The sequence below is a fragment of the Salegentibacter holothuriorum genome, from assembly GCF_900168045.1.
Taxonomy (GTDB): domain Bacteria; phylum Bacteroidota; class Bacteroidia; order Flavobacteriales; family Flavobacteriaceae; genus Salegentibacter; species Salegentibacter holothuriorum.
This window is the reverse complement of record NZ_FUYY01000001.1, coordinates 1-115343: the sequence shown is the minus strand read 5'-3', so window position 1 is coordinate 115343 and position 115343 is coordinate 1. Positions and strand designations below refer to the sequence as shown.

The following is a 115343-nucleotide window of genomic DNA, read 5'->3' as shown; positions in this document are numbered from 1 at the left end:
GAATAAAAAATTCTATGACCACCAAAATCTTATGTACGCTCAGTGCAGCGTTTTCTCTCTTTTTTAGTTCCGTCAACTATTCTCAATCATCTGGTAATTCTTATGAGATCTCTGGAAAAGTAATAGATAATGAACTTAATGTACCCTTAGAATATGCTACAATTTCCATTATAGATGTAAATGACCCGGAAAACATTAATGGAGGTGTTACCAACAATGAGGGTGTTTTTAATATTGAGGTAGATTCTGGAACTTATAATATTATCGTTGAATTTATTTCTTATGAAACTAAGCGGTTTAACAATAGAAAGATCAATTCAGATTTAAACCTTCAAACCATAGAACTTGGGATAAGTTCAAATAACTTAGACGAAGTTGTAGTAAGAGCTGAAACCACCCAGGTTGATATTAGGCTTGATAAAAAGATATATAATATTGGAAAAGACCTTACCACTGCGGGCGGTACAGTAAGCGATGCACTTAACAACGTACCATCTATTGCAGTAGATATTGAAGGAGGTATAAGTTTAAGGGGGAATGACAATGTTAGAATACTAATTAACGGTAAACCTTCAGCAATGGCTGGTTTCGGCAGTACTGATGTTTTAAGTCAATTACCGGCTGAAGCCATAGAGCGTGTGGAAGTTATTACTTCCCCTTCTGCCAGGTATGATGCCGAAGGTACTGCTGGTATTATTAATATTATTCTTAGAAAAAAGGAAACACTTGGATTTAATGGTTCTGTTACTGTAAATGGAGGTATCCCTGAAAACGGAAGTATTTCTACCAATTTAAACTACCGTACCGATAAATATAACCTCTTCACCACTACCGGCTACAGATATTCTGAATCGCCAGGTTATGGATTCTTTGACACTCAATATTTTGACCCAAGAGCAGATATAATATTAGACAGCCTGGTTTATGACAGAAATATTGAAGACAGGGATTTTGATAGAATAAACCGTGGTTTTAATACTAATGTGGGAATGGAATACTACCTCTCTGATATGTCATCTATTACAGGTGCCATATTTTACAGAATTGGTGATGACCGTGATGTGACCAATAATTTCAATGACTATCTAATGGGTGGTACCGAACTTTTGGGAACAAACAGAAGGGAAATTGAGAATGAAGAAGACGAGAGTATTCAATTTTCGCTTAATTATATAAAAAAATTCGACAATAAAGGGCATAAGCTTACTGCAGATTTTCAATTTGAGAATGATGCAGAGACTCAGGACGCTTCTATAAATGAATTTATAACTTATAACAATACCCAAAAAGGTGCTATTGATATCCCTTCAGAATCTACGCTTACAGAGGAAGATAAAAAGGAATATTTGATACAGGCAGATTATGTACTACCCATTGGGGAGGAATCCCAATTTGAAGCCGGGTATCGCGGTAATTTTGAAAATGAAATAACAGACTATAAGCTTTACCAGGAAAACAACCTTGGCGAGTTTATGTTAAATAAAAGCCAGACCAATGTTTTTGATTATTCCGAAAATGTTCAGGCCCTTTATACACAGTACGGTACTAAATTTGGCAGTTTTAGCTTTCTTCTAGGTTTAAGGTTGGAGAATACTAATTTAAAAGGTAAGATAGATTCAGAGCTAACTGAAGAGGAATTGCAGGAAGAATTTTCTTTTGATATAGATACAGACTTCAACAATGACTATCTTGGTTTGTTCCCAACGGTAAATCTAATTTATGAACTTGGAGAAGATGAAAATGTCACCCTTGGGTATAACCGAAGAATAAACCGGCCAAGAGGTTGGTATATAAATCCTTTCCCTTCAAGAAGTAGCCGTAATAATATTTTCCAGGGGAATCCAAACCTTAACCCGGCATTTTCAAATGCTTTTGATTTAGGTTACTTAAAAAAGTGGGATAAATTCACCCTAACCTCCTCGGTGTACTACCAGAGAGAAACTGATGCTTTTCAAAGAGTAAGAGAAGAAGTTTTTATTAGCGGACCTTCTGGCCAACAGATAGAAGTAATTAGAAGTATACCGTTTAACCTGGCTACTAATGACAGAATGGGTGGCGAATTAGGTTTTCTTTATAATCCTGCAGATTGGTTAAGACTTAACGGTAGTTTAAATGTCTTCCGTTTTAAGCTAGACGGTGAATTTAATGGCACAGATTATAGTCAGGACAATTCAAGCTGGTTTGGTAGATTTAGTTCAAAAGTTACCTTACCACTACAAATAGACTGGCAAACCAACTTATTTTACCGAGGACCTTCAGACGAAATTCAGGGTACTCAAGAAGGAATTTTAAATGTTGATCTTGCTTTTAGTAAAGAGATCTTAAACGAGAAAGCTACACTTTCATTAAACGTTAGGGATATTTTCAACGGAAGAAAAAGAAATAGTTCTACCACTACAGAGTTTTTTAATCAGGAAAGTGAATTCCAGTGGAGACAGGGTCAATCGGCTAATATTTCTTTTATCTACAGGTTTAATCAGAAAAAACAGCAACAAAGAAGAGGTAATGGAGGTGAGGATTTTGATGAGGGCGAATTCTAAAACCCACAGATAATTTTAATCTTATTTATAGATAAAAATAGAGACAAAAAAAAGGGACAGTAACTGTCCCTTTTTTTTATGCTTTCTCTTCTTTAGCTTTTTTTCTAGCTTCCTTCTTTTCTTTAAGCAATTCTCCAACCGAACCACCTATCCAGTAGGGTAAAATAGCCATTAGGAAAATCATAAGCCAGAATCCCATAGTTAAAATAACCAGGAAAGCCAGAAAACCGAGGTATTGATCGAATTCGAACATAATTTCCAAAATTTTTTGATCTGGTCAAATATACTAAGCTTTGGTGGCTTATCACAATTTAATTTTCAGAAATTATAAAAGTGCTGTCTAAAATCAGCAATTTACCTGGCAGCAATCCCACGAGTTATTAAATAGATCTTTTTTAGATATCTAGAAAACATCGCAATATTAAATCTCGATTATCGCGTAAAATTAAGGGTTAAATTCTCTTTATTTATTCCTTTAAAACCCCACTATCTCGTAAATTTGTGAAACAACTAAACTAATATAGAAATTATGAATTATAGAATAGAAAAAGATACTATTGGGGAAGTAAAAGTTCCGGCAGATAAACTCTGGGGAGCTCAAACCGAACGTTCCAGAAATAATTTTAAAATTGGCCCAGCCGCTAGTATGCCTTTGGAAATAGTTTACGGCTTTGCTTATCTTAAAAAAGCAGCAGCTTACACAAACTGTGAACTAGGGGTTTTACCTGTAGAAAAAAGGGATTATATCGCCCAGGTATGTGACGAAATACTGGAAGGCAAACACGATGATCAGTTTCCATTGGTAATTTGGCAAACCGGTAGCGGCACCCAAAGTAATATGAACTTAAACGAAGTTATTGCAAATCGCGCACATCAATTAGCAGGAAATACCCTGGGCGAAGGTGAAAAAACACTTCAGCCAAATGATGATGTCAATAAATCGCAATCTTCTAACGATACCTTTCCTACAGGAATGCACATTGCAGCTTACAAAAAAATTATAACCGTGACACTTCCCGGGGTTAAGCAATTACGCGATACGTTAAAGAAAAAATCAGAAGAATTTAAAGAGGTAGTAAAAATTGGCCGTACGCATTTTATGGATGCTACTCCCCTAACCCTTGGCCAGGAATTTAGCGGTTATTTTGCCCAATTAGATCATGGTATTAAAGCTCTTGAAAATACACTTCCACATTTAGCTGAATTGGCGCTTGGTGGTACTGCAGTAGGAACGGGACTTAATACGCCTAAAGGCTATTCTAAAAGAGTAGCTGAGTTTATTGCTAAATTCACAGAACTACCTTTTGTTTCTGCTGGAAATAAATTTGAAGCCCTTGCTGCGCACGATGCTTTTGTGGAAACTCATGGCGCTTTAAAACAATTAGCAGTTTCTTTAAATAAAATAGGAAATGATATTAGAATGCTTTCTTCTGGTCCACGAAGCGGAATTGGTGAAATTAATATTCCTGCAAACGAGCCAGGCTCCTCTATAATGCCAGGAAAAGTTAATCCTACCCAATGTGAAGCTTTAACTATGGTTTGTGCCCAGGTAATGGGTAACGATGTAGCTATTGGTGTTGGCGGTATGCAGGGCCAGTTTGAACTAAATGTTTTTAAACCGGTTATGGCAGCTAATCTTTTACAAAGTGCAGAACTTATTGGTGATACCTGCACTTCTTTTGATGTAAACTGTGCAAGCGGAATTGAAGCTAATATGCCGAGAATCCAGGAACATTTAAATAATTCACTAATGTTGGTTACTGCTTTAAATACGAAAATAGGGTATTATAAAGCCGCTGAAATTGCCAATAAGGCTCACGAAGACGGGACTACCCTTAAAGAGGCTGCGGTTGAATTAGGTCACCTCACCGAAGAGCAGTTCGATGAGTGGGTACAACCAAAAGATATGGTTGGAAATATTAAATAATCCCTTCTAAATTGATAAGACCAACAAAGCCTGTCTAAAATTTTAGACAGGCTTTGTTGTTATTCGTCATCCTGAACTTGTTTCAGGATCTAAGTTGTTATGAATCTAAACATATTAGAAGCCTAACCAAGTTCCTTTAGACACTAGACTTTTCAGTCCGAAGTTTACCAATTACTTTTCAATTTTCTTCTTAGGCTTTTTGGCATAAAACTTTTGGAATCTCCAATAAGAGACAGCTCCCAGCAAAGCTACTATTGCAATGGCATAGTAAATAAATGTTGGTGTAATTACCTTATCACCACTTGCGTACGAGTGTAAACCTGCCAGGTAGAAGTTCACTCCAAAATAAGTCATTAAAATACTGGCAAAAGCTACAATAGACATAAAGTTAAAAAACCATCTACTTCTAAGACCAGGAACCAGGCGCATATGAATAACAAATGCATACACCATTATACTAATTAAAGCCCAGGTTTCTTTAGGGTCCCATCCCCAATAACGTCCCCAGCTTTCGTTGGCCCATTGCCCTCCAAGGAAGTTTCCAATGGTTAACATTACCAGGCCAACTGTTAAAGCCATTTCAGTAATAATGGTAATCTCTTTAATATTAAGATCCATTTTTTTCTTATTACTTTCGGTGGTAAAAATCATTAACAACAATGCCACAGCCCCTAGTATTAATCCCAGGGTAAAAGGCCCATAGCTTCCTACAATTACAGAAACGTGAATCATCAACCAATAAGAGTCCAAAACAGGCTGTAAATTGGCTATAGAGGGATCCATCCAATTCCAATGAGCAATCATTAATATCATTGAAGTTACAAATGCTGTAGAGGCAATTGTTAAACTACTTTTTCTTCCAAAAGCCAAGCCAAAAAACATAGTAGCCCAACCTACGTAAATCATAGATTCATAAGCGTCACTCCAGGGAGCATGCCCTGAAATATACCATCTGGCAATTAATCCTAGAGTGTGAAGTATAAAGAGAATTACAATAACGCCACCACTTATTTTAACCAACCATTTTGTAACGCTATTCTCTTTAAAAATTCTGATAATAACTACTACTAGCATAAACAGTCCCGCTGTCATGTACATCCAGAAAAGATTTCTGAAAATATCGTATTCATTATAAGTGATCTCCGCATTAATTCTATCTTTTGAAGGCATTACTTCTCCCCCAAATTTCTTTTGAAATCCTTTAATGCTTTCTAAATATTGATTCGCTTTGCTATAATCTCCGGTTTCACTTGCATCAGAAAGTGCTGTCATATATAATGGAAGAATCTGCTTGGTATACACCGAATCCATTCCTTTAAATACAACGCCTTCATCCTCCAATTCTGGATAAGACACCCATTTGTTATTATCGTCTCCGGGAATTGGGAAAATTCGAAGTATTTTTCCCTGTAAGGCCCTATACAACAAATTCACTTTTTTATCGGTATTAATAAAATCCTTTTGGAATTTATTGGGTACTGAAGCCTTATAAGCGTCCTCTAATAATGGAGAAAGTTTATAATTCCCCATTTCATCAAAGAAACTACTAAGGGTTAAATACTTTTCACCTTTATCTACACCTAAAACATTATGTAAACTATCATTATGTTTTTCTACATAAATAATTGGCACATTGTACCAAATCATTGGATTTTGGGTTAAGGATACCAAAACCTGATCTGAACTTAATCCTTCATATTCATCAGACTTGCTTAATTTACGAAGCAATTCAGAGGAATAGGTGTTGGCGGGTTTCATTCTACCACCTGCATCCTGGATAACCAAACGTCCAAATTCTGCGGCGTGTTCTTCGCTAATAGCATTAGTCTTAAGAATAGAATCTACTTCTTTTTTTGCCGATTCAGCGTGTTGGTGATCTTCATTGGGCATTTGGGCAAACATAGAACCTGCAGCCATAAAGAAAACAAGTACCGTACTTAACATCTTCTTTTTGTCTTTTACTTTTTCCAGCATTTCTTTCAGCTTTCCAAAACGTGAACCTTTATCAAAAAGAATAAGCATCAAGCCTAAATAGAGTAGAAAATAACCAATATAAGTCACCCAGGTTCCCCAAAAATCGTGATTTACAGAAAGTACTGTCCCGCTTTCATCTGGCATAAAACTGGCCTGGAAAAACCTAAAGCCTTTATGATCTAAAACATGGTTCATATATATCTCATAAGGCACATTTTCCTTTCCTTCTTCAACAATCTCCACCTTACTTTTAAAAGAGGAATAACTGTTCTCTGTTCCCGGGTATTTATCGGCTATAAAATCGTTGAGTTTAAGGGCAAAAGGTAATTCTATTTCCTTACTACCGTAATTTAAATAAAATTCAAGCCCAGCCAGTTCTACTTTATGAGGCTCACTGGGAATTCCCTGTCCCCCCATTATAGTTACCGTCTCAGACTCACCTTCTGAAGAAACCCTTACCGTTAAGGCATCGGTTTGTCCATCAGTCTTTTCAGGGGTTTTAACAACGTCATACTCTCCCCTAATTACAGGCTCGGGTATTACAAATTGCATGGCTCCAATATTATAAAGCGAACGCAACATTAAAGTTTGGGTAGAGTCCTGTACCAAACCACCTTTCTTTTGGTCGGCCATTCTCATATAGTCTCCCTCAAAAGGTGAGTTTATAGTGTATTTGCCACTTTCTTCATTATATTCTATGTTGATTGCGCCCTCGGTAGGATCATTTAGGGCGAATAATACATTATGAATATTTTGTACCTCTCCTTCCTTTAAAAAGTGATCATGACGCCCACCGCCTCCGGCTTCAACGAGCTTAAGATAAACATCTCCATCTTCAGTAGGAACTAATTCTTCCTTAGCTCCATAAATAAAGTTTGTTGCTTCTATCGTAACCGGTTGCCCGTTATAATCGGTATTAAGTACATAATCATTTTCCGTTTCCGGAGCAAAAAGAACCGGTTCTTCTAAAACCCTTCGGCGAGGTTCACCTTCAATTTCACCATCTATAAATGTGGTAAAATACGTCTTTTGTGAAAGCATGATATTCGTGGTTTCACCCTCTTTTATAGGCATCACACCTTCATAACTGATATAACGAGTAATAAAGGCGCCAATAAGGATTAATACAAAAGATAAATGAATTAAAAGCGAAGACCATTTTTCACGTTTATGAAGATTATAGCGTTTAATATTTCCTGCGAAATTAATCACAAAAAACACCATAATACCTTCAAACCACCAGGTGTTGTAAATTAACACCCTGGCTGTTTCAATACTATACCAACTTTCAATAAATGTTCCAAACGCCATGGTCACTGCAAAGACCACAAACAAGACTGCCATTATACGTGTAGAAAATATGACAGAGGCTATTTTATTCTGCATGAAGTAACTCTTTTAAGGCCGCAAATTTAGGCATTTTTAATGGTTTCCAGGAGGAAAATTTAAGACATTCTCTTACACGAATGTTAATTTTATTGCCTGATTATTTTTAATAATTTAGCCGAATGGTAGAAGTGGTAATTTTAGGAACAGGAAATGTAGCTTTTCATATATTTCAAACCTTCTCTGAAGCGAAAAATATAAGGGTGATTCAGGTATATAATCACAAGAAAGTGAGCTTAAAAAGTTTTTCTAAGCTCATAGATACAACCACTAATATCCATAATTTAAAACCTGCAGATTTCTATCTGCTTGCATTAAAAGATGATGTTATTTCTGAAATAGCCCAACAGCTTAATAATCACAAAGGTATTATCTTACATACTTCGGGTGCAATTGGTTTAAATGCCCTGCAGAGTGCAACAAACTTTGGGGTCTTTTATCCCTTGCAGAGTTTTTCTAAAAATAATACCGTAGATTTTACTGAAATTCCAATTTGCATTGAAGCAAATTCCACAGAAAACCTTGAGAAAATTAAGTCACTGGCTTTAGAAATATCAACGGATGTTCGTGAGATTGATTCTGAACAGCGAAAAGCCTTACATGTGGCTGCAGTTTTTGTAAACAATTTTAGTAATCATTTGTATTCAATTGGAGCTGAAATTTGTGATGATCATGGAATAGATTTCAGTATTTTAAAACCACTTATTACAGAAACTGCTTTAAAGATTAAAAATTTAAAGCCCCGCGAAGCCCAAACCGGCCCGGCTTTAAGAAATGATCAAAAAACAATTGAAACACATTTAGCACTATTGCCTAATAAACATAAACATATCTACAACCTTATAACTCAATCTATTCAAGATTTACATGGAAAAAAATTATAAAGAATACCTAAACCAAATTAACACCTTTGTATTTGATGTAGACGGTGTGCTTACCGATGGAAGCATTCAAGTTAGTACTGCCGGCGAATTGCTGCGCACTATGAACATTAAAGATGGTTACGCACTTAAAGCCGCAAAAAATGCCGGTTATACGGTTTGCATTATCTCCGGTGGTAAAAATGAAGGAGTTAGAAAAAGACTAAGGGACCTTGGGATAAACGACATCTACCTGGGAATTCACGATAAGGTAGAGCAAATGGATGAATTCTTTGACATTTACAATATCAATGCAGAAGATGTGCTATATATGGGAGACGACATCCCGGATTACTATCCTATGAAACTTGTGGGCTTACCCTGCTGCCCACAGGACGCCGCGGCAGAGGTTAAAGAAATCTCTAAATATATTTCTCACAAAAAAGGAGGAAAAGGTTGCGTTCGCGATGTTATAGAACAAGTGATGAAAGTACAGGGCAAATGGATTGATAAAGCATAATGAATTGGATTTTACTAATTCTAGCGGGACTTTTTGAAGTTGGATTTGCATTTTGCCTGGGAAAAACCAAAATTACCACTGGTAGCAGCTCTAATCTTTGGTTTATGGGGTTTTTAATTTCCCTGGCCATAAGCATGATTTTACTTTACAAAGCTACCCAAACACTACCAATTGGCACCGCTTATGCGGTTTGGACAGGTATTGGAGCTGTAGGTACTGTTTTACTTGGAATTTTTATTTTTAAGGAACCTGCTAATTTTTGGCGCATATTCTTTCTAAGTACCCTAATAATTTCAATAGTAGGTTTAAAATTTGTTTCTGAATAATATAGTATATGATCACATATTTAAAGCTACTACGATGGCCTAACCTTATTTTTATAGCCCTCACTCTAATTCTTATAAAATTTTCATTTTTTGAAGAATTTGGTGCTTCAATTACACTTAATGCATTTGGTTATGCCTTATTAATTTTGGCTACGATATGTATAGCCGCTTCAGGATACGTGATAAATGATATTTATGATATTGAAACCGACAAAATTAACAAACCTAAAAAGCTATTTGTAGGAAATAAGGTTTCAGAAAAAAGAGCGAATAATTTATTTATTGTATTAAATATTATTGGTGTAGGCCTGGGTTTTTACCTGGCAAATTTGCTAGGTAAACCAGGCTTTGTAGCAATTTTCATCTTTTCTTCGGCTTTACTCTATTTATATGCGAGTTACCTTAAGCAAATTCCAATCTTAGGCAATGTTTTAATAAGTCTGCTTGTAGCCTTTGTAGTACTATTGCCTGCCATTTTTGATCTTTTTCCTGCTATTTCTTCTCAAAACAAGAAAATTCAGTCTTTACTTTTTTCTATTTTACTTGATTACGCGGTGTTTGCTTTTTTAGTGAATTTATTACGAGAAATGGTAAAAGATCAGGAAGATGTTAAGGGAGATCATAATGCCGGTATACAAACACTGCCCATTATACTTGGTGTTAAGCGCACTAATAAGATTATTTTTGCCCTTGGAATTCTACCTGTAGTTGCTATTGTATATTACATCTATAATTATCTATTTGAAAATACTTTTTTAGTAATCTACACCCTGCTTTTTATACTGGCCCCACTACTCTATTTTCTGGTGCGCATTTGGGAGGCTAAAAAGAAGAGCGATTACTCACACTTAAGTTTAATGTTGAAAATCATCTTATTTTTCGGACTTATCTCTATCGGATTTTATCAATTTTTACTCTAATTTATTATGCTGAAAGAACTTTTAAAAAATAAAGAAATCATTCTTGCTTCTGGCTCACCAAGGCGCCACCAATTCTTTAAAGATCTGGACATTCCTTTTAAAGCAGATGTAAGACCGGTAAAAGAAGTCTATCCAGATTACCTTCAAAAAGAAGAAATAACAGATTTTCTGGCACAATTAAAAGCCGAAGCTTTTCAGAAAGAATTGAAAAAAGACCAGATCTTAATTACAAGCGATACTATTGTTTATAATGAAGGAAACGCAATGGGAAAACCGGCAACAGTTTCTGAAGCTAAAGAAATGCTTAAGTCGCTTTCAGGGAAAACCCATAGTGTTTTTACTTCGGTTTGTTTTACCACCCACAATCATCAATCTACGGTAAATTGTGAAACTAAAGTAAGCTTTAAAGAACTTACTACAGGGGAAATTAATTACTATGTAGAAAACTTTAAACCTTTTGATAAAGCCGGCGGCTATGCCATACAGGAATGGATTGGCCTTATTGGAATCACCAATCTTGAAGGAAGTTATTTTAATGTGGTAGGGCTTCCCACCCACTTGGTTTATAATGAGCTAATAAACTTAGCTTAGAATAAATTCAATTTCAAACCTAGATTTCAAATATCTTTTACCTTAATAATTTTAACCGGGCAGGCAGCTGCCGCTGCTTCAGCCGGCTCCAGAATGCTATGATCTGGAGATTTCAGGGTATGGAAACCTTTATTATCTTTTGCCTTTAACAAAACCGATTTACCATCCTTTTTAGACATCTGAAACTGTTCAGGTGCCAGTTCTACACAATAATTACATCCAATACATTTTTGGCGCTGTAAGGTGATTACTACCATCAGGCTTCTACCATTTTATAAAGTTTATCTGAAAGTCTAACCCTAAACGGAAGTTTTATAGTACAGGAATCTCCTTTTTTAGCTTGCTCCACACTCGTCTCATTAACATAAAGTTCCATTAAATCAACTTCTTTAGCTCCGGTACTGGGGCCGGTAATTAGGAGTTTATCTCCTTTCTTAATATCGTAAGCCTCTATCTTGAATTCTGCAATTCCCGCTTTAGGGAAATAATGAACCCCTTTACCAACATATATTTTTTTCTGAGTAGCCTGAGATCCTGAGGTTTTACTCCATTCCCCAAGTTTCTGACCCAAATAATATCCGCTCCAGAAGCCTCTATTATATACCGTGGCCAACTGTTCCATCCAATAATCCACTTTTTCAGAAGTAAATGTATCTTCAGAAAGTGCATCTATAGCCTCCCGATACACCCGGGTAACCGTAGCTACATACTCGGGGGCACGTCCACGACCTTCAATTTTAAGTATCTGAATACCGGCATCCTTTACCTGGTCCAGAAAATCAAGAGTACAAAGGTCTTTTGGCGACATCATATACTCATTATCGGTTTCAATCTCAAAACCGGTTTCCTGGTCAATAAGCGTATATTTCTTTCGGCAATTCTGTTTACAAGCGCCACGATTTGCCGAAGAGTTATCTGAATGCAGACTTAAGTAACATTTCCCCGAAACGGCCATACATAAAGCACCATGACCAAAGATTTCAACCTTAACCAATTCGCCCGAAGGCCCTTTTATTAGGTCTTTTTGAATCTGGTCGGTAATGTTCTTTACCTGGCGCAGACTTAATTCACGGGAAAGCACCATAGTTTCGGCAAATAGACTGTAGAATCTTACCGTTTCAATATTAGTGATGTTTAGCTGGGTGGAAATATGCACAGCTATTCCTCGCTCTCTTGCTGAAGCGATTACCGCCTGATCTGATGCAATCACAGCTGTGATACCGGCTTCTTTTGCTTTATTCAGCAGGGTTTTAATGAGCGAAAGATCATGATCGTAGATAATCGTATTTAGCGTAAGATAGGTTCGCACATTCTTCGCTTCACATCTGCGGGTAATTTCCGGTAGATCATCCATAGTAAAATTTACGGAAGCCCTTGCCCTCATATTAAGCTGGTCTACTCCAAAATAAACTGAATCTGCGCCATTGTCAAGAGCTGCCTGCAGGGATTCAAAATTTCCCGCAGGAGCCATAAGTTCCATCTTTGTCTTCATTCAAAAATTTATTTACTGATAACTTTACTCGATAATCGAGATTTGAATGCTTGGTCTCAAAGCATCGGGATGCCTCGAACTCCATTTTTTTAATTTAATGCCCCTTGGGATTGCCACGAGGTAACTTACTTGAATGCAGGAAGTACCCCACCTGTTAATTCAAGCCAATTAAAAAACACCGCAAAAAAAGTAAAAAATCAATTTTCTCATTGTGACCAGAGTCATATTTCAACACATTTTTGGAGCTTTACTTTGCCTTAAAATAAAGAAAATGAATACAAGCATAGAAATTAGCGCACTTCCGGAAGGGCATCCGATAAAGATTTATTCTAAAGAAAAGGAGCTTATCCTACTGCTACTAAAGGAACTGGAAGAAACCAATCCTGTTGAAGAAACTCAGAAGTATTATAATATTTTCAACCAGTTACAAAGTATTGAAAGACGCTTTGAACGAAAAGAGAACCAGTTATTCCCTTTTCTGGAGCAAAAAGGATGGAACGGCCCCAGCCAGGGTATGTGGTCTTTTCACGATAATCTCCGTGAGCAATTCAAATTACTTCGTAAAAAGATCACTTATAGAGAACTCAAGGAAGTTGAAGCTGATGCCAGGTTTTTAACCAGCGGAATTCATCGTTTGCTGCTAATAGAAGAAGATGTGCTCTTCCCTAATGCCCTGGAAATTCTTTCAGAAAAAGACTGGATAGAAGTCCGTAAGGGAGAGGAAGAAATCGGATGGATGTTAACTGAAACCCCTGCTGCCTTCCCTAAAAAGGAGGAATATATTCACCCAAGTCAGGATACTACCAAAAGAGAGCTTAGTTTTAACCTGGAAAACACTGCGCATTACGATGAAGGTTATATGAGTGTAGACCAGGTTAACCTGCTTTTAAAAACAATGCCACTGGATATTACTTATGTAGATGAAAACGACAAAGTGATTTTTTACAACCGTGGAGAGGAAAGAGTTTTCCCCAGAAGTGCGGGAATTATTGGCAGGGAGGTAAAATTTTGTCATCCGCCAAAAAGCGTTGGAACCGTATTAAAAATCCTGGAGGAGTTTAGGAAAGGCACTAAAAATGAAGCCTCATTCTGGATCAACTTTAAAGGTAGGCTTATTTATATTCGATATTTTGCCGTAAGAGATGCTGAAAAAAAATACAAAGGGGTAATAGAGATGTCTCAGGATATCACCGATATAAAAAAGATAGAAGGAGAAAACCGATTACTGAATTGGGAATAATCATCTGATAGAAATTAAAAACTAATAGAGAATATATTCTTACTGAAAATACAATCTATTAAAAACTCACATAGTGAGTAAAAAGAAGATTTTCAAATTGGTTAACCCACCGGCAAAATGGGGTCGATAAAATATTATTGAGATAGAAAATTTTATGGATAGAAAATTTAGAATATCTATAAGGCCCCAACACTGCCTGCCAGGCTGTAGATTAGTAAATTAAATTTTTATAAATAAAAATAACAGTATTTTAAAATTTTATATACTTGTTTTACAGTCGTTTATAATCCGATTATTAAACTATAACATCAACAAAACAAACTCAAGAATTGTTATTTAAATTTTATTGCAAAATGGCTTTTTAGATTACCTTTGTATCAAAATTTAGTCTAGATTATGTATGAAGTTTTTTCCACGTATAAAACCGAAATCTCTTACACGGTAGCAACGATTTTCGTTTTATTAATTGTTCAATTCCTATTAAAGAAGGCAGCACACCGAGTTGGTAAACGCAGTGAAATAAACTTCACCAGAACAAAATTAATGTTCAAGTATATTAATATTCTTATTTTACTCATTGCTGTTTTCCTATTATCTATCTCCTGGGGAATGGGCTTTGCAGAACTTTCCCTTATATTTTCTTCGGTTTTTGCCGTACTGGGAGTTGCACTTTTTGCCATCTGGTCAATTCTTAGCAATATCACCTCTGGGATTATACTTTTCTTTTCCTTTCCGTATAAAATTGGAGATAAAATAAAGATTCATGACAAAGATCTTCCTATTGAAGCTATTATTGAAGACATAAAGGCTTTTCACTTACACCTCAGGACTTTGGAAGGAGAGTTAATCACTTATCCAAATAACCTTATTCTGCAAAAAGCAGTCTCTTTGGTTGAAAAGGATGTTTATCTTGATGAGGGTAAAAGCAGCCTATAAGCCTTAAAAGTTGGTTTATTATCCTGGATCAAACTCACTGTTTAGATGAGACAATATTTTAATTTGCTAAAAGCCACAGGTCATTTAATCTTTGATTATCGAGTAAATTCTTATCTTCAGACGCTAAAGTTTTTATATTTGAAAACCTTATCTAATCGTCTTGAGATCTATGCGCAAACTACTTAGTTTCATTTGTTGTTTTTTTCTGTTGAATTTACACGCACAGCAACCCAAAAAATTAAACGCTGCTGAAATATTTCAGAAAATAAAAAAACTAAATTTCCTTGGAGCCGTTCTATACATTGGAGCACATCCAGATGACGAAAACACGCGATTAATATCTTATTTTTCTAATGAAAGAAATGCAAGAACTGCTTATCTCTCATTAACCCGTGGGGATGGTGGTCAAAACCTCATTGGTCCTCAATTAAGGGAGCAATTAGGCTTAATTAGAACCCAGGAACTACTGGCGGCACGACGTATAGACGGCGGCGAACAATTTTTTACCCGAGCCAATGATTTTGGCTACTCTAAAACCCCGGAAGAAACCCTGGAAATCTGGGATAAAGAAGAAGTGCTTAGTGATATGGTTTGGATTATTAGAAATTTTAAACCAGATGTTATCATAAATCGGTTTGATCATCGCACTCCGGGAACCACTCACGGTCACCACACCTCCTCTGCCATACTAAGTCTCGAAGCTTTTGAGGCCGCAGCAAATCCTAACAGATTTCCCGAGCAATTAGAATTCACCGAAATACATCAAACCAAACGCGCTTATTTCAATACGTCTCCCTGGTTTTATGGCGGGCAGGAAGCCTTTGAAGAAGCCAGTAAAAACCAATTTGTAAGTTTTGATACCGGAGGCTATTTTCCACTCCGCGGACTTTCTAACCCCGAAATTTCTTCTTTAAGCCGAAGTCAACACCAATCTCAGGGTTTTGGTAGTACAGGTTCCCGTGGCAGCCAAATGGAATACTTAGAACCTATTAAAGGAGATACCATCCGCTCGCAAAATGTCTTTAAAAACATTAATACTTCCTGGGATAAATTAGAAGGCGGTTCAGCAATAGGTGAAATCTTAACTCAAATTGAAGAAAATTTTAATTTTAAAGATCCGGCTGCTAGCTTACCACAACTTTTAAAAGCTTATTCATTAATACAGGAATTACCCAATGATCACTGGCGAGAACTCAAAACCAAAGAAATCAAAAATATCATTTATGCCAGCGCAGGTTTATTTTTAGAGGCAGTAGCAAATCAAGCTTCAGCTACCGCAATGGATAGCGTGGTGGTAAATCTTGAAGCTATTAACCGAAGTGATTTCCCCATTCACTTAACTTCCGTAGAATTAAGTCCGAATAACGCAAAAATTCAGCAGGAGATTAAACTGGAAAATAACAAAACCTGGCAAAATGAAATCACGCTCAAAGTTCCTGAAAATACGGTCTATACAACGCCTTATTGGCTAAAAGAGGATACTAATAATGGGATGTATAAAGTAGAGGATCAACAGTTAAGAGGTCTTCCCGAGACACCTAAGCTTACCAAAGGACTTTTTCATCTTGATTTTGATGGTGTTATGCTAAGCTTTGAAAAACCTATTGTCTATAAATACAATGATCCTGTTTTTGGAGAAACCTACCAGCCATTTGAGATTGTACCAGAAGTCTCCCTTTCTTTTGAAGACGAGATAATGATCTTTGAAAACGACAAGCCAAAGAATATTTTAGTAAAACTTACTGCTGGAAAAGCAAATATTGATGGTGAAGTGAATCTTTCGGCCGGAGATGGCTGGACAATTAAGCCTGAAACCCATAAGTTTCAGCTTCAGCAAAAAGGAAGTTCACAAACTGTATCCTTCCAGGCCATTCCACCTAAGAACCAGAATGAAACTTACATTAAACCTATTGCAATGGTAAATGGGAAAGAGTTTTCAGAAAAACTTATTTCTATAGATTACAAACATATTCCGAAGCAGAACCTGGTAGTTCCATCAAAATTAAAAGTTGCACGCTTAGAGATTGAGAAAAAAGGCGAATTCATTGGTTATATTGAAGGGGCCGGCGATGTAGTTCCGGAAAGTTTAGAGCAAATAGGCTATCGTGTCAACAAATTAAATGCTGCTACGATTTCTTTGGCTTCATTAAAGAAATATGATGCCGTAGTATTGGGAATTCGTGCACTTAATACTGTTGAAGCTTTAAAATATAAACAGCAAATCCTTTTTGATTATGTAGAAAATGGCGGGAATTTAATTGTGCAATACAATACCAATCGAGGTTTGGTGACCGAAAATATATCGCCGCTACCGCTGGAATTATCTCGTGATCGTGTAACCGATGAAACTGCTGAAGTTAGGTTTTTAGCTGAAAACCATCCTATCTTAAATTCTCCAAACAATATCACTGAAAATGATTTTGAAAATTGGGTGCAGGAACGCGGACTCTATTTTCCGGATTCCTGGAGTGAAGAATTTACTCCAATCCTCTCTATGAACGATAAAAACGAAACTCCCAAAAATGGTAGTTTGATGGTAGCACGATACGGAGAAGGTTATTTTATTTATACCGGGCTAAGCTTTTTTAGGCAATTCCCTGCCGGTGTGCCCGGTGCTTATAGACTTTTTGCCAATATGGTTTCAATAGGAAAAGAATGAAAAAACCTAAAAAATTTACCTGGAGTCGCTCATACACCTTCGTTCTTTTGGCCAATGCCGCTTATATTCTAATCTTTTACTTCATAATGTCCCTATTCTCATAATATGCAATTAATAGACTGGATAATTCTTCTTGGCACATTAACCTTTATTGTGGCCTACGGCGTATACAAAACAAGACATAACAAAGGTGCCCGGGATTATATTCGTGGTGGTGATGAAACCCGCTGGTGGACCATTGGCCTTTCTACAATGGCAACACAAGCAAGTGCAATTACCTTTCTTTCTACGCCCGGACAGGCTTTTCACGATGGGATGGGTTTTGTGCAATTTTATTTCGGGCTTCCGTTGGCTATGGTGGTGGTTTGTATTTTTTTTATACCAATTTACAAGAGGCTTAATGTTTATACGGCCTACGAATATTTAGAATCTCGTTTCGATAGAAAAACCAGGACATTAACCGCAATTTTATTCCTTATTCAGCGAGGACTGGCAGCAGGGCTCACCATTTTTGCACCTGCAATAATCCTATCGGCTGTTTTAGGCTGGCATCTTTCGGGACTTACTATTCTTATAGGTTCCCTGGTAATTATTTATACCGTTGCCGGCGGTACAAGGGCAGTTAGTGTTACCCATAAGCAGCAAATGGCTGTAATCCTTACCGGGATGTTTGCCGCATTTTTTATTATTCTAAGCTATTTACCCGAAAATATTAATTTTAATAATGCCCTGGAAATTGCCGGTGCCAGCGGTAAAATGGATATTCTGGATTTTTCGTTTGATTTTGAAAACCGTTATACGTTTTGGAGTGGGATTATTGGTGGTGGTTTTTTGGCGCTTTCTTATTTTGGAACAGATCAAAGCCAGGTGCAACGTTATTTAAGCGGCAGATCAGTCAAGGAAAGTAGAATGGGAATGATTATGAACGGAATGCTTAAAGTGCCGTTACAGTTCTTTATTTTGCTTGTTGGTGTCATGGTTTTTGTATTTTACCAGTTTAACAATGCTCCACTAAATTTTAATCCTGCGGCCACTGAAACCGTTTTGAATTCAGATTATGGCCATCAATATGAAGATTTGATGCTGGAGCACGACGCACTTCAGCATAAAAAACAGAACCTACATTTGCAATTTGCTGAAAACAACGATTTCACCCCAGCAAATAATTCCTCTTATCGAGAAAATCTAGCTTCTTTAAATGCTTCTGAAAGAGAAACCAGGCAAAAAGCAAGAGATTTAATTGATGCTTCAGATGAAGACGCCGAAAGCAACGATAAAGATTATGTTTTTATTCATTTTATTTTGAATAATCTCCCGAGAGGTTTAATTGGGCTGCTACTAGCTGTAATCCTTTCTGCAGCCATGTCTTCTACCGCATCAGAATTAAACGCATTATCTTCAACAACCTCTATAGACCTTTACAAAAGAAGTAGGAAAACAGATCTATCTGATGAACACTACGTTAAAGCTTCCAAGTGGTTTACACTGCTTTGGGGAATTATCGCCATTGCATTTGCGAGTTTCGCCAACTTATTCGACAATCTTATTCAGCTTGTAAATATTATTGGTTCTATTTTCTACGGAAATGTTTTGGGTATATTTTTACTCGCGTTTTTTATAAGAACGGTAAATAGTAACTCCGTTTTTATTGCGGCTATAATCACACAAATTGTAATTATAATCATCTTTACATTTGATGTTATGCCCTATTTATGGCTCAATCTAGCAGGATGTTTATTGGTTATTGCACTTGCCTTAATTCTGGAATTATTTATAAAAACACCGGAACATAAAATTAAAAAATATAGCTAATAAAGGCCATTTATTAAATCGACTTATTAAAGACTAAAATCTATTTAAGATGAAAAAAATAAAATGGGGTATTCTTGGCCTCGGAAAAATAGCAGGGAAATTCGCCACCGCATTAAAAGATGTAGAAGGAGCAGAACTATATGCCGTAGCCAGCCGATCACAGACCAAAGCTGAAAATTTTGCAAAAGAACATTCGGCCACTAAATCCTTTTCCAGCTACGAGACCATGTTAGCTGATGAAGGCCTAGATGTAGTTTATATCGCTACACCACACGTTTTCCATTATGAGCATACGCTTCTTTGCATTGATCATAAAAAAGCAGTTTTATGCGAAAAACCTTTTGCGATCAATAAAGAACAGGTGGAGAAAATGATTGCCAAAGCAAAAAAAGAAAATGTATTTCTTATGGAGGCCATGTGGACGCAATTTCTTCCACATTTTAAGTATGTAATTGATCTAATAGAGTCTGAAAAATATGGTAAGATCAAAAATCTAAAAGCAGATTTCGGTTTTCCGGCGCCGGTAGATCTTGATAAACGACTTTACAACAAAAACCTGGGTGGCGGCAGTTTACTGGATATTGGGATATACCCTGTTTTTATGGCGCTAAGTGCAATGGGAGTTCCAGAGAATATTGAGGCAAATGCACAATTTAGCGAAACCGGAATAGACATAGACTGCGATATGGTTTTTGAATATAAAAACGGTGTAAAAGCTGAACTGGGAAGTTCTATTATAAAACAAACACCCACTGCAGCAGTTATTGAGTTTGAAAAAGCTACACTCACCTTACACACCAGATTTCACGAACCCACAAACATCACTATCCAAACACCCAAAGGCGAAGAAACCAAAGAGTTTAAAGTAGATTCCAACGGATATAATTTTGAAGCCGAACACGTTCAGAAAATGCTGCATGAAGGCAAAACCGAAAGCACCGAAATGAGCTTTAAAAAAAGTTTGCAGTTAATTGATTTATTAGATAAGGTTAGAACTAAAATTGGTTTGGAATATTAGTAGAACTAATCGTCATCCTGAACTGGTTTCAGGATCTAAGTTGTATAGATTGCAATTAGTAAAAACTGTGCTAATAAAAGTTGCCGAAAACAAAAAAACCTCACAAATCCTATTGACCTGTGAGGTTTTTCTCTATATTTTTTTAGAAATTAAGCTTCCACCTTTTTGGTAGTTTTCACCTCTTCTCCTTCTTCACTTTCTACTACTGCTAAGTAACGCTCAGCATCTAAAGCGGCCATACAACCGGTTCCTGCTGCGGTTACAGCCTGGCGATAAATTTTATCCTGAACATCACCAGAAGCAAAAACACCCGGAACATTAGTTTTTGTAGATTTACCTTCGGTAATAATATACCCGGTATCATCCATAGTTAACTTCTCTTTAAAGATATCGGTATTTGGTTTGTGACCAATTGCAATAAACAAACCTGTGATTTCAATTTGTTCTTTCTCACCGGTTTCTTTATTCAGCATCCTAAGGCCTTCTACCACTTGTTCTCCAATCACTTCATCTACTTCAGTGTTATATCGAAGATCTATATTCTTGGTACTGGTTACACGGTGTTGCATAGCTTTAGAAGCACGCATTTGGTCACCACGAACCAACATAGTTACTTTGTTACAAATATTAGCCAAATAAGTTGCTTCTTCGGCAGCGGTATCTCCACCTCCAACTATAGCAACATCCTGACCCTTATAGAAAAATCCGTCACAAACAGCGCATGCCGAAACTCCACCACCACGTAAACGTTGCTCGCTAGGCAAACCAAGGTATCTTGCAGTAGCTCCAGTAGAAATAATTATAGATTCTGCTTCAATCCAGGTAGAATTATCTACACAAGCTTTATGAATTCCGCCGGTTTTATCGCTAAAATCAACTTCGGTTATCATACCTATCCGTACTTCTGTTCCAAAACGTTCGGCCTGCTTTTGCAGATCCATCATCATTTTTGGGCCATCTACACCATCGGCATATCCGGGAAAGTTATCTACTTCAGTAGTTGTAGTTAACTGTCCACCAGGTTCAAGTCCAGTATACATTACAGGTTTAAGATCGGCTCTTGCCGCATAAATTGCTGCTGTATATCCCGCAGGACCAGATCCTATAATCAAAGTTTTTATTCTTTCTAATTTATCGCTCATTTTATATTGTTTTTCTGTTTTACAAAAGTAGTAACTTTAGCTATAAACTTACACTAATCTAATTAAGTTTTACTATTCAGTAATAATTTGACGGTATAGATTTAATTCATAAAAAATAAAAAATTATCGGCTTCTCATAATTAAATTTACCTTTGCTTAAAAATCACCTGGCAGCAAGATCGCGAGGTATTCATTTAAAACATTTTAATTTTGGGACAAGCCCCGAAATTTATAAATCTCGATTATCGGGTAGATGGAACTAACTTTATTTAACATTCTAGATATCCTGGGTACCATAGCCTTTGCTATTTCTGGCTCATTGGCAGCCATGGATCGTAGGCTTGATCTCTTTGGCATTTTTATTATTGGTTTTGTTACCGCCATTGGTGGAGGTACGCTAAGGGACACCTTAATAGGCAACACACCCGTTACCTGGATGGAAAATACCATTTATGTATACTTAATTGGTGCAGTAACCATCTTAGCCATTATTTTTAGAAATAAAATTAATTATCTTAAAAAATCATTATTCCTTTTTGATACCATTGGTTTAGGAATATTCACCATAACCGGCGTAGAGATAGGAATTAGAAACAATCTGGATCCAATAATTTGTGTGGCCATAGGTGCAATGACGGGCACTTTTGGAGGCGTTATACGTGATATACTTTGTAATGAAATCCCGGTTATTTTTAGAAAGGAAATCTATGCAACCGCCTGTATTTTTGGCGGATTGGTTTTTGTAATTATGCACGATCTGGGAGTTAACCAGGATATTATATACCTAACCACCTCAATAATTGTAATTGCTATTAGGTTAATAGTAGTAAAGTATCATATCTCACTCCCATATTTCTATATTTCATCGGAAAAAAAATAATCTTATAACTGGATTAAGCTCACTCCTCTAAGCTGTTCTTTAATGCGGAAGCTTTTTCCGAAGCAATCCGTATAAAAAAGTACCAAGTAAAGAACCAGCAAAAACAATTAATATTGGCATAAATCCTGCGCCAATTAAAGTGAATATTGGTCCCGGACAGGCACCTGCAAGCGCCCAACCTAACCCAAATATAATTCCGCCATACATATACCTGCTAAAACTTTTTTCCTTAGGAATAAATGTAATGCGCTGTCCGAAAAAATTCTTTAAATTTTTACGTTTTATAATTTGAACACCAATAACTCCTAAAACCAGAGCCGAACCTATAATTCCATACATATGAAATGATTGGAACTGGAACATTTCATAAATCCTAAACCAGGAAGCAGCTTCAGATTTAAACATTACGATTCCAAAAAATATACCTATCAATAAATATCCTATACTTCTCATATTTTCAATTTAAAATATTAAGGGAAATAATAAATGTACCATCACCAAACCACCAATAAAAAATCCTATTACGGCTATTAAAGAAGGTAATTGCAAGTTACTAAGGCCAGAAATTGCGTGCCCGGAAGTACACCCCCCGGCATAACGTGCTCCAAATCCAATTAAGATTCCACCAATTAAAAGGATTATTAGGGCTTTGACACCGCCTACGGCTTCCCAGGTGAAAAGTTCAGTTGGCAGGTAAGCTTCTCCCGCACTATTAAAGCCCAATTCTTTCAGGTCTGTAATGGTATCAGGATTTATGGCTACACTAAGATCATTACTTAAAAAATTGGCTCCTATAAACCCACCTATTATTGCTCCAACAACTACTATAAGATTCCAGCGTTGTGATTTCCAGTCAAAATCAAAAAAATCAGATTTTGAATCGGCACCACATAGGGTACATAGTGTTCTAAGGTTAGAAGACATCCCAAAGCCTTTACCTATAAAAATAAGTAAAAACATAATAAATGCTATAAGTGGTCCTGCTACATACCAGGGCCACGGCTCAAAAATCCATTCCATATTTCTTTTTTTTTCGAAATGCAAATTAAGCTTATTTTTCGAAGACAGAAAGTAACAATTGTTACAGGAAAATTCTTACGATTTACGCAACCTGTGAAGTTTAAATTATGCAGAATAGGATTTTAAATTCTCCAGTACTTTTTTAGATAGACGCCTCCGGGTTTCGGCACTCCAACCTGCACTTTTTTGATGTGAGACAACCCTACTCATTCCTCTTGTAGCTTCAGAGAGCGAAGCACCGCCATCGCCGTCAAAAATCGCGAAGTTACCTTCAGCTTTTATCCAGTTTACAAAGGCTTTTTCTTCAAAAGGAAGTCCGAGCGAAGTATTGATCAAGATTTTTCCAGAACCAAAAGCTTCAAATTCCTGTTCTCCCAATAATTCGGTGTTCTTTGGTAGGTGAAGCGAGATTATTTCTGAAGTTTTTAATAATTCTGATAAAGATAGATATTTAAGCCCTTTAGCTTCCCAGTCTTTCTTTCTACTTCTACTAAAATAGTAAACATCTACACCAAGAGGCAACATAGCTTCTGCTAACAATTGCCCTGTAGTTCCCAGGCCTATTATCCCAATTTTTTTATCTTTAAGTTCCACCGGCATTTTTCGCCATTGATTTTCACCAAAACCGTGCAATAGTCTAATTAATTCTGAAATTATAAATTCTATAACGCCGGGATCACCGTAATCAAAAATTCCTTTCACGGTAATTCCTTTTGACCTTGCAAAATCTAAGGCTACGTTTGCTGATTCATCATCGTAAAGGCTACATGCCATCCCAATATATTTAAGCTGGCTGCATTTTTCAATAACACTCTTAGGAATTTGTGTTTTCCAGGAAACGATTATAGCTTCCGCCTCTCCTATTCGTTCTAAAAGTTCCTTTTCAGAATCTGGACTATCACTATAAACATCAACCTCAGCTTTACTGTATTCCTGAAGCTCCTCTATAGCCCAAACTTCGAGTTTAGTATGGTCTACACAAACAATTTTATTAAATATCACTCCCATTCCGGAAGGATTGTTTCGTCATAGGTCTGGTTTAATAATATATCACCTTCATAAGTTCTTCGAGAAATTTCAAATTCCAACTCTAACTGTTTTCTTTCGAATTTTATATTTGATGTAGTAATTTCAGACACGTTTGTTGTTTTTTAAATGAAAATAAGTTTTTCTACAAAGGAATATTCCCGTGTTTTCGTACAGGTCTCAGCACTTCTTTATTTTCTAACATACTAAAGCCTTTTAGTAGTTTTCTGCGAGTTTCCTTAGGCATTATTACCTCATCGATAAATCCGCGTTGGGCAGCTTCAAAAGGATTGGCGAAAGTCTCGGCATACTCTGCTTCTTTTTCGGCCAATTTTGCTTCGCTATCTTCAGCTTCTTTAATTTCTTTTCTAAAAATAATCTCACTAGCCCCCTTAGCTCCCATTACGGCAATTTCAGCTGTTGGCCAGGCAAAATTAAGATCGGCACCAATATGTTTAGAATTCATTACATCGTAAGCCCCGCCATAGGCTTTTCGGGTAATTACGGTTACTTTTGGTACGGTAGCATCACTAAGTGCATAAAGTAACTTAGCCCCGTTTAAAATAATACCGTTCCACTCCTGGTCTGTACCTGGTAAAAATCCGGGCACATCTACCAATACTAATAATGGAATATTGAAACAATCACAATAACGCGTGAAGCGAGCAGCTTTTTTCGAAGAATCTACGTCTAAAACCCCAGCCAAACTCATTGGTTGATTAGCAACAATCCCAACACTTCTTCCGCCTAAACGTGCAAAACCAACAATAATATTATCGGCATAATCTTTATGAATTTCGAAAAAGGAATCTTGATCGATAATTCCCTTAATCACTTCGTGCATATCATAAGGTTTGGTAGAACTATCGGGCACAATACTTTCAAGCTCTTCCCTTATTTCATCACCTAATTTATACGGAAGTTTTTCCGGTGCCTTTTTGTTGTTCTGGGGCATATAACTCACCAGTTTCTTGATATCTTCAAGGCAGGCAATATCGTTGAAGGAAGTAATATGCGTTACCCCAGATTTTGTGGCGTGGGTAGAAGCGCCACCAAGTTCTTCTGAAGTTACTTCCTCGTTAGTCACCGTTTTCACCACATTAGGTCCGGTAACGAACATATAACTGGTATCCTGAACCATAAGTGTGAAATCTGTCATTGCCGGAGAATAAACAGCTCCACCGGCACAGGGGCCCATTATAGCTGAAATCTGCGGAATCACCCCGGATGCCTTTACATTTCTATGGAAGATATCGGCATAACCACCAAGCGATTTTACACCTTCCTGAATTCTAGCACCACCTGAATCGTTTAAACCGATCATTGGTGCCCCAACTTTTACCGCCAGATCCATCACTTTACAGATCTTCTCTGCGTGAGTTTCAGATAAAGAACCACCAAAAACAGTAAAATCCTGAGCGAAAATATACACTAATTTCCCATTGATGGTGCCGTAACCGGTTACCACACCATCGCCGTAAAATTTTTGATCTTCCATTCCAAACCCGGTAGTCCTATGGGTGACCAGGATCCCGATTTCTTCAAAAGAACCTTCGTCCATTAAATAATTTATACGTTCCCGAGCGGTCAGTTTCTTTTTCTCGTGCTGTTTAGCTATCCGATTTTCCCCACCACCAAGGTGCGCCTGCTTAATTTTATCCTGTAACTTTTCTATATTCTGACTCATCAATATTTTTTTTACTCGATAATCGAGATTTAAATACTTCGAGGCAAGCCTCGATATTCAAAAATTTTTACATTTAATCCCTCGCGAACTTGCCGAAAGGTAATTTACTCAACTTAAAAAGATTGGAACATTAGTTTTGAGGTATACGCAATTGCTGCCTGTCTTCCAGATACTTTTTTAAGGCCACCAGGGCAGCAAGTTTTGCTTCTTCCTGAATCTCATCTTCTAGTTTTTCGGCGGAATAATATTTCTTTACAAAGTGCGTATCAAAATTCCCACTTCTAAAGGCTTCGTGTTCAAAAACAAACTTTCCAAAAGGAAGCGTGGTCATTACTCCTTCAACTTCATATTCCTTTATGGCTTTTATCATTAATTGAATCGCTTCTTCCCGGGTTTTTCCATAGGTAATTAATTTCGCCAACATCGGGTCGTAATAAATAGGAACTTCCATCCCTTCTTCAAAACCATTGTCTACCCGAATATTTTCGCCCTTAGGAATAGTGTATTTTTCAAGTTTTCCTACACTTGGTATAAAGTTATCCATAGGATCTTCCGCATAAACTCGAAGTTCTACCGCGTGCCCTCTAATCTTTAAATCTTCCTGAAGCAACTTTAACTTTTCGCCCCTGGCAACTTTAATTTGCTGTTCTACCAGATCAATCCCGGTGATATATTCGGTTACGGGATGTTCTACCTGCAAACGTGTATTCATTTCCAGGAAATAGAAATTCTTATTTTCATCGAATAAAAATTCTACAGTACCGGCACCAACATAATCACAAGCCCTGGCTACTTTTACCGCGGCTTTTCCCATTTGCTTCCTCAGTTTGTCATCAAGAACAACCGAAGGAGCTTCTTCTACCACCTTTTGATGCCTACGCTGAATACTGCATTCCCGCTCAAAAAGATGGAAATAATTTCCATGAGAATCTGCTAAAATCTGAATTTCTATATGCCTCGGGGAAGAAACGTACTTCTCAATAAAAACTGAACCATCTCCAAAAGCCGATTCAGCTTCGCTTATGGCACGTTTCATTTGATCTTCAAGATCTTTTTCTTTTTCAACAATACGCATTCCTTTTCCTCCACCACCAGCAGAGGCTTTTATCAAAATAGGAAATCCGATCTCTTTAGCAATTTTTTTAGCTTTTTCAGGATCGGTGATGGCTTCGTCTATTCCTGGAACCATGGGGATATCGTAAGCTTTCACTGCATCTTTTGCTGCAAGTTTGCTTCCCATAATTTTAATGGCCTTAGATCCGGGGCCAATCCAGGTAATGCCATTTTTCTCTATATTCTCGGCAAAACCTGCATTTTCACTTAAAAAGCCATAACCGGGATGAATCCCATCTACACCTAATTCTTTAGCTACTTCAATTATTTTGTCGCCTTTAAGATAAGACTCGTTAGAAGGCGCTTCTCCTATGCAAACCGCCTCATCGGCAAATTTTACGTGGGGTGCATTCCTATCGGCTGTAGAAAAAACAGCTACGGTTTTGATTCCCATCTTTTGAATGGTTTTCATTACCCTTAGCGCAATCTCTCCCCTATTGGCAACTAATATTTTTTTCATTTTAATGATTTTGAATTCTAATTTAATTCCCCCTTTGGGGTTAGGGGGCTTATTCCATTTCAATTAACAATTGATTCTTTTCTACCGTTTCGCCTTTCTTGATCAAAACAGATTTAACCACTCCGTCCCTGGGGGCAGTAAGTGTATTCTCCATTTTCATCGCTTCCAAAACAAGCAGATAATCACCTTCCCGCACTTCAGCTCCTTCTTCTACATTTACTTCCAGAATAAGTCCCGGCATTGGTGCTTTAATATCATTAATCATTTGTGCAGTACCAAGAGAAAGTCCCATTTCTTCTATGAGCAAATCCAGCTCGTTGGAAATAGCTACCTTATAAGTATTAGAATTGATCTTGATATCGTATTGTCGTTGAAGAAAATTTTCGGTAAAAACCTCAGCTTTAAAACTGCGATTTTCCTTTAATAGATGATAATGCTTATCTTTAATTTGCTGCGTATCTAAAGAAGCAATTTGGTCTTTGGTAAATTCAAATTCATAAGAATCATTTACTTTAACCTTATATTTTTTTTCCATATCACGTTTTTTTCAAATCTAATTTGAAGCTTGTTTTGTAAATATAGAAAATCGTTTGAAACTAGTTTTAAGATAAATCAGAATTACCAGATATAAATTCACAAAAATTTAAAATAAACCTGAATTACATTTCTTATTTTAGAGTAAAACCAAAAAACTAAGAATTATGAAAAAATTATTTATAACAGGCTTATTGATATTTTTCGGACTCACTTTTGGGCATGCTCAAAAATCTGAATTACCCGAAATGGTATCGGCCTATGTTTCGCAACTTTTTCCGAATGAAAAAATTAAAACTGTAGAAGTTGATAAACGAGACTATTGGGAAACTTATGAAATTAAAATGTCTGGAGGTACCGAACTTAGTTTCGACCAGAATAATCAGCCAACTGAGATAAAGTGTAAAAACGGAATTCCTGCATCAGCATTACCGCTTAATATTGCGGGTTATATTACTAAAAACCATCCAAATATTAAGATTTTAGAATATGAAATGGATGAAGAAGGACACGAAGTTGAACTGGAAAGTGGAGAAGAACTAGAATTTGATTCAGAAGGAAATTTTGTAGAAATAGATTAAAAAATATTTCCTTCAAAAATTAAAAAGAGGCCGTCTGAAAAGTCTATTTTCGTGAAGCTGAACTCGTTTCAGCTTCAAACATATTATCAAATTATCAATATGTTAGATCCTGAAATAAATTCAGGATGACGGTTGTAAAACCTTTTCAGACAGCCTTATTTTGATTAAAATAAGTACCTAAAATTATTTGTCGCTAAATTCTTTAATCGCTTCGCTTAAATCGTAAACCTTAGTGTTCTTAAATTTGTTTTCAAGAATACTGCTTCCGGCTGCAGAGCGATATCCACCGGCACAGTGTACCATAAATGGCTTATCTTCCGGCAACTCATCTGCACGGTCTCTTAACTCGTTTAAAGGAATTGCTTTAGCATTCTCAAAGATCTTACCTTCGGCAACTTCCCCGGCATTTCTAATATCTACAATAGTATATTTTTCTTTATGCTCTTTAAAATCTTCCAGATTAAAGTCATCTGAAGATTTTGAAACTTTTCCAGATAGCGTAAGCACGGCTTTCATCTGCTTTTCGTAACCTATTTTAGCTGTTCTTTCCAGCAAATCATCAATTTGATCTACGCTTTCAACTACCAGGTAAAATTCTTCATTAGGTTCTATAATAGCACCCAGCCAGGTTTCATATTTATCACCTTCAGAGCGAGCCATAATATTGATACTGTTTGGCAAATGTCCTTTTTTATAAACATTACCATCACGGGCATCTACTACAGTTTTTCCTTCTTCAGGTGCTGAAGCTACATTCAGTTTTACTGGAACTCCATATTTTGCTTTCTGAACATTTAAGGCTCCCTTTCTATTTAAGTCTACATTAAAACCAAAATAAGAAGGAATAAAAGGTTGATCTTTTAAGATCTCTTCTACAAACTCTTCTTCAGTTTGATCTTTAAATGCCCAATTGCCCTGACGCTCATTGCCCAATGTGCTGGAAGAAGCATCACTCATATTCTTTCCACAAAGTGAACCTGCTCCGTGAGCGGGATATATTACAGTATCATCTGGCAAATGATTAAATTTGGTTTGCATCGTATTATACATCTGCTTTGCCAACTCTACACGTTTCGCCTTCATATTACCGGCTTTTTCTCGTAAATCTGGTCTTCCCACATTCCCTATAAAAAGAGTATCTCCACTAAATATAATGGTTTCGTCCTTTTCTTCAGCAATAAAGGTTAAACTATCTGGTGAATGGCCTGGAGTATGTAAAGCTTTTACACTTGCATTCCCTATTTTCACTTCATCGCCTTCATCAAAAGCAGTATGTGAATAATCTACTCCTACTTTTTCACTAATATAAATTTTAGCCCCGGTTTCTTCCTGAATTTGTAAATGTCCACTTACAAAATCGGCGTGCGGGTGCGTTTCAAACACTGCTACAATTTTTGCTCCGTTATCTTCAGCAAACTTATAATACTGCATAGGATTACGGCTGGGATCTACCACAGCCATTTCTCCATTACTAACAAGAGCATAAGAATAATGCGCTAATGGGTCGTCTTTAAATTGTTTTATTTTCATTTTATATACTCTTTTTTATTGTTATTAAGTTGATTTCTGTGTGTTATCTTTTTTGAATGGAAAAGTCATCTGACTTTTAAAATCTTCAGGAAATTCTTCATCCCCTTCAAAGCCAAGCTCTATATTTTTTCCTTCCTGCGGAATATATGCCGTACCAAATAAATAGTCCCAAATACTAAGGCTTAAACCAAAGTTCATCCCATTTGGTCTATCTTCAGGAAGTGCCTTCGAGTGATGCCAAATATGCATTTTAGGATTATTGAGAAGGTACCCGAAAACACCATAGTTCCAGCCAACATTGGCATGATTTAAATGCCCAATAAACACTGCAAACATATGCACTACAAAAAACTCCTGAATTCCAAAACCTATCATTGCCAGCGGAATATACTGCACCGATTTATAGATTATAGTTTCCATAAAATGAAATCTAAATTGCGCTGCAAAACCCATTTCTTTAACACTGTGATGTACTTTATGAAATTCCCATAGCCAGGGCTGTTTATGCAATTGCCGATGAACGTTCCATTGTATAAAATCTGCTATCACAAACATTATAAGCAACTGCCCCCAAACCGGGAAATCCTGAACTTCTACAGCTATAATATTAGTGACTCCAAAAATGCCCAGGAAGTCGTTAAATAACTCTACAGCCACATTAGAGATCGCATTATAACCTACCAGTGAAAACAGGAAAAAATTAAATAAAATATAAAACGTGTCCAGCCAGAATCCTTTTCGAAAAACCTTCTGGTCTTTCCGCCAGGGGATTATTATTTCCAGTATCCAAACTAAAAGCGACAAGCCTATAAGCCAATAAAAATAATTGGTCCAGGACGGATTACTAATTTCATTTACCAAATAATTAAAGTATCCGGTAAAAGAATTGACTATAATATTAAAGTACTTTTCCAACTAGTTTTAATTTCTTGCAGCAAAAATATAATAATCTTACACTTATGGCAGTAACTTTTGTTACAGTTGTTGATAAACGAACGTGGAAAATCATATTAGAAGACTTTAACATACTAACACGATCTAATGTTAGTTTGCGTTAAATAACAACTACTGCAAACATTTCTGCGTAATTTTAGTTTAGATGAAAAAATAAAAATTTAATGTTATGAGTAAGATAAAATTGAAATACAGTTATGGATTAGGTGGCGTGGCCATAGGTCAGGGATTCAAACCTATAAGTAATGAGCAAGCTGAAGCAACATTAAATGCAGCCTGGGAAGCCGGGGTAAGATATTACGATACTTCTCCCTGGTATGGGCTGGGGTTAAGTGAAAGGCGTTTTGGCCACTTTTTAAGCAGTAAAAAACGAGAAGATTACATACTCTCCAGTAAAGTGGGGCGGATTTTAAAACCGACTAAAAGTATTCCCGAAGTGATGTGGAAAGAACCCTCGCCTTTTGATTATAGCTATAATTATTCAGCTGAGGCTGTAAGGCGCTCTGTGGAAGACAGTTTACAAAGGTTAGGAGTTTCTTATTTAGACTATGTCTTTATTCACGACCTCTCACCAGATCATAATGGAGAATATAAAGAAGGAGTAACCTGGGAAGATCATTTTGAAGTAGCAAAAACCGGTGCTATGCCAGAGCTGGAAAAACTGAAAAAAGAAGGCTTAATTAAAGCCTGGGGACTTGGAGTAAATACCATAGAACCTATTTTAAAAACATTAGAGATCGCAAAACCAGATGTATTTCTTTCTGCTATTCAATATTCTTTGGTACATCACAAAGATGCATTAGAACGCTTATTACCGGCCATAGAAAAAAGTGACGCCGCTTTAATAAATGCTGCTCCTTTTAACGCAGGGCTTCTAGCCGGACAAAAACGTTACAACTACGCGGGTGAAATGCCTGAAGATATTAGCGATCGTTACAAAAAAATCCTGAAGCTTACCGAAAAGCATAAAGTTAACCTTGTTGCGGCTTCCTTGCAATTCTCTTTAGCTCCAAAAGCGGCAGATACCGTGCTGGCCGGTGCAAGCAAACCCGAACAGGTTAAGGAAAATATGAAAGCTCTGGATGAAAAAATACCGGAAGAATTCTGGTCAGATTTAAAAGAGCAAAATTTAATTGAAGAAAAAGCTGAAATACCAGCTTAAAATTTTAAGCTCCGAACAAGCTAAATTTAAATAAATATTCGTGGCTTTTATTCAATAATCCATATTTGATGCTCCTTGGACCTACCCAGAAGAAGTTTTTTCATTTGTTGCTAGATAAGAGCAACAAAACCAGGAATTAGAATCTCTACTAAAAAACTTTGTAACATTTGTAACAATTATCTTCTTTGGTTTAATTTATATTCGCCGATTAGATGCGATTCAAAACTTACATAGCAATTTTATTTACCGTAGTTTTCTTCGGAAAATTCCTTATGCTGGATGCAAGAGTGCTTAATAGTGTGCTTAATTCTGAGGGAATTGCACTGGTAAACCCCTTTTGCAAGAAAAATGATCAACAAGCATCTGATGATATTTTAAGTCAGGATTCTTCTGTTTTGGTAATAAATAGTGATGCAATTTGTACCACTTTCTTTTACTTTATTAATTCTGAATTTCCTAACAATGAAGTTGAGAACAATTTCCACGACTTCAATTATTTGAATCCGGCTATAATTTCTATTTACTTTTCTAAAGATTATCCGCCTCCAAAGGCATTAATGGCATAAACATATATAATTCCGGAGATAACTTCGGAAGTTATTTTTATTCACTAATTCTTAATCAAAATGAATTCACAAATTTTAGTGAGTCGTCACTCTATACAATTATTTCGGGTGATGCTTAGCGGGATATTTCTCGTTGCTAGTTTACACCATTTATTCAATATTGAAAAAACAGTAAAAAGAATAGACCAGGCTAATTTTAAAGGGATTGCCTACTACTTCGGAAATCTGGAATTGCTGGTTATTCTCTCTGGCGTTGTTATGCTTATTGCCGGTTTTGGCCTGCTTATAGGCTTCAAAACGCGTTGGGCAGCTATAAGCTTACTGGTAGTTCTAATTCCCATTACCCTTACCATACAGCTAGGGCAAATTAGCAGTCTGGGGCCACTTTTCAAAAATATTGCCATTGCCGGCGGACTCCTGTTTTTTATACTCAACAATTTTAAAAATCAAGAAACAACAAAAAATTAACCGGCTGTTTCAGCCATAAAAATTTATAAAAAATGAAAAATTCAATTTTAATCTTTACAGCTTTTTTTATGCTGTTTTCAATAACTACAAATGCTCAAAATCACAATACTGAAAAGAATAATTATGTGGTTTTAACCAAGAAAATTCCGCAGTTACAACCCATTTTAATTACTGCAGAAGAATTACAGGCAGAAGATGCACAGCATTTTGGTGATTTCCAGGTTATTATTTGCGGCCAAACCGTAACAGGCTTAACCGATAAAGAAGAAATGGAAAAATATATAAAACGAGCAAATAAAGCCAATGTTAGCCTAAAGGCTTGCGGATTTTCCCTGAATAAATTTGGTGTAGATTATAAAGAAATTCCGTTTGAAATGAAAGTTGTTGAGAATGGCATTCTCTATAATTTTCAACTTCAGAAAAAAGGATATACCAGTATAGAACTTTAAAAGAATTTGATTTTAACGAAATAATATATTAGAGATGAAGTATAAAATAAGAATTCTATTCATATTAATAATTTTGGGGGTTTCTGGTTTTGCACAAACGAAACCAGAATCCAATAAGAACAACTATGTGGTTTTAACCTCAAAGATTCCACAATTAACACCCATTATACTTACCGCTGAAGCTTTAGAAAAAGAAGACGGCAACAAGTTTGGTGATTTCCAAATAGTACTCTACGGAAGTAATGTAGAAGGGCTTACAAATAGCGAGAAGATGACCAGCTATACCACAAAAGCCGAAGCAGCCGGTGTACAAATATATGTTTGTAAACTTTCTATAAACCACCTGAACATTAATCCAAAAGATTTACACCCACATATAAAGATGGTTAACCATGCTTTTACCCATCTTATACAATTGCAGAAGAATAAAAATTATTACAGTATAGAGCTTTAAGATCTTAGCTTTTATAGCTAAAACTGCTAATCGTACTGGTTGATTAAAATTAAGAAAAACAACATTTAACATATGAATTTCAAAAAAAGAATAAAGAAAATTTCACTCTTGTTTTCCGGGATTATAGCCATTGGGTTATTTGCTTCTTGCCAGGATGCAAAGAAACAGGGTCAGGGAAACAATAAAGATAAAACCACTAAAATCACCATCTTACAAACTGCAGATATTCACGGTCAATTAGACGCTCATCCAGAATTATTTTGGGAAGATGAAGAAATAGTGTTTAAAGAACGTGGTGGTCTCGCCCATATAAAAACCTTGTTCGATAAAGAACGAGCCGAGAATCCGAATACAATAATTTTTGATGGTGGTGATCTTATCCAGGGAAGTGGATATGCAGCACTTTCTGAGGGAAAAATATTCCCGGATATTATTAAGCATATGGATTACGACCTTATTGTACCCGGGAACTGGGAAGTGGTCTATGGTAAAAAGATAATGATGGATGTGTTACAGGGCTTTGAAACTCCTGTTATTGTTCAAAATATGTTCCATGAAAAAGTTAAAAAAGAGCTTTTTCCACCTTATTGGATTAAAGAAATTGAAGGTGTAAAACTAGGCTTTATTGGAATAAACGATCCAGACGTTCCCGTAAGGCAAAACCCTATTTTTAGTAAAGGCATTGACTTTAGCGGATTGGAAGATGGTGTAAAAGAATTGATTCAAAAAGTTAAAAAAGAGAAAAAAGTTGATGCCCTGTTTCTGGTGACCCATTTTGGTATTTTTAAACAAGTAGAATTGGCCAGTAATCCAATTGCCAAAGATGTAGATTATATTTTTGGGAATGATACCCACGAACGCGTTAGGCAACCCATTGAGGGCAAATATGCCAAAGTAACCGAGCCAGGTGCTTTTGGTTCTTTTGTAGGAAAACTTAACCTGTATTTTAAGGATGGAGAAATTGTAGATGAGGAGTATGAGTTGATAGAGGTTGATCCAAAAAAATATCCGGCCGACCCTGAAATTGCCAAGCTGGTAAAAGAGGCAAAAGCACCTTACAAAGAGCATTTGGAAACTGTGGTTGGTTATACTACAACACCTCTTTACCGCTATTTAACGGCAGAAAACCCTATGGATAATATGATTACCGATGCTGCAAGGTGGAAAACCGGTGTCGATATCTCTATCTCTAACGGGTTTCGCTTTGGAAATCCAATAGTACCTGAAAATGGAAAGCCCGCTCCCATAACCCGAGCCAATTTATGGAATTTACTTCCTGTAAACGAAAAAATAAAAACCGGGAGGGCCAGTGGAAAACAAATAAAAGATTGGTTGGAGAATGAAATGCACAATGCATTTGCCCAAAACCCTACCGAACGCTTCGGCGGTTGGTTGGTAAGATTCTCTGGGATGGAAGTAGACTTCAATTCTCAAAATGAAAAAGGCGAACGTATACAATCAGTTACCGTAAACGGAGAAAAAATGCAAGAAGATGAATATTATACTATTTCAGCTTGTGTACGCCCCGGTGACCCAATAGATAATTTATGCCGAATGCCAAACGTAAAAGATGTAGAAGTGAAAGACTATACTATTCACGAGGTAGTAGAAGAATACCTGCAAAAAAAATCTCCTGTTTCGCCAGGTTTGGATGGTAGGTCTTACTGCAAGTTTTTGGGAGAAAAATCATTCTCAACAGTTCCCGGCACCAATTATGAATTTCACTAGATAAAATAAAGAGGATGTATAAAAAGTGTATATAACCGGAATTGGTTGTAGAAGCTTCGTGCTTTATTTTCGAGGAGTGGTGGCTGCAAGCCAAGGAGATTTTAGCTTACAGAATTTTCACGTTTTTATATTCAGGTATTTAACCACCCCTTTCTTCAGCTCCGCTAAATTCATTCCCCTCCTTCCCAGGGAGGGGAATATTTATGTCCATTTGAATTTATTTCAGAACCGCTCCCGATTTTTTATCGGGGATCTTCAGCCTACTAATTAAAAGATATGGGTTAGAAACTAAAACGAATTTAGCTTGAAGAAACCAGACTTTTCTTCCAGCCTAGTTTATTTAGATAATTTAAGCCATTATAGCTTTAATAAGATTTAGGCTTCGTTGGAATTGTTCATCCCAAAACTCTTTCATAAAATTTCTACTTTTTTCTAAAGCAACAAAACGTAAAATTTTGAATCGCACCTGTTGGTGTATTATGATCTATATTTTTACTTTCTAGAAGGTTGAATTTGGCTTCAAGTAAATTTTCCAGATCTTCTTTATCATATTGTTTCACAGTACGGCCACTGCATTTTGTAGGGCCATTCTTTGAAAAGGTTGCCATAATAACAAACCCACCGGGAATAACAGAATTTTCTAGCGTACGTACATAATTTTCAATTTGCTGATCTTCGTTTAGAAAATGAAAAGCAGCCCTATCGTGCCAGAGATGATAGGTTTGCGTAGGTTTAAAAGAGGTGACGTCGGCGTTTATCCAGGTTACTTTTTCAGCATTTGCACCTAACCGGGCTTCAGCTTTTTTCAAAGACTCTGCAGAGATATCCAAAACCGAAATATCACGATAACCTTCTTCCATTAAAAAATCTACAAGATTAGAGTCTCCCCCACCAATGTCTATAATTTTAGAAGTAAAAGGCAATTCCAATTCATTAATAATACTCAATGAAATCTCAGGTTTTTCCTGAAACCAGCTTGTTTCAGGATAAGATTTCTTTGTATATACATTTTGCCAATGTGATTCTGCTTCATTCATAATTAATCTTTTTGAGGTTTTTCAAGTACTTTAATCATATTAAAAGAACGCATTAAATGAAAAAGTCCGGGTAAAATTATAAAACCACCAATTAGGAGCATAATTGCCAAATTACTAATGGTAGCATCTGGCGCCAGGTTTGCCAACAAACTTACTTCTTTCTCTGCTGTAATAATAATATAGGGAAAATGAGCGTAAAGTGGTGTAAATAGCAGTAAAATAATATGAAAAACGGTCAGATATCTACTCGTAATTCTATACTTCTTTTTTATGAACTTCCATAATGTAATCAATAAAATACTGGATAGGGTTCCAAAATAAAGAGCTATCTACCAAATTATAATGATATCAAAAAAAGCGTATCAATATAATTTTCAACTAATAAATTTAGGCAAAAATCTACCAGTGTTCTGACGGTAATCACGATAGTTTGGATACTTTAAACACAATTGCTCTTCTTCATATTTTGATTTATACCAAAAAAGTAAAACTAATAAGAGCACGATGCCAAGCTTATAAAACGAATTAAAATACAAGGCCAGAAAAAACAGCGCAAAGAGGATTCCTGAATAAATAGGATGCCTAACATTTTTATAAACTCCAGAAGTAATTAAAGTGGCATTATTCTTTGGTTTAGGGAAAGGCGATAGATTGGTATTTAGTTGCAGTAGCGCTATAAGTATAAATAAGAATCCCAGCCCACTTAATACTAAAAAAATCGGTTGGAGCACTTCCAGCCGGTTAAATTTTAAAGCATCTATTTCAAAAATAAAAGCAATAAAAAGTACAAGTTGTATTCCAACAAAAATGTAGTTTTTATAGTGCATTTATTTCAGTTTTATCTCAATCTAAAATCGCAAAATTCTATGATATTTCGGCCCAAATAATATAAATCCCCATTATTAAGACAAACCAACCAAAACCTTTTTTCAGTTTCTTTCCGTCTATAAATTTATTAAGGTAAATTCCTATAAACATGCCTATTACTGAAAGTCCTGTGAAAATAGCTAAAAACACCCAGTTGATATCCATATTTTGGACATCACCAATAAACCCAATAAGTGATTTAATGGCAATAATTAATAAAGAAGTAGCAACTGCCTTTTTCATTGGGAGCTTAGCCAGTAGCACCAGGGCCGGGATAATTAAAAATCCTCCACCGGCACCAACAATTCCGGTTAATACTCCAACCACAATACCTTCAATTATAATCAATGGGTAGTTGTAACTTATTTCTACTGCATCTGCTTTTTTCTTGCCATTTTCCCTAATCATCGAGACCGAAGCCAGAATCATAATGATCGCGAAAAACAGCATAATCCCTATGTTTTTCGTGATTTCAAAGTCACCTATATTAAAAAGAGATTCGGGAATGGCCGGCACCATATACTTTCGAGTAGCGTAGACAGCTATAAATGCAGGAATAGAAAACACAATAGCTGTTCTAAAATCTACCAGTTTCTTTTGCATATTTTTAAATGCCCCCACCAAAGAGGATGCACCTACTACAAAAAGGGAGTAAGCTGTAGCTGTTACAGGGTTAATTGCCAGTAAATAGACCAGCACCGGAACTGTTAATATAGAGCCGCCACCTCCAATAAGGCCCAGGACAACGCCAATTATTAATGCTCCAAAATAACCTAGTATTTCCATATCTTATTTTTATGTTGGCGCAAAAGTACTTGCAATAAGGGGCTTATACAGTAACAAGGGTTACAGAAGACTAAAGTGCCATTATTTCTATACTGTTTCGTTGTAGCTTAATCTTTCCGTCAAGCTCCAGTTTTTTTAGCAACCTGGAAATCACCACCCTGGAAGTATGCAAATCGTAGGCAATTTGTTGATGGGTAACAGCAATTATTTCATTTTGATTGATCTTCGCTTTATCTTCAAGATATTTCATTAAACGCTGATCCATATTCATAAATGCAATAGTATCTATGGTATCTAACATTTCTGTAAGACGAGCCTGATAGCTCGCAAAAACAAAATCCCGCCAGGATTTATATTTTGAGATCCATTCTTCCATTTTTTCAATAGGAATCAAAATCAATTTTGTATCCCGCTCTGCCACAGCCCTAATTTCACTTTTAGTTTGCCCAAGACAGCAAGAAAGTGTCATTGCACAGGTATCACCACGTTCTAAAAAATACAATAAGAGTTCATCTCCATCTTTATCTTCACGCATAATCTTAATAGCGCCTTCAATTAGTAAAGGCATCATTTTCACGTATTCACCAATCTCTATAATTTTTTTTCCCTGCGCTTTAAACTGTAGCTTGCCAACGCTGTTAATTTCTTCAATAAGTTCATCTTCAAAAATAAAACCGTAGGCCTCTTTTAATTCCTGTAACATATAATATTCCCTGATATTTATTAATTCTGAAAATATGCTTTTTCAGAAGCTAAAATTAGTATTTAAATTGAGATAAGGCTGTTTTTAACCGAAAGTCTATCCGGGCAAAACATAAAAATAAATAGAAAGATAGTGGCAAAAGGTTCCAAAAAGTACAAAAACGTGAAAAATAGCGTGGTTAAATCTCACCTTATCAAAACTAAATAACACGGCACCAATAGTATAGGAAATTCCTCCGGCAAACAACCACCATAAACCTTCAGAACTTAAATTGTCGTACAGAGGCTTAATGGCAAAAACAATAATCCAGCCCATAAGCACATACATAATAGTAGAAAGGGTTTTGTATTTATCCGTAAAGAAAAGTTTAAGTACAATCCCAGTAAGTGCAATTCCCCATACAACACCAAAAATGGTCCACCCTATCCATCCTTCTAAAGTCACAAGTGCAAAAGGCGTATAGCTTCCTGCAATAAGTACATAAATGGAGGCGTGATCAAGAATATTTAATTTATAGCGAAGACTTTTATTAGTGGCACTATGGTAAAATGTAGAAGCGGCGTATAGTAAAATCATACTTGCACCAAAAATACTGAAACTCACAAGATGTACGGTTTCGCCTAATTCATTGGCTCTTAATATTAGTAAAACAAGACCAAGAATACTTAAAACCAGGCCAAAGCCGTGAGAAGCTACGTTTAATTTTTCTTCAAGGGGATCGTATTTTTGGTGAGGAACTTTTTCCACGATTTTAGTTATTTACTCGATAATCTAGATTAAATGCTCCGGCTTGAAGCATCGAGATAGCTCGATATTCAAAAATTTTTCCTTTTAATCACTCCTGGCCCTAACGCGAGCTAATTTACTTAAACTATAAAATTAAAAATATTCAGGTTTAAACGGAATATTTTAAACGACCAATTTTTATTATTTTCGAACTTTAACACGGGCACAAATTCTTAACCCATTTCTATGAAAATTCTGCATACCGCCGATTGGCATATTGGTAAAAAACTACATAAACACAGTTTACAACCAGATTTTGATCTTTTTATAGATTGGCTTTGCAATTGTATCACTAAAAATGACGTAAAAGTTTTATTAGTGTCGGGAGATGTTTTTGACCTGGCTAATCCTTCTTCGGAAGCAAGGCAGCAATATTTTAAAGCTTTAATGAAGCTGAAGCGATTAGACTGCAAGATTATTCTTACCGGTGGCAATCATGACTCCCCAACTATGCTGAATGCCCCACAGGAAGTGTTACGCGAATTAGATATTCATATTATTGGCGGTTTGCCCGATGATCTTTCAGAATGTATTATTCCTATTAAAAATGATAAAAGCAAAACCGAACTTCTTATTGCCGCCCTCCCCTATTTGCGGGATGCCGATTTAAGAACTGCCAGCCAGGGAAATTCTTATGAAGACAGGCTGGAAGCTTTACGAAAAGGAATTCAGCAAACATTTTTAGAAACCGCTAAAATTTGTAAAACTGAATTTCCGGAAATTCCAACAATCGCGATGGGCCACCTTTTTGCTGCCGGTGCAGAAACCTCAGAAAGTGAACGAGATATTCAAATTGGCAACCAGGCGGCTTTTAATGCGCTTCAGTTTGGAGATTATTATAATTATATCGCACTTGGGCATATTCATAAACCACAAAGAGTAAATGCAGCTACTCCCACTTTTTACAGCGGATCTCCTATTCCACTTTCGTTTAGTGAGCGTACTAATAAGAACCGTGTTCTTCTATTGGATACCGAGACCGGTTGGGAACCAAAAAGTATAGAAATTCCAGGTTTTAGAGCATTATTGAAAATTACTGGAAATCTGGGAAAACTTCAGCAGAAATTAAAAGAGCTGCAAGATCGGGAAGGACTCGCGTCTTTAATTGAAATTGAACTACAGGAAGAGAATTTTGACTCTAATAAAATTTATGAACTGGATCAGTTGGTCGATAATTTTAAGGTTGAAGGTTACGAAATCGTAAAACATCGCGCCAGTTTTAAAAACAAAATTAGTGGTAGTGGTGAACTTTATGAAGAAAAACAACAATTGGAAGATCTGCAACCTTTAGATGTTTTTCAAAAATTAGTAGAGAAACAAGAAGAAGATGAAGAAACTCGTAAGGAATTAATGAGCGCTTTTAATGAAATTCTTGAAGAAGTGCATCAATCTAAAAAAGCTTAAACAATGAAGATTCTAAGCATAGCCTTTAAAAACATTAATTCTTTGAAAGGTGAAAATTTTATAGATTTTGAAGCTGCTCCGTTTTCGGGGAATACGCTGTTTGCCATCACCGGTCCAACCGGAAGTGGAAAGAGTAGCATTCTTGATGTGATCTCGCTGGCGCTTTTTAACCAGGTACCACGGCTAGGTAAAATCAGTAAAAAAGAAATTAGGGAAAAAGGAGCCATCCTTACCAGAAATCAAAAAGAAGCCTTCGCTAAAGTTACTTATGAAACAGGTGCAGGTCGTTTTACTTCTTCCTGGAGCATTGAGGTGAATCGAAATGGAAACCTCAACGATTATAATATGGAGATTGCCAATCTTCAGGATAACTCGTTATTAGATCTTAAAAAATCTGAAGTTCCGGGAAAAAATGAAGAATTAATCGGTTTAAATTACGATCAGTTTATTAAATCGGTTTTACTGGCACAGGGCGATTTTGCTAAATTTCTTTCGGCTAAAAAAGAAGAACGCGGGGAATTACTGGAAAAAATTACTGGTACAGGCATTTATCGCCAATTAGGCATTAAAGCTTTTGAACGTTTTAAAAACGAAACTAAAGAAATTGAATCCCAGCAAAACGAAATAAAACTCTTTGAATCGTATTTGCTTTCTAAAGAAGATCTTGAAACTTTCAATAAAGATTTAAAAGAAAAAACTACTCAGACTGAAAGTTTGCAGAATGATCTGAAGCTGATTGAAAAACAGCTGGAGTTAAAGCAAAACATTAAAAAGCAGGAAAAAGAAATAAGCGGTTTACAGGAGGAAGAATCAAAACTGAATCAACAGCTTAAAGCATTTGAAGCTGAATATGGTGAACGTCTTAACCAACACGAGAAATTGCAACCCATTGCAGAAGAATTGCAATCCTGGAACAGATTTCAGCAGGAATTACAAAGTTTAAAAGAAAACCTGGGAAAGACCTCGGAAAAAATTGAAGCGAATAAAGATAATACCTCCGGGTTTATTCATCAGGTAAAATCTTTTGTGCAGGAAGATGTTAGTGCGGAAAATTTAAAAGAAAAACTGAATCTTTTTACCGAAAAAATAGTAAAGCTACAGGATGAGAAAACTTCTTTGGGACGTGATTATAAAAGTAAGCTACAGTTATTTAAAACCGAAATAAGAGAATTAAGACTAAACTTTCCGGAAAATGATTTAAAAACCGGAAAGAAACTACTGGAAGAACTTCAAACTGAGCAACTTCAGCAGAAGGAACAACTCCAAACTGATTTGAAGGAAGTGGATTTAGAAAAACTAAGTTCCGAAAAATCGCGTTTAAAAAACGATTTAGAAAAGGCGCTTGAAGCCAGGCAGTTTTCTGAAAAAAAACTCCAGCTCGAGGCAAATAGTTCAAAACTTACTAAAGATATTCAGGCATATCAACCGGAACTGGAAGCTTTACCTAAAGTTATTGAGAAAGAAAAAGACCTACTTGTTTCCTTAAAAAAGGATTTAGAAATACTTCAGCTTAAAAAGGACAATCAGCTAAAAACCGCGAAGTTAGAAGAGCTTAGAAAATCGCTAAAAACCGGAGAAGCCTGTCCGCTATGTGGTTCTATAGAGCATCCTTACTCTGAACATCTTCCAGAGCTTGAAGACGAGCTTGAAGTGAAAATTTCAGCAAGAAGCAAAGAAATAGAAAACCAAAGTACAAAACTCACCCAGGCGCAGTCGAAATTTGTGCATATAGAAGAATCACTGCAAAAAGCGAAAAAGGAATTAATTGAGATTGAAAATCGGGTTTCGGAAAATAAGCAAATATTTAGCGAAAAATATCCAGATTTTCATTTTGAAGAAAAGATAGATTGGGAAAGTTATACTAAGACGATTAATACAAAAATTGAAAGTCTTGAAGCATTTCAAACTAAACAACAAAAACTAAGTGCAATAGCTACAGGGCTGCCGATTTTGGGAGAATTAGATAATATTCTTCAACAAGGTAAATTATTACAGAAGCAACTTCAATCAAGTTATTCAGGAAATAATATTGTGGAAGACAGCCGGGAGTTCATGGATAAATGGAATGCCTTAATTCAGGAAAAGAATTACTTAAAAGAAAACCAAAAACAGCAAAAAGAGCAATTAAGTCAGCAGGTAGAAAAATACGAACTACTGCTGGCAAAGCTTCAACCGGAAATTATAAAACAAGGTTTTGAATCTATTGAAAGAGCATTTAAGGCCTTGTTACCGGGTAATAAATTCCTGAAGTTAAAAGACCAAAAAGACAGTATTTTAAGAGAAAAAAGTAATGTCACCACCGGAATTTCTACTTTACAAAAGCAATTAATCGAATTTAAGGCAAATGAAAGCGAACGTACTACAGTAGATTTAGCTACGGAACAATCACGAAAACAGCAAGAATTTGAGCTTTTTCAGTCAATTTGTGAAGAATTGCGAAGAAAACTAGAAAATAATAAAGATTACTTGTCCAAATTAAAACAACTGGAAAATCAAATTGCTGAAAAAGAAAAACAAAGCAAACGTTGGCGTCTTTTAAATACGCTAATTGGGGATAGGCAGGGAAAAAAATTCAATGATTTTGCGCAAGATCTCACTCTTTCACAATTAATCTACCTGGCAAATGTGAGGTTAAAAGATCTAAGTGAACGTTATAAAATAGACAAAGCAAACGAAGAAGAAGACGACGGCCTGGTTGCTATAGACGAAGATATGGGCGGACAAAGACGATCGGTTAAAACCCTTTCTGGTGGCGAGACTTTCCTATTAAGCTTATCACTGGCCCTGGCTCTATCTGATCTTGCTTCAAGAAACGTTGAAATTAATAGTTTATTTATTGATGAAGGTTTTGGGACTTTAGATCCTGAAACTTTAGATCAAACCCTGGACACTTTAGAAAAACTGCAAGCAGAATCTGGTAAAACCATTGGTATTATAAGTCACGTGGCCTCCTTAAAAGAACGTATTGCTACCCAAATTCAATTAACCCGAAACGGACAGGGATATAGTAGTTTGACGGTGAAGTTGTGAGTTGTGAGTTGAAAATTAATTTCTTTATTTTAAACAATTAAATCACCTCTTTAGTTAAAACTTCTACTGTACACCCTAATTTTGGGAGAATAAGTCTCATTTTCCTTTTACCAACTTCACGAATAATGGCTTCCTGGTCTTTAAAGACTCCGTTCTTAATGCTTATTTGATCGCCTTCATTAAGGTGTTCTACTTTTGCATCATCCACTTTATCTCCGTCCAACCATTCCTGGATAACCATAATTTCTTCGTTTCGTACCATTGCGGGTTTTCCAAGCCAGAATAAATAGCGAACAACCCCAGGAACATCAAAAACCTGATTACGGTTATTTTCCTGCAATCTAATAAAGACATAGGATTTAAAAAGCGGGGTTTTCAGTTTTTTTTTGCGATCTTTCCACTGTTTAATTTCGGTAATTAAAGGACAGTAAACCTCTACCCCCATTTGTTCCAAACGTTCGGCCACTCTCTTTTCTGTTCTTGGTTTGGTGTATAAAACGTACCACGACATAATTAAGATTTATCTATCTGTATTTAACACAGACTTCCAACACGCTCTCTTCAATGTAGGGTGATTTGAAGAAATTTAGGTTGATTTGCTAGTTAGTAACCTCAAAAATACAAAGATTCTGAGGAATTACTATAACGATGGCTTATAAGAACCCCCAAGTAATCGATGAACTACTGAAGGCTAATTTGTTAGGAACTATCAAAAAATAATCACAAATTCAATAATCTTAAAAGAGAAGTTAAACATTATAGAAAAAACTTCTATTCTAAACTACAGGTTTCTGAGTCCAACTCAAACTGAACTGTAAAATGTTCAAAATTATAAGTATCAAGAGAATTCAACACAGCACTTTTCAGCTTTATATACTCTTCAAATTTATTGATATTCTGAAGCTTAACATGGGCCGTAAACACGTGATGTTCACCTTCCTGAGACCAAATGTGCACATGGTGGGAAGAAGCTACTCCCTGGATGCTTTCAATTTTCTGGGTTACTTCTTTCAAATTAATATCTGCCGGAGTCCCTTGCAAGAAAATAAAAAGTGTCTCTTTTAGTCTTTTAAATACATTCCAAAGAATATATAAAGTAATGGCAAGTGACAAAGCAGGATCCAGGTAATGGATATCTTTAAACTGAAGAATAATGGAAACCACCAACACGGCCGCCCATCCCAATACATCTTCCATAAGATGCCACGAAATCACTTTTTCATTAAGCGTTTTACCACTACTTAATTTCCATGCGGCAAAACCATTTACCAACACCCCTATTAGTGCAAAAATCATCATTCCCTGAGCATCAGAATGCTCGGGATTCATTAATCTTCCCACTGCTTCATAAATTACATATACCGAGCCTGCTATAAGCACAAGGCTGTTAATAAGAGCACCTAAAAGTGAAAACCTCCTGTAACCAAAGGAAAATTTTGAATCACTTTTTTGTTGGGATTTATGATCAAGATACCAGGAAGTACCTAAAGAAAGGCTATCTCCAAGATCATGTACTGCATCTGAAATTATAGCGATGCTATTTACGTAGATCCCACCAATAAACTCCAGGATGGTAAATCCCAGATTTAAGAAAAACGCAAGTTTAAGGTTTTTTCCTGAAGAATGCTGATGATGCTCGTGCCCCATAATTTATGCCTGAAATCTATGATCTTTTCCTCTCGAAATTAATCATTTTTTTGCCTTTTACGAATTCCTATTTAGGAAACAGCTCAAATTATTTCTGAATATAAATAACTCACTATTATTTATCTCAAATTTTTCGTATATTATAATGAATATCAAAACTTTACAGCTATGAAAAATTTTAAAAGCCTAATTTTTCTTTTTATGGGTCTGCTTATTAGCTATACACCCCTAAATGCGAAAATTATTTCACAAAATACACCTCAGGATTATGTAGAATATAAAGGTGAAGTGCTTAATTCTAATAATGAGGATGTAATTATGAACGCTCACCTATCGGTAAATGAATCCAATATTTCTACAGTTACAAATTCTGAAGGAAAATTTTCCCTAAAAGTACCAAAAGGAATAGCTCCCGCCACGGTAAATATTTCTTATTTAGGATACCAGAGTAAAAACTTACCTCTTAGTTATTTTAAATCAAAGGGTACTATAATTTATCTGGATCCCGTGGTAGAGGAACTTTCAGAAGTAAAAGTTTATAAAGCTGGTGATGCTAGAAAGTTAGTGTACACCATGCTCGAAAATCGTGGTGATAACTATATTAACAGACCTACTGAAATGACTGCTTTCTATAGAGAAAGTATCAGTAAAGGCAATAGAAACGTTTCTTTAAGTGAAGCCGTTGTGAAAATTCATAAAAAACCATACAGTGATTATGGAGAAGAAGATATTGAGCTAGTTAAAGCTCGTAAAACTGCCGATTATGATCGCTTAGATACTCTGGCGCTTAAATTACGTGGTGGGCCTTTTAATACACTTTTTATAGATGTGATGAAATACCCCGATTATCTTTTTTACGAACGGAGTTTAGACAATTATGAATTCAATTTTGAAGAGCCCACACAAATTGATAACCGTTATCTCTATGTAGTAAGTTTTAAAGATAGGAATAAAGAAATGCCCTGGTTTTTTGGCACTCTCTTTATAGATGCGGAAACACAAAGTCTTGTGAGAGCTAAGTTAAATATGAATGTAGATAACAGGCGTGCAGCCACCAATATGTTTGTAAATAAAAAACCGGGTGGAACCAAAGTTTATCCTATTGAAGTTATGTATGATATTGACTACCATCAGCAAGACGGAAGATGGTATTTTGGATATTCTAATGCAAAGCTTCTTTTTGTAGTGAATTGGAAAAGAAAATTATTTAATTCAAGATACCAGGTAAATTCTGAAATGGCTGTAACCAACTGGCGGCCTGAAACAGAAGACCGTATCAAAAGGAACGAAAACTTCCTCAGCAAAAGAGTGGTTATGGCCGATGATATTTCAGGTTTCACAGATTTACAATTTTGGGGAAGTAATAATATTATAGAGCCCGATAAATCTATACAAAATGCCATAGAGAAAATTCAGAGAAACATTCAATAGATCTAAGTTGATCTATGATTAAGTAGCTTTTTTAATAATATTCAAAATATAAAAATTATAGACTGAATATCAGCTTCTTAACAAGGGATATAATTAAGCGCTCAAAAAAGAAGCTTTTCGTTTTGATAATAGCAAATAAGCCCTTTAATTTGCACCTCAATTTTGACTTTTGGCTACTATTTAATTGTAGTCTATAAGATAAAAACCGAAAATTTAAAATGTCGGCTTTTGAAAACTAAAATTGATTTTTGAATCGGGATGTGGCGCAGTCTGGTAGCGTATACGCCTGGGGGGCGTGGGGTCGCAAGTTCGAATCTTGTCATCCCGACCAGTAAATACGGGGCTTCCGAGAGATCGGAAGCCTTTTTATTTTCTATCCGTACAACATACGTACAACAATTTCCAGGGATTATTTTTGATTACAAAATCTTCAATTTTTTGGAAGCTTCAATTTGATACTTATTTAAAAAAATACAGGCTTTACCCAAGAAATAAAACGTTCGAAAAGATTCCGAAATACATCAGAGTAACCGAATAATGGAGAATTGTACTTTGTAATTCCTATTTCCAAAATTTCAATTATTTTATTATTATGTTGTTATTAAATTTGATGACTCCCCTATTCGACCTTATTTTAAAAAAATTTCCTCTTGTAATTAATTTGACCAATTCCTGGAATACCTTATTATTTTTCTTTTAGCTATATTTAATAGACTGAAAGGTTGGTAACTATGGAAAAATTTATTCTTGAGTCTGGAAAAGCACTGGCTAGATTAAGATCTGGAATAAATGATTTCATTGAGGACAAAATAGAGGGAAATGTCACCAACCTAATTCTTTTTATCCTTTCCTTCTTTATCCTTTTCGTTTTAAGTTTCAGTTTAATTTTTGGTGTCAAAACCATTATAGATGGTTATTTCTATTTTCTAATACCTCTTATAGTACTGACGGTAGTTTTGGTTTGGCTAGCCATATTCTATGAATCAGATAAACACCTGGAAACCGATCGGCATAATTTTAAAATGGAACCCATTAATAAGTTCCAGATAAGGTTTGAATACATCAACCTTGATAAAAATGCTAAAGAGCAATTCTATAGGTTACTTAAAGGCCTAAAGGTTAGGGCGAAAATTAATTTTACCGTTGGGAATAAAAGTGGGGATTCCGCAAACCATAGAATTCTCTTTGTCTTATTCGATGAATTGTTAGTTGGTGGAATTCAAGATTTCTCCGGAGAAAGGAAACGTGACTTTTTCCAACTATTGATAAATTCCTTTTTGATGAACAACGAACCGCTTAAAGAAAACACTTTAAAAACCAGTTTTTCCGCCTGGAAAAACGACCAGGAAAAAATTAATTCCCGAAACCAGCGAAAATTCATACGGCAGATGCTAAATAAAGAATAATTATAGCATAATTCCCTTTTTATTTGAATTATCCTATTGATTTATAGGTATTTACTTTCCTAAGTTTGTCCTGTACAAAATCGTAAAAGGCCTTTTACTCATTTTTAATTTAACCATATAGTTATGAATGAGCAGGAACAAGTAGTGGGTTTATTGGAGGATATTAAAGTACTTCTGTCCCACACCAAAAAAGTAATGAACGTGGAAGACCTAGCCCAATATACAGGTCTCTCCAAAAGTAAGATCTATAAGCTTACCCATTTAAAGCTTATCCCAATGGGGAACAACCCAAACATCCGTCAGAAGTTTTTCGATAAGGAAAAGATCGATGCCTGGCTCCTCGGGGAACCGGACCTAACCGATGCCTACCTGGAGGATCAGTTTAACAAGAGCCTATTGAAGAATCGCAAGTAATCACTTGCTTTTTTACTCAACCATAAAAAATATGTTGATGAAAAATTCATCCTATCTACTGCTGGGTATGAATTACTATAAAATAGTAGTGATATCCACTATTACCGGGAATTTCAATAAAGTTTTGATGGTCTATAATACCAGAAAAAATAGTTTCTAAAATGAAAGATTATGGAAAAGAATAAACTTATACTCTATCAGGTTTCTGAGCAGAAGAAAAAAACGATCTACGACGCTGTGGATGAGTATGTTTCTGAAAAATATGATATCAGGTTTAACGAAATATCTCACGAATTTCAGATACGGATTAAGGAGGCAACTATCTGGGAAGATTTTGAAGTGAATTCTCTACTTATAGAATTAGCGAAATCGAACATAGAGATTAATCCGGGTAAACTGGACATCTATTTACGGTCTAACCTAATTCCCAGATTTAACCCGATTGCGGAATACTTTGATAAGCTTCCAAAATGGGTGGGTGGAGATCATATAAGAACACTCGCTTCATACCTTCCGGCTAAAGAATCTGAGCAATTTCTTTATCATTTTAGGAAATGGCTGGTAAGAACAGTTAAGGGTGCGCTGGAAGAAAACTATTTCAATAAGCAATGTTTGGTTTTAGTGCATTCAGAACAAAATTCAGGAAAGTCTACCTGGTGCAGGTTTCTCTGTCCCCCGGCTTTATCAAAGTATTTTGCTGAAGATATGACTACGGATAAAGACGCCAGGATCCAACTTACCAGGAATTTCATCATCAATTTAGATGAATTATCTGTGCTGGCCAGAAAAGAAATTAATGCGCTTAAAGCTTATTTCTCTAAAACGATGATCAATGAAAGGCTGCCTTATGACCGTAAAAACTCAAACCTGCGAAGGACCTGCAGTTTTATAGGATCTACCAACAGGGCAACCTTTCTTAATGATGAAACCGGTTCTGTGCGCTGGTTATGTTTTGAGCTTGTTGGTAAAATTGATTTCACTTATTCCCAGGAAGTGGATATAGATAAAGTATGGGCTCAGGCTTATTACCTGGCCTATGTGGATGAACAATTTAACCCGGAACTGACCCTGGAGGATATCATTGCAAATGAAGAAAGGAACAAAACTTATCGAGAAGCCAGTATGGAAGAAGAACTGCTCTGTAAATACTATGTCAAGAGCTTAGACCCCGCCGACTTTAAAACGGCTTCAGATATAGTGTTACAGCTCAATTGTATTAATCCGAGACTGAATATTTACAATATGGGTAGAGCAATGAGAGCCCTGAACTTTGAAAGGGTAAAATCAACCCAAAATGGAAGATATGGCTACCTGGTCAAACAGCGGTTTAAGACCTCTCCTTTAGAAGTTTTATAAAATCTATTTACCCTAATTACCCAAACCTTGGAAAGGGCTGTTAACAAAGGGGGTTTCACTGGGTAAATAGAATTTAAAATAATCTACCACAATTACCTTTTTGGGTAGATAGGGTAGATAGGGTAGATACGAAAAACAGCAAAAAATGAATTAAAAGCCCTGGTTTTACTGGCTTGGGTAAATAGGTAACTTAAAAATTAAATAATGGACTTAAATAACTTATCGTGTAAAAGTGCCCGTAATATTTGCATCGTAAAAACGCTGGCAAAATTAGGGCACTTTCCCACCAGAACATCGGAAAAAGAAGCTTGGTTTCTGAGTCCCCTGCGGTCAGAAACCCAAGCCTCTTTTAGCGTCTCTTTAGTTAAAAACTTATGGTTTGACTTCGGATTGGGAACAGGAGGGAATACCATAGATCTAATTATGCTTATGAAATCCTGGTCTGTAAGGGAAACCCTGAAATTTTTAAAGGGCGATATGAGCTCTCTTTCTTTTAGCCCGCCGGATATTGAGCCTATTTCTAAGGAACCGGAAATTAGTATCCTGGATGTTCAAATTATTCATCTTAAAGCATTAATTGATTATCTGAACTCACGGAATATACCTTATGAGATTGGTAGAAAATACTGTAGACAGGTTTGGTATCGCTGTAAAGGAAAACGGTTTTTTGCACTTGGCCTTGAAAATTATAAAAGAGGCTGGGAACTTAGAAACAAATACTTTAAAACTTCCAGTAGACCAAAAACCTTTTCATTTTTTGAAAGACAATCTAAGCAGTTAATCATCACGGAGGGGATGTTTGATTTTCTTTCCCTGGCTACTATTGATGAAGATTTGGTGCAAAATTCAGATTGCATCATTTTAAACTCCCTGGCTTTTTTGCAAAGGATTAAAATGCTCATCCCTAAATATGAAAAGGTACTGCTTTATCTGGATAATGATCCGGCAGGTAAAAAAGCAGCTGGCTCACTTTTAAATCAGTTTCAGAATGTGACTGATTGCAGCAATTCCTACTGTGACTATATAGATCTAAATGAAAAATTGAAAGCTGTAAAAAATCCCTGACTTTAAATAATGATGCGTAGGTAAATGGTAAATGCCTATCGGAGAATTCAGTTGAAAGGGAAAAGCAAGATGTGTCATTGTAATGACAATCTTGCTTTGCGCCCGATGGTTGCAAAGGTTTTAAAAAGAAAAAAATGAAAAGGGAATACATCCAGGTACGATGCTCGATCTACGAGAAGAAGCTACTCCAAAGAAGGGCGGCCAGGGCAGGAATTTCCCTTTCGGAATATATAAGAGCTACAGCCTTTGATAAAAATATTGTAGAACGGATCACCCCGGAACAACTGGAGATTTACCAGATGCTGGTAAAGTACAAGAACAATTTTACCCGCATTGGGAATATGTTTAGAAAGCGGGATCCAAAGCTGGCCAAAACTGTGGAAGACCTGGCGAAAGAAATCAGGACACATTTAAAAAACTTTAAAAAATGATTGGTAAAGGACATAGCGTTTCAGGCACCAGGGTTTCCATATCCTATGGCTGGAACCAGGAAAAAGAAGCTGAAGTCGTTTTAAGAGAACACGTGGCCGGAGATACTCCCGCGGAAATAGCCGAAGAGTTTAGGATAATCCAGTCGCAAAACCTACGGTGTACCAATAACACCTTAAGTTTTATAGTTAGCCCAACAATTGAGGACGGCAAGGATCTAAGCAAAAAGGAACTGGAAGAACTCGCTAAAAAATTTTTAAAAGAGATGAACCTGCAAAACAATCAATCTATTGGATTTGTGCATCGGGATAAAGCGCATACCCACGTTCATATCTATACCAACAGAATTGGTTTCGATGGTAAAGCCTATAACGACAGCTTTATTGGAAAAAGAAGCCAGATAGCTGCCGATAATGTTGCCAAAGAATTAGGGCTGACCAGGGTTCGGGAAGTACAGAATGAAAAATTACACGAATTGAAACATCTGAGACAACAAATTAAAAATATAAATGATCGGGTGCTTCAAACCAGACCAAAATCGCTGGATGAATATATCAGTAAAATGAAAGCTCAAAAGGTAGAAGTGATTCCCACCATCAATAAAGCCAATCAACTACAGGGGTTTCGGGTGGAATACAAAGGAGTAAATCTAAAAGCCAGTGAAGTGGACCGTTCGATGAGCGGGAATAGGTTAATTCCCCAGATCTCACAAAACCGGAGTTTTACTAGGATAAATGAAGTACCTAAAACTTTTCAGGTATTGGATAAGACAGTGCAACTAAGCAGCAATCTATCTACTAAAATAGCTAAAGAGCTTGTAAAAGGAACAATAAAAATTATAAGAGATACCGGTATAGGTATGGGATATTAAAATTTTAAGAGATGAAAAAGCTAGATGAAATTATGGAGTTGATGGCCGATGAAATGAAGGATTTCAAAACGGCAGTGCTGGAGCTTCAAAAGCTTTCAGGACAACTGGTCAAGATGAGCATCCCCATCAGCACGGCAGCATTGGAAAAGAACCTGAACACATTCCTGCAAAAACAGGAATTGGAAAAGGAAAAAACAGATGAAATACTAAAGGAGATAGATCGGAAATTAAAGCGCGCCAGGATCATACCCAATTACCTGCTGATTCTTTTAGGAATCTCAGGAATCATTGCTCTGGGTTCAGTGGGTTATTTTGGGTATACCTCCCAAGAAAAAGTAGAAGAAAACTTTGAAGTTTACAGAACGATTATGGAATCACAGAATAAGCATTATGAAGATTATTTTGCAGCATATCCAGAAATCCAGGAGGCATACTGCGAGTGGATACAGGGTGGATACCAGGGTTTGTAATGACAAATGACCCTTTGAAAAAATTAGTAAAATTTTGGCAAATGCCCTGAAACCCTCAGTAAAACCCTTGAAATTTGAGGTAAAAAATTAGTAAAAAATTACAGCAATTTTTTAGATCAGGGGATAATGAATGGATATTCACGTAAATGGGTTCAAAGGCCCTGATAACAGGTTTAAATTTACTGGTTTTGTATAAGAGTGTAGGTAGCGCCCTATGCTGTTTTTACTTTACGCTTAATTTCCCATACACTATAAAAACAGCATAGGATCCGGCGAAAGTTATGGTAGATATGGGGCTGGCATACAATTTTAAACCTTTATTAGAAAAAATTCCCAGTAAAGTGAAATTCCTGAAAACCTTATATAAGTATTGTTAGAATTTACCAAAAAAACAGACCCCGGACTAATGAATAAAAGATCTTATAGAACACTGAAAATCAGCAAATAATTTTGTTTATTAATATTTCTGAAAGCAATTTTAGCCAATAAAGTCATTTTATACCTTATAGCCTCCAAATATTATTAGAATAAAAATGCTAATTCAGGCATATTTAATCTCTTTTAGCCCAAAAAACCGAGTTTACTGTGAACTACAATTTTAAGTTCTTACCTTTTTGTACCTTCTAAAATCTTTCATAAAAAAGCATAATTTAGTCTAAAATATAGACAACTATACACAATATGAGAAGGACTTTTGTAGGGTACTATAACTGAAAATAAAATCATACTTAAGCTAATCTTAAGAAGCTTTTAATCGATACTTAAACCAGTTTAATGAATATTTGAATAATGAGAATATTAATCGTAGAAGACGAAGCGGGAATTGCAGCTTTTCTAAAACAAGGGTTGGAGGAAGAATCTTATGCTGTAGATATTGCCGAGGAGGGAAAAAAAGGCCTTCATTTAGCTTTATCAGGCGAATATGACTTGCTTTTATTAGACTGGATGTTACCGGGTATAAGTGGAATTGAAATTTGTAGGCAATTCAGGAAAGAATTTCAGGAAACACCTATCATTATTCTTACCGCGAAAGACACTCTTGACGAAACCGTGTTTGGTTTACAATCTGGTGCAAACGATTATATTAAAAAGCCTTTTCATTTTGAAGAACTTCTAGAGCGTATCAAAGTACAGCTCAGGCCAAAATCAGGGGAACACTCTCTGTTTACTTTAGGTAATATCACTTTGAATACCGAAACACATGAGGTATATAAAAATGCTGATGAAATTCATCTTACCCAAAAAGAATTTGGACTGCTAGAATACTTAATGCGCAATAAAGGCAAAGTGTGCAGACGAACCCGAATTATAGAAAGTGTTTGGGATATTCACTTTGAGTACAATACCGGAGTCATTGATGTATATATTAATGCTTTGAGAAAGAAACTTGCATTATCTGAGGATGAAAATTATATCCAAACAGTTCGCGGAGTGGGCTATATCGCAAAAGAATCATGAACCTGAATTTTAAAAACAGAATTACCTATCATTACATTGTAGCCACGGCAACTTTAATGGCCCTGGTTTTCGGTGCTATCTTTTTTACCGTAAAAAAAACCGTAATACAAAACCTTGACAGCGACCTTTCCTATGAAGCAAATAAACATACGGGTGAAATAGCAATTAGCGGAGAGCGCATCTATTTTATTAATAAAGCAGAATGGGCAGAACGCGAACATCGTGAAAGTGAAGTTCATCCTGTATTTATTCAAGTAATGGGTAAGCAAGGCAATCTTATGGATAAATCCCCCAACCTGAAGCTGGATAGTCTACCGTTTAAACCAGCAGAATTTGGAGGACATTTTAATGCTAAGTTGAATCAAAAAAATATCAGGCAGGTTCAATTGCCCATAGAGAGCAACGGAAAAATAAAAGGGTATATGCTAGCGGCTATGTCTTCTGAGTCATCCCTGGCGGTCATTTCAAAACTAAGAAATGTATTATTGATCTCTTACTTTATTGTTTTAATTGGCGTGTATTTCGTTTCTCGTTTTTTAGCTGGAAGAAGCATTAAACCCATCCGTGAAATTAGCACTACCATTACAAGAATTACCAAAAACAACCTCAATGAACGAGTAAGTATACCTCAACACCAGGACGAGATTCACGAACTTTCAACTAATTTTAATGCACTCCTTGAACGTATTGAAAAGGCTATAGAAAGAGAAAAACAGTTCACCTCTGATGCCTCGCACGAACTAAGGACCCCGCTTGCTACCCTTAGGGGCACCCTGGAAGTACTGATAAGAAAACCGAGAAGCCAGGTAGAATACGAAGATAAAATTAGGTACAGTTTAAGTGAAATAGACCGAATGACTTCTACGCTGGAGCAACTACTGCTACTAGCCCGTTTAGATAATTCAAACCAACACAAAATAAACAACGAATGGACTGCCCTGCCCAAACTGATTGATGAATCAATATCTAAATTTAAGGATAGGATAAATGAGAAGAACTTAAAGATAAATCTCGATTTTAATCATTCAGATAAAGCCCACGGTCTTTATTATTACAGCAAAATAATTATTGACAATATTATAGGTAATGCTGTTAAATATGCAAATGCTGATTCAACCATACATATTGGGATTAAAACGGTTGAAGATAAAATTATTTGTACGATCACAGATGAAGGGATTGGAATAAAGGAAGAAGATTTGACCAAAATTTACGATAGCTTTTTCAGGTCTGATGCGCTTAGTCACAAAAAAATAACAGGCAACGGGCTGGGTCTCGCTATCTCAAAAAAATGCGCAGATGCCATAGGAGCCGAATTACAGATTGAAAGTACTTTTGGCCATGGGACCAGTGTTACTGTCTTGTTTTTAAAAAGGAATTAAAAATCTGTTACTGGCGTTAAAAGTATTAAAAGGTTTTTCAGATGCTGAATTAAAAGATCATATTATGGACAATTCACTAGACGACTATTTAGACAATCATTATATACATAGAAGCAACTGGTTACGAGCAGCGGTGCTTGGTGCAAATGACGGTATTCTATCTACCGCCAGTCTTGCCATTGGTGTAGCTACGGCTAGTGATTTTAGAGAACCTATTATTTTGGCCACAGTTGCTGGATTAGTAGCAGGTGCCTTATCCATGGCAGCAGGAGAATATGTTTCTGTAAGTTCACAAACCGATGTTGAAAAGGCTGATATCGATCGCGAAAAACAAGAGCTTAAAGAGATGCCGGAGTTAGAATTGCAACGGTTAACTGAAATTTATGAAAAACGAGGATTGAAAAAAGAAACAGCTATGCTTGTGGCTAAGGAACTTACGGCTTATGATGCCTTGGGAACACATGTAAGGGATGAATTAGGAATCAATGAAATAGCCCAGGCCAAACCATTTCAAGCTGCATGGACGTCGGGAATAGCTTTTAGCACAGGTGGCCTTTTACCCCTTTTCGTTACCTTGTTCGCTCCCATAAATTTTATGGAATATCTCTTATACGCCTTTGCAATTTTATTCTTAGTGATTTTAGGAATTTTATCAGCAAAAATGGGAGGCTCAAATATTATAAAAGCTATTTTCCGCATAACATTCTGGGGTACGGCTGCAATGGGTTTAACGGCATTGGTAGGCTACTTATTTGGAGTAAGTTTAGCATAATTTACAGTCTTAAGTCAATCTTAAGAAAGGCTTGAGGAAAGCCTTAGGTTATCACTATAATTTTGGAGTGTCATTAAAAATTTCACCTTAGATAAGGTCCAAGATTATCATTGATAAACACCATAGGAATTATGCTGAACCGTATTATTAAATTTAGTATTTCCCATAAATTAATTATTCTTCTTTTTACCGCCTTTATCATTGGTTTTGGATTATACTCCCTATCTCAAATCCCGGTTGGTGCAGTACCAGATGTTACCAACAATCAGGTACAGGTAATTACCACTTCCCAGAATCTTTCTACTCAGGATATGGAGCAATACATTACATATCCGGTAGAATTAGAAATGGCCAATTTACCCGGAGTTAAGGAAATACGTTCGGTATCTAAATTTGGATTGTCTGTGGTTACAATTGTATTTGAAGAAAATCTTGGCACCTATTTGCCCAGGCAGCTTATAGCAGAGAAAATAAAATCTGCTTCTGAAAAAATACCTGACGGATTCGGAAAACCAGAAATGGGCCCCATTACTACCGGTTTGGGTGAAATTTACCAGTATACTTTAGATACCAAACCTGGATATGAAGATCGCTACTCTGCTGAAGATCTTAGAACTATTCAAGACTGGATCGTAAAAAGACAATTATCGGGTATTAGTGGTGTTGTAGAAATTAATGCCTGGGGCGGGTATGTAAAAGAATATGAAGTTGCCATCAATTCAAAAAAACTAAATGCGATGGATATTTCCATTTCGCAACTCTTCACCGCGCTTCAGAATAATAATAGCGTAGCCGGTGGTGGTTATATTGAAAAGGTGAATCAAGCATATTTTATTCGTGGTCAGGGTCGGGTTACTTCATTAGAAGACATAAGGAACATAGTGGTTAAAAATGAAAATAACACCCCGGTTTATATTAAGGATGTTGCTGAAGTTGGTTTTGGACAGGCAACTCGTTTTGGTGCCATTACCGCCAACGGCAAAGGTGAAACCGTTCTTGGGCAGGTTATGATGCTTAAAGGTGCTAATTCCAATAAAGTTATTCAAGCGGTAAAAGAACGTGTAGAAAATATCTCGAAATCGCTTCCGGAAGGGGTTGTGATTAAACCTTTTTTAGATCGCAGCGAACTTATAGGAAGAACCACTTTTACCATTGCCGAAAACCTTATTCTAGGATGCCTCATCGTTATTTTTGTGGTGGTTCTACTGCTTGGAAACCTCCGCTCTGGATTAGTGGTGGCTTCGGTAATTCCGTTATGTCTACTATTTGCGCTCTCCCTTATGTACATCTTTGGGGTTGATGCCAATTTAATGAGTTTGGGAGCGATAGATTTTGGAATTATTATAGACGGTGCGGTAATTATCGTAGAGTTTACAGCCTTTAAACTTACCCGAAAACAAGATGAATATGAAGATCTGGACAAACAAGAACTCGGAAACCTGAAAGACAGGGTTACCTATGATAGCGCTTCAAAAATGATGAATTCAGCGATATTTGGGCAATTGATTATTCTTATTGTTTTTATTCCTATTCTATCTTTAAGCGGTGTGGAAGGTAAAATGTTCCGCCCAATGGCTCTTACTTTTAGTTTCGCATTGATTGGAGCAATGATCTTCTGTCTCACTTATGTCCCGGTAGCCTCGGCACTATTTTTAAAATCAAAAGAACCTTCAGAAAAAAATATATCTGTTAGGCTCATCAAATTTTTAAACCGAATATACAAACCTTCAATTATTTGGGCACTAAGCCGAAAAAAACTGGTACTAGGAATGGCTGTTATACTGCTTTTAATTTCAGGCTTTATTTACAGTAGAATGGGCGGTGAATTTATTCCGCAGTTAGATGAAGGTGATTTTGTAATTCAACCTGTCTTAAAGACCGGTACTTCCCTAAGTAAAACCATTGAAACTACCACAAGAATTGAAAATATACTTATTGACAGCTTTCCAGAAGTAGACCAGGTAGTAAGCCGTATAGGTGCAGCAGAAGTTCCTACCGACCCGATGTCTATGGAAGAAAGTGATGTTATTGTTTCACTAAAACCGAAAGGTGAATGGGTTTCGGCTGATTCAAAAGATGAGCTGGCTGATAGGTTTAAAGAAGCTTTGGCTATAATTCCGGGAATAGAAATCGAATTCACCCAGCCCATAGAAATGCGTTTTAATGAATTGATCACCGGGGTTCGTGCCGATATTGCCGTGAAGATCTTTGGGGAAAACCTGGATATATTAAATACCAAAGCACAAAAGATCAAAAATCTCATCAAGGATGTAGAAGGAGCTTCAGACGTGGTCGTTGAAAAAATTGTGGGTCTTCCGCAGATGAACGTAAACTACAAGCGTGAAAAGATTGCGCGCTACGGCCTTAACATAGCAGATCTAAATAAAATTATTACCATGGGCTTTTCAGGAGCAACCATGGGAAGTGTATTTGAAGGGGAGAAACGTTTCGATATGGTGCTAAGACTGCAAAAAGACAGACGTCAGGACATTTCTAATTTAAAGAACCTTTATGTAGATACTCCTTCTGGAGAAAAGGTTCCTCTAAGCGAACTGGCAGATATTACTTACCAAAAGGGAGCCGCGAAAATTTCTCGTGATAATACCCAAAGGCGTATTGTAGTTGGAATAAACGTAAGAGATAGTGATTTACAAACTGTTGTAAATAAGATAAGTACAACTATAGATGCCAATATTAGTTTACCTCCCGGGTATAGCATCACTTATGGCGGACAATTTGAGAATTTACAAAGTGCCACCTCACGCCTAAAAATTGCCGTTCCCATCGCATTGGTGCTCATTTTTATCCTTTTGTATTTCGCTTTTGGAACCTTTAGAGAAGCACTAATGATATTTTCAGCTATTCCATTAGCTGCAGTAGGAGGAGTTCTATTGCTATGGCTACGTGGAATGCCTTTTAGTATCTCTGCCGGAGTTGGATTTATCGCTCTATTTGGTATTGCCGTGCTAAACGGGATCGTACTAATAGAACAATTTAAAGAGTTAAGAGAAGAGGGAATGAAAAATGATGATGATCTTATTGTAAATGGAGCACAGAACAGGTTACGTGCTGTATTGCTAACAGCATCTGCCGCAGCTTTAGGTTTTTTACCAATGGCCATTTCGACCGGTGCAGGTGCAGAAGTACAACGTCCCCTGGCTACGGTGGTAATTGGCGGCTTGATCACCTCTACCCTGCTTACGTTAATCGTATTACCGGTAATATATTCCATCTTTAATAAAGAGAAAAAGAATAAGGGAAAGTCCAAAGATAAGCTTCGTGTAAAGCCTTTAACTATTCTTCTATTATTGGTTGGTTTTTCAGGTTTTTCACAGGAAACTAAGATCACTACTATTGAAAATGTAGAAGAATTGAAGAAAATGGCATTTGAAAACAATTTTGGCCTCCAGGCCTCTTCTCTACGGGTTGATGAAGCCGATGCACTTGTTGGAAGTGCCTTTACTTTTGACAAAACAGAAGCTTATTTTGGAAATGACGAGAGCAACCGTGCAGGCGATCAATCACTTGATGTTCTAGGCGTGCGCCAGCTTTTTAATTTTCCCACTGTATACTTTGCACGTAAGAAAGTCTTTAAAACTAGTTTTAAGCAGGAACAAAGCACCTTTAAGCTAAAGCAGTTAAACCTGGAACAGGAAGTCTCACGAGTATATTATCAGCTGCAATATGAAAAAGCCAGGATTGCTGTATATGAAGATCTGGATAGTTTGTATCAAAAATTTGCTTATGCCGCTAAAAGAAGATTTGAACTGGGCGAAACTAATTACCTGGAAAAGATAACTGCAAGAGCTAAACAAAAGCAGTTGGAAACTCAATTAAAGCAAGCGCAGAATGAGCTTGGTATTTCTTTCGAAAAACTGAAACCATTAATCAATACTGATCTGGAAATTATTATAAAAAAGGTTCCATTAGAAAAGCTAAGCATTACAAACTTAGAAATTCAGAGTAATCCCGGTTTGGAATTATACCAAAATCGTAATGATTTTTTCCAGGCCCGGGCTGCACTGGAAAAGCAAAATCTGCTGCCCGATATCAGTTTAAGTTACTTTCAATTTAATAATGATGTTATAGATACTCCTTTAAAAGGCTATCAGGTTGGCGTTCATATTCCACTTTTGTTCTTCGGGAATTCTTCGAAAATAAAAGCTGCAAATATTGCGAGACAGGCGGCCGAGCAGGAAACTGCAGATTATGAAATAAGATTGAATTCAGCATACAAGCAACTTCTTCAACAACTAAATAAGCATCAGCAAGCGCTTTCCTATTATGAAAATGAAGGAAAAGGCCTTTCTGAAGAAATTATAAAAACAGCAAATTTAAGCTATAAGAACGGGGAGATAGATTTTTTTGAATATATCCAGAGTCTTGAAAACTCCTATAATATCATTCTTTCGTATTACGAAAACCTGAACGCGTATAACCAAACCGTACTCCAGATAAATTATTTAACCTTATAAGCTGATCTCATGACAAATAATTTAAAATCTATATTTATACTTCTTGCCGTACTATTCATGTCTTCCTGCGGAGATTCAGAAAAAGAAAATAGTGAGGAAGCGACCACTAATTCCAGCGATGGCGGCATACAATTAAGCTTTGCGCAATTTGAAGGCAGTGATATGGAATTGGGGAAAATTAAAGAAAACAGCTTTCCGGTAAGTGTTGAAACTACCGGTATGATAGATGTCCCGCCAGAAAATAAGGCCATGGTGAGTTCTTTTGCCGACGGATATGTTAGAGAAACTCCTTTGCTTATTGGTGATGAAGTTAAGAAAGGGCAATTTCTGGTAAGCCTGGAAAACCCAGATTATGTGCAAATGCAGCAGGATTATCTGGATGCAATGCAGCAAATGAACTATTTAAAATCTGAATACCAAAGACAGAAAACACTTCTGGAGGAAAAAATCACTTCTGAAAGAAATTTTCTCAAATCCGAAAGCGAATATAAACGTAACCTGGCCAAATATCAAGCTCTTCGCAAAAAATTACAAATGCTGAATTTAAACCCGGAAACGGTTGAAAACGGCAATATATCTTCAACTATTCGCATCTATGCACCTATTTCTGGAAGTATTACCGAAATGAAGATCAATAACGGGATGTACGTTTCGGCAGCAGATGAGTTTATGCAAATCATAGATCGTGACCATTTGCATATTGAACTAAACGTCTTTGAAAAAGATGTGATGAAAATCAAAAAAGGCCAGGATATAAGGTTTAGCATTCCTGAAGCCAATGCCGATACCATTGAGGGCAAGGTACATTTGGTAGGTACCTCTATAAATGAAGAAAAAAGAACTGTGAAAGTACATGGACATTTTAAGGATGAGAAAAAAAAGAACAGTTTTGCCACGGGAATGTTTGTACAAGCCCAGATCATTACCGATAAAAAGGAAGAAAAAGCACTACCTACAGAAAGTATCGTTTCATTGGAAGATACCTATTACGTGCTGGTTTTAGATAAAAAAACGGATAGCAACTACATTTTTAAACGTCGTGAGGTTTTACCGGGAGACGATTTTGGTGATTTTACCATCATTAAAAACAGTTCCGACTTTAAGCAAGATGACCAGTTTTTAACCAAAGGTGCTTTTACCTTAATAACAGAATAAATCATGAACGATGCACATTATCATTTAATCGTCAATCATCTACCCATTGTGGGATTATTGATTGGAATACTTGTTCTTATTGCAGGATTAGTTTTCAATAAGGCAGAAGTAAAACTTACTGCATTGGGGATTTTCATCTTTAGTGCCACAACTTCTATTGCAGCTTTCTACACGGGAGAGGGAGCAGAAGAAGTAATAGAAAACCTGGAAGGTATCAGCGAAACCCTTATCCATACACATGAAGAATATGCAGAAACTTTTTATACCCTAACCTTGATTCTAGGAGGTTTATCACTGCTCACCTTCATTTTGGAATTAAAAAAAATGAAATTTACTAAGTACCTCATGATTTTATGTTTGTTGATAGCATTAGTTGATGGAGTATTAGCCACATATGTAGGCTCAAGTGGTGGTGAAATTAGACACTCTGAGATTCGAAACGATGCTAAAATGATTCCTTTAGATAAGTATGAGGAGTAAGAACGTTATAAAACAATGCGCTTATAAGCTCTAACTATTATTGAAATGAAATGATTATTGTAATACCTTGTTATAATGAGTTCAATAAAATTGATAAACATGCTTTTATCAATTTTTTGAAAAATACTCCAGGTGTAAGCCTGGTCTTTTCAGAAGATGGCTCAACAGATAATACGTTATCTATTTTAAAAGAAATTCAGGATTTGTTTAAATCGCAAGTTCATATCTGTATATCCAAACAAAACAATGGTAAAGGAGAAGCAATTAGAAAAGGTATGCTATATAGTTTAGACAAGGGATTAAAATTTGACAGAATCGCCTATTTAGATGCCGACTTATCTGTTTCGTTAGAAGAATGTATATCTATTTCTAAATTGGTAACCAAAGATATCTTATTCGCTTTTGGCTCAAGGATTTCAAAAATTGATAACATAATTATAAGGTCTCAATTTAGACATTATTCGGGTAGGTTTGTAGCAACCCTAATATCTAATTTATTACATATTCCAGTTTATGACACCCAATGTGGATGCAAGGTTTTTGATGCTAAATTGGCCAAACCAGTGTTTGAGGAAAGTTTTATCTCTAAGTGGTTGTTTGATGTTGAAATATTTTTTCGAATTATAAATCTTTATACTCGAAATGAATTAAATCAAATGTCTGTAGAAATTCCTTTGAATTCCTGGATAGATGCTGGCGGATCTAAGGTTAAACTCTCCTACTTTTTTAAAATGTGGTTCGATTTTTATCTCATAAAAAAGCAATACCGTGAAATTTAAAAGTAAGTATATATATCTTTCTGGTATTGTAATTTTATTCATTCTTCGGGCTATCCTAAACGCTTATGTTCCTTTGATGGACAAAACTGAAGCCAGGTATGCTGAGATTGCTAGAATAATGCAGGAAACCGGCAACTGGATTACTCCTCAAATTGATTACGGTGTTCCTTTTTGGGCAAAACCCCCATTATCTACGTGGTTATCGGCTTTGAGCATGAAGGTTTTTGGTGTTAATGAGTTTGCCGTGCGCTTACCTTATCTTCTGGCTGGCTTTTTCCTCATTATTGTTATAACAAGGTTCGTAAAAAATAAAAACGCTATTTATTTTTCGGGATTTGTATTAATGACTATTCCAGAATTTTTACTCCATACTGGAGTAGTTTCAACAGATACTATACTTTCTTTCTCAGTGGCTTTAATTTTTTTGAGTTTTTGGAAAGCAATAAATCGTGATAAATTAAGCTATTGGGATTATTTGATATTTGCATTTATAGGGATAGGACTTTTAAGCAAGGGACCTCTTGTTTTAGTTTTAACAGTGCCTCCCATTTTTATCTGGGTCATCTATTTTAAAGAATACAAGAAATTTTTTAAACAAATTCCTTTAATTTCAGGTTCACTTTTAACTTTAGCAATTACAGTTCCATGGTATTATTTGGCAGAAATGAATACCAATGGTTTTTTAGAATATTTTATTGTTGGAGAACATTTTAAACGATTTTTTGACTCCAGTTGGGATGGCGATAAATATGGGTTTGCCAAATCTCAGCCTCTTGGCATTATATGGTTATTTCTCTTTGCATTTGCATTTCCCTGGATACAAATATTAGCAGTAAAACTCTGGAAACGTAAAAACAGCTTAATAAAGGATAGGTGGGTTTTCTTTCTTTTGCTCTGGCTACTATGGACGCCCTTTTTCTTTACATTCTCCAAAAGTTTGATCCATACTTATATCCTACCTTCTATTGTACCTATTGCCCTGCTCATAGACTATTACTGGGCAGAAATAAAAATGAAAAAGACAATCATTGTTGTAAGTTTAATTTTCCCGGGTTTGGTAGTTGCTACTACGATATTTAGTCTTGTGAGTAATAATTTAGAATTTTATAGTAAAACTGATAAATACCTTCTACAGAATATTGAAGATTTTGACGGAAATATCTATTACTTAGGCAGTAAAAGCTATTCAAGTCAGTTTTATAGCAAGGGTGAAATACAGAATATTTCAATTGAAAATTTAAAGAGCAAAACCGCTGAAAATGAAACTTTTAAAGTTATCATCAAAAACAAAGATTATGATAAAATTGAGGAGTCTGTAACTAAAAATCTTAAACTTTTAGATTTTAATAGCAAAAATAAAATATATGCAAATAAGTAGTATAAAGCCTATTTTGAGCTAGGTCATCTCCCGGCTATAAATGGTTTTGGAGCTACAACAGTATTTAAAATAATTAAAGCGCTGGTATTGCCAAAAACTCTTAAAAGGGTCAATACGAAAGAAAAGATGGAAACGTTTTAAAATAATAAATCTCTAGAAATGAAAAAGAAAATATTAATACTAGTAGTTGTTTTACTAAATCTAAGCACAATATACGCCCAGGAATGGCAAACAGATTTTGAAAAAGCCAAGAAAACAGCTTCAACAGAAGATAAACCCATCGTTCTTGTTTTTCAGGGATCTGATTGGTGTGCACCTTGCATAAAGTTAGACCGCCAGGTATGGAGTACAGCAGCTTTTAAGAAATATGCATCAGAACATTATGTGATGTTGCAGGCAGATTTCCCTCGAAAAAGAGAAAATTCCCTATCAGAAACACAAGCAAAGGCAAACGCAAAATTAGCAGAAACCTACAACAGTAACGGTATTTTCCCTTTTGTTGTTGTTTTAGACGCTAATGGCAATGTTTTAGGAAAAACAGGTTATAAAAAGACCACTCCAGAGCAGTACATTAAAGAGTTAAACGCTTTTACCGAATAATTTTGAAGTATATATTTACTATATTATTAAGCTTTGTTACGCTTTATTCTATAGCGCAACAGCCTTATAAACGAACACTCAAACTTATGGGTAGTCGTTTTGATATCACAGTAGTTGCAAAAGACTCTGTTGAAGCTAATAAACATATCGCTACTGCAATTACAGAAATCACGAGGATAGAGAAGCTCATTTCCTCCTGGGATGCCAAATCGCAAACATCAGGAATAAACCTAAATGCAGGAATTAAACCCGTAAAGGTAGATGCAGAACTTTTTGAACTGATAGAACGTTCCATCGGTATTTCAAAACTTACAGATGGAGCTTTTGACATTAGCTACGCATCCATGGATCATATTTGGAAGTTTGATGGAAGCATGAAACAAATGCCTTCTCCTGCCGAAATTACAGCATCGGTTGAAAAAGTTGGGTTCCAAAACATAATTTTAAATAAAGATAATAGCACAGTGTTTCTTAGACTAAAAGGAATGAAAATTGGCTTTGGTGCTATTGGTAAAGGTTATGCTGCCGATAAAGCCAAAGATTTACTCATTTCAAAAGGAGTCCCCTCAGGAATTATAAATGCCTCTGGAGATATGAATACCTGGGGCAAGCAACCTAATGGTAAAGAATGGAAGGTTGCCATCACAAATCCAATGGACAAGAACAAAGTATTTGCTTTGCTACCTATTAGCAACGGGGCAGTTGTGACATCTGGTAATTATGAAAAATATGTAAAACTCAACGGCAAGCGATTTTCACACATAATAGATCCAAGAACAGGATATCCTTCAAGCGGAATTATAAGTGTAACGGTTTTTGCTCCAAAAGCAGAATTGGCTGATGCTTTAGCCACCTCAGTTTTTGTCATGGGCCAGGAAGCAGGTTTAGACCGCATCAATCAATTACCACAAATAGAGTATATCATTATTGATGATAAAGGGAATATTATAAAATCAAAGAATATAGAAATAGATAAGTTATGATAAAGAGATATATAATAATGGCCTTTATAACTACCTCTCTTTTTAGTTGTGCGGTAGTAAAGGAATACGAAAAAGTAAATATCAATGATCCCGATATGACCTTATCAGAAAAAAAAGCCGATCGTAATGTGACCACGGCTCATTCTTATCGTGAGGCGGCAGTAGGTGCCAATGGCGGGAAAACAGGTGGAGGCTGCGGCTGTAATTGATAAAATAAAAATAATGAAACGTATAATTATTATTTTTTGTTTAATCGCTTTCGTAAAATCCTACTCGCAAACTTCCGAAGGATCAACCACAGAGTATAAAAAACGAGTTTTGGAAACTACCGAAATAGATTTCTTATCAAGCTATTATACCCAGGATGGAGATAATGCAGCGGTAAGTGGCGGTATTGGGACCGAAGAATTAACAGATGCTACTGGCACATTTGTAGTTTCTATACCTCTTAACGATGATGATATATTAACTATTGATGCAGGTGTTTCTGCCTACACCTCAGCATCATCAAGTAATATAGATCCTTTTGACGATGGTCCCGCAGACCCATTTCAGGCATCATCAGGAGCTTCTCGCAGTGACTTATGGGGAAATGTAACAGGAAGCTATAGTCACAGTTCTGATGATCGAAATGAAATTTGGTCTACCAAACTATCTGTATCAACCGAATATGATTATTTTTCGGCAGGCTTGGGCGGCAGTTATACAAGGCTTTTCAATGAAAAAAATACAGAACTAAGCATCAGTGGTAATGTATATATTGATTCATGGAATGCTATTTATCCTATAGAGTTAAGACCTTTTGGAGAAAATGGCAATAGATTGAATAATCCTTTGTTCACCCGAAATAATATCACCGGAAACACCAATTACAACCCCAACTTCACACCTTTTGATAGTGAAGGACGTAATTCTTATTCCTTAGGATTTGGTTTTTCACAAATACTTCATAAAAATGTTCAGGGATCTTTAGCTTTAGATTTCGTACAACAACAAGGACTATTATCTACCCCCTTCCAACGGGTTTATTTTAGTGACGTACCAAATTCTTTTATAGATAACTTCCAACTAGCGGATGATGTTGAGAAGCTACCTGATAGTAGATTTAAAGTTGCAATTGGCGGAAGATTGAATTGGTACTTAAATGAGGTTGTTGTGCTTAGAACTTTTTACAGGTATTATTTTGATGATTGGGGCATAACTTCGCATACGGCAAGTATTGAAGCTCCGATTAAAATTACCGATAAGTTTACACTGTATCCCTCTTATCGCTTTTACAATCAAACAGCAGCAGATTATTTTAGACCATATGAAACCGCTTTGTCTACTGATGAATTTTACACATCTGATTATGACTTATCTGAATACAATGCAAATCAATTTGGCTTTGGGATTTCCTACACAGATATTTTCACAAAAGCCCATATCTGGAAATTCGGACTTAAAAGTATAGATTTAAAATTCTATCAATATGATAGAGATACTTCTTTTAGCTCCAGCATCATCACCTCCGGGTTTAATTTTATAATGGACTAGTAATAAAACATACGGTAAATAAGGTCTTAACTCCATGCATCACAAAAATCTCAATCATATATTCCTGAAGCATTTCAATATTTTTCATGTTAATTGAACGTAAATTAACAAAATCATATAAATTCAATCAATGTTGTACCCAAACAGATAAGCCGACTCTTTCAAGCCGGCTTATCCCTTTGTGCTGGTGGAGAGACTCGAACTCTCACACCGTAAGACGCTAGACCTTAAGTCTATGAATTAAAATTTATCGAATGATTACTGAAATCATAAGCTTAATTCTTAGTGTGGAAATGTTTATCGTAGGTTACTAAAAAAACATAAACGATAATATTTTTTTATGAACAGGTCAAACAAGTAGTTAATTCACCCTTATTTTATTACAATATTTATCATAATTAACCCATATTTTGTAACAAATTTATTTTATATTTACCCATATTTTGTAACGAAAAACTATGAATTTTGTAAGGCATATCAGTGGACATCTGAAAAAGTGGAAAGAAAATAAGGATAGAAAGCCTTTAGTAATAAGAGGAGCAAGACAAGTTGGTAAAACCACTTTAGTAAATGATTTCGCAAAAAATTATAAAAACTCTATATTTTTAAATTTAGAGAAAGGAGCAGACAGGAGAGTATTTGAAGAATACGATGACGTGGAAACTATAGTGGAGGCTCTATTCTTGACTAATAATATACCTACCAAGAACATAAATAATACCCTCTTATTCATAGACGAAATTCAGGAATTGCCCAAAGCTATCCAATTATTACGTTATTTTTATGAAGATAGACCGCAATTGCATGTTATTGCTGCAGGTTCTTTATTGGAGTTTGCCATAAAAGATGTGAAAAGTTTTCCTGTGGGTCGTATCGAATACTTATATCTATATCCTCTGAACTTTGCTGAATATTTAAAAGCTGTCGATCAAAAGTCGGCATTTGAGCAATTAAACAGTATTCCGATTAAACCTTTTGCATATACGGCACTAATGGATCTATTTCATAGGTATGCAATTATTGGTGGAATGCCAGAAGTCGTTAAAACTGATTTAAAAACTAAAAGTTTGGCCGACTTGCCAAAGGTTTATGAAAGTATTTGGGGTACTTATCGGGATGATGTGGAAAAATACACTTCTAATGCTACAGAAAGACGTGTAATAAAACATGTTATGGAAGTTGCTCATTTATATGTAGATGAGCGTATTAAATTCCAGAATTTTGGTAATTCCAATTATAGGTCAAGAGAAGTTGGTGAGGCTATGCGAAATTTAGATGATGCCAAAATAATACAGCTTATCTATCCTACCACAGATACAGAGAATCCCATAAAATCAAATTTAAAAAAGTCACCTAGGCTTCAGTTTTTGGACACTGGATTGATAAATCACGCTCTTGGAATTCAGGCGAAAATGTTGGGAATGGAAGATCTAAGCAACTCTTTTAAAGGAGCTATAATTCCACATTTAATTACCCAGGAGTTAATTTCATTAAATACCATAACAAACGCAAAACCAAATTTTTGGGTAAGAGAGAAAAACCAGGCATCTTCTGAAGTTGATTTGGTATATCCATATGAAGACAAAGTGATTCCCATAGAAATAAAATCTGGAGCAAAAGGCACTTTAAAATCCTTACATCAATTTATGGAAAGAGCAAATCATCCTTACGCAATAAGAATTTATGGTGGAAAATTCAATATTGAAGAAGCAAAAACAACTGATGGCACTCCTTATTTATTGATGAATCTACCTTATTTCCTCGGTACTCAACTTCCCAAATATATTGAATACTTTGTGAAAAATTATAGTCTAACTAAGGAATTAAAGTAGCAATTCACTTGCTGCATCCAATACTGAGCTATCCAATTCTTTTAAATAAGCCTGGGTTATAGTTAGGTTTTGATGTCCCAGTGACTCGCTTATAACATCTGTGGCAACGCCCATTTGTTTTAAGCTATTCGCAAAACTATGTCGAGCTACATAGCTGGTTAAAGTTTTATCAATATTACAGATAGAAGCGATCTCCTTTAAATCTTTATTATACTTACTTAGCGTCTTATGTTTACGGTTTTCAATTTGGAGCGGGGTCAAGTTATCTTGCAAGAGTAAAGGAAAAACATATTTTGTGCCAATCGATCTTGCTTTAAAATAATTTAAAATGTCCCTAACAGGTGGCAGAATAGTAATATTAAAATTTCCTTTCGATTTGGAACGGGTGTAAAATATTTTATCACCATTAATTTGGGACCACTTCAAATTAATTTGATCAGCGAAATTCATTCCACGGGTATAAAAGCTGAAAACAAAATATTTATGGCTATGTAAAAGATGTGGGTACTTTGATATATCCATCTTTATGATTTTCATTATCTCGGTAAAATCAAGAGCTCTTTTCGCAGGCTTACTTTTAAGCTTAGAAATTTTATAATTTTTAAAAGGATAAACGTCCGCTGAAATTATATCGCGGGCAATGGCTTTATTAAAAACAGCTCTAATTGTTCGCATTCGCAAACTGATACCACCATCATTTCCTCCCTGTGAACGCAAATGCGTTTCAAATTTTGACAAGTATGCAACAGTAATGTCCTCGAACTCCAGTCGAGTCGATAACTTGAATTTTTTAAAGGCTAGTAAAGCTTCATTATGGATTCTTGCATTTCCGGTTCTGCCGGCTGAGTTAAATTCTTGAATTAAATCATTCCAGAAATTAAAAAAATTCTTTGATTCAGGATTGGAGGTTACTCGAAAAGCATTTTCAAATTCAGAAATTCGAAAACTTTCATTTTTAAGCTGTAGCTCGGAATAAACCCTAAAAGCACGTTCTTTAAATTTTAAAAGTAGCCTGTTGTCCTGAAGATGGTTTTTATGTTTTTTATTGAATAATTGGGCATTTGGATCCCATTCTTCAGGAAATACATTAAATATAGTTTTGAAATATTTAGTTTTCCTGTTTTTAGTTACTCTTAAGCTGACAGGAAAAGTACCATCAGCACGTCTAACCTTATGCAATATTAATTTTACGACCGCCATTTTTTAATTTTTAATGTTCAAAATCCGTACAACAAATTCTTGAAATTCATACTACAAATGCTGTAAATCAATACAATATAGGTTATAAATCCGTACAACATACGTACAACAAATTACCATATAAAGGTAAAACAAAAGAATTTAGATACACACCTAAAACTCATAAAGTATTGATAATCAATCTATAAGAAAATAAATGTAACTAAAGGAAATGTAAAATTTGAGCCTGGGGGGCGTGGGGTCGCAGGTTCAAATCCTGTCATCCCGACGAACCGTATTTAAACGGATATAAAAACACTGTTAATCTATTGATTTTCAGTGTTTTTTTTTGATTTAGTGATATCCATCGAATAATTTCTAAAACTCAAATATATTACAAGCCTTTCTCCTAATTATAAAACGGCATAAAGACTATTTCATTTTTTGCAATCCTCCTTTAAGGTTATATATTTTTTTTTCTGGAAATAAACGATCCAGGATAGAAATTGCTTTTAAGCTTCGCTTTCCTGATGCACAATAAATCAGCAAATTATCTTCAGGAGCTAATTCACTATACCTGTTTTCTAGCTCCGGAAGGGGAATGTGCAATCCATCAAAACTGTATAGTTCACGTTCTTCACGATTCCTAACATCTAATAAGGTAAAAGAATCCGGTGATTTTAAGTACTCTTGATAAGAAACTGAAACAATAGGAATGCTTTCGCATGAAAAATTTAGTTCTTCCAATTTGGTGTCCCTTTTCTCCCAGTTTCTATTGAAAGGTAGCACTAGGGTTTGCATTTTAAGGGTATCAAAAAGAAGAAGTTTTCCTGATAATACATTTCCGATTCCTAATATCATTTTTAGTACTTCATTTGCCTGCAGGTTACCTATAATACCTGGTAAAATCCCCAGAACACCTGTTTCGCTACAAGAGGGCATCTTCTTGGAAGAGCTGGGTTGCGGAAAAAGACATCTATACGTAGGACCGTTTTGATAATTGAATACCGAAACCTGCCCCTCAAATTTAAAGATTGAACCAAATACCAATGGTTTATTGGCCAGAACGGCAGCATCATTTGCCAGATATTTAGTACTGAAGTTATCACTCCCATCAACTATAATATCATATTTGGAGAACAAATGGAGTGCATTTTTTTCAGTAAGTCTCTTGTTATAGGTTATGATTTCAATATTTGAATTCATCTGTTGCAGCCGTTTTTTAGCTGCTCGTATTTTCAACTCCCCTACATCTTTTTCTGAAAAAAGAATCTGCCGTTGTAAATTGGAGCTATCTACAAGATCATCATCTATAATCCCCAACTTCCCCACTCCAGCGGCAGTAAGGTATTGTAAAACCGGGCATCCAAGACCCCCTGCTCCTATTACCAGTACTTTTGCATGCTTCAGTTTTACCTGGCCTACTTCCCCTAATTCTTCCAGAAGGACATGTCGGAGATAACGCTTCTTTTCTTTTTCTATCAACATATTTACCAGCTTTTTTCCCAATCTTTCCAAACGGGTTCTATTCCATTTTTAGACAGCATTTCTGCAATAAATTCTGTACTTCTTTCATCTGAAATTTCGAATTGCTCCAGAGACTGTGGCTCAACCGTATAGCCTCCAGGATTTGTTTTAGATTCGGCACTCATTGAAGTAATGCCAAGGTGGACAATATTATTCCTGAAAATTTCATTTTCCCGAGTAGAAATAGATAATTCTACCTCTTCATCCAATAGCCTATAGGCGCAAATTACCTGAAGCAGATCAGGATCTGTCATTTCTATTTTTGGTTCTAATCCGCCGCTAAATGGTCTTAACCGAGGAAATGATATTGAGTATCTAGTTTTCCAATAAGTTTTTTGTAAATATTTAAGGTGCAAGGCAGTAAAAAAGCTATCGGCCCTCCAGTCTTCCAGTCCAAAAAGAGCACCAATTCCTATTTTGTGAATTTCCGCTCTCCCCAGTCGGTCGGCCGTTTCCAGACGATAATCAAAATTTGATTTTTTCCCTTTTGGGTGATGAATTTTATAAGTCTCCCGATGATAAGTTTCCTGGTAAACCAGCGTGGCATAAAGTCCGCTTTCAATCAGTTTCTCATATTCATCCTGATCTAGCGGCTGAATTTCAATGGAAATATTTGAGAAAAAAGGTCTTAACAGCTTCACTGCATTACACATATAATCAACTCCCACAGTTTTGTTCGCTTCTCCTGTAACCAACAAAATGTGATCATAGCCTTTAGACTTTAAAAATTCGGCTTCTTTAATTATCTCTGCATCGCTCAACGTTTTTCTGGGGATTTTGTTCGTCATACTAAATCCGCAATAGGTGCAAATGTTCTGGCATTCATTGCTAAGGTACATGGGGGCATACATCTGCATAGTATTCCCAAAGCGCTTTTTGGTGATCGTCCTGCTCTGCTGCGCCATTTGTTCGAGAAAAGGTGTTGCAGCAGGAGAAATAAGCGCTTTAAAATCTTCGAGATCCCTCTTATTGCTTTGCAGTGCAGCATGCACATCGGCTTCTGTTTTGGCAAAAATGCTTTGCAGCACATCATCCCAGGAATATTGATTTAAAATATGTTTAAAACTACTCATATAAGAATTGGGTTAATGGACTACTTGCTTCGGCTTGCTGTCTTTGTGGGGCTAGTTTCGCGGTATAGGCCATTCTACCGGCTTCTACAGCCATTTTAAAGGCTTTTGCTATTGATATAGGGTCCTGGGAAACAGCAATCGCCGTATTCACCAAAACAGCATCAGCTCCAATTTCCATCGCGTAGGCGGCGTGAGATGGACTTCCAATTCCTGCATCTATAATCACAGGTACATTACTTTGTTCAATTATAATTTCCAGGAAATCTAGTGTTTTTAAACCTTTGTTACTCCCAATGGGAGCTCCCAAAGGCATTACACATTGCGCTCCCACTTCTTCAAGGCGTTTACATAATACTGGATCTGCATGGATATAGGGCATCACAACAAAGCCCAATTTCACCAGTTCTTCGCAAGCTTTTAAAGTTTCCACAGGGTCAGGAAGTAAATATTTGGGATCTGGATGTATTTCTACTTTCACCCAGTTCGTTCCCAAAGCTTCCCTGGCCATTTGAGCGGCAAACACGGCTTCTCTAGCATTTCGAACCCCTGAAGTATTTGGAAGAAGATTAATGGAAGAATCTTTAAAGGCAAAGGTCATTTGATCATGATCGTTGTCTAGTTCAACTCTTTTTAAAGCCACCGTTACCAACTCACTTTCTGAAGCTAAAATAGCTTCCTTCATAACTTTTGAAGCGCTAAATTTTCCCGTTCCCGCAAACAGGCGGGAACCGAAAGTTTTATCTGCTATTTTTAATGGATCTGTTTTGTTCATAATTATTTTTCTGAAAAATGTTGTTGAATTTCTTTGAAGATTATTTCAGGATTTGAATGACTTGTTAGCCATCCGGAAATAGCCACGCCATATAATCCGCTTTCTGCTAAAACACGAAAATCTGTGGTTGTAATTCCGCCAATAGCGATCACGGGAATCATTTTTCCTTGAGCATGAAGGCTGTTTAATAAATTGCGATAACCCTCTACTCCCAATATGGGGCTAAGCTTTTTTTTAGTTGTAGTAAACCTAAATGGCCCCAGGCCAATATAATCTACTTGTAATGTACACAGGTTTTCACAGTCTTCCAGGGAATTTGCTGTACCTCCAATAATCTTATCTGGTCCCAGAAGTTTTCTTGCTTTCAAAGGACAGTGGTCTTCTTTTCCCAGATGAACACCGTGAGCATCTACCTTTTTCGCTATTTCTGGAAAGTCATTAATAATTAATTTTGCCTGAAATTCGTCACAAATGTCTTTTGCTTTCTGAGCTGTTTCCTGAATTTTCTCCAAACATTCATCTTTGAGACGCAATTGAATCCAGTTTGCTCCAGCGGTACACATTTTACGAATATTTTTCAGGTGTTCTTCAGGAGATTCTCCCTGCGATATATAATGTAAGTTCGAAATCATAGGTTGTGGTATGCTAGTAAAGTGTTATTTGATGCTAATATTTTTTCGATGTATATTTTTGATTTTCGGGCTGCTTCGGGAAGCGATTTATCCAAAGCTAAATGTGCTGCCAATGCCGATGAAAAAATACATCCACTGCCATGTTTTTCTGAACAGTCGGTTCGTAATGGTTTAAAAATTAGACAGTCCCCTTTTGTGGTAAACAGTTCGTCCAGGCCGATATTTGCCATTCTGTGGCCTCCTTTGAGGTACAAATTGGTTTTACTGCTTATTTTTCTGATTGTTTCTTCCTTTGTTAACCCGACGTAAAGCAATTTGCCTTCGTCAAAATTCGGAGTGACAACGAATATTTTTTCCAGAATTGAATCAATATCCTTCTGAAATACTTTTGGATCATGAAATGAGAATCCACTACTGGATTTTAAAACCGGATCCCAAATGATCCTAATGTTTTTGTTCCTTTTTATCAGTTTGTCGATCACTTTATTTAAGATCTGAAGGTTTTCCACAATCCCGATTTTCACCACTTTTATAGGAAAACTTTCCAGTAAAAGTTCTAGTTGCTGAAGAATAATAGCTTCAGAAGTCCAGTGACAGGCTTCAAATTTTATATCATTCTGGATAGTGTTTGCAGTGTTTACCGCAAGTCCATAACACCCCAAGCCTTCAAAGGTCTTGACATCTGCCAGTAATCCGGCTCCTCCTGAGGGATCGAATCCGGCTATGCTCAATACAAACGGCCTGCTATTTGTAAACATTTCTGTAGTTATTAAAGATTTCAGTAAAAGCTTTATGTCTGTTTTCAGCGAACCATACGGCTCCCAGCGCTGCCACTCCGGCATAGCCCATTTCTTTTGCTGTATGTATTTTATCGGCTTCAATTCCGCCTAAAGCAACCACTTTGTGCGGAAGATTTTCAACATTAAATTCCTTTCCCTTATATCCTTCTTTTGAAACAGAAGTAAATACCGGACTCAAGAAAGTATAGTCAAATACCGAAGCTTCTTTTTTCAATTTTCCCGGAGCATGAAAAGAAGAACTTACCGTAAGGCCCTTCCGTTGAAATTTTTCGATATAATGGACTAATTCTTTCATTTTGTTTCTGTATTCTTCTTTTAAATGAATTCCCTTTACAGGAAAAAATTCAGTTAATTGATGATGTTGGTGAAGCACCATCTTTTGAAGGTGTTCTTCTTCAAATTGTGATAGCCAGGTCTTCTTTTCTGCTTTGGTTATTCCAGGTTTCCGCACGTGTAAAAGGGGAAGCCCATTCTCGAGAAAATGAATGAGCTGTTCCTTTTCAGCACTGCTGTTTTCCTCGGAAGTGAAAAGAATGAGCATTGAAATTTTCGTTTACAGATAGACTTCGCTTCCTTTTGCCTTAAATTCTTCCGACTTTTTCTTCATTCCTTCTTCTATTGCTTCCTGTGTGTCCATTCCGTTTTCTTCAGCAAATTTCCGAACGTCCTGTGTGATCTTCATAGAGCAGAAATTAGGTCCGCACATAGAACAGAAATGGGCAACTTTGGCATTTTCAGAAGGTAGAGTTTCATCATGATAAGACCTTGCCGTATCAGGATCAAGCGCCAGGTTAAACTGATCTTCCCAACGGAACTCGAAACGAGCCTTACTAAGAGCATCATCCCTGTGTTGTGCCCCTGGATGGCCTTTCGCCAAATCTGCAGCATGGGCAGCAACCTTATAGGTGATCACTCCCTCTTTTACGTCGTCCCTGTTAGGCAATCCTAAATGTTCTTTTGGAGTCACATAACAAAGCATTGCGCAGCCGAACCAACCAATCATTGCAGCGCCAATCCCACTGGTGATGTGGTCGTAACCGGGAGCAATATCTGTGGTCAAAGGTCCTAAAGTATAGAAAGGCGCTTCCCCACATACTTCCAGTTGTTTATCCATATTCTCTTTAATCATGTGCATTGGGATATGTCCGGGGCCTTCAATAATACACTGAACATCGTGTTTCCAGGCGATCTTAGTAAGCTCACCCAAGGTTTCAAGTTCGGCGAATTGTGCATAATCGTTGGCATCGGCAATGCTTCCAGGACGCAGACCATCTCCAAGGGAGAAAGAAACATCATAGGCCTTCATAATATCACAAATCTCCTCAAAGTGGGTGTACAGAAAACTTTCTTTATGATGAGCCAAACACCATTTTGCCATAATAGAACCCCCACGGGATACAAGTCCTGTCACTCTTTTAGCGGTATGAGGAACGTAAGCTAAGCGCACGCCGGCATGAATGGTGAAATAATCCACTCCCTGTTCGGCCTGTTCAATAAGTGTATCTCTAAAGATTTCCCAGGTAAGATCTTCGGCTTTGCCGTTTACTTTTTCGAGGGCCTGGTAAATTGGTACTGTCCCTATTGGCACCGGAGAATTTCTAAGAATCCATTCGCGGGTTTCGTGAATGTTTTTTCCGGTGGAAAGGTCCATAATGGTATCTGCTCCCCAACGGCAGGCCCAAACTGCTTTTTCAACTTCTTCTTCGATCGAAGAAGACACCGCTGAATTCCCAATATTGGCGTTGATCTTCACTAGGAAGTTTCGGCCAATAATCATAGGCTCATTCTCGGGGTGGTTAATGTTAGAAGGGATAATTGCTCGTCCCCGGGCAACCTCATCCCGTACAAATTCCGGAGTAATTACTTTTGGAATACTGGCTCCAAAGCTATTTCCCGGGTGTTGCTCTGAGATTTGATTTATCTCCTCTAGCTTTTGGTTTTCACGAATGGCGATGTATTCCATTTCTGGGGTTACTATGCCTTTTCTTGCATAATGCATCTGGGTCACATTTTGTCTGGGTTTTGCTTTAAGAGGTTTTCGGTTCCTTTTAAAACGAAGTTCGTCCAGCTTTTCATCATTCTCTCTTTCGCGTCCGTAAGCCGAAGAAAGTTCAGAAAGTTGTTCTACATCTTCCCGGCCTGCAATCCAGCTGTTACGAATGGGCATAAGTCCTTTTCGCACATCTATCTCTACAGAGGGATCTGTGTATGGTCCGCTGGTATCATAGACCAAAACAGGATCGTTCTTCTCTACTTTTCCGTTGAATTTATCTACCGTGTCATCCAGGGAAATTTTCCGCATTGGAACTTTGATTTCCGGATGGATTTTTCCGCTTACATAGATCTTTTCTGAGTTGGGAAAAGGTGCCCGGCTAATGGTTTGCTGCTTTGGAGTCTGGTCCTTTTTCATAATTACTTTTGTTTAGTGGTTGTATTTTTGGATTTGCTGAAAAATTCTTGCGAAATCCATTTATCCTCCCTGTGTAGCCCTAATAATCAATATGTTTTCATCATTGGATAATTGACGCTGGTTCCAGTCTTTTTTAGAAATAATCTGGTTATTGATGGCAACAGCGATACCCTTATCAGAAATATTGAGCTGCGTCAATAGATCCTGAAGGTTGGTTGGTGTACTAAAAGAATGGACGGTGTTGTTTACGTTTACAGTTATCATTGATTTGATATTTTATAGCTGTAAACTGCAGGGGGTTTCCCTAAAGAAAAAGTAAATACAAGCCACCATTCCTCCAAAACGGAATTATGGTAGAAAATATGTAGATAACACTTTTCCCTTCGCGGGTATTAACCGGATCAGGTTCAAAGGGTATTTATCTCAGCCGATTTCTTAAAATCAGCACCCCTAAAGTTTACGCTTCGAATATAGAAGAATTAATAGAAACTAGAAATTTTTTTTTCAGAAGTTCAAAATAATATTTTTTGTAACAACCCAAATCTGAAGGATCATGCATTAAATGTTCAATAAATTGAGTTAAAGTTTTTGGTTTCATTTTCACAAAGAATTCAACCTCTAAATAATAACCACAACGTTTATATGTCTACAAGCATTAGGTAAAAAAATTGCCTAACACCTATTGCTCCTACCTTAGTTATATAGTAGTTCTGTATAAAATATTACAAATAGATAAATATTTTATAGGTATTTTAAGATATGTTTTAGGTGCTCTTTCGTAACTTAAGAAGTATGAAAAATAATGGTATTACATACTTAATTCTAACCAGTATTTTATTGGTTATAATAACCATACTTGTATATTTCAATACCAATTTTCCATTGGTTTTCTATTTAACCTTCTTGGGGCAATGCTTATTGATTTATAGCGTTTATAGAATTCTTACCGATAATTACAATACAAAAAGAACCTTTAAGGATTGGTACGAAGATTACCCGCATAATAAAGAGGATTACTAAACCAGCCTATTCAACTACATTAAAGGTTTTTCTTATGGATATGGGGTTGCCTGTACCAATAAATCCTTCTATGTTTATTTCAAACTTCCCTTTAAGATCTGAGGTGTAAAAACTAAACTCTTTAGAAAAATCTCCAAGATCTATATTAGGGTTCCACCAGAGTTGCGTTCTATAATCAGGGATTCTGTCTAAGTCTTCATTCTTATAATTTGGGCTATAATATTTCTTAGGTATTTGTGCTTTAGTCACAAGTTTAGATTTCATATAATTTTCTCTAAATACTTTTGGAAATTCTCCATCTTTAGTTTTTACCACTACCACGCCCTGGTATATCGCAGGACCAAAGAAATACTTGCTTCTAAGAATGCTAATTCTTTGAATCCTTTCAGCATCAAAAGAAACCAATTTATCATGATTTTGCACCACTACTCCATCTACAATCAACAAGGCAGGTAGCGTAAACTCACCATTGATATTTTGGTTTCTTACCATAATACTATGAGTTCCATTTTGATTTCTTCTAACTCTTCCAAATTCTATGATTTCCACAAAAGTCTGGGCAACCTCGGGAAACCTTGTATAATCGTCCAAATTGAATTTAAGAAGCTCCTGACCAAAGAAATATCCCTTGTCCTTCGGGAAGATTGTGCGGTCTGCTTTTGTGGCAGAATATGCATTTTCAATTTGATTATTTATACTTTTCTCCAAAATATAATCTTTAAAACCTGTTTCAACGACTGGTTTTTTAAAGTTTAACCCAGAGAAATCTGGTTGAGCAGTTTGAAATAATTCTATATCATAATCATTTTGAGTGTAGTCTGTTAATTGTAACAATAGTTCATCAACCGCCAACTCATTATTTATTATAAAACTGAACTCCCCTTTATCGTCTATAGAAACAATATTTACCTGACTTTCTTCGCCAGGAAAGGATACTATTAGATTTTTAGACTTTAATACCGAATTATCATTTACGCTTACTCTTCCGCTAATAACAGAACCTCTTACTTCCGGCAGGATAAAGTTGTCTGAGAAATTCCAGCTTTTATTCTTATAAAGCTTATTAAAATTGGTGCTTTTAAGCAGTGTAGGTTTACCAAAACTATCTATTCGCCTTACAGATATAGAAAAATTACCCACTATTTCTGTTGTGTTCTCCAAATTTAAGACTACTTCTTCCCGAGTTGAAAAAGACGTTTTATTCAATTTTAGTTCCAGATCAGCTTCTGCTTCTTTCGTAATATTTCCTGAAGTAGATCCAGGGTTTTCTTGAAGTATAAGGCCTTCATTATTCTTTTGATAGGGGTTTAAAATTTGAATATCCTGTTCAAAATAATTTTCTTCAGCATTTAACATCCAGGAAGTATATCCTAGAATTTTATATGCTCCCGATTGTAAGTCAGAAGGAATAAAAAAATCGGAATATGACTGACCTTCCTCCAGGTTTAATTTATGCTGAAAAACAATTTCTTTATCTGAATTTACTAATACTACCCAGCCAACTTTGCTTAGCTTGCTAAGTTTCTGGGTTTGCGCATTAATACTATAAAACTTATAAAGTAGTTTTTCCCCGCTAAATAATAAGCTACTATTTAAGTGAAGATAAACCTGTTCTTTAGGAATTTCTTTTTGAAGGGATTCTTCAATGCTTTGCGAATAAGACAGGTTAAGTCCCAGGCAAGCTATAAATACTATGAAAATCTTTTTAGTCATTTTCTTCTTTTGTAATTAATCCTCCCAAAATTCTGGTTTTACATTAGATCCAAAACGTGTACAATCTACACAACGCGTTGGCACCACCATGAAAGCCCCACTAGGAGTTGTTGTAGACCATCTTACAATATCTTGTTCTAATTGAGCTATTAGAGTAGCAGTGCTAGGTAGGCTTGCTTCACAGGATGCATACGGCACAAATCGAGGTCTTATACTTTCAGGATCATAAAAATCTTCATAATCAAAATAAATTCTTTTTGTTGAAACCGAAGATATATCGAAGTAGCCAATCACTTTTTCTTCTGGATTACTAATATTCAAAATATTACCAGCTAAAAACCCCGGCTGGCTTTGCGTAAACACATTATCCAGGCCAGATAACTCCTCCAGAATTTCATAATAGGTATACGCTTCCCGGCTTATAACATACTGTTTTACAAGTAGACTGTACCTATTAGAAAGGCTTGGGCTATCTGAAGGTATAAACTTTATTAGTAGGTCGTTTACACTATCTTCTGAGAGTGAGTTTGTATTTGAAAGTATTATTTCCTGTGACTTATTTGTTTGGTAACAAGTATATTCTTCTTTTTGTTTTGGCACTTCTACAGGCTCGCCATCTACAAGAATTAGATCATTTACTTTAAAATAGTTTGAATTAAATTTAAAGGTCTCTACATATTCATACCTGTAATAATTGGCAGACTCATTCGTACTTTGATTATTTAAAGTGATTGCAACACCATTTTCTCCCCCGTAGTCAATTCTATTGGCTTGCAATACACCTATACTGCTGCTACCGGGTAATTGCATAGGAGTAGATTCATATTCTTCCCCATTTGCTGAAATTTGCAATTGGTAATTAACACCTGGTTGTGCCGCAAAACTATCTCTGGAAACATATACTCCGGGTTCGCTTTCCTGGAATATAAACTCACTGTTTCCTATCACTCTAATATCGGCACCAGATAAAGCACTTGGTCCTATAGAGTCTATAGCATAAACTCGGGATAATTTAATTTCATGCTGTTTGAGTTCATTAGTAATAGATCCCTCTATTACTATGGCTTCCTCAAAACCTTCAGATTCTAATGGGATTTCTTCCACACAGGAAACTATCAGCATTGCTATAGTTAATAGAAAAAAGGTCTTTTTATATTTCAGAATAAACTTTATTAATTTCATTACTATTAAAATCTAAAATTATAGGTGATTGTAGGAATTGGAATAGAGAAAATTGAACTTTGATAGGCCTTCACTTCTCCACTATCGGTTACGAAAAATACTGAGTAAGGGTTGTTTCTACCCAGCACATTATACACCGAAATATTCCAGAAACTATGAGCAAATTTTTCAATCTTATGGTTTCCTTCCACATTAAAACTCAAATCCAATCGATAATAATCTGGAATCCTGAACTGGTTCCTGTCACTATACAAAACATACTCAGAATTGTTAAAGTTATATTTCCCAATTGGATATGTTACCGGTCTTCCGGTTTGGTAAACAAAATTAGCCGAAAAACTAAAACGTTGTGTAAGCTTATAATTTAGCACAGCACTAAAGTCATGTGGTTTATCAAAATTTGTAGGGAAAAATTCGCCGTTATTAACTGTTTCTTCCTGGAAATCTCCTGCTAATTTTATAAACGACCTGGAATACGTATAGCCTAAATATCCATTTAACCTTCCTTTGTTTTTTCTAACCAGGAATTCTACTCCGTAAGCTTCTCCCTCACCCTGGAGAACTTCGGTTTCAATATTTTCATTTAAAAATAAATCGGCGCCAATCTTATAGTCTAAGAGATTATCTGAAGTTTTATAATAGCCTTCTAAACTGAGTTCGTAAATATTTTCATCAAAATTCTTAAAGAATCCTAAACCAAATTGATTGGCCCGTTGCGGTTTTATAAAAGAATCTGAAAGTTTATAAGTATCAGTTGGAGCGGCTGTAGTATTATTAGATAAGGTATGAATGTATTGGTAAGTATTGTTATAACTTACTTTGGTTGAAAATGTTGGCGTTATAAAGTACCTTCCGGAAACCCTAACTTCAGGCCCGCCATAAGTTTCTATCACTTCCCCGCTATCATAGTTTTCTATACCTGTAGCGGTATTATCGTTTCTTGGCAAACCTTCTTCGTAGGTGTTTAGCTGAGCTGAGCCAAAGGCGGTATAAAAGGAATATCGTAAACCTGCATTAATTAGTAGCTTTTCGGTTACTTCAAAGTTATCTTCAAAATAAATAGCGGTTTCTAAAGCTCTTTCCTCGGGTATACTAACTTGTTCAATGAGAGATTCAGGGCTTCCGGGATTAATTTCGCCGGGAGAAACCATATAATATTTTCCGCTTATTCCATAATTAAAAGTATGTGCCTTATTATGGAAGTATTTCATTTTTAATTTCACTTCAGATTCATTGATGGTATATCCCGATTCAAAATCATTATTGAAATCACTCGCGTAATCCAAGTTGAAATCATAATTACTATTGGTTAGTACCAACTCTCCCTGATGCTTTTCATTAAAATATTTATTGTAAGAAAGCGAAAACATCCTGTTGGTGTAACTAAATAAAGAGTCTGAAGTGATACTAAAAACATCACTACTATAATATCCGCTAACATTTAACTCATCACTATTATCAAATTTATGGTTGTATTTAGCCACAACATCATAAAATGACGCCTGGCTGCCTTCTAAAGATTCATCTTCTAAAAGGTTTAAAATCCAATCTGAATACGTACCACGGCCACCTACAATTAAACTCGATTTATCTTCTACAATTGGGATTTCCAGGCTTAGGTTCCCGGTAACAGGCCCTATGGAAACTTCACCGGTAAACTCTTCTTTATTCCCCGTCTTGGTATTGAGGTCAAAAACCGAAGATAATCTCCCGCCATATTCTGCTGGAATACTTCCTTTATAAATACTTATATCTCCCGTAGTAAAAGGATTTAGCCCAGAAAATATTCCGAAGAAATGGGCAGGATTATAAATTACTCCTTCATCTAGCAGAATTAAATTCTGGTCGGTTTTTCCACCTCTTACATTATAACCGCTTGCGCCCTCACCGGCCGTGGAAATCCCCGGCAAAGTAGTGGCTACTTTTAAAATATCACGCTCGCCCAGAACAAGTGGAATATTCTTAATTTCGGCTACATCTATTCTTTCTACCCCGGTAAGGGCGTTTCTCACGTTATCCCTGGCGTTAGCTTCAACCAAAACTTCGCCCAGTTCTTCAAAACTCTCTTTCAGTTGTAAATTTAAAACTCCGTCGTTATAAACTACGAGACGCTTCTTAACTTTATCGATTCCAAGGGCCTGGGTTTCAAAAATGTTTATTCCTTTAGGAAGCCTAATTTCATAATTTCCATTAATATCTGTAACCGTTCCTTTATTCTGATTAGGGATTAAAATATTTAATCCGGAGATAGGTTCTCCTTTTTCTGAAATCACTCTCCCACTAAGCTTATAAGTACTTCTGCTGGATTGTATATTTTCTTTTCCTATTAAAACGGTTTCTACTATTTCAGCCTGCTCCTCATTATCATTGTAAAAAACAGGATCTGCACTTTGATTTTCTTCTTCTGCAACTGCGGTTTCTTCCCGGGTCTCTAAAAAGCCTTCCGGTAACCGGTCATAAATTATACTACCGCGAGTTAGAATAATACGCTGGCCTTTTACAAAATAATTGATATTGGTTTCTTCCAATAAATCTTCTAATACTTCTGTTACTTTGGTTTGCGAATATTCACCGGAAAATTTAGTAAGGCCAAACCAGTCTTCATCAAAAAAGAATTGATAATCGGTTTTTGCTTCAATTTCAGCAAAAATATCAGGCAGTTCTTTATTCTCAAAACTTATAGATATTTCTGGATCGGCTGTTTGTGCGTAAGTGAAAGGGAAACATAAAAGTAAAAAAAGGAGTAAATATTTTCTCATTCTTAAATTTGATTTGTAGCAGAAGGAATAAGGCTATTTATTTCATTGGCCAGGTTTTTCATAAAAACATCTGGATTATCCTGAGATTGTTTCCTGTATTTGCTATAAAAATCTCTTATTTCGCTTTTCAGATCTGGAAATTTAGAAAATAGATCCCTACGATTATCCAACTCAAAAAATTCATTTTCAAATTGAAAAATATAATCAGGCCTGGCAGGGTTAAACTCACTATATGCGACACTTCTATCCCTAATTTCCATTCTATTTCTAATATGTTTCTTGAAAACTTTTAAGAGACCTGCTTCATTAATTACTTCATAGAAACCTATGATATCTGAATTATTTATGGCCTTTAAATATCTAAACTTATTATCCTTGATCTGAAATTGATTCACCTGATCGTCTATAAGCTGAAAAATAGAATTTCTTTGATCCTGCTTAAGATTAACCAATAACAGATCGTCATAGATATTATATTTCAAAGGCACCTGGTAATAGGTTAACCCATTATAAGTGACAATTCCATTTTGAAACTCCTGAGTTTCAAAAAATTTATGTTTTTCGTTAATCATACGGTCGGTTTCCACATATTCAATTCCCCGGAACAAAGTGGTATTCTCAATCCCAATCGTTTTATCGTACCAGGAATAGATTTTTTCTTCCGAATAAGTTTGGGAAAAAGTGGAAAACGTTATTATAAAGAAAGGAAAGGCAAGAAGGTAATTTTTATACATTCAACAGTCAATAAGTAAATAATTCGCAATATTTCTGGAAAACTACAAAATAAAACGGTTATTTCGCATCCTTAATAATTAAAAATAATAAAGCTGTAAATCTCAAAACCTGAGAACAATCATAAATTACATCTGGTAGAAAGTTATAAATTTGTAAATCCTAAAAAGATACCATGCAACTCAAGCAATTTATAGATCACACGTTATTAAAACCGACGGCAACGCCAGCAGATATTGAAAAGTTATGTCTGGAGGCGATATCACATCAGTTTATTGCTATTTGCATTCCCCCTGCCTATCTCCAACTTGCCAAATCGGTTTTAAAATCTTCTAATGTAAAAATAGCAACGGTAATAGGTTTTCCATTAGGTGCTATGACTACAGATGCCAAGGTTTTTGAAGCCAAAGATGCTATTACAAAAGGTGCTGATGAAATTGATATGGTAATTAATATTGGAATGTTAAAAGCCGGAGATACAGATTATATCCAGAATGAAATTGCTGCAATTAAAAAGGCTATAGGTTCTAAAACTCTTAAAGTAATTATTGAAACCTGCTATTTAAGCCTTGCTGAAAAGGAAGCGGCCTGCAAGGCTGCTTTAAATGCAAAAGCAGATTTTTTAAAAACTTCTACTGGTTTTGGAACTGGCGGCGCTACATTTGAAGATGTGAAATTGATGAAGAATATTGCCGGAGATAAAATGCAGATTAAAGCTTCAGGCGGAATTAAAGATCGGGAAACCGCCATAAAATATATAGAATTAGGAGTTTCCAGACTGGGAACATCCTCGGGAATAAAATTGGTAACTTCAGAAGAAAACTAGAATGAGCGTACATATACAAGCAAAGAAAAGCGAAATCGCAGAAAATGTATTACTTCCCGGAGATCCCCTAAGAGCAAAATGGATTGCAGAAAACTTCCTGGAAAATGCTGTTTGTTATAATGAGGTTCGTGGAATGCTGGGCTATACCGGAACTTATAAAGGAGAAAAAATCTCTGTACAAGCAACCGGAATGGGTATTCCTTCGGCATTAATTTATTCAACGGAATTAATTACAGAATACGGAGCTAAGAAATTAATTCGGGTTGGTTCTGCCGGTTCTTATAAAGAAGATTTAAAAGTTAATGATGTTGTATTAGCTATGGCCGCTTCTTCTAATTCGAGCTTTAATAAAGCAAGATTTCAACATGCTGATTTCGCACCTACAGCCGACTTTCAATTGTTTATGAATGCGGTTAAATTTGCCCAGGATAAGAATATTCAATTTAGGGCCGGTAATGTACTTTCATCAGATGTATTTTATGAGGAAAATGATTTGAATTATAAAAAATGGGCAGATTACGGAGTTTTGTGTGTAGAAATGGAAACCGCCGGACTTTATACCATTGCTGCCAAGTATAACGTGCAGGCACTTTCGGTGCTTACTATTTCAGATTCTTTAGTTACCGGTGAACATTTACCTGCAAAAGAAAGAGAGCAAAGTTTTAGCCGAATGGTTGAAATAGCTCTGGGTAGTATTTAAGTTTGTTTGAGTAAATTTCATTAAATTCGGAAGTAAATCCCAGTTTAATGAAATTTTCAACGGCAATCTTTATTCTAATCATTGGCTTTATTTGTAATGCCCAAAATTCTACACAACAACTTCAGAAGAAGATAGCTGCTATTTTTGAGGAAAATCAGGGAGATTTCGCCATTGCGTTTAAGAATATTTCCGCAGAAAAATACAATATTTTAATCAACCAGAACGAAAATTTCCATGCTGCGAGCACCATGAAAACCCCGGTAATGATAGAGGTTTTCAAACAAGCTTCCGAAGGAAAATTTTCACTTAAAGATTCCCTGATAATAAGGAATGAATTTAAAAGTATTGTAGACGGAAGTCCGTTTGCTATGGAACTCGGTCGGGATAACGGAGAACATCTCTACGAACAATTAGGTCAAAAAAGGAGTATTAAAGACCTAGTAACTGATATGATTATTTACAGTAGCAACCTGGCCACTAATATTGTAATTGAGCTGGTTGGCGCTAAAAATGTAAATAAAACCATGCGCGAAATAGGCGCTATGGATATCAATGTACTTCGCGGTGTTGAAGATATGAAGGCTTATGAAGCTGGTTTGAGCAACTCCACTACTGCTTATGACCTGATGTTAATTTTTGAAGCTCTTGCCAAAGGAAAAGCAGTAAATCCAGAAGCTGACAAGCAAATGCTCCAAATTTTGCGACAGCAAAAGCATACCGATCTTATTCCTGCGCTACTTCCCAAAAATCTAAAAATTGCCAATAAAACAGGATGGATTACCGGGGTACATCACGATTCAGCTTTAATTGAATTGCCTGATGGAAAAAGGTATGTTTTAGTATTGCTTTCAAAAAACATGAAAGATATGGAGGCCGGTACTAGAATGCTAGCTGAAGTTTCAAAGATGGTATACGATCATGTAAATAACAACTAATTTCCAACTAAAGTTTTAAAATGAAAATATCCTTAAAATCAGGTTTATTGGCAAGTACTTTTGTATTTGCTTCAATCAGTACATTTGCTCAAGAAAAAGATATCGATTTACCTCCGGAAGCTACCGAATTCTACAAACCGGTTCCTCAAAAAATTCAAGCTGGTGAATCTAAAAATACACCACCATCTGATGCTAAAATCTTATTTGATGGGGCAAATCTTTCGGCTTTTGTAAATGAAAAAGATGGTTCTGAACCCACCTGGAATATTGAAGAAGACGTCTTAACGGTAAATCCGGGAACCGGCGGTATTTTAACCAAAGAGAATTTTGGGGATATGCAATTACATTTAGAATGGCGCTCACCATCAGAAATTAAGGGCGACGGACAGCAACGTGGAAATAGCGGAGTAATAATTATGGGTAAATATGAAGTGCAAATTCTAGATTCTTTTGAAAACGATACCTATACGAACGGGCAAGCAGCGAGCATTTATAAACAATCCCCACCCTTAGTGAATGCTACCAAAGCTCCCGGTGAATGGAATACTTATGATATTATCTTTACCGCCCCAAGATTTAATAAAGATGGAATGTTACTAAACCCGGCTAAGCTTACGGTTCTTCATAATGGTGTAGTAGTACAAAATAATTACGAACTACATGGTCCAACAGCATACATAGGAATCCTAAATTATACAAAGCATAAAGAAAAGCTTCCTATTCATTTTCAAGATCACGGAAGCCCTGTAAGTTTTAGAAATATTTGGGTGAGGGAACTTGAATAATTTTTAAATTACAAATCAATTAAATTATAAGAACTAAACTTTATGAGCAACTATAAAGCTTCCGAAGATCGTTACGAAAAAATGCAATATCGCCGCTGTGGAAAAAGTGGGATTAGACTCCCACTACTATCGTTGGGTTTATGGCATAACTTCGGTGATAAAGATAACTTCGAAAATGCGAGAAATCTTTTAAGAACTGGTTTTGATCATGGAATCACACACTTTGATTTGGCTAATAATTATGGACCACCTTATGGTTCTGCAGAAAAGAATTTCGGAAAAATTTTCGCCCAGGATTTTAAACAATTTCGCGATGAGTTGATTATCTCCACAAAAGCCGGTTGGGATATGTGGCCCGGCCCTTATGGTGATTTTGGCTCCAGGAAATATCTTATTGCCAGTTTAGATCAATCCTTGCAAAGAATGGGATTAGATTATGTAGATATATTTTATCATCACCGCCCAGATCCTGACACGCCTTTAGAGGAAACAATGGGAGCATTAGATCAAATTGTAAGACAGGGAAAAGCACTCTACGTAGGAATTTCTCAATACTCTGCAGAAGATACGGCTAAAGCGGCTAAAATCCTTAAAGCTCAAAACACTCCATTTTTAATACACCAACCCAGATATAATATGATGGATCGCTGGGTTGAAGATGGTTTATTAAATACCCTGGAACGCGAAGGAATTGGCAGCATAGTATTCTCTCCTTTAGAACAGGGAATTTTAACTGATAAATATTTAAACGGAATCCCAAAAGATAGCCGTGCGGCAACCCAGGGAAGTTATTTAGATGAATCCAAAATCACTCCGGAAGTAGTTAATAAAGCGCAAAAATTAAATGAAGTGGCGCAATCCAGAAACCAAAGTTTAGCGCAAATGGCTGTGGCCTGGTTGTTAAAGGACGATCGAGTAACTTCGGTACTGGTTGGAGCGAGTAAAGTTGCTCAATTAAAGGAGAACATTAATACTTTGAAAAACCTTGAATTCAGTAAAACCGAATTAGATGAAATAGAAAAAATCCTGCTGAATAACTAGCAGGATTTTTTTAATGGCTTGCTGAGAAGTTCTGAAATCGTCTTTCTGGCGAAAATATATCTTCTCAGAAAGCCTGCTTTTTATTTAATGTAAACTTCTAAAAGTTCACAATTTTCAGCTGAAATGTCTACCTGCTTATTATCAGCAGGAATGAGAACGGTTTCTCCCTGCTTGATATTTTCAGAATTTCCATTTACAGAGATAACTCCGTTTCCACCAACACACATATAAATTACAAAAGAATCTAAATTGCTATAATCTTTCTTTACTTCACCTTTTACTGGTAAATAGTTAGTAGTGAAATATTTACAACTAGCTACTTCAGAAGAGGTATTTGCCTGTTTTTTATAGTTAAGTTTAAAATCGTCTTTCTTTTCAAAATCTATAGCATCTATGGCTAAGGCGGTATGAAGTTCTCTGGAATTCCCCTCATCATCGGTACGATCCCAATCATAAATTCTATAGGTCACATCTGATGTCTGCTGAATTTCAGCTAAAAGAACCCCTGCTCCTATTGCATGTACTTTACCGGTATTAATAAAGAAACTATCTCCTTTTTTAACTTCTTCGAAATTAAGTAGTTCCACAATCTTGCCTTCTTCCAACCGGGCAATATAATCTTCTTTTGAAACACTTTCCTTAAAGCCAATATTGATTTTTGCTTCTTTATCGGCCTGCATAATATACCACATTTCGGTCTTTCCAAAAGAGTTATGCCGCTGTTGTGCAAGTTCATCATTAGGATGCAATTGAACTGATAGCTCTGTATTTGCATCTATAAACTTTATGAGCAAAGGGAAATCGGCATTAAATTCACTGTAAATTTTTTCACCTACTATTTTAGCCTTGTATTCATTTAAAAGGTCTTTTAAAGAAAAACCTTTAAGTTCTCCATTGGCTACCACAGAAATATCTCCTGATACGCCAGAAATCTCCCAACTTTCACCCAGGTTATCGCTGGTTGTTTCTTTGTTGAGATTGTTTTTTAATTTGTTACCACCCCAAATTTTTTCCTTCAGAATGGGATTGAATTTAATTGGATAATCGAGCATTATTTGGTTAGTTTAAAATCGCCTAAATATACTTAAATATTAGCGTGTTAAAAAATGAGTGACTTATAAGGGCATTAATAACTTTAATAACCAAAAAAATATCTGGTTATTGTGATGGTATAATATCTAGTTCTGTCTTTTCAACCAAATACAATTCGCGGTATAACCTTCGCTTATGTTTGGTACTTACAGGATTCATATCTATACTATCTATTTTTTTTGTTTTGTAATTACTAAAAAACTGCTGTAGGCTATCACTAAGACGAGCTTCTGCTAAAAGCAAAAACTTATTATCGGTTGGGGTTTCTATCTTTCCTCCCTGGTTCAGCACTCTAATAGGTTTCCCATATTCCCAAATAATTTCGGGAGTGAAGGTGTTAAATTCATATACCTGGGCATCATACTTTTTTAGATGATGTTCTATAGTTGAGATGCTATTGTATTCCCGATTTATATTTATTTTATCTGCCATTGGCAAACCAAACCATACAATACTTATCAAGAAACAAATACTTAAATAAAATACCGGTTTTATCTTCTTCAGCGTTAAAAACCTAAACATTAAAACGCCAATACTAAACAAGAAAATTGAACTTAAAATATACCAGTGCAATATGTCTTGCAGCATAGGTTCAAAATAAAAATATGCTGCAATTGGGAAGATACAACCTACTAAAGCGAATATTCCAAAATGGAAATAAACTACTGCTGCCTCTTTAATTTTTATACTTCTGAAATGATTAAAAAGGTATTCTATATAAAACGAGGTGTTCATGGCCATAGGAATAAGCACCGGCAATAGATAGCGTGATTTTTTCTCTGGGATTACAGATAGTAGAAAAACCGAAGCCAGGGTCCAAAAAAGTGTAAATTTATAGGCCTTTTTATTGCTAACCCTATCTTTTAAATAAGGATATAGTAAGGCTACAAAAGACGGGATAGTCCATAAGCCACTTTGTATAAAGAAACTCCAATAATAATAAAATGGCCTTACATTATAGTTTAACCACCTTCCAGTCTCCTGACTTGTAATTTCTGCCACTGCATTTGTATCAAACAAATAAACATAAAGATTCCACCAACCACCTGATATTAAAGCGATAGCAACTAATAGAACTAAAGCTTTCCAACGCTTTTTAGTTCCCTTAAATTTATAAGTAAAACCATAGGCGATTAAGAATGGAAGAAATAATGCATAAATAGAAACCGGACCTTTGCTCAAAATAGAACAGCCTATAAAAAGGCCGCTAAGCGTGGCAATTAAGTACCAGTTTTTTGTGGTATTGTATAATTTATACAGGAAGAATATAGCTATCATCATAAAGCTATGGGTATAAATATCCCATTGCCCATCTCTGCTGGAATAAACAATATAAAATGAGGTAGCAGCAATTAGCCCGGCCAAAAAAGATAATTCAATATTCTTAGTAATTTTAAGCAAGAGTTTATATATAAAAATCACCAAAATTAATCCCATAGTCGCAGAAGGGAGCCTTAAACCGAAAAGACCTTCCATTCCAAAGATAGCCATAGAAATTGCGGTTAGCCAGGTTGGTAGTGGAGGTTTTTCGTAACGTGGTTCAGCATTCATTGTGGTGAATATCCAGTGGTTATCATTTAACATTTCCCGGGCCGTAATAAAATTGCGCGCCTCCATAATATTAATATATATCGCATCTAGATTTACAAAGAACACTGCAATCGCAACAAGAACTAGTAGTACCAGATATTTATTCTCTAATTTCATTATGATGAATTATAATATTTCTAATGTACATTAAACAGCCAAACAAATGACCAATAAGCAAAACAGGGTCTTTTCTAAATATTGCATAGATTAAAATTGAAGAGGATCCTGCAAGGCTTAGCCACCAAAATCCAAGTGGTAAAGTAGATTTTTTTTGTTTTTCGGAATAAAGCCATTGATACAAAAAACGTAAGGTGAAAATTATTTGTGCAACAATACCTAAAATCATTAATCGCAGCGAAATAGCTTCGTTTTGAAATAGCTTTTGAAGATCGTATTCATTATTAAAAAAACTATAAACTATCACTAGCACAGGAAAAATTAGCACTAAAAATCTAACCAGATAATGGAGTTTATGCCATTGTCCCTGTAATTGTAAATTTCTAATATATATAAAGTAAGTGATACTTTGTCCCAGCATAATTGCAAAGTCATCCCTGGCGTAACCGTAAATAAATAATAAAAACGAACCCAATAAACTTAACTCCCAAAAAAGGATTGGAGTGAGCACCTTTTTTTGTTTTTCAGAAAGTAGCCACTGCATAATCATCCTGGAAGAAAACAAGAGTTGAGCGGTAAAGCCTATTACATAAATTAATAGCGAACTATCCATGTTTCGCTTTTATACTATAATCTATATAAGATTTTTTAATCCAAACGTATGCAAAACAGTCTAGCAATGGGCCAAGAAACCTGTTCTTAAAATTATATTTTGAATATCCTTCTATCCTGGGATAATGATTTATCACCACCTCTTTAATTTCCTTTTGTTGCAAAAGTACCATTGCCGGTAAAAAACGCTGCAAGCCCTTAAACATTGGGATTTTTTTAGCGTATTCGGTATGTAAAATCTTTAGTGGGCATCCGGTGTCATGCATATTGTCCTTAGTAAAAAATATCCTTACTGCATTTCCTGTTTTCGAGGAAATACGTTTTACTAAGGTATCTTTTCTATTTTTGCGCCAACCGGTTACTAAACCGTAGTCTTCAATATAAGGAAAGAGTAATTCAAAATCTTCGGGATGAGTCTGTAAATCGGCGTCCAGGTAGCCAAGTAAAGGTGTTTTAGTATAATCGAAAGCTGCCTTTAACGCTGCTCCCTTTCCGTAATTTTTATCAAACAACAAACAGCTAAAAGCATCGTGATCCAGACAAAATTTTTCTATTGTAGCAGCGCTACCATCAATAGAGCCGTCATCTACCAGCAGTACGCAAGAGTTGAGCGAAGCCGATTTTAGGTAATTTTGTAAATATTCAAAAAGCCGTGGTAAGCTTTCTATCTCATTGTAAACGGGAACAATAATGGTAAACTGAAATTCCATACACAATTATAGGCTGTAATTAGGTTTTGCTGGTAAAGCCCATAATTTTAAAACTTAGGCTGGTTAAACCAATATACTTAAACGTGAAGCAAGTTAAGTTCATAAAAAAGGGCAAAAAAAATTACCGGGGCAAAATTAAGGATATAATTTAGAAAAACTTTCAAAATAAAAATTAAGTTAAAAAGAGATTAAACAGCTGACTAAAATAGGCTTAAATAAAAAAAATAATTTTTTATTAAAATAAGCTTGTTTTATTTCTAAAGAGGCGTATATTTGCAACCGCAAAAACGGTCGCATAGCTCAGCTGGATAGAGCACCTGCCTTCTAAGCAGGCGGTCCCAGGTTCGAATCCTGGTGCGATCACAAAAAGTCTTCCAATTCTGGAAGACTTTTTTGTTTTATAAAATCCATCCAAAAAAAGCGATCAATACTTATGGATGAGGTACAAAATAATGTTAAAGCATATAGGAGGATTTGACGCCAGGATACTACTAGCGATAGCTCAAATTCTCTAAAGCTAGCCCCAGGGAATTAAAACATCAAACAACATTTATTTTATAGATCTTGTCTACTTAAATTGAGATGAAACTCGCAATTTATTTTGTTTTATTAGGCTGGAATTCTTTCCACGCCTCTTCCAGTGTTTGTAAAAAGGCTTCTGAAGACTGAGCTCCTGAAATGGCATATTTATCATCAATAACAAAAAAGGGCACTCCTTTAACTCCTATATTTCGTGCTTCCATCTCGTCCTGTTTAACCTCATAACCAAAAGCATCAGAATTCAGCAAATTTTTCACTTCATCAGTATCTATTCCAATTGAAGTAGAAATTTCCTCTAAAACTTTGAAATCATCTATATTTTGACCTTTAATAAAATGTGCTTTAAATAGAGCTTCTTCTGCTTCATTGGCCAGCCCTTTCAATTTAGCTAATTGGATAAGTCTATGTGCCATAAAACTATTTGCCAGAATTGAACTTTCCAGGTCAAAATTCAATCCTACTTCGGCAGCCATTTCTGTTGCCCCGCTTAACATTTGTCTCGCTTGTTCCTCGCTTATACCTTTTGTTTTAACAAAATATTCCAGGGTATTTATATTAGGATCTGTTTTTAGAGTAGGATCTAACTGGAAACTTTTCCACTCTACTTCTACTTGATCCTTCCCTGAAAAACCTGCCAGGGCAGTTTCAAATTTTTTCTTCCCTATATAACAAAATGGACATCTAACGTCCGACCATATTTTAATTCTCATATCTACTTTTTAAGGATATTTAGACGTAATTTTTAAATTAACTTTCACCGAAAATAGTATTCTGGAAAGTTGGTGTCGATCTAAAACAAAAACACATCTATAACAAATTACAATGCAATGTTTAAATGGTGCTAAAACAACTGCTATTCTTCAACCACACAAATTCCCGATTTTTAATTTTTAAGGTGAAAATTGTTCTGAAATTCAACTAAGTTTCCAGGATAATATTCCCCCCTTAGACTAATCATATTATTATGAGTAAGGTAAACCCCTACTCCATAACATTATGAGATATTTGGAAAGATTTTATCCCAATGAAATGCTTATCTTTTTGAGTTTTTTATATCGAATCCTAATGAGTTGTCCCTAGTTTTTATAGCAATATAATTATCCTCTTCATTTGAAGTGATTTCAAATTTTGGCGGAATTATACTGAGAATAATATTATTGTATATCCGTATAGTGTCCTAATTATAAAGTTTAGCTTTATAGCGCTTTTCAGCAGTTTATTTTGAAAAAAAATAATTTAAGTTAAGGCTATTTGAACACCCATAATTATAAAAACCAACCCACTTAATTTATTGAGCCATAAACCGGCCTTGGGATTAGCAATAATCTTTTGAGAAAATACACTGGCGAATATTGTAATAATTGAAAACCAGGCAACTCCTATAATGGCGTAGGTGAAACCCAATAAAATAAAAGGCACAGGATTTTCAATTTCATCTGATGCAATAAATTGAGGAAAAAATGCCAAAAAGAATAATGCAACTTTCGGATTTAATGTATTAGTAAAAAAGCCAGAGATATAATCATTTTTTCTTTTATTCGGAATTGAAGACTGATCCATTTTAGGTGACAAATCACTTTTTTTCTTTAATTGTAAAAAACCCAAATAAATAAGATAGACTACTCCTACATATTTAACAATTGTAAATATTAACGCCGATTTGGCAATTAAAACAGAGAAGCCTAGTGCTGCCAATAGAGTATGGATTAATACACCAGAATTAACCCCAAGGCTGGCATATATGCCTGATCTCTTTCCGTTAGCGATTGATTTATTCAAAACAAATATTGTATCTATACCCGGCGTCATAATAAAAAAACCTGCGGTAACAATAAATGCTAAAAAGTTATCTGGACCCATAATATCTCAATTTTATCAAGTTTATAAAACAGGGCACAAAACAACTAAATTGTAGTCACACAAAAAATACTTATTTTTAATCAAATAATGCAAAAAACGCATTAATTATGACGCTACAACAAATTCAATATTTTCTAAAATTAGCTCAGGAATTGCATTTCTGGCAAACATCAGAAAAGCTTAATATCTCGCAATCATCTTTGAGTAGGCAAATTAAATCGCTGGAAGATGAAATAGGAATTAAATTATTTGAAAGAAATAAGAGAAATGTAGCACTAACAGAGGCCGGTATATTTCTTGAGAAACATTGGGGCGGAATAATAGATGAATTTAATCGCATCCAGAGACAGGCTAAAAAAATTGATGAAGGAACTTCTGGTGCCATCTCAATAGCATATCCCGGATCTATCGCCTTTAAATATTTACCGGATTTACTAAAAAAAATAGACAGTAATTTACCGGATTTAAAAATTGAATTAACCGAACCTACTGACCAAAATCATGAAAAACTCTTACTAAATTATCAAATTGATATCTCCTTCAGTAGAGATAGAATTTTAAACTATGGCATTACTTCTTTAAAATTATACACTGAACCTATCTTTTTGGTTGTTCCAAATAACCACTGGACAACCAGTTGTTCAACTATAAATTTTAAGGATCTGGAAAATGAAAAATTTATTATATCTGGATTAAACCACACCACTTTCTTTGCATCTACCTTAAGAAATATTTTTCATAAACATGGTTTTGAACCAAAGCAAACTTTAGAATCTGATTTTGGAGGAATGATATTAACGCTCGTCTCTAGAGAAATGGGAATCTCTATCCTACCCTACTCATTTAAATTTGCAAAAAGCGAAAATGTAACTTTTATTGATATAAAGGAAAATATAGATCTCTTTATAAACTGGAGAAAGAAGGATAGAAATAGTGTTATTGAAAAAGTAGTGACTTACTCTAAAATTATTGGAAAAGAATTCTATTAAACCTTTGGGTTGCATTTGGTATATAGGTCTTATTAGAAATAGTTAAACTATAGAATCATTGATTTTTCTTCTAACTTAAAGAATTAGGATTCCCTGTATTCTAAATGAAGTAACTTTTAAGAATATTACAAATAGAACTATATCTTAGAGTTAGGCATTAATTTTTATAAAATATATATGCCCAAATAGACCTTGAAAGTCTAAAGTTAAGCGTGCTTAACAATATTGCGATTACGGCAATAATAAAAAATACATTTAAGGGAGCTAAGTCTACCAAATACCAAAATAAAATAAGAGAAGCTATCATTTCTGCTGCGCCAAGTGCATAACTAACAAACATAGATCCAAAAAAGAAACCAGTTTCTTTTTCAAATTTGTAATCGCAATGCTTACAATTTTTATTCATTTCGGGCATTTTAAAGCGAAAAATATTCCCTCGTTTATTAAACATTTTTCCTTTACCGCAATTAGGGCATTTGCATGTAACAATGTCTAAGGCTTTGCTCATTATATATGAATTTTGAATCTCTGCAAAACTAGTAGTTAAACCAATAATTATTATTATATTTTCCCCGCCACTATTTGTACTTTTAGGACATCTATCATGAACATACCTGTTTTAAAAATTGATCAATTTCAAGAAGAAATACCATTAAATGATTTTTATGCCAATACCTTTTCCAATCATATTAAGTTAAACAAGACCCTTATTTCAAGACCTCACAAACATAATTTTTATTTATGTGTATTGTTTACCGAAGGTTCAGGTATACATGAAATAGACTTTAATTCTTACACTATAAATCCTGGAAAGGTATTCTTTTTAAGACCTGGTCAAACCCATTTTTGGAAATTTGACTCAAAACCAGAAGGCTTTATCTTTTTTCATACACAGGAATTTTATGAATTAAAATTTATAGAACATAAACTCAATGAATTCCCATACTATTATTCTTTCCAAAATCCACCGGTATTAAAGTTATCGACAAAAAAATCAAGTATTTTAAAGAAAAAATTTCAGGAAATCTATAGCGAATATTTAAAAAAAAGAGCTTTTAGAGAATTAAAAATTGTAAGCTTAGTAAATACAGTTTACATAGATCTACTGCGCAGGTACACGGCAAATATTCAACAGGAAAATCGTTATTCTTCAAATTATTTGAGCATTCTTGAAAAAGCAGATATTTTAATAAATGAGAAATTTCACGAAGAAAAATTGCCTAACTTTTATGCCAGGCAATTAAATATCACTACAAAGCACCTTAATCGGGTTATAAAGGAAACCCTAAATAAAACAACTTCAGAATTAATTTCTGAGCGGGTAATTTTAGAGGCAAAAAGATTAATAGTGCATTCTGATGAAAATTTAGCAAACATTGCTAGTCGATTAGAATTTTCTGATTATTCCTATTTTTCTAAAATTTTTAAATCTAAAACCGGATTAAGCCCTATAAATTTCAGAAAAAAATATTTAAACAAATAAATACGATTATTAATTTATTGCTAGTTCAAGTATATCTATAAATACTATGGTATATTTTCTATTCGGTTTGAATGTAGTACATTAAGTACTTAAATAAGTATAGGTACACTAATAAAAAGAAGCAAAAAACCTAAAATGAAAATATCAGTAGCGCAATTTCAACCAAAGGATGGAGACAAAACATATAACTTATCAATAATTAGAAATCTTGCAGGGAAAGCAAAAGCTAAAGGAGCAGATTTAATTAGCTTTCACGAAATGTCTATTACGGCATACACCTTTACCAAAGATTTAAGCTTGCAGCAATTAACAGCACTGGCCGAAGAAGTACCCAATGGAAAAAGCACGCAGAAATTAATTACAATTTCTAAAGAATTAAATATTCCAATCTTAGCGGGCCTTGTGGAAAAATACGAAGGAAAAATATATAATACCTATATCTGCGTTACGGGAGAAGGAGTTGTCGCAAAGTATAGAAAAATACATCCTTTTATTAGTAAGCATATGTCGGCTGGTGAAGAATATTGTGTATTTGAACTTCTAGGTTGGAAATGTGGAATTTTAATATGCTATGATAATAATGTAATAGAAAACGTTAGGGCTACAAGTTTACTGGGAGCCGAATTAATTTTTGCACCTCACGTTACAGGCTGTACCCCATCTGCAATGCCACATCGCGGTTATGTAGCGCATAAGTACTGGGAAAATCGTGAGAACGATCCTATTCCCTTGAGAATGGAATTTGATGGGCCAAAAGGTAGACGTTGGTTAATGCGTTGGCTTCCAGCAAGGGCTTATGATAATGGAGTTTACTATGCCTTCACCAACCCCATTGGTTATGATGGAGAACATCTAAAAAACGGCAATTCAATGATTATTGATCCTTATGGAGAAGTACTGTCTGAAATAAGGTCTTTTGAAAACGACATTACAGTTTCAAAGATCACAAAAGAAAAGATTCAATCCTCAGGTGGATGGAGATATAAAAATGCGCGAAAACCAGAGCTTTATAAAGATATCCTGAGCCAAAAACATACCTCACAAACAACACCAATATGGATGAAAGAAAAAAATTCCGGCAATAGTTTATAGGTGCAGATTCAAAAAAATGGCTCTCTTTTTATAAAAATGCTAACAATAAATCAATTGGCTATTGGTAAATTAAAACTTTGTGGTATAGGCAATATTAAGTAAAAAACTTCGGAGGAAGCTCAAGAAGCATTATTATTGAAAAATATAATTTGATTTCGAGGCAAGCCTCGGAGCATTCAATCTCGATTATCGAGTAAACGAACTTGCCACAAACCAAGGTGGCTTTCAACGGAAAAATTTAAATTTTCAGGGGAATCTCGAAGTATTCAAATCTCTATTATCGAATAACTAAAATTCTAACCCACTAACAACCGTAAGTCATCAATTCAGTATAAATTCTCCCTACATACTTCACTCTTGCGTTTATCACAGGACTGTTCCAAACATCTTGTTAAGTCATTTTATTTAAACCTAATAAATCTTTATTTTCGAGCTCCTTAAAAGAAAGAAGATGAAAGAAAATAAACTGCTCAATTATATTGAAAATGTATTAGAAAATATGCCAGCTGACTGGTTGAGACTAACTACTCATCGACTGGATATTTATAATGAAAGTTTAGCAAAAACTCAATTCCTAAAACAATTTGAAGCTCTATATAAAGACGATAATTCTAAAACATCGGCACTTTGTGAATTACCTACCGCTTTCGACTATATTCGGTTAGGCCATCCTTTATCCTCTGTATTAGAATGGGGAATTGCTCACTTAAATGGTCTAGAACCAGATAATGTGATTAGTTTTTCTTCAAAAACGATCCCGGTTTTAGCTGTGCTAAGAAAAAATTTGCTTGAGAATAAGAACACTCAAATTAACTATACCGGAGAATTACCCGATTTTTTTGATTTCGAAACAATACGTCGTGTGTATGGGTACAAGTTTGAATTAAAGCAGGTTAAAAGTCCAGAAGATATCTCTGATTTTAATGGTAGCACTATTTTCATTGCTCAACACCATAAAATAGGCACGTTTGCCCTTAATAAGAAGATTGACTTTTTAATAAATCTATACCCTTCCCTTGGAAGTCTTTTATTGGTTGAAGGGGAGCAAAATGAAGATTATATTTCAGAAATTCAGCACGTTCGAAGAAGAGAAACCATTGCCATGACACCGGCCGATTCGTTTTCGGCACTGCAACAGTTCATTGGAAAATCTACTTCAACTAAAAAGAATAGCAATAAGGAGATCAACAAAAAAAACGTTATAGGTTCAATTCAAAAGATCACCGCTACAAAATCTAATGTGCAGCTTGGCTCTTGCGGACTCTCTATTCAATACGCTATTATGATGGGGCTTATTGATGATGCCCTGGAAAAACACCCTGGAAAAGACATTAAAATTATTGTTCCCCCAAACTGTTACGGCGGAACAAACGACCAGGCAAGACGGGTTGCTGCTTGCGTTAAAAATGTTGAAATATTAGATTTGCCGGTTGATGGCGATAACGATATGGTTAAAAGTACAGATCGGGTTTTGGACAGGGTTGCTAAGGAAGGTGCTGTTCCATATATTATTGCTGAAATTCCAACAAACCCAAGGGTTGAAGTTCCCAATCTGGAAGATTTAAAAGCTGTTTTAAGCAAAACCCGAAAAACTGCATTGGAAGAGATTGCTATAGCCCCGGTTTTTATCCTGGATCAAACATTTTGTCCTAACGTACAGTTTTTAAGTAAAGACGGTATCCTCTCCTCTATCAAAAATATCTCATACGTGAGTGGATCTAAATTTCCGAGTGGAGGAAAATGTACTGCAGGCTATTGTGTTGCCAATCAAAAAGCTGAAGCTTTGATGCCAAGCATAAAAAAGCACCTTCAATTATGTGATAATGAAGCCACAGATCTTCAAGTTGCAATATTAGCAGAACAATTACCCTCAATGAATCAAAGGATTCAAGATGCTTATAAAAACACCCGTGAATTTGTAAGCTTTATTGAAGAGAAATTACCTACTGCTAAAATTAATTTTGTCTCAGAAGATTTAGCTAGACAAGGATTTACACCCTCAGTATTTTCTTTGGATCTTCCTACAAAAGGTAATACAAATGAAGAAAGGGAAAAATATAAAAGAGCTTTAAATCAAAAGCTCATCAATATGATGATTAGTGAAATCCCAAATGAAAGTAAATATTGTGTAAGTTATGGACAGTTAAAAGGATGTTATTGGACCATCCCTGCAACTTCTACTCAAGGAACCACAAAAGAAGATGATAAAGATTATATTGCCCGGATATCTGTATCTCCTAATTTAGACCTGGAACATCATAAAAAGGTTTTTTCCGACTTTGTGAAGCAGCTATAAAATAATAATGTTCTTTAATTTATTTTAGGTTGATCATAAAATCTTCAATCTATAAGGAACAATTATTAAAAATCCAGAGCTATAATTTATTTGGCTCTGGATTTTTTTATTTCAAATAAAGTCATGGCAGACAAGCTTTTGAGCATTTAAATTCCGATTATAAAGCAAAACAGAAAAATATTAGAAAAGAGAAATAAACAAGTATCACTTATAATTAGCAAACAAATCTCATTTTCGAAATTTTACTGGCTCTATAAAAAGTTGGAGAATTTATATGTCCCCTTTTCCCCCATTAATAGGTGTAATCAGTTATACTTAGTTAATTAATCGGCATTTATAGAATTCACCCTATTTGTAATTCACATCAAATATATTTTCTCTAAAAAAGGTAGAAGGATAAACGCCACTTATCTACTATAAATGAATTCTATAATAACTAGGAACTATATTTTATAAAATCACTTATTTTTGCATCGTGCGCGATTTAATTTTGTGCGATATAAAATGAAAATTATGAAAAGAAAAGTTGAAACAACACTAACACAAAACATTTTTAGAATTTTACTAGCACTGTTTATGATTTATGCGGGCTTTAGTCATTTAACTTTTAATAGAATAGACTTCCAGGCCCAGGTGCCAGATTGGGTTCCCTTAAGCAAAGATTTAGTGGTTGTTTTATCTGGGATAGTTGAAATGGCGCTAGGTTTGGCTTTACTGTTTTGGAAAAAGCAACGTGTTGTAATTGGTTGGGCATTAGCAGTTTTCTTTATCCTGATTTTCCCCGGTAATGTTGCCCAGTATTTAGACGGGAAAGATGCCTTTGGCGCTTTAAATTCAGATAGGGCAAGATTAATAAGACTTTTCTTTCAACCAGTACTTATAGCCTGGGCTCTCTGGGCTTCCGGTGCTTGGAAAGCCTGGAGAAATTCTAAAAAATAAATATTATGGATAATCAGCAACTCAAATTAAACAACCAGATCTGCTTTCCTATTTATACGGTCTCCCGTCTAATAACCAAAGCTTATAAACCCTTCCTGGAAGAGATGGGCTTAACTTATCCTCAGTATTTGGTCTTATTGGTGCTTTGGGAAAACGATGAATTATCAATGAATCAAATTGGTAAAAAGTTATTGCTAAACACCAATACCCTATCTCCACTTATTAAACGAATGGAGAAAATGGATTTACTGTTTCGCAACCGATCTAAAGAAGATGAAAGAAGTGTATTTATTCATCTTACAGAAAAAGGAAAAGAGCTAAAAAACAACGCGATCCCAATTCCGGAGAAGCTTCTTAATACATTACTTACTGAAGACGTTAGCTTAACAGAAGTAATGCTATTAAAAGACACTCTGAATAAATGGATCGATATTCTTTCTGAACAGCAAAATGCCAAATAATAAACCTTAACTTACTGATAAAAATATTTTTAAAATAAAAAAACAATTAATATGAAAGCACTACAAATAATAAAATACGGCGAGATTAAAGATAGCTTAACTATTAGTGAGGTCAAAAAACCTTCGGTTATGCCTAATGAAATTTTAGTTAAAGTTAAAGCAGCTTCATTAAATCCCATAGATTATAAAATGGCACAAGGGCATTTAAAAGAAATGGTGCCTTTAAAGCTGCCGAGTACCATAGGTTTTGATGTTAGTGGAGTGGTTGTGGAAAAAGGAGCCGATGTTAGCAATTTTGAAATTGATGACGAAATATATTCCAGGGTGCCACACGAACAAATGGGTACAGTAGCAGAATTTGTTACTATTAATAGTGATAAGGTTGCTAAAAAACCAGAAAATATATCTTTTGAAGAAGCCTCAGGACTTCCGTTAACAGGACTCACTGCGATACAGGCTTTAGAAAAAGCCGGTATAAAAGAAGACGACAGGATTCTTATTCACGCAGGTTCCGGGGGTGTAGGCAGTTTTGCCATTCAGTATGCCAAAGCAAAAGGAGCTATCGTTTATACAACTACCAGTACTAAAAATGTAGATTGGGTAAAAGCCCTGGGAGCCGATCGTGTGATCGATTATAAAACTGAAGATTACAAAGAAGTTGCAAATAATCTGGATATTGTTTTTGACACTTTGGGAGACGATTATACATTTGATGCTTTTGGAATCATTAAAGAAGATGGAAAAGTGACTTCAATTGCAGGACCGCCAAGCGAAGAGACTGCAAAGCAAATGGGAATTGAAGGATACCAATTACCTGAGCAGTTGGAAAAACTGATTAAAGAAAAATCGGCTACTTATAAACACACCTGGATGCAACCTAATGCAGCCCAGTTGAATGAGATCAAAACAATGGTTGAAGACGGCGATATTAAGCCAATCGTAGATCTTATTTATTCTTTTGAAGATGGAGTTGATGCCTATGAATACCTGGCCACCGGAAGAGCAGAAGGAAAAGTAATTATTAGCTTATCCTAAGCTTCTTAAAATTAATCAGGATTATAAATTATAAATAAAAAAGAAATAGTTATGAAAAAGAAAAATGTATTAGTTGCCGGCGCAAACGGTAGCACTGGAAGAATTATTATCGACATATTAAAAGAATCCGAAAAATACCAACCTATTGCTATGCTTAGAAAGCAGGAGCAAAAAGAGCATTTTGAAAAAGAAAATGTAGCTGCTGTGCTGGGCGACCTGGAGGAAGACTTAAATGAGACTGTAAAAGGTGCCAATAAAGTTATTTTTGCTGCAGGTTCTGGTGGAAAAAAGGTCATTGAAGTAGATCAGGAAGGTGCTAAAAGATTCACCGACGCTGCTAAAAATGCAGGTGTTGAGAAGTTTGTTATGCTTAGCTCTATGGGTGCAGATAACCCTACTATTAGTAAAGAGCTTGAAGGTTATTTAAGAGCAAAAGGGAATGCTGATGATTATCTACGCAAGAGCGGTTTAGATTATACTATTGTTAGGCCTGGTGCGCTTACAGATAAAGATGGTTCCGGTAAAATTCAACTAAAGGAAAAATTAGAAAAACAAGAGAGTATTTCCAGAGCTAACGTTGCTCGCACTCTTGTTGAAGTACTGGACGATGATGTAAAGCAAAACCAGATTTTTGAAATTCTTGATGGTGAGACTCCAATTGAAAAAGCAGTTAGATCTTAGTAAGAACAAAGACTAATGAGACGTTTGTAAACTAAAACCAAATATTTAACCTCCTCTTCCGGTATTTACGCTATTTAATTTCTAAGAAGTTGAATAGTTTTTAATCCAACTTTCAATTTTAGCAAGATTTAAGGAACGAGGTTAAATAAAACTTAAACTCTATTTTAAAAATGAATGAACGTTCATTTTTTTGTAGTTTTGTTTTATAATTATAAAAGAGATGAATACAGTTTCGAAAAGCCAGAAAAAAAGGGATGCGCTTGTAAAAGCTACTATAAGCCTTGTAAATAATAATGGTTTTCACGCAACTCCAATGTCTAAGATTGCTAAGATGGCAGAAGTTTCGGCGGGAACCATCTATCTCTACTTCGAAAACAAACAAGACCTGGTAAATCAGGTATATATTGATGTAAAGGCTGCTTTTAGCAAATTCGCCTTTAAAGATTACGAAGAAGGTGGCTCGGTAAATAAAGGGTTTGAAATTATTTGGAAAAATATCGCTGAGTTCAAATTAATGAAAGTTGAAGAAGCAATGTTTTTGTCTCAATGTGATAACACGCCTATAGTGGATGAACCAAGCAGAAAAGAGGGATTAAAACACCTGCAACCGCTATTAGATCTTTGGGAACGAGGCAAAAAAGAAGAAATAATTAAACCTGTTTCTCCTTATATGCTGTATGCCTTCAGCATCTACCCTATTGCCTTTTTGATGAATATGCAGGAACGCGAAATATTTAAATTAACAAAAGAGAATATAGATGAGGCTTATGAAATGGCCTGGAATAGTATTAAAATATAATTGAGAAAGAAATTTATGAATGCAACAAGAACAATTAATTTAAAGAATAGACCTACAGGTAAACCTGAATTAAAAGATTTTGATTTTACAACATCAGAAATTCCTGAATTAAAGGAAGGAGAAGTATTATTAAAATCTGAATATGTTTCTGTAGATCCATATTTAAGAGGAAGAATGAGCGATGCTCCATCCTACATAGCTCCGTTTGAAGTTGGCAAAGCTATCGAATCGGGAATTATTGCCGAAGTCATAGAATCTAAAGACGACAACTTCAGTAAAGGAGATCACGTATCTGGTGCCCTCCTATGGAAAGAAACACAAGTTGCAAATGCCAAAGGGCTTATGAAGGTAGATCCAGATAAGGCCCCACTTTCAGCCTATCTTGGAATTCTGGGAATGACAGGACTTACCGCCTACCTTGGACTTACCGAAATAGGAAAACCAAAAGAAGGCGAAACACTTCTTGTATCTGGTGCCGCCGGTGCAGTAGGGAGCGTTGTAGGACAAATAGGAAAGATTCTTGGCCTAAAAGTAGTAGGAATTGCCGGAACCGATGAAAAGGTTGATCTGCTAAAATCAAAATTCAGTTTTGATGAAGGTATTAATTATAATACTACCGAAAACATGCGAGAAGCCATTGCCAAAGCATGTCCCGATGGTGTAGATGTATATTTTGACAATGTTGGAGGCGAAATATCTGAAGCGGTACTCTTTAACATCAATAAATTCTCTAGAACCATTAATTGTGGAGCCATCTCACAATATAATAATACAGAGCTTCCAAAAAGCATCAGCGTACAGCCATTTTTGGTAAAGAAAAGTTCTTCCATGCAGGGATTTGTGGTTTTTGATTATGCAGATAAACATCCTGCAGGTGTAAAACAATTAACTGATTGGTTAAATGAGGGTAAATTAACCTATACAGAAACTATTAGAGAAGGATTTGACAATATTCCACAAGCCTTTTTAGATCTTTTCGAAGGAAAGAATAAAGGTAAAATGGTAGTGAAATTATAAAAGAAGGGAGAAAAATAGCTATGAAAAATTTTGAATTTAAAAACCCAACCAAAATATTATTTGGAAAGGGACAGATAGAAAATATTAAAAATGAAATCCCCGAAAATGCGAAAGTTCTTATGCTTTACGGTGGGGGAAGCATTAAAAAGAACGGAATTTATGAGCAGGTAAATTCAGCGCTGTCAGACCATGATCTTTTAGAGTTTGGTGGCATTCCAGCAAATCCGGAGTATGCGGTGCTTATGAAAGCGCTTAAAGTAATTAAAGAAGAAAATATCACTTATTTACTGGCTGTTGGCGGAGGCTCTGTGATAGATGGAACAAAATTCCTTTCTTCTGCAGCACTTTACGATGGAGACCACCCCTGGGATATACTCGCCAATAAAATTCCTACACTAAAAGGAATGCCTTTCGGAACTGTACTAACCCTACCTGCAACCGGGTCTGAAATGAATTCTGGAGCGGTAATCACCAGGGAAGAAACCAAAGAGAAACTAGGAATGGGCGGCGCAGGATTGTTCCCTCAATTCTCTGTACTGGATCCTCAGGTGGTGCATTCAATCCCTCAGAGACAATTGGTAAACGGAATTACCGATGCCTTTACACACGTACTGGAACAATACCTTACCTACCCTGCAGGAGCTTACCTTCAGGATAGAATTTCAGAAAGTATTATGCAAACGCTTATAGAAGTTGCACCCAAGGTATTGGAAGATCCTTCAGATTATACAGCGGCCTCTAATTTTATGTGGAGCTGTACTATGGCACTCAATGGCTTGATCCAAAAAGGAGTTCCGACAGACTGGGCAGTACATGCCATAGGACATGAACTTACCGCTCTTTATGGGATAGACCACGCTAGGACATTGGCGGTAATTGCTCCTAGTCATTATGAGTATAATTTTGAATCGAAGAAGGAAAAACTGGCGCAATATGCTGAACGTGTCTGGAATATTACCGATGGCACCACCGAGTATAAAGCAAGTGCTGCTATAAAAACAACAGAAACTTTCTTTAACGAGTTGGGCATAGACACCAAATTATCTCAGTATACCGATGATTATGAAGGTACTGCCGAGGAGATTTCAAAAAGATTTAAAGAGCGCGGCTGGGAAGGTCTTGGCGAGCATCAAAACCTGAAACCAGAAGATGCCGAGAAGATTGTAAAAATGGCTTATTAGGACTAAAAATTTAAATTAAACGTCTGATTACTTTAAAAAATACTCATCTTGAATGTATTTCAGTATTTTAAATAGTGATCATCAAATATCCTATAAACTGAAATAAGTTCAACGTGAAAATCGGGCTTTTTAGATCATCTAATTATTTAGCGTTATTTCCCGCTAACGCACAAATATTGAGTAACAGGAAAAAATAATAACAAGAAAAATAAAAAAATATGAAAGTACTATTTGTATTAACCTCTCATGATAAATTGGGAGACACAGGAGAAAAAACAGGATTTTGGGTTGAAGAGTTCGCAGCACCTTATTACAACTTATTGGATAAAGGAGTTGATGTAACTGTTGCTACACCTAAGGGAGGTAAAGCACCTATTGATCCAAACAGTGAAGGAGAAGATGCTCAAACCGAAGATACGAAGCGTTTCTACAAAGATGAAGCAGCTCAAAAAGTGATTGACAATACGTTAAAGTTAGAAACGCTTAATGCTGATGAATTTGACGCTGTATTCTATCCAGGAGGTCACGGGCCACTTTGGGATTTGGCAGAAAATAAAACATCAATAGCATTGATAGAGGCTTTTAATAAGCAAGATAAACCAATTGCTTTTGTATGTCATGCCCCTGCAGCTCTTAAGAACGTAAAAAATGAAAATGGTGAACCTTTAATGAAAGGAAAGAAAGTAACCGGTTTTACTAATACCGAAGAAGAAGCGGTGCAGTTAACCGAAGTAGTTCCATTTTTAGTGGAAGATATGCTAAAAGAAAAAGGAGGAATCTATTCTAAATCCGGTGACTGGGAAGTTCATGTCCTTAAGGATGGGAATTTAATAACCGGCCAAAATCCTGCTTCGTCAAATAAAACAGCTGAAAAATTATACGAGTCGATCAAATAAAAAAAGCGAAATAACTTTAAAGCCTGTAACCTAAAAGTTACAGGCTTTTTTTATGTATATATTTTATTGCAACCAAGAAGACTATTCTATGAAATATGTAAAAGAAGCTCATTAAACATGGATAAAGCGAAGTGTAATAATATGGAAGCAAATCTAAAAAACATTTAAAATCGAGTAAATTAAGTAACTTTAGCAGGAAAAAAAATTAAGCTGATATCTTTATGTACTTTTTTTACTAAGAAGTTAGCGAAGAAGAGACCAGATTTTAATTATTAAAATTCAATATATAATTGAACGCATTGTCTAAATTTGAGGACTTCTATACCAGAATAAAGGCTAATAGATGGTATTGGCTATTTTCTATATTTTGCCGCTTTTCTTTGGCCTTTGCCTTTATTGTTGCAGGAATAGTAAAAATTATGGGCGAAAGATTTGCCAGTGGTTTGGCTATCAACCATCCTATGGGAGCTTATCTGGAAGCTTTACATCATACAGGATATTATTATTCTTTCATTGGTTTTGCTCAGGTTTTGGCTGCTATTTTACTAATAATACCCAGAACGGTAGCTTTAGGTGCAATACTATATTTCCCAATCATTTTAAATATCTGGTTACTATCATTTGCAGTAAGGTTTGAGGGTTCTTTTGTAACTTCTCCACTAATGGTGCTTGCCAACTTATATCTAATTATATGGAATTACGATAGGCTAAAATTTATTTTACCTTTTAAGAAATTTCCAAATTATAGGTTATTTGAAAGACCGAAAAAATATAGTACCAAATTCCCATTTTTATTTTTTACAGGAGTAATAGTGATTATAGGTTTAACCATAGCATTAACAGAATTTGGTTATGAGGTTATGCCAAGAAACTCAATATCCGACTGTAAGGAACAATTTCAAAATACCCAAAATACAGCTGCTGGATTTTCATTTTGTGAATGTATTCATGATTATGGGAAACCTTTAGATGTTTGCCTGGAGGCCTTTGAAAATAAAAAAATATAAGCTATTAAATTATTCTCCGGTAGTTTGGTAGTTTTTCGATTTAAATGAGTATCCAATTCTTCATTTTAAGAGCAGAAAAATAGCTTAGTGCAATTTTTAAAACTTAAAGATATCCTGCATTAATTTTTAAGAATTGTTTAATTTATTTTAACAGCAAATCTTTCTGTTTTCCTGTATTTTTATTAAGAATATAGCCTTACTTATAATAAATATTCACAGAAATTTGAAAGCTAAAAATGATGTTGTGGAAACCTTCTGAAGTAGATTATCTAGAAAATTATTATATCGCCAATTATACAGCAGCGATATATTATAAACATGCTATTCTAACTACTAAAAAGCCCTATTTAAAGCGTCTTTTTAAATCTTTATACAATCATAAAAAAACGCTTAAACAGGATCTGGATAAACATATTTTAGAAGCAAGAGACCAGGAGTACCTTAACCAGCTTATAGCAAAATGTAAAGAAGAAGTACTTAGAATGCAGAGAAAATTAAACGATGCTCCTAATTTAAAAACAGGAAGAATATGCACAGAAATGGAAAATCATTTCGTTAAACAATTAAAGCATACGCTAAGACTATTGACCAATGGAAAATTGAGAAACACGCTCTTATTTCATAAACAATCCTCCAAATCTTTACGAAATCAAATAACCACTGTAAGTAAATACCTTATCTAAAAACTTCACTATCTAGGCTTGTATTTCTAATTTATAGGCTTGTTTAGCGATTTCCAGTTCTTCATTAGTAGGAATAACCAAGATTTCTACTTTAGTGTCATCAGCTTTTATATTTCTCAAATATTTGGACCGCTCCTTATTCTTTTCCTCATTAAGTTTAATTCCTAAGAAATCCATATCGCTGCATACTAAGCTGCGAATCATATCACTATTTTCACCAATACCTGCGGTAAATACCAGGGCATCTATACCATTCATTGCAGCAGCATAAGAACCAATATATTTTTTAATTCGGTAAGCATTCATGTCTAATGCTAATTGGCATTGTTTATTTCCTTTAGCAGCTTGTTCCTCAATGTCCCTAAGGTCGCTATAACCGGTAATTCCATACATACCACTTTTCTTGTGTAAAATATCACTTACTTCCTGTGGAGAATAGCCTAACTGATCAATTAAATAAAAAATTACCGATTGATCTATGTCGCCACTCCTGGTTCCCATAATAAGTCCGTTAACCGGAGCAAAACCCAAAGAGTGATCTACACTTTTTCCTTCTTTAACGGCGGTTATGCTACAGCCATTGCCCAAATGAATACTTATAATTTTTGAATGTTCATTCTTTAAATAATCAATAGCCTTTTCGGTAACATATTTATGACTGGTACCGTGAAATCCATACAATTGAATATGATCTTTTTCAAAAAATTCGTTAGGGATTGCGTATTGCGCAACCTTTCTGGGAATTGTTCTATGAAAAGCCGTGTCAAATACAGCAACTTGTTTTGCCTTTGGAAATAGTTCTTCTGCAACCTCTATTCCTTTTAAATTTGCAGGATTATGCAAAGGAGCTAAGGAAAAAAAATCTTTTATTTTCGCCTTTACCTCTTTATTTATCGCTATTGTTTTAGAAAAATTATCTCCACCGTGGACCACCCGATGGCCAATAGCAGCAATATCTTCTGCTTTTTTAATCACTCCTTTTTCAGGGCTCATTAAAAGATCGGTTATTCCTTTTAAAGCTATAGCGTGGTCTTTCGCTATAATTTCTTCGGAAATTGAATCCTTCCCGGTTTTATAATGAAGCTTTGCTCCTTCAAGACCGATGCGCTCTACAAGTCCTGAAGCCAAAACCTCTTCTTCCGGCATCTGAATTAATTGAAATTTTAAAGATGAACTTCCTGAATTTATAATTAAAATATTCTTCATGCTTAATTATATTCCTTGAGCCTGTATGGCGGTTAAAATCACTGTATTATATATATCGGCAACCGTGCATCCACGGCTTAAGTCGTTTACCGGCTTATTCAAGCCCTGAAGCATAGGTCCAATAGCCAATGCTCCTGTTTCTCTTTGCACGGCTTTATAAGTATTGTTTCCGGTATTTAAATCGGGAAATATTAAAACATTAGCCTGCCCTGCTACTTCAGATTCCGGTAATTTACTTTTACCAATGCTAATATCTACGGCAGCATCATATTGAATAGGGCCTTCTATTTTAAGATCTGGTCTTCTTTTTCTAACAATTTCAGTTGCTTCTCTTACTCTATCCACATCAGCTCCCTTTCCTGAAGATCCTGACGAATATGATAACATAGCAATTTTTGGAGCTATACCAAAGGCTGAAGCACTTTCAGCAGAAGAGATAGTAATCTCTGCTAATTCGTCAGCCGTAGGATTAGGATTAATTGCGCAGTCACCAAATACTGAAACCCTATCCTCTAAACACATAAAAAATACTGAGGAAACTACTGATACGTTTGGCTTGGTTTTAATAAACTGTAGTGCAGGTAAAATAGTATGTTGCGTAGTGTGCGCCGCCCCAGACACCATCCCGTCAGCATGACCTTTGTGAATCATCATGGTACCATAGTAGGAAACATCACACATACGGTCTTTAGCCATATCCATATTCACACCTTTATGCTTTCTCAACTCATAAAAAGTTTCGGCATAATCTTGCAAATTTGGTGAAGTAATAGGATCTATAATATTCACTTTTGAAAAATCAAGATCTAAAGCTATTTTAGCAACCGTTTTATGAATAGTATCTATATCTCCCAGAAGCGTAAGTTCTACCAGGTTCATATCTATAAGACGTTTAGCTGCAGTAAGAATACGCTCATCTGTTCCTTCGGGTAAAACAATATGCTTCTTACCTTGTCTGGCACGTTGCACCAAACCATATTGAAACATTCTTGGTGTTATTCCCTGGGGATTATAATTAATTAATTTTTCAACTAAAGGATCAAAAGACACATAACGTTCAAAAATACTAATGGTAGTTTGTATTTTTTGAATACTATCGGCATAGATATTGGATTTTATAGCACCAACCATATTGGTCACAGAAAAAGTTCCTTCATTCACTGAAATAATAGGAACTATATCTGATAAGCCTTCTATCAGTTTTAAAATTGACTCTTCTGGTGTTAGACCACCGGTTAAAATAATACCCGAAATTCTAGGGTAATTACTAGAAATATTAGCCTGTAATGCGCCTAGAATAATATCAGCTCTATCACCTGGAGTGATTACAAGACTTTCATTTTTTAAAGTGGTTAAATAATTACGCAATTGCATTGCACCTACTCCAAAATTTCCAGTTTGATTATCAAGAAAATCATGGCCAAATAAAACATTTCCATTTAATACTTTTACGATTTCTTTTAAAGTAGGATTGTTAAGGGTATCTACAAATGGAATTGCGAATACGCCAACTTCATCCGGTAAGAAAGCTCGCATATTCTTTTTAGCAAGTTCCAGGTTATCCTGTTGAATTTTGTTACTTACCATAGCAATTACCTGAACTTCCTTATCCTTAAAGGCTCGGTAAGCCATTTGTTGATTTCCTAATAGTTCTTCCCAATTCTTAAACTGGCCACTAACTACAATTATAACCGGGATTCCAAGGTTTTTAGCAATCACTACATTTACATCAAATTCAAAAACGCTACCCTCACCAGAAAAATCACTTCCTTCTACAAGAATAAAATCGAATTCTTCTTCAAGTTTTTTATACTTCGAAATAATGGTATCTATAATCTCTCCAGATTTACCTTCATTTCTTTTCTGAATTACTTCGTTTCGGGTAAATGCAAAAGTATCTTCGTATGGAATATCTAAATCAAAATAACTTAAAACAGTATCTATATGATTGTCCCGTTGGCCTTCTATAACATTGTTAATAATAGGTCTAAAGTATCCTACTTTTACCATTTTCCCCAAAAGGGTTCTCATAAGCCCCAGTGAGATCATAGATTTCCCACTGTGAGATTCAAGCGTGGCAATATAAATTCCTTTGTTCATAGTATATAAATTGTTCGGCAAAAATAAAGTTAATAAAAGAATTCAGCTTTTAAGTTATCTCTAAAAGAAACTAAACCTGACATCAATCAGCTTTTCACTAACAGAAGAACTTTAAACAAGTCTACAACACGATTTTATTAAAATTTAAAAACTGAACAGCATAAAAAAACCACCCGAAGGTGGCTATAGATATCGTTGAGACAAACTTATAATCTTAACAATGAAAATTTAAATATCCTTTACATTTTATAGTGATTTTTCAATATGAAATTTTCTAGTATATATTAAATAAAACATTTTGAACCAATTCTTAATGCTTTTATAAGCTCCATATTTCCGATACTGAGTTTAACGATCTCAATTTATTTACTTTCCAGGCAAAAA

General features: G+C 35.6%; 107 protein-coding genes, 2 tRNA genes and 1 riboswitch. Of the genes, 66 read left to right on the top strand and 43 right to left on the bottom strand.

Features of this window, described 5'->3' with window-relative positions; all coding sequences use genetic code 11:
• The first annotated feature begins 14 nt into the window (after positions 1-14).
• Complete coding sequence (locus tag B5X51_RS00535; protein ID WP_079718916.1) at positions 15-2540, top strand: TonB-dependent receptor; 2526 nt, start codon at positions 15-17, stop codon at positions 2538-2540.
• A 76-nt stretch (positions 2541-2616) separates the two neighbouring features.
• Here the strand turns inward: B5X51_RS00535 and B5X51_RS15860 are convergent, their stop codons facing one another.
• Positions 2617-2793 (bottom strand): hypothetical protein, encoded by a 177-nt coding sequence (locus B5X51_RS15860; protein WP_176132705.1) that lies wholly within the window; start codon positions 2791-2793, stop codon positions 2617-2619.
• A 276-nt stretch (positions 2794-3069) separates the two neighbouring features.
• Between B5X51_RS15860 and fumC the strand changes: the two genes are divergently transcribed.
• Positions 3070-4467: a class II fumarate hydratase gene (fumC, locus tag B5X51_RS00530; RefSeq protein ID WP_079718915.1), complete on the top strand. Its 1398-nt coding sequence runs from the start codon at positions 3070-3072 to the stop codon at positions 4465-4467.
• 171 nt (positions 4468-4638) lie between these two features.
• Here fumC and ccsA read toward each other — a convergent pair whose 3' ends face one another.
• Complete coding sequence (ccsA, locus tag B5X51_RS00525) at positions 4639-7827, bottom strand: cytochrome c biogenesis protein (RefSeq protein WP_079718914.1); 3189 nt, start codon at positions 7825-7827, stop codon at positions 4639-4641.
• Positions 7828-7949: 122 nt separating this feature from the next.
• On the opposite strand from ccsA, the gene B5X51_RS00520 reads away from it, so the two are divergent.
• From B5X51_RS00520 to B5X51_RS00500, 5 genes are read left to right on the top strand one after another with little or no spacing between them, the layout of a single operon-like run.
• The gene (locus B5X51_RS00520; protein WP_079718913.1) at positions 7950-8711 is read left to right on the top strand and encodes a Rossmann-like and DUF2520 domain-containing protein; all 762 of its coding nucleotides are present in this window, start codon (positions 7950-7952) and stop codon (positions 8709-8711) included.
• Positions 8695-9207: a KdsC family phosphatase gene (locus tag B5X51_RS00515; RefSeq protein ID WP_079718912.1), complete on the top strand. Its 513-nt coding sequence runs from the start codon at positions 8695-8697 to the stop codon at positions 9205-9207. The genes B5X51_RS00520 and B5X51_RS00515 overlap by 17 nt, the downstream gene beginning before the upstream one ends.
• On the top strand, positions 9207-9533 hold the full coding sequence (locus B5X51_RS00510; RefSeq protein ID WP_079718911.1) for a DMT family transporter: 327 nt from the start codon (positions 9207-9209) through the stop codon (positions 9531-9533). Before B5X51_RS00515 ends, B5X51_RS00510 begins: the two co-directional genes overlap by 1 nt.
• 8 nt (positions 9534-9541) lie before the next feature.
• The gene (locus tag B5X51_RS00505) at positions 9542-10453 is read left to right on the top strand and encodes a geranylgeranylglycerol-phosphate geranylgeranyltransferase (protein WP_079718910.1); all 912 of its coding nucleotides are present in this window, start codon (positions 9542-9544) and stop codon (positions 10451-10453) included.
• Positions 10454-10459: 6 nt separating this feature from the next.
• Entirely contained in the window at positions 10460-11044 is a 585-nt protein-coding gene (locus B5X51_RS00500) for a Maf-like protein (protein ID WP_079718909.1), read from the top strand.
• A gap of 26 nt (positions 11045-11070) precedes the next feature.
• Here B5X51_RS00500 and B5X51_RS00495 read toward each other — a convergent pair whose 3' ends face one another.
• On the bottom strand, positions 11071-11301 hold the full coding sequence (locus tag B5X51_RS00495; protein WP_079718908.1) for a ferredoxin: 231 nt from the start codon (positions 11299-11301) through the stop codon (positions 11071-11073).
• A complete protein-coding gene (locus B5X51_RS00490) occupies positions 11301-12536 on the bottom strand; it encodes a U32 family peptidase (protein WP_079718907.1) in 1236 nt (411 codons plus the stop codon). The genes B5X51_RS00495 and B5X51_RS00490 overlap by 1 nt, the downstream gene beginning before the upstream one ends.
• 271 nt (positions 12537-12807) lie before the next feature.
• On the opposite strand from B5X51_RS00490, the gene B5X51_RS00485 reads away from it, so the two are divergent.
• The 5 genes from B5X51_RS00485 to B5X51_RS00465 all read left to right on the top strand — a co-directional run bounded on the left by B5X51_RS00485 (position 12808) and on the right by B5X51_RS00465 (position 20201).
• A complete protein-coding gene (locus B5X51_RS00485; RefSeq protein WP_079718906.1) occupies positions 12808-13776 on the top strand; it encodes a DUF438 domain-containing protein in 969 nt (322 codons plus the stop codon).
• 396 nt (positions 13777-14172) lie between these two features.
• The gene (locus B5X51_RS00480; protein WP_079718905.1) at positions 14173-14712 is read left to right on the top strand and encodes a mechanosensitive ion channel domain-containing protein; all 540 of its coding nucleotides are present in this window, start codon (positions 14173-14175) and stop codon (positions 14710-14712) included.
• A gap of 169 nt (positions 14713-14881) precedes the next feature.
• Positions 14882-17371 (top strand): PIG-L family deacetylase, encoded by a 2490-nt coding sequence (locus tag B5X51_RS00475; protein ID WP_079718904.1) that lies wholly within the window; start codon positions 14882-14884, stop codon positions 17369-17371.
• 105 nt (positions 17372-17476) lie between these two features.
• The gene (locus tag B5X51_RS00470; protein ID WP_079718903.1) at positions 17477-19183 is read left to right on the top strand and encodes a sodium:solute symporter family protein; all 1707 of its coding nucleotides are present in this window, start codon (positions 17477-17479) and stop codon (positions 19181-19183) included.
• 49 nt (positions 19184-19232) lie between these two features.
• Positions 19233-20201 (top strand): Gfo/Idh/MocA family protein, encoded by a 969-nt coding sequence (locus B5X51_RS00465; protein ID WP_079718902.1) that lies wholly within the window; start codon positions 19233-19235, stop codon positions 20199-20201.
• A gap of 149 nt (positions 20202-20350) precedes the next feature.
• Here the strand turns inward: B5X51_RS00465 and trxB are convergent, their stop codons facing one another.
• Complete coding sequence (gene trxB, locus B5X51_RS00460; protein ID WP_079718901.1) at positions 20351-21343, bottom strand: thioredoxin-disulfide reductase; 993 nt, start codon at positions 21341-21343, stop codon at positions 20351-20353.
• Positions 21344-21596: 253 nt separating this feature from the next.
• On the opposite strand from trxB, the gene B5X51_RS00455 reads away from it, so the two are divergent.
• Positions 21597-22223, top strand: coding sequence for a trimeric intracellular cation channel family protein (locus B5X51_RS00455; protein WP_079718900.1), 627 nt, complete (start codon positions 21597-21599; stop codon positions 22221-22223).
• Between the two features lie 39 nt (positions 22224-22262).
• Here B5X51_RS00455 and B5X51_RS00450 read toward each other — a convergent pair whose 3' ends face one another.
• The 6 genes from B5X51_RS00450 to B5X51_RS00425 form a co-directional block, all read right to left on the bottom strand.
• Entirely contained in the window at positions 22263-22676 is a 414-nt protein-coding gene (locus tag B5X51_RS00450) for a YeeE/YedE family protein (RefSeq protein WP_079718899.1), read from the bottom strand.
• A gap of 9 nt (positions 22677-22685) precedes the next feature.
• A complete protein-coding gene (locus tag B5X51_RS00445; RefSeq protein ID WP_079718898.1) occupies positions 22686-23243 on the bottom strand; it encodes a YeeE/YedE family protein in 558 nt (185 codons plus the stop codon).
• A gap of 105 nt (positions 23244-23348) precedes the next feature.
• A complete protein-coding gene (locus B5X51_RS00440; RefSeq protein ID WP_245828681.1) occupies positions 23349-24251 on the bottom strand; it encodes an NAD(P)-dependent oxidoreductase in 903 nt (300 codons plus the stop codon).
• Between the two features lie 163 nt (positions 24252-24414).
• On the bottom strand, positions 24415-25956 hold the full coding sequence (locus B5X51_RS00435; protein WP_079718897.1) for an acyl-CoA carboxylase subunit beta: 1542 nt from the start codon (positions 25954-25956) through the stop codon (positions 24415-24417).
• 130 nt (positions 25957-26086) lie between these two features.
• A complete protein-coding gene (gene accC, locus B5X51_RS00430; RefSeq protein WP_079719647.1) occupies positions 26087-27529 on the bottom strand; it encodes an acetyl-CoA carboxylase biotin carboxylase subunit in 1443 nt (480 codons plus the stop codon).
• A 49-nt stretch (positions 27530-27578) separates the two neighbouring features.
• The gene (locus B5X51_RS00425) at positions 27579-28064 is read right to left on the bottom strand and encodes an acyl-CoA carboxylase biotin carboxyl carrier protein subunit (protein WP_079718896.1); all 486 of its coding nucleotides are present in this window, start codon (positions 28062-28064) and stop codon (positions 27579-27581) included.
• Positions 28065-28230: 166 nt separating this feature from the next.
• On the opposite strand from B5X51_RS00425, the gene B5X51_RS00420 reads away from it, so the two are divergent.
• On the top strand, positions 28231-28644 hold the full coding sequence (locus tag B5X51_RS00420) for a PepSY-like domain-containing protein (protein WP_079718895.1): 414 nt from the start codon (positions 28231-28233) through the stop codon (positions 28642-28644).
• Positions 28645-28827: 183 nt separating this feature from the next.
• On the opposite strand, the gene B5X51_RS00415 is transcribed toward B5X51_RS00420, so the two are convergent.
• Positions 28828-30174, bottom strand: coding sequence for an MBL fold metallo-hydrolase (locus B5X51_RS00415; RefSeq protein ID WP_079718894.1), 1347 nt, complete (start codon positions 30172-30174; stop codon positions 28828-28830).
• 24 nt (positions 30175-30198) lie between these two features.
• Positions 30199-31089: a sterol desaturase family protein gene (locus tag B5X51_RS00410; protein WP_079718893.1), complete on the bottom strand. Its 891-nt coding sequence runs from the start codon at positions 31087-31089 to the stop codon at positions 30199-30201.
• A 208-nt stretch (positions 31090-31297) separates the two neighbouring features.
• Here B5X51_RS00410 and B5X51_RS00405 point away from each other — a divergent pair, with 208 nt between their 5' ends.
• From B5X51_RS00405 to B5X51_RS00380, 6 genes are all read left to right on the top strand, one after another.
• Positions 31298-32290: an aldo/keto reductase gene (locus tag B5X51_RS00405; protein ID WP_079718892.1), complete on the top strand. Its 993-nt coding sequence runs from the start codon at positions 31298-31300 to the stop codon at positions 32288-32290.
• 212 nt (positions 32291-32502) lie between these two features.
• A complete protein-coding gene (locus tag B5X51_RS00400; protein WP_139374810.1) occupies positions 32503-32856 on the top strand; it encodes a hypothetical protein in 354 nt (117 codons plus the stop codon).
• 60 nt (positions 32857-32916) lie between these two features.
• Positions 32917-33324, top strand: coding sequence for a DoxX family protein (locus B5X51_RS00395; protein ID WP_079718890.1), 408 nt, complete (start codon positions 32917-32919; stop codon positions 33322-33324).
• Between the two features lie 32 nt (positions 33325-33356).
• On the top strand, positions 33357-33773 hold the full coding sequence (locus tag B5X51_RS00390) for a sulfur reduction protein DsrE (RefSeq protein WP_079718889.1): 417 nt from the start codon (positions 33357-33359) through the stop codon (positions 33771-33773).
• A 34-nt stretch (positions 33774-33807) separates the two neighbouring features.
• Positions 33808-34227, top strand: a complete 420-nt coding sequence (locus B5X51_RS00385; RefSeq protein WP_079718888.1) for a DsrE family protein — start codon at positions 33808-33810, stop codon at positions 34225-34227.
• A gap of 72 nt (positions 34228-34299) precedes the next feature.
• Entirely contained in the window at positions 34300-35955 is a 1656-nt protein-coding gene (locus B5X51_RS00380; protein WP_079718887.1) for a bifunctional metallophosphatase/5'-nucleotidase, read from the top strand.
• Between the two features lie 422 nt (positions 35956-36377).
• Here B5X51_RS00380 and B5X51_RS00375 read toward each other — a convergent pair whose 3' ends face one another.
• The 6 genes from B5X51_RS00375 to trhA all read right to left on the bottom strand — a co-directional run bounded on the left by B5X51_RS00375 (position 36378) and on the right by trhA (position 40098).
• Positions 36378-36992 (bottom strand): class I SAM-dependent methyltransferase, encoded by a 615-nt coding sequence (locus tag B5X51_RS00375; RefSeq protein WP_079718886.1) that lies wholly within the window; start codon positions 36990-36992, stop codon positions 36378-36380.
• A 2-nt stretch (positions 36993-36994) separates the two neighbouring features.
• Positions 36995-37285, bottom strand: coding sequence for a hypothetical protein (locus B5X51_RS00370; RefSeq protein WP_079718885.1), 291 nt, complete (start codon positions 37283-37285; stop codon positions 36995-36997).
• A gap of 81 nt (positions 37286-37366) precedes the next feature.
• Positions 37367-37819 carry a methyltransferase family protein gene (locus tag B5X51_RS00365; RefSeq protein ID WP_079718884.1) on the bottom strand — a complete coding sequence of 151 codons (453 nt, stop codon included), beginning with the start codon at positions 37817-37819 and terminating at the stop codon, positions 37367-37369.
• 37 nt (positions 37820-37856) lie between these two features.
• The gene (locus B5X51_RS00360) at positions 37857-38645 is read right to left on the bottom strand and encodes a sulfite exporter TauE/SafE family protein (protein ID WP_079718883.1); all 789 of its coding nucleotides are present in this window, start codon (positions 38643-38645) and stop codon (positions 37857-37859) included.
• A gap of 70 nt (positions 38646-38715) precedes the next feature.
• A complete protein-coding gene (locus tag B5X51_RS00355) occupies positions 38716-39348 on the bottom strand; it encodes a Crp/Fnr family transcriptional regulator (RefSeq protein ID WP_079718882.1) in 633 nt (210 codons plus the stop codon).
• 96 nt (positions 39349-39444) lie between these two features.
• Complete coding sequence (trhA, locus tag B5X51_RS00350; RefSeq protein ID WP_394331557.1) at positions 39445-40098, bottom strand: PAQR family membrane homeostasis protein TrhA; 654 nt, start codon at positions 40096-40098, stop codon at positions 39445-39447.
• A 222-nt stretch (positions 40099-40320) separates the two neighbouring features.
• Between trhA and B5X51_RS00345 the strand changes: the two genes are divergently transcribed.
• Positions 40321-41538: an exonuclease SbcCD subunit D C-terminal domain-containing protein gene (locus B5X51_RS00345; RefSeq protein ID WP_079718880.1), complete on the top strand. Its 1218-nt coding sequence runs from the start codon at positions 40321-40323 to the stop codon at positions 41536-41538.
• Positions 41539-41541: 3 nt separating this feature from the next.
• Positions 41542-44568, top strand: a complete 3027-nt coding sequence (locus B5X51_RS00340; protein ID WP_079718879.1) for an AAA family ATPase — start codon at positions 41542-41544, stop codon at positions 44566-44568.
• Positions 44569-44605: 37 nt separating this feature from the next.
• Here the strand turns inward: B5X51_RS00340 and B5X51_RS00335 are convergent, their stop codons facing one another.
• Both B5X51_RS00335 and B5X51_RS00330 read right to left on the bottom strand, forming a co-directional pair.
• Entirely contained in the window at positions 44606-45079 is a 474-nt protein-coding gene (locus tag B5X51_RS00335) for a UpxY family transcription antiterminator (RefSeq protein ID WP_079718878.1), read from the bottom strand.
• A gap of 260 nt (positions 45080-45339) precedes the next feature.
• A complete protein-coding gene (locus tag B5X51_RS00330; RefSeq protein ID WP_079718877.1) occupies positions 45340-46215 on the bottom strand; it encodes a cation diffusion facilitator family transporter in 876 nt (291 codons plus the stop codon).
• Between the two features lie 168 nt (positions 46216-46383).
• Here B5X51_RS00330 and B5X51_RS00325 point away from each other — a divergent pair, with 168 nt between their 5' ends.
• From B5X51_RS00325 to B5X51_RS00220, 23 genes are all read left to right on the top strand, one after another.
• The gene (locus B5X51_RS00325) at positions 46384-47646 is read left to right on the top strand and encodes a carboxypeptidase-like regulatory domain-containing protein (protein WP_079718876.1); all 1263 of its coding nucleotides are present in this window, start codon (positions 46384-46386) and stop codon (positions 47644-47646) included.
• Between the two features lie 254 nt (positions 47647-47900).
• Positions 47901-47977, top strand: a tRNA-Pro gene (locus tag B5X51_RS00320).
• 400 nt (positions 47978-48377) lie between these two features.
• Positions 48378-49052, top strand: coding sequence for a hypothetical protein (locus tag B5X51_RS00315; RefSeq protein ID WP_079718875.1), 675 nt, complete (start codon positions 48378-48380; stop codon positions 49050-49052).
• A gap of 123 nt (positions 49053-49175) precedes the next feature.
• On the top strand, positions 49176-49466 hold the full coding sequence (locus tag B5X51_RS00310; RefSeq protein ID WP_079718874.1) for a helix-turn-helix transcriptional regulator: 291 nt from the start codon (positions 49176-49178) through the stop codon (positions 49464-49466).
• 37 nt (positions 49467-49503) lie between these two features.
• A complete protein-coding gene (locus B5X51_RS16040) occupies positions 49504-49626 on the top strand; it encodes a hypothetical protein (protein WP_262506811.1) in 123 nt (40 codons plus the stop codon).
• An 11-nt stretch (positions 49627-49637) separates the two neighbouring features.
• The gene (locus B5X51_RS00305; RefSeq protein WP_079718873.1) at positions 49638-50822 is read left to right on the top strand and encodes a VapE domain-containing protein; all 1185 of its coding nucleotides are present in this window, start codon (positions 49638-49640) and stop codon (positions 50820-50822) included.
• 204 nt (positions 50823-51026) lie between these two features.
• Complete coding sequence (locus tag B5X51_RS00300; protein ID WP_079718872.1) at positions 51027-51887, top strand: toprim domain-containing protein; 861 nt, start codon at positions 51027-51029, stop codon at positions 51885-51887.
• Positions 51888-52021: 134 nt separating this feature from the next.
• Positions 52022-52318: a mobilization protein MbpA gene (mbpA, locus tag B5X51_RS00295; protein ID WP_079718871.1), complete on the top strand. Its 297-nt coding sequence runs from the start codon at positions 52022-52024 to the stop codon at positions 52316-52318.
• Positions 52315-53187, top strand: coding sequence for a relaxase/mobilization nuclease domain-containing protein (locus B5X51_RS00290; protein ID WP_079718870.1), 873 nt, complete (start codon positions 52315-52317; stop codon positions 53185-53187). Before mbpA ends, B5X51_RS00290 begins: the two co-directional genes overlap by 4 nt.
• A gap of 11 nt (positions 53188-53198) precedes the next feature.
• Entirely contained in the window at positions 53199-53657 is a 459-nt protein-coding gene (locus tag B5X51_RS00285; protein WP_079718869.1) for a DUF6730 family protein, read from the top strand.
• 789 nt (positions 53658-54446) lie between these two features.
• Positions 54447-55115 (top strand): response regulator transcription factor, encoded by a 669-nt coding sequence (locus B5X51_RS00280; protein ID WP_079718868.1) that lies wholly within the window; start codon positions 54447-54449, stop codon positions 55113-55115.
• Positions 55112-56497: a sensor histidine kinase gene (locus tag B5X51_RS00275; RefSeq protein ID WP_079718867.1), complete on the top strand. Its 1386-nt coding sequence runs from the start codon at positions 55112-55114 to the stop codon at positions 56495-56497. Before B5X51_RS00280 ends, B5X51_RS00275 begins: the two co-directional genes overlap by 4 nt.
• Positions 56498-56561: 64 nt before the next feature.
• Positions 56562-57269: a VIT1/CCC1 transporter family protein gene (locus tag B5X51_RS00270; protein WP_079718866.1), complete on the top strand. Its 708-nt coding sequence runs from the start codon at positions 56562-56564 to the stop codon at positions 57267-57269.
• A 131-nt stretch (positions 57270-57400) separates the two neighbouring features.
• A complete protein-coding gene (locus tag B5X51_RS00265) occupies positions 57401-61744 on the top strand; it encodes a CusA/CzcA family heavy metal efflux RND transporter (RefSeq protein ID WP_079719646.1) in 4344 nt (1447 codons plus the stop codon).
• A 9-nt stretch (positions 61745-61753) separates the two neighbouring features.
• Entirely contained in the window at positions 61754-62899 is a 1146-nt protein-coding gene (locus tag B5X51_RS00260; RefSeq protein WP_079718865.1) for an efflux RND transporter periplasmic adaptor subunit, read from the top strand.
• A gap of 3 nt (positions 62900-62902) precedes the next feature.
• Entirely contained in the window at positions 62903-63379 is a 477-nt protein-coding gene (locus B5X51_RS00255; RefSeq protein ID WP_079718864.1) for a hypothetical protein, read from the top strand.
• 50 nt (positions 63380-63429) lie between these two features.
• Positions 63430-64158 carry a glycosyltransferase gene (locus B5X51_RS00250; protein WP_079718863.1) on the top strand — a complete coding sequence of 243 codons (729 nt, stop codon included), beginning with the start codon at positions 63430-63432 and terminating at the stop codon, positions 64156-64158.
• Complete coding sequence (locus tag B5X51_RS00245) at positions 64148-65536, top strand: ArnT family glycosyltransferase (RefSeq protein WP_079718862.1); 1389 nt, start codon at positions 64148-64150, stop codon at positions 65534-65536. The genes B5X51_RS00250 and B5X51_RS00245 overlap by 11 nt, the downstream gene beginning before the upstream one ends.
• 159 nt (positions 65537-65695) lie before the next feature.
• On the top strand, positions 65696-66136 hold the full coding sequence (locus B5X51_RS00240) for a thioredoxin family protein (RefSeq protein WP_079718861.1): 441 nt from the start codon (positions 65696-65698) through the stop codon (positions 66134-66136).
• A gap of 2 nt (positions 66137-66138) precedes the next feature.
• On the top strand, positions 66139-67119 hold the full coding sequence (locus tag B5X51_RS00235) for an FAD:protein FMN transferase (RefSeq protein WP_079718860.1): 981 nt from the start codon (positions 66139-66141) through the stop codon (positions 67117-67119).
• Positions 67116-67328, top strand: coding sequence for a DUF4266 domain-containing protein (locus tag B5X51_RS00230; protein WP_079718859.1), 213 nt, complete (start codon positions 67116-67118; stop codon positions 67326-67328). Before B5X51_RS00235 ends, B5X51_RS00230 begins: the two co-directional genes overlap by 4 nt.
• A 13-nt stretch (positions 67329-67341) precedes the next feature.
• On the top strand, positions 67342-68655 hold the full coding sequence (locus B5X51_RS00225) for a DUF3570 domain-containing protein (protein WP_176132704.1): 1314 nt from the start codon (positions 67342-67344) through the stop codon (positions 68653-68655).
• Between the two features lie 458 nt (positions 68656-69113).
• Positions 69114-70487 carry an ATP-binding protein gene (locus B5X51_RS00220; protein WP_079718857.1) on the top strand — a complete coding sequence of 458 codons (1374 nt, stop codon included), beginning with the start codon at positions 69114-69116 and terminating at the stop codon, positions 70485-70487.
• Here B5X51_RS00220 and B5X51_RS00215 read toward each other — a convergent pair.
• From B5X51_RS00215 to thiS, 9 genes are all read right to left on the bottom strand, one after another.
• A complete protein-coding gene (locus B5X51_RS00215) occupies positions 70479-71687 on the bottom strand; it encodes a site-specific integrase (RefSeq protein WP_079718856.1) in 1209 nt (402 codons plus the stop codon). The two genes, B5X51_RS00220 and B5X51_RS00215, sit on opposite strands and share 9 nt — an antisense overlap.
• 411 nt (positions 71688-72098) lie before the next feature.
• Positions 72099-73154 carry a HesA/MoeB/ThiF family protein gene (moeB, locus tag B5X51_RS00210; RefSeq protein ID WP_079719645.1) on the bottom strand — a complete coding sequence of 352 codons (1056 nt, stop codon included), beginning with the start codon at positions 73152-73154 and terminating at the stop codon, positions 72099-72101.
• Positions 73155-73156: 2 nt separating this feature from the next.
• Positions 73157-74266, bottom strand: coding sequence for a 2-iminoacetate synthase ThiH (thiH, locus tag B5X51_RS00205; RefSeq protein ID WP_079718855.1), 1110 nt, complete (start codon positions 74264-74266; stop codon positions 73157-73159).
• Positions 74259-75038: a thiazole synthase gene (locus B5X51_RS00200; protein WP_079718854.1), complete on the bottom strand. Its 780-nt coding sequence runs from the start codon at positions 75036-75038 to the stop codon at positions 74259-74261. Before B5X51_RS00200 ends, thiH begins: the two co-directional genes overlap by 8 nt.
• Positions 75039-75040: 2 nt before the next feature.
• Positions 75041-75670 (bottom strand): thiamine phosphate synthase, encoded by a 630-nt coding sequence (gene thiE / locus B5X51_RS00195; RefSeq protein ID WP_079718853.1) that lies wholly within the window; start codon positions 75668-75670, stop codon positions 75041-75043.
• Positions 75667-76428: a hydroxymethylpyrimidine/phosphomethylpyrimidine kinase gene (locus tag B5X51_RS00190; RefSeq protein WP_079718852.1), complete on the bottom strand. Its 762-nt coding sequence runs from the start codon at positions 76426-76428 to the stop codon at positions 75667-75669. Before B5X51_RS00190 ends, thiE begins: the two co-directional genes overlap by 4 nt.
• On the bottom strand, positions 76415-77011 hold the full coding sequence (locus B5X51_RS00185; protein ID WP_079718851.1) for a thiamine phosphate synthase: 597 nt from the start codon (positions 77009-77011) through the stop codon (positions 76415-76417). The genes B5X51_RS00190 and B5X51_RS00185 overlap by 14 nt, the downstream gene beginning before the upstream one ends.
• Before the next feature lie 12 nt (positions 77012-77023).
• Positions 77024-78880 (bottom strand): phosphomethylpyrimidine synthase ThiC, encoded by a 1857-nt coding sequence (thiC, locus tag B5X51_RS00180; RefSeq protein ID WP_079718850.1) that lies wholly within the window; start codon positions 78878-78880, stop codon positions 77024-77026.
• A gap of 60 nt (positions 78881-78940) precedes the next feature.
• Positions 78941-79144 (bottom strand): sulfur carrier protein ThiS, encoded by a 204-nt coding sequence (thiS, locus tag B5X51_RS00175; protein ID WP_079718849.1) that lies wholly within the window; start codon positions 79142-79144, stop codon positions 78941-78943.
• A gap of 97 nt (positions 79145-79241) precedes the next feature.
• Positions 79242-79342, bottom strand: a riboswitch (TPP riboswitch).
• A 330-nt stretch (positions 79343-79672) separates the two neighbouring features.
• Here thiS and B5X51_RS00170 point away from each other — a divergent pair.
• Complete coding sequence (locus tag B5X51_RS00170; RefSeq protein WP_079718848.1) at positions 79673-79900, top strand: hypothetical protein; 228 nt, start codon at positions 79673-79675, stop codon at positions 79898-79900.
• A 6-nt stretch (positions 79901-79906) separates the two neighbouring features.
• Here the strand turns inward: B5X51_RS00170 and B5X51_RS00165 are convergent, their stop codons facing one another.
• Genes B5X51_RS00165 through B5X51_RS00150 form a run of 4 tightly spaced genes read right to left on the bottom strand, consistent with a single transcriptional unit; the run spans position 79907 to position 86288 of the window.
• Entirely contained in the window at positions 79907-81613 is a 1707-nt protein-coding gene (locus B5X51_RS00165; RefSeq protein WP_079718847.1) for a hypothetical protein, read from the bottom strand.
• Between the two features lie 15 nt (positions 81614-81628).
• Positions 81629-82795 carry a DUF4249 domain-containing protein gene (locus tag B5X51_RS00160; RefSeq protein WP_079718846.1) on the bottom strand — a complete coding sequence of 389 codons (1167 nt, stop codon included), beginning with the start codon at positions 82793-82795 and terminating at the stop codon, positions 81629-81631.
• A 5-nt stretch (positions 82796-82800) separates the two neighbouring features.
• Positions 82801-85554 carry a TonB-dependent receptor domain-containing protein gene (locus tag B5X51_RS00155; RefSeq protein ID WP_079718845.1) on the bottom strand — a complete coding sequence of 918 codons (2754 nt, stop codon included), beginning with the start codon at positions 85552-85554 and terminating at the stop codon, positions 82801-82803.
• Between the two features lie 2 nt (positions 85555-85556).
• Positions 85557-86288 (bottom strand): hypothetical protein, encoded by a 732-nt coding sequence (locus B5X51_RS00150; protein WP_079718844.1) that lies wholly within the window; start codon positions 86286-86288, stop codon positions 85557-85559.
• A 173-nt stretch (positions 86289-86461) separates the two neighbouring features.
• On the opposite strand from B5X51_RS00150, the gene deoC reads away from it, so the two are divergent.
• From deoC to mgrA, 5 genes are read left to right on the top strand one after another with little or no spacing between them, the layout of a single operon-like run.
• A complete protein-coding gene (deoC, locus tag B5X51_RS00145; RefSeq protein ID WP_079718843.1) occupies positions 86462-87112 on the top strand; it encodes a deoxyribose-phosphate aldolase in 651 nt (216 codons plus the stop codon).
• Position 87113: 1 nt separating this feature from the next.
• Positions 87114-87812, top strand: coding sequence for a purine-nucleoside phosphorylase (gene deoD, locus B5X51_RS00140; protein ID WP_079718842.1), 699 nt, complete (start codon positions 87114-87116; stop codon positions 87810-87812).
• Positions 87813-87859: 47 nt separating this feature from the next.
• Positions 87860-88747, top strand: coding sequence for a serine hydrolase (locus B5X51_RS00135; RefSeq protein ID WP_079718841.1), 888 nt, complete (start codon positions 87860-87862; stop codon positions 88745-88747).
• 20 nt (positions 88748-88767) lie between these two features.
• Positions 88768-89532 (top strand): 3-keto-disaccharide hydrolase, encoded by a 765-nt coding sequence (locus B5X51_RS00130; RefSeq protein WP_079718840.1) that lies wholly within the window; start codon positions 88768-88770, stop codon positions 89530-89532.
• A gap of 42 nt (positions 89533-89574) precedes the next feature.
• Entirely contained in the window at positions 89575-90573 is a 999-nt protein-coding gene (gene mgrA / locus B5X51_RS00125) for an L-glyceraldehyde 3-phosphate reductase (RefSeq protein ID WP_079718839.1), read from the top strand.
• Positions 90574-90653: 80 nt separating this feature from the next.
• Here the strand turns inward: mgrA and B5X51_RS00120 are convergent, their stop codons facing one another.
• From B5X51_RS00120 to B5X51_RS00105, 4 genes are all read right to left on the bottom strand, one after another.
• A complete protein-coding gene (locus tag B5X51_RS00120; RefSeq protein ID WP_079718838.1) occupies positions 90654-91625 on the bottom strand; it encodes a type I phosphomannose isomerase catalytic subunit in 972 nt (323 codons plus the stop codon).
• 106 nt (positions 91626-91731) lie between these two features.
• Positions 91732-93372, bottom strand: coding sequence for an ArnT family glycosyltransferase (locus tag B5X51_RS00115; protein WP_079718837.1), 1641 nt, complete (start codon positions 93370-93372; stop codon positions 91732-91734).
• Positions 93356-93985 carry a lipid-A-disaccharide synthase N-terminal domain-containing protein gene (locus B5X51_RS00110; protein WP_079718836.1) on the bottom strand — a complete coding sequence of 210 codons (630 nt, stop codon included), beginning with the start codon at positions 93983-93985 and terminating at the stop codon, positions 93356-93358. The genes B5X51_RS00115 and B5X51_RS00110 overlap by 17 nt, the downstream gene beginning before the upstream one ends.
• Positions 93978-94694 carry a glycosyltransferase family 2 protein gene (locus tag B5X51_RS00105; RefSeq protein WP_079718835.1) on the bottom strand — a complete coding sequence of 239 codons (717 nt, stop codon included), beginning with the start codon at positions 94692-94694 and terminating at the stop codon, positions 93978-93980. The genes B5X51_RS00110 and B5X51_RS00105 overlap by 8 nt, the downstream gene beginning before the upstream one ends.
• A 289-nt stretch (positions 94695-94983) precedes the next feature.
• Between B5X51_RS00105 and B5X51_RS00100 the strand changes: the two genes are divergently transcribed.
• Positions 94984-95057 (top strand) — tRNA-Arg (locus B5X51_RS00100).
• 233 nt (positions 95058-95290) lie between these two features.
• On the opposite strand, the gene B5X51_RS00095 is transcribed toward B5X51_RS00100, so the two are convergent.
• Both B5X51_RS00095 and B5X51_RS00090 read right to left on the bottom strand, forming a co-directional pair.
• Positions 95291-95944: a DsbA family oxidoreductase gene (locus B5X51_RS00095; protein ID WP_079718834.1), complete on the bottom strand. Its 654-nt coding sequence runs from the start codon at positions 95942-95944 to the stop codon at positions 95291-95293.
• A 526-nt stretch (positions 95945-96470) separates the two neighbouring features.
• Positions 96471-97094: a LysE family translocator gene (locus B5X51_RS00090; RefSeq protein WP_079718833.1), complete on the bottom strand. Its 624-nt coding sequence runs from the start codon at positions 97092-97094 to the stop codon at positions 96471-96473.
• A gap of 107 nt (positions 97095-97201) precedes the next feature.
• Here B5X51_RS00090 and B5X51_RS00085 point away from each other — a divergent pair, with 107 nt between their 5' ends.
• Positions 97202-98083, top strand: a complete 882-nt coding sequence (locus B5X51_RS00085) for a LysR substrate-binding domain-containing protein (protein WP_079718832.1) — start codon at positions 97202-97204, stop codon at positions 98081-98083.
• A gap of 157 nt (positions 98084-98240) precedes the next feature.
• On the opposite strand, the gene B5X51_RS00080 is transcribed toward B5X51_RS00085, so the two are convergent.
• The gene (locus B5X51_RS00080; protein ID WP_079718831.1) at positions 98241-98591 is read right to left on the bottom strand and encodes a DUF983 domain-containing protein; all 351 of its coding nucleotides are present in this window, start codon (positions 98589-98591) and stop codon (positions 98241-98243) included.
• A 96-nt stretch (positions 98592-98687) separates the two neighbouring features.
• Here B5X51_RS00080 and B5X51_RS00075 point away from each other — a divergent pair, with 96 nt between their 5' ends.
• The 13 genes from B5X51_RS00075 (at position 98688) to B5X51_RS00015 (ending at position 111653) form a co-directional block, all read left to right on the top strand.
• Entirely contained in the window at positions 98688-99566 is an 879-nt protein-coding gene (locus tag B5X51_RS00075; protein WP_079718830.1) for an AraC family transcriptional regulator, read from the top strand.
• Positions 99567-99701: 135 nt separating this feature from the next.
• Positions 99702-100658 carry a nitrilase family protein gene (locus B5X51_RS00070; protein WP_079718829.1) on the top strand — a complete coding sequence of 319 codons (957 nt, stop codon included), beginning with the start codon at positions 99702-99704 and terminating at the stop codon, positions 100656-100658.
• Between the two features lie 451 nt (positions 100659-101109).
• Positions 101110-102954, top strand: a complete 1845-nt coding sequence (locus tag B5X51_RS00065) for a PLP-dependent aminotransferase family protein (RefSeq protein WP_079718828.1) — start codon at positions 101110-101112, stop codon at positions 102952-102954.
• Between the two features lie 513 nt (positions 102955-103467).
• The gene (locus B5X51_RS00060) at positions 103468-103893 is read left to right on the top strand and encodes a DoxX family protein (RefSeq protein ID WP_079718827.1); all 426 of its coding nucleotides are present in this window, start codon (positions 103468-103470) and stop codon (positions 103891-103893) included.
• Positions 103894-103898: 5 nt separating this feature from the next.
• Positions 103899-104354, top strand: a complete 456-nt coding sequence (locus tag B5X51_RS00055; protein WP_079718826.1) for a MarR family winged helix-turn-helix transcriptional regulator — start codon at positions 103899-103901, stop codon at positions 104352-104354.
• A 51-nt stretch (positions 104355-104405) separates the two neighbouring features.
• Positions 104406-105389: an NADP-dependent oxidoreductase gene (locus B5X51_RS00050; RefSeq protein ID WP_079718825.1), complete on the top strand. Its 984-nt coding sequence runs from the start codon at positions 104406-104408 to the stop codon at positions 105387-105389.
• Between the two features lie 51 nt (positions 105390-105440).
• The gene (locus tag B5X51_RS00045; RefSeq protein ID WP_079718824.1) at positions 105441-106070 is read left to right on the top strand and encodes an SDR family oxidoreductase; all 630 of its coding nucleotides are present in this window, start codon (positions 105441-105443) and stop codon (positions 106068-106070) included.
• Positions 106071-106290: 220 nt separating this feature from the next.
• Complete coding sequence (locus B5X51_RS00040; RefSeq protein WP_079718823.1) at positions 106291-106869, top strand: TetR/AcrR family transcriptional regulator; 579 nt, start codon at positions 106291-106293, stop codon at positions 106867-106869.
• A 15-nt stretch (positions 106870-106884) separates the two neighbouring features.
• Positions 106885-107886, top strand: a complete 1002-nt coding sequence (locus B5X51_RS00035) for an NADP-dependent oxidoreductase (RefSeq protein WP_079718822.1) — start codon at positions 106885-106887, stop codon at positions 107884-107886.
• Positions 107887-107906: 20 nt separating this feature from the next.
• Positions 107907-109067 carry an iron-containing alcohol dehydrogenase gene (locus tag B5X51_RS00030; protein WP_079718821.1) on the top strand — a complete coding sequence of 387 codons (1161 nt, stop codon included), beginning with the start codon at positions 107907-107909 and terminating at the stop codon, positions 109065-109067.
• Between the two features lie 218 nt (positions 109068-109285).
• Complete coding sequence (locus tag B5X51_RS00025) at positions 109286-109963, top strand: type 1 glutamine amidotransferase domain-containing protein (RefSeq protein ID WP_079718820.1); 678 nt, start codon at positions 109286-109288, stop codon at positions 109961-109963.
• A gap of 419 nt (positions 109964-110382) precedes the next feature.
• Entirely contained in the window at positions 110383-110970 is a 588-nt protein-coding gene (locus B5X51_RS00020) for a DoxX family protein (RefSeq protein ID WP_245828680.1), read from the top strand.
• Between the two features lie 236 nt (positions 110971-111206).
• Positions 111207-111653, top strand: a complete 447-nt coding sequence (locus B5X51_RS00015; RefSeq protein ID WP_176132703.1) for a hypothetical protein — start codon at positions 111207-111209, stop codon at positions 111651-111653.
• Between the two features lie 12 nt (positions 111654-111665).
• Here B5X51_RS00015 and B5X51_RS00010 read toward each other — a convergent pair whose 3' ends face one another.
• Both B5X51_RS00010 and pta read right to left on the bottom strand, forming a co-directional pair.
• On the bottom strand, positions 111666-112859 hold the full coding sequence (locus B5X51_RS00010; RefSeq protein ID WP_079718817.1) for an acetate/propionate family kinase: 1194 nt from the start codon (positions 112857-112859) through the stop codon (positions 111666-111668).
• A 6-nt stretch (positions 112860-112865) separates the two neighbouring features.
• Positions 112866-114959, bottom strand: coding sequence for a phosphate acetyltransferase (gene pta / locus B5X51_RS00005; RefSeq protein WP_079718816.1), 2094 nt, complete (start codon positions 114957-114959; stop codon positions 112866-112868).
• Positions 114960-115343 lie beyond the last annotated feature (384 nt).

Excerpts from the sequence above, each read along its gene's own strand:
- B5X51_RS00535 (WP_079718916.1), top strand. The coding sequence starts at position 15 with ATGACCACCAAAATCTTATGTACGCTCAGTGCAGCGTTTTCTCTCTTT.
- B5X51_RS15860 (WP_176132705.1), bottom strand. The coding sequence starts at position 2,793 with ATGTTCGAATTCGATCAATACCTCGGTTTTCTGGCTTTCCTGGTTATT.
- fumC (WP_079718915.1), top strand. The coding sequence starts at position 3,070 with ATGAATTATAGAATAGAAAAAGATACTATTGGGGAAGTAAAAGTTCCG.
- ccsA (WP_079718914.1), bottom strand. The coding sequence starts at position 7,827 with ATGCAGAATAAAATAGCCTCTGTCATATTTTCTACACGTATAATGGCA.
- B5X51_RS00520 (WP_079718913.1), top strand. The coding sequence starts at position 7,950 with ATGGTAGAAGTGGTAATTTTAGGAACAGGAAATGTAGCTTTTCATATA.
- B5X51_RS00515 (WP_079718912.1), top strand. The coding sequence starts at position 8,695 with ATGGAAAAAAATTATAAAGAATACCTAAACCAAATTAACACCTTTGTA.
- B5X51_RS00510 (WP_079718911.1), top strand. The coding sequence starts at position 9,207 with ATGAATTGGATTTTACTAATTCTAGCGGGACTTTTTGAAGTTGGATTT.
- B5X51_RS00505 (WP_079718910.1), top strand. The coding sequence starts at position 9,542 with ATGATCACATATTTAAAGCTACTACGATGGCCTAACCTTATTTTTATA.
- B5X51_RS00500 (WP_079718909.1), top strand. The coding sequence starts at position 10,460 with ATGCTGAAAGAACTTTTAAAAAATAAAGAAATCATTCTTGCTTCTGGC.
- B5X51_RS00495 (WP_079718908.1), bottom strand. The coding sequence starts at position 11,301 with ATGGTAGTAATCACCTTACAGCGCCAAAAATGTATTGGATGTAATTAT.
- B5X51_RS00490 (WP_079718907.1), bottom strand. The coding sequence starts at position 12,536 with ATGAAGACAAAGATGGAACTTATGGCTCCTGCGGGAAATTTTGAATCC.
- B5X51_RS00485 (WP_079718906.1), top strand. The coding sequence starts at position 12,808 with ATGAATACAAGCATAGAAATTAGCGCACTTCCGGAAGGGCATCCGATA.
- B5X51_RS00480 (WP_079718905.1), top strand. The coding sequence starts at position 14,173 with ATGTATGAAGTTTTTTCCACGTATAAAACCGAAATCTCTTACACGGTA.
- B5X51_RS00475 (WP_079718904.1), top strand. The coding sequence starts at position 14,882 with ATGCGCAAACTACTTAGTTTCATTTGTTGTTTTTTTCTGTTGAATTTA.
- B5X51_RS00470 (WP_079718903.1), top strand. The coding sequence starts at position 17,477 with ATGCAATTAATAGACTGGATAATTCTTCTTGGCACATTAACCTTTATT.
- B5X51_RS00465 (WP_079718902.1), top strand. The coding sequence starts at position 19,233 with ATGAAAAAAATAAAATGGGGTATTCTTGGCCTCGGAAAAATAGCAGGG.
- trxB (WP_079718901.1), bottom strand. The coding sequence starts at position 21,343 with ATGAGCGATAAATTAGAAAGAATAAAAACTTTGATTATAGGATCTGGT.
- B5X51_RS00455 (WP_079718900.1), top strand. The coding sequence starts at position 21,597 with ATGGAACTAACTTTATTTAACATTCTAGATATCCTGGGTACCATAGCC.
- B5X51_RS00450 (WP_079718899.1), bottom strand. The coding sequence starts at position 22,676 with ATGAGAAGTATAGGATATTTATTGATAGGTATATTTTTTGGAATCGTA.
- B5X51_RS00445 (WP_079718898.1), bottom strand. The coding sequence starts at position 23,243 with ATGGAATGGATTTTTGAGCCGTGGCCCTGGTATGTAGCAGGACCACTT.
- B5X51_RS00440 (WP_245828681.1), bottom strand. The coding sequence starts at position 24,251 with ATGGGAGTGATATTTAATAAAATTGTTTGTGTAGACCATACTAAACTC.
- B5X51_RS00435 (WP_079718897.1), bottom strand. The coding sequence starts at position 25,956 with ATGAGTCAGAATATAGAAAAGTTACAGGATAAAATTAAGCAGGCGCAC.
- accC (WP_079719647.1), bottom strand. The coding sequence starts at position 27,529 with ATGAAAAAAATATTAGTTGCCAATAGGGGAGAGATTGCGCTAAGGGTA.
- B5X51_RS00425 (WP_079718896.1), bottom strand. The coding sequence starts at position 28,064 with ATGGAAAAAAAATATAAGGTTAAAGTAAATGATTCTTATGAATTTGAA.
- B5X51_RS00420 (WP_079718895.1), top strand. The coding sequence starts at position 28,231 with ATGAAAAAATTATTTATAACAGGCTTATTGATATTTTTCGGACTCACT.
- B5X51_RS00415 (WP_079718894.1), bottom strand. The coding sequence starts at position 30,174 with ATGAAAATAAAACAATTTAAAGACGACCCATTAGCGCATTATTCTTAT.
- B5X51_RS00405 (WP_079718892.1), top strand. The coding sequence starts at position 31,298 with ATGAGTAAGATAAAATTGAAATACAGTTATGGATTAGGTGGCGTGGCC.
- B5X51_RS00400 (WP_139374810.1), top strand. The coding sequence starts at position 32,503 with ATGCGATTCAAAACTTACATAGCAATTTTATTTACCGTAGTTTTCTTC.
- B5X51_RS00395 (WP_079718890.1), top strand. The coding sequence starts at position 32,917 with ATGAATTCACAAATTTTAGTGAGTCGTCACTCTATACAATTATTTCGG.
- B5X51_RS00390 (WP_079718889.1), top strand. The coding sequence starts at position 33,357 with ATGAAAAATTCAATTTTAATCTTTACAGCTTTTTTTATGCTGTTTTCA.
- B5X51_RS00385 (WP_079718888.1), top strand. The coding sequence starts at position 33,808 with ATGAAGTATAAAATAAGAATTCTATTCATATTAATAATTTTGGGGGTT.
- B5X51_RS00380 (WP_079718887.1), top strand. The coding sequence starts at position 34,300 with ATGAATTTCAAAAAAAGAATAAAGAAAATTTCACTCTTGTTTTCCGGG.
- B5X51_RS00375 (WP_079718886.1), bottom strand. The coding sequence starts at position 36,992 with ATGAATGAAGCAGAATCACATTGGCAAAATGTATATACAAAGAAATCT.
- B5X51_RS00365 (WP_079718884.1), bottom strand. The coding sequence starts at position 37,819 with ATGCACTATAAAAACTACATTTTTGTTGGAATACAACTTGTACTTTTT.
- B5X51_RS00360 (WP_079718883.1), bottom strand. The coding sequence starts at position 38,645 with ATGGAAATACTAGGTTATTTTGGAGCATTAATAATTGGCGTTGTCCTG.
- B5X51_RS00355 (WP_079718882.1), bottom strand. The coding sequence starts at position 39,348 with ATGTTACAGGAATTAAAAGAGGCCTACGGTTTTATTTTTGAAGATGAA.
- B5X51_RS00345 (WP_079718880.1), top strand. The coding sequence starts at position 40,321 with ATGAAAATTCTGCATACCGCCGATTGGCATATTGGTAAAAAACTACAT.
- B5X51_RS00340 (WP_079718879.1), top strand. The coding sequence starts at position 41,542 with ATGAAGATTCTAAGCATAGCCTTTAAAAACATTAATTCTTTGAAAGGT.
- B5X51_RS00335 (WP_079718878.1), bottom strand. The coding sequence starts at position 45,079 with ATGTCGTGGTACGTTTTATACACCAAACCAAGAACAGAAAAGAGAGTG.
- B5X51_RS00330 (WP_079718877.1), bottom strand. The coding sequence starts at position 46,215 with ATGGGGCACGAGCATCATCAGCATTCTTCAGGAAAAAACCTTAAACTT.
- B5X51_RS00325 (WP_079718876.1), top strand. The coding sequence starts at position 46,384 with ATGAAAAATTTTAAAAGCCTAATTTTTCTTTTTATGGGTCTGCTTATT.
- B5X51_RS00315 (WP_079718875.1), top strand. The coding sequence starts at position 48,378 with ATGGAAAAATTTATTCTTGAGTCTGGAAAAGCACTGGCTAGATTAAGA.
- B5X51_RS00310 (WP_079718874.1), top strand. The coding sequence starts at position 49,176 with ATGAATGAGCAGGAACAAGTAGTGGGTTTATTGGAGGATATTAAAGTA.
- B5X51_RS16040 (WP_262506811.1), top strand. The coding sequence starts at position 49,504 with ATGAAAAATTCATCCTATCTACTGCTGGGTATGAATTACTATAAAATA.
- B5X51_RS00305 (WP_079718873.1), top strand. The coding sequence starts at position 49,638 with ATGGAAAAGAATAAACTTATACTCTATCAGGTTTCTGAGCAGAAGAAA.
- B5X51_RS00300 (WP_079718872.1), top strand. The coding sequence starts at position 51,027 with ATGGACTTAAATAACTTATCGTGTAAAAGTGCCCGTAATATTTGCATC.
- mbpA (WP_079718871.1), top strand. The coding sequence starts at position 52,022 with ATGAAAAGGGAATACATCCAGGTACGATGCTCGATCTACGAGAAGAAG.
- B5X51_RS00290 (WP_079718870.1), top strand. The coding sequence starts at position 52,315 with ATGATTGGTAAAGGACATAGCGTTTCAGGCACCAGGGTTTCCATATCC.
- B5X51_RS00285 (WP_079718869.1), top strand. The coding sequence starts at position 53,199 with ATGAAAAAGCTAGATGAAATTATGGAGTTGATGGCCGATGAAATGAAG.
- B5X51_RS00280 (WP_079718868.1), top strand. The coding sequence starts at position 54,447 with ATGAGAATATTAATCGTAGAAGACGAAGCGGGAATTGCAGCTTTTCTA.
- B5X51_RS00275 (WP_079718867.1), top strand. The coding sequence starts at position 55,112 with ATGAACCTGAATTTTAAAAACAGAATTACCTATCATTACATTGTAGCC.
- B5X51_RS00270 (WP_079718866.1), top strand. The coding sequence starts at position 56,562 with ATGGACAATTCACTAGACGACTATTTAGACAATCATTATATACATAGA.
- B5X51_RS00265 (WP_079719646.1), top strand. The coding sequence starts at position 57,401 with ATGCTGAACCGTATTATTAAATTTAGTATTTCCCATAAATTAATTATT.
- B5X51_RS00260 (WP_079718865.1), top strand. The coding sequence starts at position 61,754 with ATGACAAATAATTTAAAATCTATATTTATACTTCTTGCCGTACTATTC.
- B5X51_RS00255 (WP_079718864.1), top strand. The coding sequence starts at position 62,903 with ATGAACGATGCACATTATCATTTAATCGTCAATCATCTACCCATTGTG.
- B5X51_RS00250 (WP_079718863.1), top strand. The coding sequence starts at position 63,430 with ATGATTATTGTAATACCTTGTTATAATGAGTTCAATAAAATTGATAAA.
- B5X51_RS00240 (WP_079718861.1), top strand. The coding sequence starts at position 65,696 with ATGAAAAAGAAAATATTAATACTAGTAGTTGTTTTACTAAATCTAAGC.
- B5X51_RS00230 (WP_079718859.1), top strand. The coding sequence starts at position 67,116 with ATGATAAAGAGATATATAATAATGGCCTTTATAACTACCTCTCTTTTT.
- B5X51_RS00225 (WP_176132704.1), top strand. The coding sequence starts at position 67,342 with ATGAAACGTATAATTATTATTTTTTGTTTAATCGCTTTCGTAAAATCC.
- B5X51_RS00220 (WP_079718857.1), top strand. The coding sequence starts at position 69,114 with ATGAATTTTGTAAGGCATATCAGTGGACATCTGAAAAAGTGGAAAGAA.
- B5X51_RS00215 (WP_079718856.1), bottom strand. The coding sequence starts at position 71,687 with ATGGCGGTCGTAAAATTAATATTGCATAAGGTTAGACGTGCTGATGGT.
- moeB (WP_079719645.1), bottom strand. The coding sequence starts at position 73,154 with ATGTTGATAGAAAAAGAAAAGAAGCGTTATCTCCGACATGTCCTTCTG.
- thiH (WP_079718855.1), bottom strand. The coding sequence starts at position 74,266 with ATGAGTAGTTTTAAACATATTTTAAATCAATATTCCTGGGATGATGTG.
- B5X51_RS00200 (WP_079718854.1), bottom strand. The coding sequence starts at position 75,038 with ATGAACAAAACAGATCCATTAAAAATAGCAGATAAAACTTTCGGTTCC.
- thiE (WP_079718853.1), bottom strand. The coding sequence starts at position 75,670 with ATGATTTCGAACTTACATTATATATCGCAGGGAGAATCTCCTGAAGAA.
- B5X51_RS00190 (WP_079718852.1), bottom strand. The coding sequence starts at position 76,428 with ATGTTTACAAATAGCAGGCCGTTTGTATTGAGCATAGCCGGATTCGAT.
- B5X51_RS00185 (WP_079718851.1), bottom strand. The coding sequence starts at position 77,011 with ATGCTCATTCTTTTCACTTCCGAGGAAAACAGCAGTGCTGAAAAGGAA.
- thiC (WP_079718850.1), bottom strand. The coding sequence starts at position 78,880 with ATGAAAAAGGACCAGACTCCAAAGCAGCAAACCATTAGCCGGGCACCT.
- thiS (WP_079718849.1), bottom strand. The coding sequence starts at position 79,144 with ATGATAACTGTAAACGTAAACAACACCGTCCATTCTTTTAGTACACCA.
- B5X51_RS00170 (WP_079718848.1), top strand. The coding sequence starts at position 79,673 with ATGAAAAATAATGGTATTACATACTTAATTCTAACCAGTATTTTATTG.
- B5X51_RS00165 (WP_079718847.1), bottom strand. The coding sequence starts at position 81,613 with ATGACTAAAAAGATTTTCATAGTATTTATAGCTTGCCTGGGACTTAAC.
- B5X51_RS00160 (WP_079718846.1), bottom strand. The coding sequence starts at position 82,795 with ATGAAATTAATAAAGTTTATTCTGAAATATAAAAAGACCTTTTTTCTA.
- B5X51_RS00155 (WP_079718845.1), bottom strand. The coding sequence starts at position 85,554 with ATGAGAAAATATTTACTCCTTTTTTTACTTTTATGTTTCCCTTTCACT.
- B5X51_RS00150 (WP_079718844.1), bottom strand. The coding sequence starts at position 86,288 with ATGTATAAAAATTACCTTCTTGCCTTTCCTTTCTTTATAATAACGTTT.
- deoC (WP_079718843.1), top strand. The coding sequence starts at position 86,462 with ATGCAACTCAAGCAATTTATAGATCACACGTTATTAAAACCGACGGCA.
- deoD (WP_079718842.1), top strand. The coding sequence starts at position 87,114 with ATGAGCGTACATATACAAGCAAAGAAAAGCGAAATCGCAGAAAATGTA.
- B5X51_RS00135 (WP_079718841.1), top strand. The coding sequence starts at position 87,860 with ATGAAATTTTCAACGGCAATCTTTATTCTAATCATTGGCTTTATTTGT.
- B5X51_RS00130 (WP_079718840.1), top strand. The coding sequence starts at position 88,768 with ATGAAAATATCCTTAAAATCAGGTTTATTGGCAAGTACTTTTGTATTT.
- mgrA (WP_079718839.1), top strand. The coding sequence starts at position 89,575 with ATGAGCAACTATAAAGCTTCCGAAGATCGTTACGAAAAAATGCAATAT.
- B5X51_RS00120 (WP_079718838.1), bottom strand. The coding sequence starts at position 91,625 with ATGCTCGATTATCCAATTAAATTCAATCCCATTCTGAAGGAAAAAATT.
- B5X51_RS00115 (WP_079718837.1), bottom strand. The coding sequence starts at position 93,372 with ATGAAATTAGAGAATAAATATCTGGTACTACTAGTTCTTGTTGCGATT.
- B5X51_RS00110 (WP_079718836.1), bottom strand. The coding sequence starts at position 93,985 with ATGGATAGTTCGCTATTAATTTATGTAATAGGCTTTACCGCTCAACTC.
- B5X51_RS00105 (WP_079718835.1), bottom strand. The coding sequence starts at position 94,694 with ATGGAATTTCAGTTTACCATTATTGTTCCCGTTTACAATGAGATAGAA.
- B5X51_RS00095 (WP_079718834.1), bottom strand. The coding sequence starts at position 95,944 with ATGAGAATTAAAATATGGTCGGACGTTAGATGTCCATTTTGTTATATA.
- B5X51_RS00090 (WP_079718833.1), bottom strand. The coding sequence starts at position 97,094 with ATGGGTCCAGATAACTTTTTAGCATTTATTGTTACCGCAGGTTTTTTT.
- B5X51_RS00085 (WP_079718832.1), top strand. The coding sequence starts at position 97,202 with ATGACGCTACAACAAATTCAATATTTTCTAAAATTAGCTCAGGAATTG.
- B5X51_RS00080 (WP_079718831.1), bottom strand. The coding sequence starts at position 98,591 with ATGAGCAAAGCCTTAGACATTGTTACATGCAAATGCCCTAATTGCGGT.
- B5X51_RS00075 (WP_079718830.1), top strand. The coding sequence starts at position 98,688 with ATGAACATACCTGTTTTAAAAATTGATCAATTTCAAGAAGAAATACCA.
- B5X51_RS00070 (WP_079718829.1), top strand. The coding sequence starts at position 99,702 with ATGAAAATATCAGTAGCGCAATTTCAACCAAAGGATGGAGACAAAACA.
- B5X51_RS00065 (WP_079718828.1), top strand. The coding sequence starts at position 101,110 with ATGAAAGAAAATAAACTGCTCAATTATATTGAAAATGTATTAGAAAAT.
- B5X51_RS00060 (WP_079718827.1), top strand. The coding sequence starts at position 103,468 with ATGAAAAGAAAAGTTGAAACAACACTAACACAAAACATTTTTAGAATT.
- B5X51_RS00055 (WP_079718826.1), top strand. The coding sequence starts at position 103,899 with ATGGATAATCAGCAACTCAAATTAAACAACCAGATCTGCTTTCCTATT.
- B5X51_RS00050 (WP_079718825.1), top strand. The coding sequence starts at position 104,406 with ATGAAAGCACTACAAATAATAAAATACGGCGAGATTAAAGATAGCTTA.
- B5X51_RS00045 (WP_079718824.1), top strand. The coding sequence starts at position 105,441 with ATGAAAAAGAAAAATGTATTAGTTGCCGGCGCAAACGGTAGCACTGGA.
- B5X51_RS00040 (WP_079718823.1), top strand. The coding sequence starts at position 106,291 with ATGAATACAGTTTCGAAAAGCCAGAAAAAAAGGGATGCGCTTGTAAAA.
- B5X51_RS00035 (WP_079718822.1), top strand. The coding sequence starts at position 106,885 with ATGAATGCAACAAGAACAATTAATTTAAAGAATAGACCTACAGGTAAA.
- B5X51_RS00030 (WP_079718821.1), top strand. The coding sequence starts at position 107,907 with ATGAAAAATTTTGAATTTAAAAACCCAACCAAAATATTATTTGGAAAG.
- B5X51_RS00025 (WP_079718820.1), top strand. The coding sequence starts at position 109,286 with ATGAAAGTACTATTTGTATTAACCTCTCATGATAAATTGGGAGACACA.
- B5X51_RS00020 (WP_245828680.1), top strand. The coding sequence starts at position 110,383 with ATGGGCGAAAGATTTGCCAGTGGTTTGGCTATCAACCATCCTATGGGA.
- B5X51_RS00015 (WP_176132703.1), top strand. The coding sequence starts at position 111,207 with ATGATGTTGTGGAAACCTTCTGAAGTAGATTATCTAGAAAATTATTAT.
- B5X51_RS00010 (WP_079718817.1), bottom strand. The coding sequence starts at position 112,859 with ATGAAGAATATTTTAATTATAAATTCAGGAAGTTCATCTTTAAAATTT.
- pta (WP_079718816.1), bottom strand. The coding sequence starts at position 114,959 with ATGAACAAAGGAATTTATATTGCCACGCTTGAATCTCACAGTGGGAAA.